The organism is Streptomyces sp. x-80, assembly GCF_046549095.1.
GTDB lineage: Bacteria > Actinomycetota > Actinomycetes > Streptomycetales > Streptomycetaceae > Streptomyces > Streptomyces celluloflavus.
Genome location: NZ_JAJPWM010000025.1, coordinates 1 through 93,833 on the forward strand (window position 1 = coordinate 1; position 93,833 = coordinate 93,833).

General features: G+C 72.0%; 81 protein-coding genes and 2 pseudogenes. 43 read left to right on the plus strand and 40 right to left on the minus strand.

The annotated features are described in order from the left end of the window. Positions 1–130: 130 nt before the first annotated feature. On the minus strand, positions 131–925 hold the full coding sequence (locus ACLJWH_RS35785; RefSeq protein ID WP_411145972.1) for an SDR family oxidoreductase: 795 nt from the start codon (positions 923–925) through the stop codon (positions 131–133). A gap of 184 nt (positions 926–1,109) precedes the next feature. Between ACLJWH_RS35785 and ACLJWH_RS35790 the strand changes: the two genes are divergently transcribed. Beyond that, the gene (locus tag ACLJWH_RS35790) at positions 1,110–1,994 is read left to right on the plus strand and encodes a helix-turn-helix transcriptional regulator (RefSeq protein WP_411145973.1); all 885 of its coding nucleotides are present in this window, start codon (positions 1,110–1,112) and stop codon (positions 1,992–1,994) included. 347 nt (positions 1,995–2,341) lie between these two features. On the opposite strand, the pseudogene ACLJWH_RS35795 reads toward ACLJWH_RS35790, so the two are convergent. The 4 genes and pseudogenes from ACLJWH_RS35795 to ACLJWH_RS35810 form a co-directional block, all read right to left on the minus strand. Then, a pseudogene (locus ACLJWH_RS35795) lies at positions 2,342–2,807 on the minus strand (helix-turn-helix domain-containing protein); the annotation flags it as partial. A gap of 85 nt (positions 2,808–2,892) precedes the next feature. Further along, positions 2,893–3,174 (minus strand): hypothetical protein, encoded by a 282-nt coding sequence (locus tag ACLJWH_RS35800; protein ID WP_411145974.1) that lies wholly within the window; start codon positions 3,172–3,174, stop codon positions 2,893–2,895. A 91-nt stretch (positions 3,175–3,265) separates the two neighbouring features. Beyond that, the gene (locus ACLJWH_RS35805) at positions 3,266–4,069 is read right to left on the minus strand and encodes a TetR family transcriptional regulator (RefSeq protein ID WP_411145975.1); all 804 of its coding nucleotides are present in this window, start codon (positions 4,067–4,069) and stop codon (positions 3,266–3,268) included. A 115-nt stretch (positions 4,070–4,184) separates the two neighbouring features. Continuing rightward, complete coding sequence (locus tag ACLJWH_RS35810) at positions 4,185–4,991, minus strand: alpha/beta fold hydrolase (protein ID WP_411145976.1); 807 nt, start codon at positions 4,989–4,991, stop codon at positions 4,185–4,187. Between the two features lie 103 nt (positions 4,992–5,094). Between ACLJWH_RS35810 and ACLJWH_RS35815 the strand changes: the two genes are divergently transcribed. Continuing rightward, a complete protein-coding gene (locus ACLJWH_RS35815; RefSeq protein ID WP_411145977.1) occupies positions 5,095–5,514 on the plus strand; it encodes a MerR family transcriptional regulator in 420 nt (139 codons plus the stop codon). A gap of 137 nt (positions 5,515–5,651) precedes the next feature. Here the strand turns inward: ACLJWH_RS35815 and ACLJWH_RS35820 are convergent, their stop codons facing one another. The 5 genes from ACLJWH_RS35820 to ACLJWH_RS35840 all read right to left on the minus strand — a co-directional run bounded on the left by ACLJWH_RS35820 (position 5,652) and on the right by ACLJWH_RS35840 (position 9,782). Continuing rightward, complete coding sequence (locus tag ACLJWH_RS35820) at positions 5,652–6,425, minus strand: succinate dehydrogenase iron-sulfur subunit (protein ID WP_411145978.1); 774 nt, start codon at positions 6,423–6,425, stop codon at positions 5,652–5,654. Then, positions 6,425–8,179: a succinate dehydrogenase flavoprotein subunit gene (gene sdhA, locus ACLJWH_RS35825; protein ID WP_411145979.1), complete on the minus strand. Its 1,755-nt coding sequence runs from the start codon at positions 8,177–8,179 to the stop codon at positions 6,425–6,427. The genes ACLJWH_RS35820 and sdhA overlap by 1 nt, the downstream gene beginning before the upstream one ends. A 25-nt stretch (positions 8,180–8,204) precedes the next feature. Beyond that, positions 8,205–8,687 (minus strand): succinate dehydrogenase hydrophobic membrane anchor subunit, encoded by a 483-nt coding sequence (locus ACLJWH_RS35830; RefSeq protein WP_052859338.1) that lies wholly within the window; start codon positions 8,685–8,687, stop codon positions 8,205–8,207. A gap of 9 nt (positions 8,688–8,696) precedes the next feature. Next, entirely contained in the window at positions 8,697–9,077 is a 381-nt protein-coding gene (gene sdhC, locus ACLJWH_RS35835) for a succinate dehydrogenase, cytochrome b556 subunit (protein WP_094793099.1), read from the minus strand. 180 nt (positions 9,078–9,257) lie between these two features. Beyond that, on the minus strand, positions 9,258–9,782 hold the full coding sequence (locus ACLJWH_RS35840; protein WP_411146037.1) for a 2-oxo-4-hydroxy-4-carboxy-5-ureidoimidazoline decarboxylase: 525 nt from the start codon (positions 9,780–9,782) through the stop codon (positions 9,258–9,260). Between the two features lie 604 nt (positions 9,783–10,386). On the opposite strand from ACLJWH_RS35840, the gene ACLJWH_RS35845 reads away from it, so the two are divergent. Both ACLJWH_RS35845 and ACLJWH_RS35850 read left to right on the plus strand, forming a co-directional pair. Continuing rightward, positions 10,387–12,096 (plus strand): beta-N-acetylhexosaminidase, encoded by a 1,710-nt coding sequence (locus ACLJWH_RS35845; RefSeq protein ID WP_411145980.1) that lies wholly within the window; start codon positions 10,387–10,389, stop codon positions 12,094–12,096. Between the two features lie 245 nt (positions 12,097–12,341). Then, a complete protein-coding gene (locus ACLJWH_RS35850; RefSeq protein WP_411145981.1) occupies positions 12,342–12,710 on the plus strand; it encodes a hypothetical protein in 369 nt (122 codons plus the stop codon). 242 nt (positions 12,711–12,952) lie between these two features. Here ACLJWH_RS35850 and ACLJWH_RS35855 read toward each other — a convergent pair whose 3' ends face one another. Continuing rightward, entirely contained in the window at positions 12,953–14,014 is a 1,062-nt protein-coding gene (locus ACLJWH_RS35855; RefSeq protein WP_411145982.1) for a sensor histidine kinase, read from the minus strand. Beyond that, positions 14,007–14,630: a response regulator gene (locus ACLJWH_RS35860; protein ID WP_411145983.1), complete on the minus strand. Its 624-nt coding sequence runs from the start codon at positions 14,628–14,630 to the stop codon at positions 14,007–14,009. The genes ACLJWH_RS35855 and ACLJWH_RS35860 overlap by 8 nt, the downstream gene beginning before the upstream one ends. Before the next feature lie 702 nt (positions 14,631–15,332). On the opposite strand from ACLJWH_RS35860, the gene ACLJWH_RS35865 reads away from it, so the two are divergent. The 3 genes from ACLJWH_RS35865 (at position 15,333) to ACLJWH_RS35875 (ending at position 19,919) form a co-directional block, all read left to right on the plus strand. After that, a complete protein-coding gene (locus ACLJWH_RS35865; RefSeq protein ID WP_411145984.1) occupies positions 15,333–16,766 on the plus strand; it encodes a hypothetical protein in 1,434 nt (477 codons plus the stop codon). Between the two features lie 1,282 nt (positions 16,767–18,048). Beyond that, positions 18,049–18,864 carry an RNA polymerase sigma factor gene (locus ACLJWH_RS35870; RefSeq protein WP_411146038.1) on the plus strand — a complete coding sequence of 272 codons (816 nt, stop codon included), beginning with the start codon at positions 18,049–18,051 and terminating at the stop codon, positions 18,862–18,864. Then, the gene (locus tag ACLJWH_RS35875; RefSeq protein ID WP_411145985.1) at positions 18,864–19,919 is read left to right on the plus strand and encodes a hypothetical protein; all 1,056 of its coding nucleotides are present in this window, start codon (positions 18,864–18,866) and stop codon (positions 19,917–19,919) included. Before ACLJWH_RS35870 ends, ACLJWH_RS35875 begins: the two co-directional genes overlap by 1 nt. Positions 19,920–20,221: 302 nt before the next feature. Here ACLJWH_RS35875 and ACLJWH_RS35880 read toward each other — a convergent pair whose 3' ends face one another. Beyond that, positions 20,222–20,902, minus strand: coding sequence for a L,D-transpeptidase (locus ACLJWH_RS35880; RefSeq protein ID WP_411145986.1), 681 nt, complete (start codon positions 20,900–20,902; stop codon positions 20,222–20,224). 129 nt (positions 20,903–21,031) lie between these two features. Here ACLJWH_RS35880 and ACLJWH_RS35885 point away from each other — a divergent pair, with 129 nt between their 5' ends. The 3 genes from ACLJWH_RS35885 to ACLJWH_RS35895 are packed head-to-tail and all read left to right on the plus strand — an operon-like array spanning position 21,032 to position 23,961. Next, on the plus strand, positions 21,032–22,630 hold the full coding sequence (locus ACLJWH_RS35885) for a methylmalonyl-CoA mutase (RefSeq protein ID WP_411145987.1): 1,599 nt from the start codon (positions 21,032–21,034) through the stop codon (positions 22,628–22,630). Further along, positions 22,597–23,733, plus strand: a complete 1,137-nt coding sequence (locus ACLJWH_RS35890) for a hypothetical protein (RefSeq protein WP_411145988.1) — start codon at positions 22,597–22,599, stop codon at positions 23,731–23,733. Before ACLJWH_RS35885 ends, ACLJWH_RS35890 begins: the two co-directional genes overlap by 34 nt. Positions 23,734–23,748: 15 nt before the next feature. Then, positions 23,749–23,961, plus strand: a complete 213-nt coding sequence (locus tag ACLJWH_RS35895; RefSeq protein WP_411145989.1) for a hypothetical protein — start codon at positions 23,749–23,751, stop codon at positions 23,959–23,961. Between the two features lie 87 nt (positions 23,962–24,048). Here the strand turns inward: ACLJWH_RS35895 and ACLJWH_RS35900 are convergent, their stop codons facing one another. Further along, positions 24,049–24,756 (minus strand): FadR/GntR family transcriptional regulator, encoded by a 708-nt coding sequence (locus ACLJWH_RS35900; protein WP_411145990.1) that lies wholly within the window; start codon positions 24,754–24,756, stop codon positions 24,049–24,051. Between the two features lie 177 nt (positions 24,757–24,933). On the opposite strand from ACLJWH_RS35900, the gene ACLJWH_RS35905 reads away from it, so the two are divergent. Both ACLJWH_RS35905 and ACLJWH_RS35910 read left to right on the plus strand, forming a co-directional pair. After that, positions 24,934–25,449, plus strand: coding sequence for a gluconokinase (locus ACLJWH_RS35905; RefSeq protein WP_411145991.1), 516 nt, complete (start codon positions 24,934–24,936; stop codon positions 25,447–25,449). A 93-nt stretch (positions 25,450–25,542) separates the two neighbouring features. Beyond that, positions 25,543–26,967, plus strand: a complete 1,425-nt coding sequence (locus ACLJWH_RS35910) for a gluconate:H+ symporter (RefSeq protein ID WP_411145992.1) — start codon at positions 25,543–25,545, stop codon at positions 26,965–26,967. A gap of 95 nt (positions 26,968–27,062) precedes the next feature. Here the strand turns inward: ACLJWH_RS35910 and ACLJWH_RS35915 are convergent, their stop codons facing one another. After that, entirely contained in the window at positions 27,063–28,655 is a 1,593-nt protein-coding gene (locus ACLJWH_RS35915) for an FAD-dependent monooxygenase (RefSeq protein ID WP_411145993.1), read from the minus strand. A 37-nt stretch (positions 28,656–28,692) separates the two neighbouring features. Between ACLJWH_RS35915 and ACLJWH_RS35920 the strand changes: the two genes are divergently transcribed. Further along, positions 28,693–29,490 carry a TetR/AcrR family transcriptional regulator C-terminal domain-containing protein gene (locus ACLJWH_RS35920; protein WP_411145994.1) on the plus strand — a complete coding sequence of 266 codons (798 nt, stop codon included), beginning with the start codon at positions 28,693–28,695 and terminating at the stop codon, positions 29,488–29,490. Here ACLJWH_RS35920 and ACLJWH_RS35925 read toward each other — a convergent pair. The 3 genes from ACLJWH_RS35925 to ACLJWH_RS35935 are packed head-to-tail and all read right to left on the minus strand — an operon-like array spanning position 29,387 to position 32,918. Next, positions 29,387–30,586, minus strand: a complete 1,200-nt coding sequence (locus ACLJWH_RS35925) for an acyltransferase family protein (RefSeq protein ID WP_411145995.1) — start codon at positions 30,584–30,586, stop codon at positions 29,387–29,389. The genes ACLJWH_RS35920 and ACLJWH_RS35925 overlap by 104 nt on opposite strands. Beyond that, complete coding sequence (locus ACLJWH_RS35930) at positions 30,583–31,938, minus strand: alpha-2,8-polysialyltransferase family protein (protein ID WP_411145996.1); 1,356 nt, start codon at positions 31,936–31,938, stop codon at positions 30,583–30,585. Before ACLJWH_RS35930 ends, ACLJWH_RS35925 begins: the two co-directional genes overlap by 4 nt. Next, positions 31,938–32,918: a glycosyltransferase family 2 protein gene (locus tag ACLJWH_RS35935; RefSeq protein ID WP_411145997.1), complete on the minus strand. Its 981-nt coding sequence runs from the start codon at positions 32,916–32,918 to the stop codon at positions 31,938–31,940. Before ACLJWH_RS35935 ends, ACLJWH_RS35930 begins: the two co-directional genes overlap by 1 nt. Before the next feature lie 186 nt (positions 32,919–33,104). Here ACLJWH_RS35935 and ACLJWH_RS35940 point away from each other — a divergent pair, with 186 nt between their 5' ends. The 12 genes from ACLJWH_RS35940 (at position 33,105) to ACLJWH_RS35995 (ending at position 47,635) form a co-directional block, all read left to right on the plus strand. Further along, positions 33,105–34,469 carry a DUF6716 putative glycosyltransferase gene (locus ACLJWH_RS35940; RefSeq protein WP_411145998.1) on the plus strand — a complete coding sequence of 455 codons (1,365 nt, stop codon included), beginning with the start codon at positions 33,105–33,107 and terminating at the stop codon, positions 34,467–34,469. A 32-nt stretch (positions 34,470–34,501) separates the two neighbouring features. After that, positions 34,502–35,905, plus strand: a complete 1,404-nt coding sequence (locus ACLJWH_RS35945; protein ID WP_411145999.1) for a cytidylyltransferase domain-containing protein — start codon at positions 34,502–34,504, stop codon at positions 35,903–35,905. Between the two features lie 133 nt (positions 35,906–36,038). Beyond that, positions 36,039–36,995 (plus strand): N-acetylneuraminate synthase family protein, encoded by a 957-nt coding sequence (locus ACLJWH_RS35950; RefSeq protein WP_411146000.1) that lies wholly within the window; start codon positions 36,039–36,041, stop codon positions 36,993–36,995. A gap of 73 nt (positions 36,996–37,068) precedes the next feature. Continuing rightward, positions 37,069–38,283, plus strand: a complete 1,215-nt coding sequence (locus ACLJWH_RS35955) for a hypothetical protein (protein ID WP_411146001.1) — start codon at positions 37,069–37,071, stop codon at positions 38,281–38,283. A 135-nt stretch (positions 38,284–38,418) separates the two neighbouring features. Further along, a complete protein-coding gene (locus tag ACLJWH_RS35960) occupies positions 38,419–39,696 on the plus strand; it encodes an amidohydrolase (RefSeq protein WP_411146039.1) in 1,278 nt (425 codons plus the stop codon). A 130-nt stretch (positions 39,697–39,826) separates the two neighbouring features. Next, positions 39,827–40,861, plus strand: coding sequence for a BMP family lipoprotein (locus tag ACLJWH_RS35965; protein WP_411146002.1), 1,035 nt, complete (start codon positions 39,827–39,829; stop codon positions 40,859–40,861). Positions 40,862–41,042: 181 nt separating this feature from the next. Next, positions 41,043–42,665, plus strand: coding sequence for an ABC transporter ATP-binding protein (locus ACLJWH_RS35970; RefSeq protein ID WP_411146040.1), 1,623 nt, complete (start codon positions 41,043–41,045; stop codon positions 42,663–42,665). Further along, positions 42,662–43,768, plus strand: a complete 1,107-nt coding sequence (locus ACLJWH_RS35975; RefSeq protein WP_411146003.1) for an ABC transporter permease — start codon at positions 42,662–42,664, stop codon at positions 43,766–43,768. The genes ACLJWH_RS35970 and ACLJWH_RS35975 overlap by 4 nt, the downstream gene beginning before the upstream one ends. After that, positions 43,765–45,084: an ABC transporter permease gene (locus tag ACLJWH_RS35980; RefSeq protein WP_411146004.1), complete on the plus strand. Its 1,320-nt coding sequence runs from the start codon at positions 43,765–43,767 to the stop codon at positions 45,082–45,084. Before ACLJWH_RS35975 ends, ACLJWH_RS35980 begins: the two co-directional genes overlap by 4 nt. After that, entirely contained in the window at positions 45,081–45,476 is a 396-nt protein-coding gene (locus ACLJWH_RS35985) for a cytidine deaminase (protein ID WP_411146005.1), read from the plus strand. The genes ACLJWH_RS35980 and ACLJWH_RS35985 overlap by 4 nt, the downstream gene beginning before the upstream one ends. A 190-nt stretch (positions 45,477–45,666) precedes the next feature. Next, positions 45,667–46,944: a thymidine phosphorylase gene (locus ACLJWH_RS35990; protein WP_411146006.1), complete on the plus strand. Its 1,278-nt coding sequence runs from the start codon at positions 45,667–45,669 to the stop codon at positions 46,942–46,944. Between the two features lie 97 nt (positions 46,945–47,041). Next, the gene (locus tag ACLJWH_RS35995; protein WP_411146007.1) at positions 47,042–47,635 is read left to right on the plus strand and encodes a Uma2 family endonuclease; all 594 of its coding nucleotides are present in this window, start codon (positions 47,042–47,044) and stop codon (positions 47,633–47,635) included. A 67-nt stretch (positions 47,636–47,702) separates the two neighbouring features. On the opposite strand, the gene ACLJWH_RS36000 is transcribed toward ACLJWH_RS35995, so the two are convergent. Then, positions 47,703–49,034: an MFS transporter gene (locus ACLJWH_RS36000; RefSeq protein ID WP_411146008.1), complete on the minus strand. Its 1,332-nt coding sequence runs from the start codon at positions 49,032–49,034 to the stop codon at positions 47,703–47,705. A 119-nt stretch (positions 49,035–49,153) separates the two neighbouring features. Between ACLJWH_RS36000 and ACLJWH_RS36005 the strand changes: the two genes are divergently transcribed. Continuing rightward, on the plus strand, positions 49,154–50,122 hold the full coding sequence (locus ACLJWH_RS36005; protein WP_411146009.1) for a LysR family transcriptional regulator: 969 nt from the start codon (positions 49,154–49,156) through the stop codon (positions 50,120–50,122). 25 nt (positions 50,123–50,147) lie between these two features. On the opposite strand, the gene ACLJWH_RS36010 is transcribed toward ACLJWH_RS36005, so the two are convergent. Next, entirely contained in the window at positions 50,148–50,915 is a 768-nt protein-coding gene (locus ACLJWH_RS36010) for an alpha/beta hydrolase (protein ID WP_411146010.1), read from the minus strand. 103 nt (positions 50,916–51,018) lie between these two features. Here ACLJWH_RS36010 and ACLJWH_RS36015 point away from each other — a divergent pair, with 103 nt between their 5' ends. Then, on the plus strand, positions 51,019–52,134 hold the full coding sequence (locus ACLJWH_RS36015; RefSeq protein ID WP_052860312.1) for an adenosine deaminase: 1,116 nt from the start codon (positions 51,019–51,021) through the stop codon (positions 52,132–52,134). A 195-nt stretch (positions 52,135–52,329) separates the two neighbouring features. Further along, complete coding sequence (locus tag ACLJWH_RS36020; RefSeq protein ID WP_411146011.1) at positions 52,330–52,614, plus strand: hypothetical protein; 285 nt, start codon at positions 52,330–52,332, stop codon at positions 52,612–52,614. 195 nt (positions 52,615–52,809) lie between these two features. On the opposite strand, the gene ACLJWH_RS36025 is transcribed toward ACLJWH_RS36020, so the two are convergent. From ACLJWH_RS36025 to afsQ1, 5 genes are all read right to left on the minus strand, one after another. After that, positions 52,810–53,016, minus strand: coding sequence for a PspC domain-containing protein (locus ACLJWH_RS36025; protein WP_411146012.1), 207 nt, complete (start codon positions 53,014–53,016; stop codon positions 52,810–52,812). A 45-nt stretch (positions 53,017–53,061) separates the two neighbouring features. Further along, positions 53,062–53,574: a VanZ family protein gene (locus tag ACLJWH_RS36030; protein WP_411146041.1), complete on the minus strand. Its 513-nt coding sequence runs from the start codon at positions 53,572–53,574 to the stop codon at positions 53,062–53,064. Between the two features lie 112 nt (positions 53,575–53,686). Beyond that, positions 53,687–54,364 (minus strand): hypothetical protein, encoded by a 678-nt coding sequence (locus ACLJWH_RS36035; protein ID WP_411146013.1) that lies wholly within the window; start codon positions 54,362–54,364, stop codon positions 53,687–53,689. Then, positions 54,361–56,061 (minus strand): ATP-binding protein, encoded by a 1,701-nt coding sequence (locus ACLJWH_RS36040; protein WP_411146042.1) that lies wholly within the window; start codon positions 56,059–56,061, stop codon positions 54,361–54,363. The genes ACLJWH_RS36035 and ACLJWH_RS36040 overlap by 4 nt, the downstream gene beginning before the upstream one ends. 164 nt (positions 56,062–56,225) lie before the next feature. Then, positions 56,226–56,903 (minus strand): two-component system response regulator AfsQ1, encoded by a 678-nt coding sequence (gene afsQ1 / locus ACLJWH_RS36045; RefSeq protein ID WP_131124765.1) that lies wholly within the window; start codon positions 56,901–56,903, stop codon positions 56,226–56,228. 226 nt (positions 56,904–57,129) lie between these two features. Between afsQ1 and ACLJWH_RS36050 the strand changes: the two genes are divergently transcribed. Next, positions 57,130–57,987: a SigE family RNA polymerase sigma factor gene (locus tag ACLJWH_RS36050; protein ID WP_411146014.1), complete on the plus strand. Its 858-nt coding sequence runs from the start codon at positions 57,130–57,132 to the stop codon at positions 57,985–57,987. A 118-nt stretch (positions 57,988–58,105) separates the two neighbouring features. On the opposite strand, the gene ACLJWH_RS36055 is transcribed toward ACLJWH_RS36050, so the two are convergent. Continuing rightward, positions 58,106–58,750, minus strand: coding sequence for an ATP-binding protein (locus tag ACLJWH_RS36055; protein ID WP_411146015.1), 645 nt, complete (start codon positions 58,748–58,750; stop codon positions 58,106–58,108). A 197-nt stretch (positions 58,751–58,947) separates the two neighbouring features. Here ACLJWH_RS36055 and ACLJWH_RS36060 point away from each other — a divergent pair, with 197 nt between their 5' ends. Beyond that, entirely contained in the window at positions 58,948–59,340 is a 393-nt protein-coding gene (locus tag ACLJWH_RS36060) for a hypothetical protein (protein ID WP_411146016.1), read from the plus strand. 110 nt (positions 59,341–59,450) lie between these two features. On the opposite strand, the gene ACLJWH_RS36065 is transcribed toward ACLJWH_RS36060, so the two are convergent. From ACLJWH_RS36065 to deoC, 3 genes are read right to left on the minus strand one after another with little or no spacing between them, the layout of a single operon-like run. Further along, a complete protein-coding gene (locus ACLJWH_RS36065) occupies positions 59,451–60,317 on the minus strand; it encodes an aldehyde dehydrogenase family protein (protein WP_411146017.1) in 867 nt (288 codons plus the stop codon). Next, complete coding sequence (locus tag ACLJWH_RS36070; RefSeq protein ID WP_411146018.1) at positions 60,314–61,795, minus strand: aldehyde dehydrogenase family protein; 1,482 nt, start codon at positions 61,793–61,795, stop codon at positions 60,314–60,316. The genes ACLJWH_RS36065 and ACLJWH_RS36070 overlap by 4 nt, the downstream gene beginning before the upstream one ends. A gap of 3 nt (positions 61,796–61,798) precedes the next feature. After that, the gene (gene deoC, locus ACLJWH_RS36075) at positions 61,799–62,794 is read right to left on the minus strand and encodes a deoxyribose-phosphate aldolase (RefSeq protein WP_411146043.1); all 996 of its coding nucleotides are present in this window, start codon (positions 62,792–62,794) and stop codon (positions 61,799–61,801) included. 259 nt (positions 62,795–63,053) lie between these two features. On the opposite strand from deoC, the gene ACLJWH_RS36080 reads away from it, so the two are divergent. The 3 genes from ACLJWH_RS36080 (at position 63,054) to ACLJWH_RS36090 (ending at position 65,613) form a co-directional block, all read left to right on the plus strand. Beyond that, a complete protein-coding gene (locus tag ACLJWH_RS36080; RefSeq protein ID WP_411146019.1) occupies positions 63,054–64,160 on the plus strand; it encodes a hypothetical protein in 1,107 nt (368 codons plus the stop codon). Further along, positions 64,157–64,807 carry a class F sortase gene (locus ACLJWH_RS36085; RefSeq protein ID WP_411146020.1) on the plus strand — a complete coding sequence of 217 codons (651 nt, stop codon included), beginning with the start codon at positions 64,157–64,159 and terminating at the stop codon, positions 64,805–64,807. The genes ACLJWH_RS36080 and ACLJWH_RS36085 overlap by 4 nt, the downstream gene beginning before the upstream one ends. A 185-nt stretch (positions 64,808–64,992) precedes the next feature. Further along, complete coding sequence (locus ACLJWH_RS36090) at positions 64,993–65,613, plus strand: PH domain-containing protein (RefSeq protein WP_411146021.1); 621 nt, start codon at positions 64,993–64,995, stop codon at positions 65,611–65,613. Positions 65,614–65,708: 95 nt separating this feature from the next. Here ACLJWH_RS36090 and ACLJWH_RS36095 read toward each other — a convergent pair whose 3' ends face one another. The 3 genes from ACLJWH_RS36095 to ACLJWH_RS36105 form a co-directional block, all read right to left on the minus strand. Further along, a complete protein-coding gene (locus ACLJWH_RS36095) occupies positions 65,709–67,421 on the minus strand; it encodes a phospho-sugar mutase (RefSeq protein ID WP_411146022.1) in 1,713 nt (570 codons plus the stop codon). Between the two features lie 509 nt (positions 67,422–67,930). Further along, on the minus strand, positions 67,931–68,752 hold the full coding sequence (locus ACLJWH_RS36100; RefSeq protein WP_411146023.1) for a purine-nucleoside phosphorylase: 822 nt from the start codon (positions 68,750–68,752) through the stop codon (positions 67,931–67,933). A gap of 171 nt (positions 68,753–68,923) precedes the next feature. Continuing rightward, positions 68,924–69,361, minus strand: a complete 438-nt coding sequence (locus ACLJWH_RS36105; protein WP_052860327.1) for a gamma-glutamylcyclotransferase — start codon at positions 69,359–69,361, stop codon at positions 68,924–68,926. Positions 69,362–69,499: 138 nt separating this feature from the next. Here ACLJWH_RS36105 and ACLJWH_RS36110 point away from each other — a divergent pair, with 138 nt between their 5' ends. Further along, the gene (locus ACLJWH_RS36110) at positions 69,500–70,945 is read left to right on the plus strand and encodes an NAD(P)H-quinone dehydrogenase (protein WP_411146024.1); all 1,446 of its coding nucleotides are present in this window, start codon (positions 69,500–69,502) and stop codon (positions 70,943–70,945) included. A gap of 256 nt (positions 70,946–71,201) precedes the next feature. Further along, positions 71,202–72,161 (plus strand): DeoR/GlpR family DNA-binding transcription regulator, encoded by a 960-nt coding sequence (locus ACLJWH_RS36115; RefSeq protein WP_411146044.1) that lies wholly within the window; start codon positions 71,202–71,204, stop codon positions 72,159–72,161. 54 nt (positions 72,162–72,215) lie between these two features. Here the strand turns inward: ACLJWH_RS36115 and ACLJWH_RS36120 are convergent, their stop codons facing one another. After that, positions 72,216–72,764, minus strand: coding sequence for a TetR/AcrR family transcriptional regulator (locus ACLJWH_RS36120; RefSeq protein WP_411146045.1), 549 nt, complete (start codon positions 72,762–72,764; stop codon positions 72,216–72,218). A 468-nt stretch (positions 72,765–73,232) separates the two neighbouring features. Between ACLJWH_RS36120 and ACLJWH_RS36125 the strand changes: the two genes are divergently transcribed. Beyond that, a complete protein-coding gene (locus ACLJWH_RS36125) occupies positions 73,233–74,417 on the plus strand; it encodes an alpha/beta hydrolase (RefSeq protein WP_411146025.1) in 1,185 nt (394 codons plus the stop codon). Positions 74,418–74,498: 81 nt separating this feature from the next. Here ACLJWH_RS36125 and ACLJWH_RS36130 read toward each other — a convergent pair whose 3' ends face one another. Further along, positions 74,499–76,268: an acetyl/propionyl/methylcrotonyl-CoA carboxylase subunit alpha gene (locus ACLJWH_RS36130; RefSeq protein WP_411146026.1), complete on the minus strand. Its 1,770-nt coding sequence runs from the start codon at positions 76,266–76,268 to the stop codon at positions 74,499–74,501. Between the two features lie 447 nt (positions 76,269–76,715). Here ACLJWH_RS36130 and ACLJWH_RS36135 point away from each other — a divergent pair, with 447 nt between their 5' ends. After that, complete coding sequence (locus ACLJWH_RS36135; protein WP_411146027.1) at positions 76,716–77,264, plus strand: hypothetical protein; 549 nt, start codon at positions 76,716–76,718, stop codon at positions 77,262–77,264. 306 nt (positions 77,265–77,570) lie between these two features. On the opposite strand, the gene ACLJWH_RS36140 is transcribed toward ACLJWH_RS36135, so the two are convergent. The 4 genes from ACLJWH_RS36140 to ACLJWH_RS36155 form a co-directional block, all read right to left on the minus strand. Continuing rightward, entirely contained in the window at positions 77,571–84,689 is a 7,119-nt protein-coding gene (locus tag ACLJWH_RS36140) for a LamG-like jellyroll fold domain-containing protein (RefSeq protein WP_411146028.1), read from the minus strand. A 510-nt stretch (positions 84,690–85,199) separates the two neighbouring features. After that, positions 85,200–85,775 carry a DJ-1/PfpI family protein gene (locus ACLJWH_RS36145; protein ID WP_411146029.1) on the minus strand — a complete coding sequence of 192 codons (576 nt, stop codon included), beginning with the start codon at positions 85,773–85,775 and terminating at the stop codon, positions 85,200–85,202. 147 nt (positions 85,776–85,922) lie between these two features. Continuing rightward, positions 85,923–86,228 (minus strand): DUF397 domain-containing protein, encoded by a 306-nt coding sequence (locus tag ACLJWH_RS36150; protein WP_411146030.1) that lies wholly within the window; start codon positions 86,226–86,228, stop codon positions 85,923–85,925. Further along, positions 86,225–87,058: a helix-turn-helix domain-containing protein gene (locus tag ACLJWH_RS36155; RefSeq protein ID WP_411146046.1), complete on the minus strand. Its 834-nt coding sequence runs from the start codon at positions 87,056–87,058 to the stop codon at positions 86,225–86,227. The genes ACLJWH_RS36150 and ACLJWH_RS36155 overlap by 4 nt, the downstream gene beginning before the upstream one ends. Positions 87,059–87,184: 126 nt before the next feature. On the opposite strand from ACLJWH_RS36155, the gene ACLJWH_RS36160 reads away from it, so the two are divergent. The 6 genes from ACLJWH_RS36160 (at position 87,185) to ACLJWH_RS36185 (ending at position 92,494) form a co-directional block, all read left to right on the plus strand. Continuing rightward, positions 87,185–87,646, plus strand: a complete 462-nt coding sequence (locus ACLJWH_RS36160; RefSeq protein ID WP_411146031.1) for a hypothetical protein — start codon at positions 87,185–87,187, stop codon at positions 87,644–87,646. 164 nt (positions 87,647–87,810) lie between these two features. Next, positions 87,811–88,110, plus strand: coding sequence for a hypothetical protein (locus ACLJWH_RS36165; protein ID WP_411146032.1), 300 nt, complete (start codon positions 87,811–87,813; stop codon positions 88,108–88,110). A gap of 97 nt (positions 88,111–88,207) precedes the next feature. Continuing rightward, a complete protein-coding gene (locus ACLJWH_RS36170) occupies positions 88,208–88,456 on the plus strand; it encodes a hypothetical protein (protein WP_411146033.1) in 249 nt (82 codons plus the stop codon). After that, complete coding sequence (blsF, locus tag ACLJWH_RS36175) at positions 88,444–89,379, plus strand: CGA synthase-related protein (protein ID WP_411146034.1); 936 nt, start codon at positions 88,444–88,446, stop codon at positions 89,377–89,379. Before ACLJWH_RS36170 ends, blsF begins: the two co-directional genes overlap by 13 nt. A 462-nt stretch (positions 89,380–89,841) precedes the next feature. Beyond that, positions 89,842–91,092 carry an ATP-dependent carboxylate-amine ligase gene (locus tag ACLJWH_RS36180; RefSeq protein ID WP_411146035.1) on the plus strand — a complete coding sequence of 417 codons (1,251 nt, stop codon included), beginning with the start codon at positions 89,842–89,844 and terminating at the stop codon, positions 91,090–91,092. Positions 91,093–91,255: 163 nt separating this feature from the next. Further along, positions 91,256–92,494: an MFS transporter gene (locus ACLJWH_RS36185; RefSeq protein ID WP_411146036.1), complete on the plus strand. Its 1,239-nt coding sequence runs from the start codon at positions 91,256–91,258 to the stop codon at positions 92,492–92,494. Positions 92,495–92,951: 457 nt separating this feature from the next. On the opposite strand, the gene ACLJWH_RS36190 is transcribed toward ACLJWH_RS36185, so the two are convergent. Together ACLJWH_RS36190 and ACLJWH_RS36195 are read right to left on the minus strand one after the other, a co-directional pair. Further along, a complete protein-coding gene (locus ACLJWH_RS36190) occupies positions 92,952–93,563 on the minus strand; it encodes a Maf family protein (protein WP_387806368.1) in 612 nt (203 codons plus the stop codon). 64 nt (positions 93,564–93,627) lie between these two features. Further along, a pseudogene (locus ACLJWH_RS36195) lies at positions 93,628–93,833 on the minus strand (penicillin-binding protein 2); the annotation flags it as partial.

Consider the following 93,833-nt stretch of genomic DNA (forward strand, 5'->3'; position numbering starts at 1 on the left):
CGGCGAGGGCACTCGTTCGCGGGACAGGCCCGGCGAACCCGCCCCGCTTCCAGCACCACCCCACTACACTCCCCAAACCCAAGCCGTTGACCAGGCAAAACATCAAAGTCCGGCTGGAGTACTAGGCGGCCTACGCGGTTGTGGCGATGCCGCCGTCGACGGGGATCACGGCGCCCGTTAGGTATGCGCCTGCCCGGCTGGCGAGGAACACGGCGACACCCGCCATGTCGTCGTCGCGACCGATCCGGCGTAGTGGGGCCGACGCCGCGATCGCCTCGCCGAACTCATCGAGGGTTGCAGCCATCATCGCCGACGGGAACGGTCCCGGCGCCACGGCGTTCACGGTGACGTGCTGCGGTCCTAGTTCCTTGGCGAGCACTCTGGTGAGTTGATGCAGTGCGGCCTTACTGCTGGAGTACGAGTAGTTGGGCCGCTGGGGGATGTGGATGGCGGCGATACTGCCGATGTTGATGATCCGCGCGGGATCGTCGGCGGTACCCGCCCTGCGAAGTGCGGGCAGCAGCGCCTGGACCAGCCAGAACGGCGACTTCAGGTTGAGGTCGACGACCGTGTCCCAGGCCGCGTCCGGGAACGTCGCCAGCGGCTCGTCCCACATGGCGCCCGCGTTGTTGACGAGGATGTCGAGACGCTCCGAGTCGGCGGTGACGAGGTCGGACAGTCGCCGACACTCGTCGTGGCGGGACAGGTCGGCGGGGATGGCCCGCACCTCACCGAATGTGGACAGCTGTTCCTGCGCCTGAGCGCACGCTTCTGCGTTGCGTGAGCTGATGACCACGCGGACGCCCGCCTGGAGAAGGCCACGCGCGATCATCATCCCGATGCCTCTGGTGCCACCGGTGACGAGCGCGCGCTTTCCGCTCAGATCGAAAAGTTCTGCATGCGTTGTGAATTGGTTGTCCACCACTTGACGCCTTTCTAGTTGGTCGTGCGGGATGACGCGTCGGGGTGTTCAGCAGGTCGATGTGAGGGGGCTCTGCCTTGCTGTGTCCCTGCCATGGAACCCGTATTCGTGCGCGGGTGGGAGTTACTGCTCTTCCGGGTAACGGCAGTACCTCCCAGCGCACCGCCGCACGACCTACGGTGGTGATGTGACCGACAGCCAGAGGCATGAGCAGGCCGACGAGGTGCGGGAGTTCCTCAGCACCCGTCGCGCCCGTATTACGCCCCAGCGGGCAGGGCTGCCCGTCTTCGGTGGCAATCGACGTGTGACCGGGTTGCGCCGGGAGGAGGTGGCACTGCTGGCCGGGATGAGCATTGACTACTACATCCGCCTTGAGCGCGGGAACTTGAGGGGCGCCTCGGACTCGGTGCTGGACTCCTTGTCCCACGCACTTCAGCTCGACGATGCCGAGCGGGCCTACCTCTACGACCTGGCCCGCGCGGCCACTGCGTCCGAGCGTCGGCCACCTACTGCGACGGGGCGGATCCGACCGGTGGTTCTGCGGGTGCTCGACGCGATGACCGACCTGCCGGCCTACATCCGCAATGGGCGGTTCGACATCCTCGCCGCCAACTCTCTCGGCCAGGCTCTGTATGCCCCGGTCTACGATTCCCCGTTGTTCGCGCAGCGTGGTCCGGTCAACACCGCGCGGTTCCTGTTCCTCGATCCTGGTTCTGCCGATTTCTGGCCCGAGCGGGAGAAGGCCGCCAACGACTCGGTCGCCTTCCTGCGCACCGAGACCGGCCGCTCGCCGCAAGACAAGGGCCTGATGGACCTGATCGGCGAGCTCTCCACAAAGAGCGACGAGTTCGCCCAGCGTTGGGCTAGGCACGACGTGAAGTTCCACTGCTCCGGCGTGAAGCAACTGCACCACCCGCTCGTCGGGGACCTGGCCCTGCCCTACGAAGCCCTCGATCTGCCCGCTGACCCCGGGCTCCGTATCACCATCTACTCGCCCGAGCCCGACTCACCCGAACGCCAGGCACTCGATCTTCTGGCCAGCTGGACCGGCTCGACCGCACTTGAGCGCTGACAATCGTCACCCCGCTAGTGCTCTGACTGCGGAGGTTCGCCGGGTTGAATGACGCGCTGCTTCGGTTATGCGGGTGGACGTGGGTCGGCGCTGGTGACGGTGCCGGTCCACCCGTCCGGTTGATCGGATTCGCACCGGAGGACCTCCAGCCGTCTGTGCGTGAGTTCTTCGGCCTTCTTGTGGCAGGCAGCCTGTGCGATACCGGGCTCGGACGAGGACGCGGGATCGTTGAGAGCGCCATCGGCGACGCCCGACGGTTGGGTGAAGCAGATCGCGTACCGCCACCAGTCGACGGATCGGTAGAGCACGAGTCGTCGGGGTCCCCATGGTGCGCCAGTACGGCTGCCGCTTGCCTGCCATGTCCGCACGGTACTGGCCCTGGGGCGAGCGAGCAGGCAACGTAACGCCTCGCGGCCGATGCAGAGGGCACGGCCGTGGACTTTCCGCAGGCAGGCGGCGAGTTTGCGGATGGGCCAGCGGGTGAAGGGCAGGCCGAGCTCGGCCGGTCGGGTGGCAGCCGTCTGGACGACGAAGTCCTCGTCGTCAGGACTGAGCAGGCGGGGACGGCCTCCCGCCCACTGAGGGCCGAGCAGGCCAGGCCGATCTCATTGAACCGGTGGATCACATCCCGGACGGTGTCTTCGTCGGCTGCACCAGCTGGGCGATCACTGGCACCCGGTTCCCACCGGCCGACGCCCGCAGAAGCATCGCGCGCCGATAGCGCACCGAACCGGTACTGCCACGGCGCACGATCTGCTGAAGCTTCAGCCCTTCCTGATCGGTCAGTCTGCGCACACGGACAGCCTCAGCCATCACACCCCCAGCGATCGGACGGACGTCGACACCGCACACCCAACCGCCCCAACCTCCAACCCGGCGAGCCCTTGCGATCAGAGCACTAGCCGCAATGGTCGTCTTCCCGGTGGCCGTAGCCGCCGTTGATGACGCCGCCCCAGTTCATGCAGGCGCCTTTTGCCCAGACCCATACCGGGCCGGCGCAGGTGGTGAAATCGCCCTCGTCCGAGATCCATGTCGATGAATCGGCGGAACGCCGTGAAAGTGCAGCCATGGGGATGGGGCCACTCGTGCCGTTGCGGATGCTGACCACGCAATTATTTCCCGAGGACTTCTGGTACGTGAGGAATACCGTCCCCTCGTTTCCGAGGGTGAGGGAATCCATGACCGTGAATCCACTGCCGCACAGGGGGGCGGGTCTGCCCGGTGTTCACGCGGGTCGCGGTCGCCCGCGCGGACCCGCTGAACTCTCGTGGCTACTTGCCCACGCCGTTCCGGACTTTCGGAATGATGAACTCTTCGACCAGTCCCACGGCGTCACGGACCAGCGGCCGGACGACCCTGAACCGGGAAAGCCGCACGGCACGCGCGACCATCGGCGCGGACTTGCGCACGAAGGCCCGGGTGCGCTCGGTGTGTGCGCTGCGGTCGAAAACCCAGTAGAGGACCACCCCCATGAGGTGGAGCCACAGCAGATCGGGGAGAAGGCCGGCCAATTCCGCATCCAGTTTCGGGCCGACCTGTGAACCTTCGAGCACGTCCTGGAAGATCTGGACCGCCGCCGCCCTGGCCGAATGGGATTCGCTGGAGAAGGGGCTCAGGGGGCTCTCCGGATCGGCCGCCGTGCTGAAGAACTGGGCCGCGAATTCGTGGTACGGCTCCGCGCAATCCACCCAGGCCAGGACAGCGACTTCAACGCGTTCCCCGAAGTCCGTAATCCCTTGCAGGCGCTCGTGGGTCACCGCGGCGTGCTCGCGCACCAACCGGTCGTAGAAGCCGGTGATCAAGGAGGCTTTCGAGTCGAAGTAGTAGTAGGCATTGCCCACCGAGACGCCGGCCTCTTTGGCGATGGCCCGCATGGTCGTCTTCTCGTAGCCGCGCTCCTGGAAGAGCCGCATGGCCGTTTCGAGAATCAGGGCACGGGTCTGCTCGCTCTTGGAACGCGTCCCGCCCGTACCGCCCGCACTGTCTGTGCCGCCCGCACTGCCCGTGCCATCCGCCGTACCGGCCGGACCCGCCGCTCCCGCCGTCTTTCCGCTGCTCCTCGTCGCGTCGTCCACAGCCGTGAGCCTAACCGGGGCCCGGCCGGGCGCACGGTCCGGGAAACCGGGGAAAGGGGCGGGCCGGCCCCCGGACCCGCCCGCCCCTGTCTCCCCTCTCCGCGCCCTACAGCTGCTACAGCCCGTGCCCGGCCAGGAACTTCTCGATCAGGGCGTGCCACTCCGCCGGCCGTTCGACCATCGGGACGTGACCGGTGGCGATCTCGGAGTACTCGGCGTTCGGGATGTGTTCGGCCAGGTAGCGGGAGTGGGACGGGTGGAGGAGGGCGTCCAGAGTGGTGGCGATGACGAGGGTCGGTACCGAGATGCCCGGCAGGTCGGCGGTGGTGTCCACGGTCCGTACGAGTGCGGTCTGCTCGGCCGAACCGGGCGGCGGGCTGTCCGGGTCCGGGTCCAGTACGGCCGCCAGCGCGGTGGGCGACAGGCCGTTCAGATGCCCGGCGGACAGCCCGCTGAGCGCCCGTGCCTGGGCGAAGCCCGCGTAGTCCGCGCGTGCCAGAAGGCGCAGCCACAGGTCGAGCCAGATCTCCGCACGCTGGTCGGGGCGGGCGAGCCCCGCGGTGAGTATGAGTCCGTGTACCCGCTCGGGATGGCGCGCGGCGATCCGTACGGACACCGCCGTGCCCAGCGAGAAGCCGATCAGGGTGAAGGTCTCCAGCCCGCCCCGGACCGCCTCGGCGACCAGTGCGTCGGCCAGGCCGTCCAGCGTCAGCGGGTCCGCGGCGCGCGGGGTCCGGCCCGAGCCCGGATAGTCGGGTGCCACCACGCGGTGACCGGAGGCCGCGAGGGCGGGGATGAGCTCGGCGTAGTTGCCCTCGATGCTGCCGGTCGCGCCGTGCGCCAGCAGGATGCCGGGACCGGTGGCCGGGCCGGTGACGGTGGTGGAAAGGGGCGGCAGGGAAGCCGCGGGAATCTGTGCCATGGGGGAGAGGTTGCACCTTCACATCGGCGTGAAGGTCAAGTCGGGCGGGATGGCGGCGAAGGGGAGTGCCGGTTAGGGGATCTGCCGCTGGAGGGGAGTGCCGGTGAGTGGTGGCATGGGTGAGCGGATGCGGATCGGTGAGCTGTCCCGGCGCACCGGCGTCAGCGCCCGCGCGTTGCGTTACTACGAGGAACGGGGGCTGCTCCGCGTCCGGCGCGACGCCAACGGCTACCGGCGCTACGACGCCGAGTCGGCCGAGACCGTCGCCCGTATCCGCGACCTGCTCGCCACCGGGCTCGGCACCGACGACATCCGTGCCCTGCTGCCCTGCGCCCAGGGCGGCCCCGGGCTGGTCCCGTGCGCGCTCTCCCGCGGGATCATGGAGCGGAAGCTGGCCCAACTGGACGGGGAGATGGCGGAGTTGGCGCGGCGGCGGGCCGCGCTGGAGGCGTACGCGCAGACCATGCGGGACCGCCGTACCCAGGACGAGGCCCTCGCGGCGAGCTCCCTGCGGTCCGCCTGATCTCCGTCCGCCTGATCCCCGTCCGCCCGGCCACCGTCCACCCACCCCGCCGGGCCAAGCCGAAGGGCCCCGCCTCCGTGACGCACAGCGTGCGCGAAACGGAAGCGGGGCCCTCGGGAGCAGGCCGGACCGGCGGGTCAGAAGCGGCGCGTGATCAGCGCCCGCTTGACCTCCTGGATCGCCTTCGTGACCTCGATACCGCGCGGGCAGGCGTCCGTGCAGTTGAAGGTCGTACGGCAGCGCCAGACGCCGTCCTTGTCGTTGAGGATTTCGAGCCGCTGCTCGCCGCCCTCGTCACGGCTGTCGAAGATGAAGCGGTGCGCGTTGACGATCGCGGCCGGGCCGAAGTACTGGCCGTCGTTCCAGAACACCGGGCAGGACGACGTGCACGCGGCGCACAGGATGCACTTGGTGGTGTCGTCGAACCGCTCGCGGTCCTCGGCGCTCTGCCGGCGCTCGCGCGTCGGCTCGTTGCCGTTGGTGATCAGGAACGGCATCACATCGCGGTACGCCTGGAAGAACGGCTCCATGTCCACGACCAGGTCCTTGAGGACCGTCAGGCCCTTGATGGCCTCGACCGTGATCGGCTTCTGCGGGTTGATGTCCTTGATCAGCGTCTTGCACGCCAGACGGTTCTTACCGTTGATGCGCATGGCGTCGGAGCCGCAGATGCCGTGGGCGCAGGACCGCCGGAACGTCAGCGTGCCGTCCTGGTCCCACTTGATCTTGTGGAGGGCGTCCAGGACGCGCTCCTTCGGGTCGATCTCCAGCTCGAAGTCCTGCCAGCTGGCGTCCTCCGAGACCTCCGGGTTGAACCGGCGGATCCGGAAGGTGACCTTGATCAGGTGCGCAGCGCCGTTCTCGGCGGCATCCAGCGCCGCGGAGTGCTTGTCAAGCGTCGGGGTGCTCATCAGTACTTACGCTCCATCGGCTGGTAGCGGGTCTGCACGACCGGCTTGTAGTCGAGGCGGATCGACTCCGAGCCGTCTGCGCCCACCTCGCGGTACGCCATGGTGTGCCGCATGAAGTTGACGTCGTCGCGGTTGGGGTAGTCCTCGCGGTAGTGACCGCCGCGGGACTCCTTGCGGGCGAGCGCGGACACGGCCATGACCTCGGCCAGGTCGAGCAGGTTGCCCAGCTCGATGGCCTCCAGCAGGTCGGTGTTGAACCGCTTGCCCTTGTCCTGGATGGACACGTTCCGGTAGCGCTCGCGCAGCTCGGCGATCTTCTCGACGGCCGTCTTGATGGTCTGCTCGGTGCGGAACACCATGACGTTGGCGTCCATGCACTCCTGGAGCTCGGTGCGCAGCGTCGCGACCCGCTCGGTGCCGGCGGACGTACGCAGCCGCTCGACCTGGTCGACGACCTGGCGCGCCGGGTCCTCGGGCAGCTCGACGTACTCGGCGTCCGCGGAGTACTCGGCGGCGGCGATACCGGCCCGGCGCCCGAAGACGTTGATGTCCAGCAGCGAGTTGGTGCCCAGCCGGTTGGCGCCGTGCACGGAGACACACGCGACCTCGCCGGCGGCGTACAGGCCCGGCACGACGGTGGTGTTGTCGGCCAGCACCTCACCCTCGACATTGGTCGGGATGCCGCCCATGGCGTAGTGCGCGGTCGGCTGGATCGGGATCGGGTCCGTGTAGGGCTCGATACCGAGGTAGGTGCGCGCGAACTCGGTGATGTCCGGGAGCTTGGCGTCCAGTTGCTCCGGCGGCAGGTGGGTCAGGTCCAGGTAGACGTGGTCGCCGTCCGGGCCGCAGCCGCGGCCTTCGCGGATCTCCGTGTAGATGGAGCGGGAGACGACGTCACGCGAGGCCAGGTCCTTCATGACGGGCGCGTACTTCTCCATGAAGCGCTCGCCGTCCTTGTTGCGAAGGATGCCGCCCTCGCCGCGCGCGCCCTCGGTCAGGAGGATGCCCATCCGCCAGATACCGGTCGGGTGGAACTGGAAGAACTCCATGTCCTCCAGCGGCAGACCGCGGCGGTACGCGGCCGCCTGGCCGTCACCGGTCAGGGTGTGCGCGTTGGAGGTCACCTTGAAGAACTTGCCGGTGCCGCCGGAGGCGAAGATGATCGCCTTCGCCTGGAAGACGTGGATCTCGCCGGTCGCCAGCTCGTACGCGACGACGCCGGCCGACTTCTTGACCCCGTCGACGTCCTGCATCAGCAGGTCCAGGACGTAGAACTCGTTGAAGAACTCCACGCCCTCCTTGACGCAGTTCTGGTACAGCGTCTGAAGGATCATGTGGCCGGTGCGGTCCGAGGCGTAGCAGGACCGGCGGACCGGGGCCTCACCGTGGTTGCGCGAGTGGCCGCCGAAGCGGCGCTGGTCGATGGTGCCGTCCGGGGTGCGGTTGAACGGCAGGCCCATCTTCTCCAGGTCCAGGACCGAGTCGATGGCCTCCTTCGCGAGGATCTCGGCGGCGTCCTGGTCGACCAGGTAGTCGCCACCCTTGATCGTGTCGAAGGTGTGCCACTCCCAGTTGTCCTCCTCGACGTTCGCGAGGGCGGCGGCCATGCCGCCCTGCGCTGCGCCGGTGTGGGAGCGGGTCGGGTAGAGCTTCGTCAGGACCGCGGTGCGGCTGCGCTTCGTCGACTCGATGGCCGCGCGCATGCCCGCGCCGCCGGCGCCGACGATGACGGTGTCGTACTTATGGATCTTCATGGGTGGATACCTCAGCCCCGGGGCCTTATTGGATGTTCGGGTCGAAGGTGAAGATCACCAGCGTGCCCAGAAGGACGGTGAACACCGTGGCGGTGTACAGCAGCATCTTCAGCCAGAAGCGGGTGTTGTCCCGCTGCGCGTAGTCGTTGATGACGGTGCGCAGACCGTTGGCGCCGTGCAGCATGGCGAGCCACAGCATGCACAGGTCCCAGACCTGCCAGAACGGCGAGGCCCAGCGGCCGGCCACGAACGCGAAGCCGATCTTGGAGACGCCGCCGTCCAGCACCAGCTGGATCAGCAGGTGGCCCAGGACCAGGACGACCAGCACGATGCCGGACAGCCGCATGAACAGCCAGCCGTACATCTCGAAGTTGGTACGCGTCGACTTCGGCGTCTTCGTGGTGCGCTTGCGCGGCGGCTCGATCACCGGGGCGGGGTGGTCGACATCGTAGAGGGGGACGTTGTCCATCTCGGTGGCACCTGCGGGGGAGTGGGTTTCAGCAGACATCTCGCGTCATCAGCTCCCGAACAGCGTGCGCAGGGTGTGCTGCAACACGGGGTAGAAAGCACCGGCCATCAGCACGACCCAGATACCGACCACGGTCCAGAGCAGCTGCTTTTGGTACTTGGGGCCCTTCGACCAGAAGTCCACGGCGATGACGCGGAGGCCATTGAGCGCGTGGAAGAGGATGGCGGCCACCAGGCCGTACTCCATCACGTTGACGAGGGGCGTCTTGTATGTCGCCACGACGTTGTCGTAAGCCTCGGGCGAGACTCGGACAAGAGCGGTGTCGAGGACGTGTACGAACAGGAAGAAGAAAATGAGGACGCCAGTGACTCGATGAGCCACCCAGGACCACATGCCTTCCCGGCCGCGGTACAGCGTTCCAGCCGGCACGGAAAAACCCTCCGGGAGCGGGGATTGGAGCCAGCCGGCTTCACTGTCGGTTTGGCCCGGCCGGGTACGGTCCACCGGCCCTGGACATCGTAGCGACGTGTTGTCGGTTCCTATCGCCGGGGTCCGCAGGTGTGATCAAACAGGCACCAACGGGCTATCACCCGCGTACGAAGTGGGCCTTTACCGGCGGGAGGCCGCGAGCCGGGCCAGCCGTCCGCGGGCGAGTCTGCGCAGCTCATCCGCGGTGCGGGCCCGCTCCTCGTCCGGTTCGTTGCCGAGCCGGGTGCGGATGGCGGTCAGCACCGCGTCCAGCAGCTCGTCCTCGGGGTAGCCGTCCAGGCAGATCACGAAGACATGACGGAAGCGTCGCTCGTACTCGGCGTGCGCGGCGCGTAGCGCGGTGTGCGCGGCGAGTGTGCCCCGGCCGCGCGCGCCGACCAGCGGGTGCGGTGAGACGGACTCCTCGGCGAACGCCTCGTCCAGATCGGCCGGTGTCATGTCGTAACAGGCTTCGTCGGAGGCGGCGAGCAGGGACTCCAGATCGGGGTACGGGCGGTACGCGGCCATCCGGGCGGCCCAGCGGCGGCTGCCGCAGCAGGTCAGCAGCGCGGCCTCGGCGTCATCCGGCGCGGCGGTGTTGAAACGGCCCAGCCCCGCGCCGGCCGACGGGCTCGGCGGCAGCGTGACGCGGGGCCGCGGCGGTATGCCGTAACGGGGCGCGAGCGAAGGATGCAGCGTCGTCGGCCGGGCGGCCGGGGTGTCACCGGACAGCGTGGGCTCCTCGGACGGGACGGATGCGGGGCGGGCGAGGGGAGGAGGGGGGAGAGGGCGGGGCGGACCTGGAGCGGACCTGGAGCGGACCTTGAGCGGATCTGGAGCGGACCTGGAGTGGATCTGGAATGACTTCGGGGTGGCTTGTAGTGGTCTGGTCTGTTCTGGAGTCGTTTGGCGTGGTGTAGGGGATGCGAGTGATCTGAACGGGTCTGTTCGGCGGGTGCGGGTCGGATGTCTGACGGAAGCTGGACGGGAGTGGACGGTGCCGGGCGCCCGCGGAAGCGGCGGGGCGTGGTGCGGCCGCCGCCGGAGCGGGAGCTGTGCGCGGCATCCGGCCGGAATTCCGGCCGAAATCCCGCGATGCGGGAGCCCTGGGAAGGGAGTGACGGATCGAGACGCCAAAGTAACGATGGTTGTCGGCCATTGTCTGAGGGATACGCGAATTTCACCCGGATGAGAGAGCTGCCGCGTACCCGGTGGACGGCCGGCCCGGGTATCCGGCAGTGTCCACGCCCCGAAAAGTGAGGATTGCACGATGTCGAATCCGATGCGGCGGACGGGTTCCGTACGGTCACCACGGCCGTCCGGGCCCGCGCGCCCGCCGCGGCGCGCCCCCGCGGCCTGGGCCGCGCTGGCGGTCCCCGCGCTCGCCTCGGCGCTGGCGCTGACCGGCTGCTCCGGCGCCGCGGACACCGAGCCGCCCGGCAGCACCGGCGCCGCGGCGAGCCCGTCCGCCGCCCCGACGCCCACCTGGGCGGCGGTGACCGGCGCGCCGCGCACCATCCCGGCCGTCCGTGACTTCCGGGCGGCCGACGGGCGCGGCTGGCGGCCCACCAAGGGGGCCCGGGTGGTGGTGCCGGCCGGTGAGCGGAGCAGCGTCGCCGACGACGCCCGGCTGCTCGCCGGCGATCTGGGCGGGCTCCCGGTGGTCTGGGGCGACCAGACCGTACGGCCCGGGGACGTCGAGGTGAAGCTCACCGGCAAGGAGGGCGCGGACAACGCGCCCGTCCGCGACACCGCCGACGAGGCGTACACCCTCACCGCCCGCGACAGCCGCCTCACCCTCGCGGCCCCCACCGACGCCGGCATCTTCAACGCCACCCGCACCGTCAAGCAGGCCGTCCGTACCGGGGGCGGGCTGCCCGAGGGCACCATCGAGGACCGGCCGGACCGTCCGCAGCGCGGTCTGCTGCTGGACAACGCCCGCAAGCCGTTCAGCGCGGCGTGGATCGAGGCCCGCATCCGGGAGATCGCCGATCTCAAGCTCAACCAGTTCCAGCTGCACTTCTCCGACGACCAGGGCTTCCGCATCGAGAGCTCCTCGCACCCCGAGATCGTCTCCGCGGACCACCTCACCAAGGACCAGGTCCGCCATCTGGTGCAGCTCGCCCGCAGCCTGCACGTCACCGTCATCCCGGAACTCGACTCGCCCGGCCACCTGGGCGCCGTACTCGCCAAGCACCCCGACCTTCAGCTGCGCAACGCCCAGGGGAAGGTGGTGCGCGGCGCGATCGACATCGCGAACCCGAAGTCCGCGGCGCTCGTCGACGACCTGCTGCGCGAGTACGCCGAGCTGTTCACCGTCCCCAAGGGTGCCGACGGGTACTGGCATCTGGGCGGTGACGAGTACCAGGCGCTGACCGTCAGCGACCCGGCGGCGTCGTTCCCGGGTCTCGCGAAGGCCGCACAGCAGAAGTACGGGACGGGCGCCACCATCAAGGACCTGGCGACCGGCTGGCTCAACGACCGGCAGCAGACCGTGCGGGCGGCGGGCCGGAACCGCGTCGAGGCGTGGAACGACGGGTTCTTCCGCGACGGGAAGGTGGCCGCCGACAAGGACCGTACGGTCGCCTACTGGACGGGTAAGGAGATCGGGGCGCGCGACCCGGCGGAGTTCCTGCGCGAGGGCCGCACCGTCATGAACCTCAACGACGAGTACCTCTACTACGTGCTCGGCGAGCCGAACAACTTCATCTATCCGACCGGCGAGCGCATCTACCGCGAGTGGACCCCGCAGGTACTGCGCGGCACCAAGCCGGTGGCCGTCGGCGCGGACCAGACCGGGCCCGACCGGATCCCCGGCGCCCGGTTCGCGGTCTGGAACGACCTGGCCGGAGCACAGACGCCGGACCAGATCGCCCACGGAATCCAGCTGCCGCTGCGGGCGCTCGTACAGAAGCTGTGGGACCCCCGGAAACCGGCACTGTCCTGGCCGGACTTCAAGACACTGGCCGGACAGATCTGAGCCGGGGGGCGGGGGGCGGCCGGGGGTGCCATCCCTGGCCCGACCGATTCATCAAGCAAGTGCCCTCTGAGCGATAGAAGCGAACTAAATGGGCGCACAGGCTGACGCCGCCGGAGGCGCAAATTCATGTCTATGGCGTATAGCACCCATAAGGGGTCGTCTGCATAGACGACTTACCGGTACTAGACATACCTGAACGCCCACTTACAGCGCGATTCCGGCGTCTGATGCCTATTACCGCTGCTGTGCCGTTCCTCGTGGGGTGCGGGGCCCTGGAGCCGACGCCGAAACCGGATCCCCTGGAGGTGACAGCGGAAGTACTCGGGGCCTTCACGGACGGGCCGACGGCCGAGAAGGACACGAGGTACATCAAGAAGGTTGAGAAGGTGGACAGGCACGAGGTTGATGTGACGCTGAGCGGCAGTCTGCCGGACGGACGGGTTCGCCACCCGGGGGATGACTGGGCGCACTGCATAGCGGGCCTGGTCATGAACGCGGCGGACGAGAAGTGGGGTCCCTGTCATCACTCGGCGGCGGTGGGCACGGAGCGGGGTACGGCTACGGGAACTGCGCACACCCCCCCCATGGGCTACAAAGACCCGCACCTGGGCTGAGGGGCGACGACACCCCGCAGGCCAGCGTCAGCCCCGGTCGGGAGTCGCCTGACCGGGGCCGAGTGCTATCGCCTCAGAGCTCTACTTGTTCGCCCTCGACAGACGTGAACAGGGCATCGGTGCGGTTCGGCAAGCCGGCGGCGCGGGAGACGGCAGACGGCAGACGGCCTCGTAGTGCGGCCGCCGTCACTCTCAGCCGGCCAAGGCAACCAGCCCGGACTCCAGCGTCACCTTTCCAGCCGCTACCCAGGCGTTCGGCCGTCGACGTGGGCCGGGCGGCCTCGCCGCACCGGCAGCAGGGCCCGCACCACGGTGCCTTCCCCCGCACCCGCCGAGGACACGGAGAACGTGCCGCCGTACGCCTCGCAGCGCCACCGCATGCCCTGGATCCCGTACCCCTGCTCGTCCGTACGCGAGTTCTGCGGCAAGCCGCACCCGTCGTCGATGACGGAGAGACTGACACGGTCATAGCGGTAGACCAGGAAGACGCGCACATGCAGGGCGTCGGCGTGCTTGACCACATTGGTGAGCGCCTCCTGGGCGACGCGGTATGCGGCGAAGCTCGTCCCGTCGTCCGCTTCCGGCTCGTGCAGCGGGTCGCCCTGCACGTCCACGTCCACCATCAGACCGTTCTCGGCGGCCACCCGCCCGGCGAGGGAACGTACCGTCTCGGTCAGGCCCAGCCTGCGCAGAGCCACCGGGTGCAGGGTGGCGATGATGCTGCGCAGCACCAACGCCTGTTCGTCCAACCGCCCGACGGCCTCCTCCGCCACCACGCGCAGCGCCTCGGGATCCCCTTCGGTACGTGCGGCGTCGAGCTGTCTCCGTGTCAGCGCCAGGAGTTGGAGGACCTCGTCGTGCAACTCCCCCGCGATCAGCGCCGCGTAGTGTTCCTGTCGGCCGATCAGCGCCCGCGCCCGGCCCTGGCCAAGCAGCACCTTGGCGTCGGGCCAGGCCGGCACCGCGTACACAGCAGCCGCCAGCAGAAAGCCCAGCGCCGCGTACTGCGCCCCCTCGGCCAGCAGCCAACTCGCGGCCAGGGCCGTGAACCCACAGGCCACCAGCGCCAGCAGACAGCGGACCTTCGGCGCCTGCCGGACCATGAGCGCCAGTGCCCCTGTGGCAGCGACCACGGTCAGCGCCGCCACAGGGCGTACGGGCAAGGGTTCCTGGGAGAAGAAGTCGGCCGCGTACGCCACGGCGCCGAGCAGGATCAAGGCCAGGCAGAGGTCTCGTGCGAAGCCGAACACCTGCGGCCCGCGGGCCGGCCACCGGCTGTTCTCGCCCCCGTGCCCCCTAGACACGGGCCGATCCGTGGTGCTGCGCGTACGCGACGAGGTCCGCCCTGGTGACCAGCCCCAGCCGGTTGCGAAGCGCCGCCCGGGTACTCTCCACCGTGCGTACGCTCACCGTCAGCCTTGCCGCCACCTCGCGGTTGGTGTGCCCGTTCGCCAGCAGGTCCAGCACCTGCCGCTCCCGGGGAGTCAGCTCCGTCCCCGGCTCGGGCCCGCCAGCCAGCCCGGCCCCGAGCCGGGGCTGTACGTACTTCCCGCCCGCCACCACATTGCGTGCCGCCAGGACGAGTTCGGGCACCGACGTGTTCTTCAGCAGATAGCCGGACGCGCCCGCCGCCAGGGCTCCCCTGACCAGCGCGGGGTCCTCATGCATGCTGTGCACCAGAATTCCCATGCCGGGCGCGGCTGACAGCAGTTCCGGGATGACCGACAGCACCGGCCCGGAATCCAGCACCATATCCAGCACCAGCAGATCGGGCCGCCGCTCAGTGACGACACCGACCGCCTCACGTGCGGTGGCCGCCTCGCCCACCACGGCGAAACCCGCTGGCTCCAGGAGCGCCCTGGTCCCGGCCCGCACCGTGAGATGGTCGTCGACCAGAACGACACGCACGGGTTCGGACATCGGTAGTTCCTAACTCACCCCGGCGGCAACGGACGTGCGATCACCCTCCGTCACGCGAATCCGCTTGTCAACTGCACGGCCCGTATTCGGGCCGCTGTCTTCCGAATTCCTCCCTTGCGGGAAACCCGCAGCCATCCTGCGGGTTTGTACGGGTGCTTTGCCCTGGATTTGCCAGAGACGATCAACTCACCGACTCCCAAGCGAATTGGCACGAGAACGAGGCAGCCATGCTCAAGCTCCCCATTTTCTGGCTCCCGGGCATTCTGACGGTCTTCATCGCGCTCTAGACCCTGGGCTCCCGATCTTACGAATGACCCGGATCACCCCACGAAGAAAGGTGTGGACCGACCATGACCTTCAGCCTCTTCAACACCACCCTGACCCTGTTCAGCACGGCGTTCAAATGGAGCATCTGGGGCTGACCCCGGAGCACCCGAGCGAAAACTGCCGATCGGAGAAAGGAGTCACGACGTGTCATTTTCGATCTTCAGCCTCACGATCCAACTCACCTCTTTCAGCCTCGGATTCGGGTGACAACCCGCCGGAGGAAGCCGGGCCCGCCGTCCGGCACTGTCGTCAGCCGGCGGGCCTGGCCCGTCCCTGGGTCCCGCGGACCCGCCCACCCCGCCCTGAGAAACAGGAGAAGCCAAAACAATGCAGCCCACCTCCGTACCCCTTGCCGTCCGACGCTGCATCGCGACAGTGGCGGGAGCAGCCGCTTTCTCGCTGCTCGGCACCGGCATCAGCGAAGCCGCCCCCACCCCGCCCAAGCAGGGCGGCTCACAGACCGGAAAACCCTGGCGTGCCTCCTTCGATCAGAAGACGACAGGTGACATCGAAGAGCAGACCATCAACCGCAGCGGCAAGCGAGTGAAGTACGACGGCAGGGATGTCGCCCACAGAATGCGGACAGTCGATGCCGCGCTCGACAGGACCGAGCAGCCGCCGGGCCACTACAACGGGCACCCCTACGAGAAGCGGTCGGGCGACCTCCTCCCCGCCGTCACCCCCAAGGGCGCGAAGGAATGGAAGTACACCATCTACGACGCCTTCCCTAAACCGGACGGCGGGACAAGAGGAACCCACCGCCTCATCCGGGGATCCGCCGTCGACACGCAGGGCACGGAAGTCGCGCACGAGTGGTTCTACTCCCCCGACCACTACAAGGACTTCGCGATCCTCGACTACGAGACCCCCCAGGTGTGCGGGCTGAAGAAGCCCAGGACCAAGCGCTCCGCAACCGAAGGGGGAGCAGGCTGCGGAGTCCTGAACTCCGTTGACTGGAACAAGGTCCGTGACGAGGCCAAGCAGAAGGTCCGCGCGGTTCTCGGCGACAAGGACCACGTGAAGTCCCTGCCGAACCGCTCCGAAAAGGCCATGACCGGAGCGGAGGTGAAACGCGTCACCGAGGCCCACAGCGCCAAGCTCACCGAAATCGGCGGACTCAACGAGAGCCATCTCGCGACGAAGGCCAACATCGCGCTCTGGGCAACCAGCGTTGCCCAGACGTTCGAGGACGAGAACGCCACCTCCCTCGACAAGGCCGCGGCGCTCACCGCCGTCGTCCCCGGACTGGGGCAGGCTGTCGGCATCGCCGACGGCATCGAGCACAAGGACGCAGAGACCATCGCCATCAACACCCTTGCGCTGGCGGGCCTGGTCGCCGCGCAGGCCGTGCCGGTCGTGGGTGAACTCGTGGACGCCGTGCTCCTCGCCGACCAGGTCGTCGAAGGCATCATCACCGTCTACAAGTGGTGGACGGCACCGCCACCGCCCGCCCCCACCGACCCCGGCGCCGTGAAAACGCTGCCCGTCACCAAACCGAGCCTGGAATGCAGCGTCTGGTGGACCTACATGGACCTCAAGTGGGACACCTCCGTGAATGTTCCCCCGAACACAAAGGTCATCGTCAAGGAGCGAGGCGGCAAGGAGTACGAGTACCCCGCCTCGGCCGGGAATTCGCCGGGCTGGGCGATCGCCCACGGGATCGGTGGCAGCCGGACGTTCGATGTTTTCTACCGGCAGACGACGGCCAACGGCAAAACCCTTGAGTCGCAGAAACGCACCGTGGCGAAACAGCAGATGGAACAGTCCGGCTTCTACTGCAACACCTACGTCTGGGAAGAGGCTTGGTAACCCCATAACGCGCCCGTTGTCGCGACGCGCCCGCGCCACGCGTCGCGTCGCGACAACGGTCACCGGGGCAGCCGTGGTTTTCCCTGTCACCGGAACGGCGGCCGCCGAGGGCCACACCACCGCCGCAGCCGACGGCCGGGGTCTCCAGCCCACGGATTCGACCAGTGGCTCGCGTGCAAGGGCCGGCCCGATGGCAACGGCATCTGCTCCCTCCCGGTTCATCGGGCCACACCAAGCGCTCGGCTCCCGTATGCGAGACCGGCAGGACGAGCGGTGAGCAGTCGCTGGAGGAACTGAACGTGCGGGTCATGAGCGGGTTGTCGTCGGTCCCGGTAGTCGTCATCGCCCCTACGAGGGGTACCGACTCGAATGGGCCGCCGGAACCCTCGTCGTACCCACCGCCCCGGTCGGGGAGCGCTTGCACGCCGAGGACCGGGGACTCTTCGACGGCCCGGCCGATCTGTCCGCGCGCACCGACGAATACCTCGGCGAAGGCTTCGCCCGGTGACCGCCACCCTTCCGCCGGCCGTCGGAGCCTCGAACGGCCGGCGCTACGGTGCGATGCCGGTCAATGAGGGCACTTTGCTCATGTGATGGAGCTGCCTATTCATCCTGTCTGCTTGTTCAAGGGACCTGCCGGGCCCTGGGTTTTCTTCAGTAACGCATCTTGACCCCGTGCTGACGTGTCAGCACGGGAGCCCGATCGAGGCGGATCGAGCAGGGTCCGGAAGGATGGAAACGGGGTCTAATGTGGCCTAATATCCGATTCTCCGGCGTTTCCGCAGGCCAGGAAGGTAGCGATTTCGGGTCCAGGACCTCCGGGACAGCATCCTCGCGTAGTGCCTGGGCAGGGCGTGGAATGTGCGGGGACGGCCGGGGCCGCCACCCCCCACAGGAGAGGCCCCGGCCGCCGCTCGCGGAGGGCCGGTGACGGCCCTCTATCCGATACAGCGCCGGACGGCCCGAAAGCGTCACACGGGGGTGGCCGCGGGGGCCGCGATGGGGGGAGCCGGCGGACCGGGTGTGGCCGGGCCCGTCGCGTCGTGCGGTGGCCCGGGTGCGGGCCGGACGGGTGGTCGGGTTACGGTCGGCGGGAACAGCTGGGTCACCGGGGGTGCACAGGAGCGCCGTGGTTTCCGGCGGGCGGTGACCGGGGCCGGCTACCGGACGGGACGCCGGGCGGGGTGGTGGAGCGCGGCGGCCGGGCGCGGTAACCAAAGGGACAAGGACCGGGCGGCGGAGTTTCCGCGTGCGACAGGATGGACCCGTGCGAGGGGACGACATTCAGCCGGACGACAGCCGGCTGACGGTTGCCGTGCAGGCGGCCCAGAGTGGCGACGAGGCGGCGTTCCGTACCGTCTACCGCGCCGTACATTCCCGACTTCTCGGATATGTGCGGACGTTGGTGGGTGATGCGGACGCCGAGGATGTCACGTCCGAAACATGGCTCCAGATCACCCGTGACCTCGCACGGTTCAGCGGTGACGCGGACCGCTTCCGCGGCTGGGCCGCGCGTATCGCCCGCAACCGCGCCCTGGACCACATCCGGATGCGCGGCCGCCGGCCCGCGATCGGCGGCGACGAGAGCGAACTGGCCGACACCCCCGGCACGGCCGACACCGCGGGCGAGGCGCTGGAGGCGCTGGGCACCGGCCGCACCCTGCGGCTGATAGCCCGGCTGCCGCAGGACCAGGCCGAGGCCGTGGTGCTGCGCGTGGTGGTCGGGCTGGACGCCAAGGCCACGGCGCAGGTGCTGGGCAAGCGGCCCGGCGCGGTGCGCACCGCCGCGCACCGGGGGCTGCGGCGGCTCGCCGAGCTGATCGCCGACGAGCCCGCGGCGGGCGGGGCCGACGGGGAGCCGGACGCGGCGGCGGACGGCGGCGCGGGGTGCGCCGCGGACGGGCCCGCGGGCGGTGGCGCGGGCGGTGCCGCCCAGGGCGGGGGCGCCCGCGCCGGCCGGCCCGCACGGCCCCCGCGCGGGGGTGGCGGAACGGTGGGCGGGGTGCCCGCACAGGGCCGCGGACGCCAGGACGGCGTCGCCGAATCGTACGTACCCGGTGTGACGGAAACGGCCGCACGGACGCAGAAGGACATGTGATGGCCGACGAGCGGTACAGCTGGCTCGACAAGGACGCCGCGGAGCGGTTGCTGCGCGGTGAGCCGGTCGGCGCCCAGGACGGCGCCGGGGCCCGCGAACTGACGGAACTGCTGGCCGCCGCGGCGGCCGGGGCCGGACCGGCCGCGACCACCGCGCTGCCCGGTGAGGAAGCCGCACTGGCCGCGTTCCGCCGCGCCCAGGACGGCGCCGGCGACCGGCGGCAGGCCCGCGGCCCGGCCGGTCAGGACCCGGCCGGGCACACCGTCCACACCCTCGACACCGTGCGCAGCCTCGGCATCGTCGAGCGCATCCGGCTCGGACGGCCCTTCCGGCGCGGCTTCGTGGCCGCGCTGCTGGTCTGCGCGGTCGGCGGCGTCGCCGTCGCGGCCGGTACCGGCGTACTGCCGACGCCCTTCCGCAGCGACGACGCCGGCCCCGGGCCCGCCGCCAGCATCTCGGCCGCGGTGACCCCCGGACCGCTCGAAACCCAGCTGCCGGGCGGGGGACCGGACGGCGCGACGCCGCACCCCCCGCAGCTCGTACCCGGTCAGGGCGCCACCCGGCCCCCCGGCACCCCCACCCCGGGCAGCAGCCCCGGCGGCTCCCCGGCCCCGGGCCGCACCACCCCCGGCGGCGGCCCCGGCGGCACCGGTGACGCGGAACTCGGCGGCGACCGGGACACCACCGGCGCAACCGGCGGCGACAAGAAATCCGGGTCCGGCCACGGCGCCCGCAAGAAGTTCGTCCCCGCGCTCTGCCGCACCTACGAATCGGACCGGCGCAGCAGCATGGACCCCGGCACGCGGCGGCTGCTGGAGCGCACGGCGGGCGGCCAGGAGAAGGTGCACGCCTTCTGCCGCCAGTACCTCGTGCACCACGGCGACCGGCCGGGCGGCGGCAAGGGCGGTCAGGACCAGGACGGCGACGGCAAGGGCGGCAACGGCCAAGGCGGCGACGAGGGCGACGACGAGGACCACCCCGCGCCACCGAGCCCCGCCCCCGGCGCGTCCACCCCGGAGCCCGCCCCCGTCACCCCGTCGGCCCCCGCCCCGTGACCCCGAGCGCGGCCGCCGAGGGACGGGTGTGACGGGACGGGTGTGACACTTTTCGGCCCGTCGGCGCTGTAAGGAATGAAGCCGACTGGTCATCGGCTGTGCAGGAGCCGGGGTTCCCCCCGTACCCACGGCTCCTGCGCTCATGGCGCGGGCGGGGCACGTTCCCCCGGCCCTGCCCGCGCCTCTTCTCGTGCCCGAGCCGGCGCCGCTCCCGTGCAGGTGGCGGGGGTGCTCCAGCGGCGGTGGCGGTCACTGACGACGTGTGGACCCCAGGGGCGGGAGCCGGTGGGACAGCGGTGCGGTCAGTGGTAGACGACCACCTTGTCGCCCGGTCGTACGGTGGCGAAGAGGGCGGCGATCTTCTGTCTGTCCCGGACGTTGACGCAGCCGTGTGAGGCGCCGGTGTAGCCGCGGGCGGCGAAGTCCGACGAATAGTGCACCGCCTGGCCGCCGCTGAAGAACATCGCGTACGGCATCGCCGAGTGGTAGAGCGTCGAGACGTGGTGGCGGCTCTTGAACGTGACGCCGAAGGCGCCCTCGCGGGTCGGGGTGTACTCGGCGCCGAAGCGGACGTCCATCGTCGAGACGGCCTTCCCGTCGACCATCCAGGTGAGGGTGTCGCTGCGCTTGCTGATGCAGAGCACCCGGCCCGTCAGACAGCGCCGGTCCACGGTGCCGGCCGGTTTCGCCGCGGGCGGGCGGGGCCGGTGGTGCGACGGCTTCGCCGCGGGGACCGGCTTCGGGGCGGGCGGCCGGGGCCGCACGGTGCGATGCGGGGCCGGGGGCCGGGCCGGGGGCGTCGGCAGGTGGTACGCCGGGGGCGGAGGCGGCGGGGAGCCGAGGAACGGCTGCTGCTGGCCGCTCCGCCCGCCGGTCGCCCCCTGTCCGGTGACCGTCACCGGCCGGCAGCCCGCGGCCGCCGTGAGCAGCGCGGCCGCCGCCAGCGCCGTGGCCGCCGCCCGTCCGGTATGTCTGCGCCGCATGCGCCACCTCCAGGAATCGCCGGCCCGCCCGGCCACCGTTGATGCTTCCCAGCGCTGCGGGGCGGCGAACCTGCGGGCATGCTGAGAACGAGGCCGGCACACCGGTCACCCCGTGGGAGGCGGACAGTCATGGCGCGCGAGTCGGGCGGCGTTCGGTACAACGAGAGCGGGCTGCCCGTCGAGCCGGTGTACGGGCCGCGGGCGCTCGCCGGCTGGGACCCCCGGGAGCGGCTGGGGGAGCCGGGGGCGTATCCGTTCACCCGCGGGGTGTACCCGTCGATGTACACCGGCCGCCCCTGGACGATGCGCCAGTACGCGGGCTTCGGCACCGCCCGCGAGTCCAACGCGCGCTACCGGCGGCTGATCGACCACGGCACGACGGGCCTGTCGGTCGCCTTCGACCTGCCGACCCAGATGGGCCACGATTCGGACGCGCCGATCGCGAGCGGCGAGATCGGCAAGGTCGGGGTCGCCATCGACTCCGTCGAGGACATGCGGGAGCTGTTCGACGGCATCCCGCTGGACCGGGTCTCCACGTCCATGACCATCAACGCGCCCGCCGCCGTCCTGCTGCTGCTCTACCAACTCGTGGCGGAGGAAGGCGGAGTGAGGGGAGATCAGCTGTCGGGGACCGTCCAGAACGATGTGCTGAAGGAGTACATCGCGCGCGGGACGTACATCTTCCCGCCGGCGCCCTCGCTGCGGCTGGTCGCGGACACCTTCCGGTACTGCCGGGCCGAGATCCCCAAGTGGAACACCATCTCCATCTCCGGCTACCACATGGCCGAGGCCGGTGCCTCGCCCGCGCAGGAGATCGCCTTCACGCTCAGCAACGGCATCGAGTACGTCCGCACGGCCCTCGCCGCCGGGATGGCGGTGGACGACTTCGCGCCCCGGCTGTCCTTCTTCTTCGTCTCGCGGACCACCCTCCTCGAAGAGGTCGCCAAGTTCCGGGCCGCGCGCCGGATGTGGGCCCGGCTGATGCGGGAGGACTTCGGCGCGCGTGACCCCAGATCGCTGATGCTGCGCTTCCACACCCAGACCGCCGGTGTCCAGCTCACCGCCCAGCAGCCCGAGGTGAACCTCGTACGGGTCGCCGTGCAGGGGCTGGCCGCGGTGCTCGGCGGCACCCAGTCGCTGCACACCAACTCCTTCGACGAGGCGCTCGCACTGCCCACCGACGCCTCGGCCCGGCTGGCGCTGCGGACCCAGCAGGTACTCGCGTACGAGACCGATGTCACCGCCACCGTCGATCCGTTCGCCGGGTCCTACGCCGTCGAGTCGATGACGGACGACCTGGAGGCGGCGGCCACCGAACTCATGGTCTACATCGATGAGTTGGGGGGCGCGGTGGCCGCCATCGAGCAGGGCTTCCAGAAGGGGGAGATCGAGCGCAACGCGTACCGGATCGCCCAGGAGACGGACGCCGGTGACCGGATCGTGGTCGGCGTCAACCGCTTCCGGCTGGACGAGGAGGCCCCGTACGAGCCGCTGCGGGTCGATCCGGCGATCGAGGCGCGCCAGGCCGCGCGGCTGGCCACCCTGCGGGCCGGCCGCGACCAGGCCGCGGTGACCGCCGCGCTGACCGCCCTCCGGCGGACCGCCGAGGGCACCGGCAACGTCCTCTACCCGATGCGGGAGGCGCTGCGGGCGCGGGCGACGGTCGGTGAGGTGTGCCATACGCTGCGGGAGGTATGGGGGTCCTATCTGCCGACGGAGGCGTTCTGAGCGGCGGGGCGGCGGCGTACCGGGTGTTCCTTGCCGGTCCGGACGGGGTCGATGGCGGGGTGCTGGGGCGGGCACTTGCCGCCGCCTTCGGTGTGCCCGTCCGGGATGTCGAGATCGCGGGCGGGGACGGGGAACCCGGGCGTCCAGGCCGACCGGTCCGGTGCGGCTGCCGGCGGGTGCGCGGCGATGTCTCCTGGGTGCTGGACGTGTGCGCCGGGCCGGAGGCCGTGGATCTTCCGGGGCGCCGGGCGCTGGGCCGGGCCCTCGCCGCCGCGCTGGGGCGGCCGGTCCTCTACGAGGGCGCGGCCCGGCCCGGTGCGTACTGGGCCGTCACCCCGGCGGGCCGCACCGGTCGCGTCCGGCTGCACGGTCCCGGGGAGGCCGTGGGCCGGGAGGGTTTCGTGGTGGCGGCGGCCGAGCTGCCGATTCCCCAACTGCCGCACGTGCCGGTCGAGTTCGACTACGCGGCGATCGGTGGGATGGCCGGCGGCCGGCCCTTCGCGCGGATGGTGCGCACCGTGGTCACCGCGCTGCGCGACTGCTGCCCCGAGGCCGAGATCGCACTGCGCGGGTCGCTCGCCGGGGAGGGGGCCGACCGCTACAGCGATATCGACCTGCGGTGGACGGTACCGGCCGAGCGGTTCGCGTACTGCGTGGCGCGGGCCGGGGACTGCCTGGACGCGGCCCTGCCGGTGCTCTCGGCGCGCAGCGACCCCGACGCGTGGCGGGCGCCCGGCCGGCGGCTGCTGTTCTTCTTCTTCCGCGGCGGTTCGCTCTTCTGGCGCCTCGATCTGGAGGTACGGGCCGCACCGGGGCCGGTGGGAGCCGCGCCCGCCGGTGGCGGCTGGCCGGTTCCGGTCAGTGCGCTGGCCAACGCCCTGGGCGCCGTCAAGGCCGTCAAGCGGGAGCGGTCCGCCGAGGAGATCCGGGGGCTGCTGGACCGGGCGTTCGCCCGGCTCGGGTCGGCGGACCGGGCCACCGGCCGCTGGGCCGAGGACGTGGTGTGCCTGGTGGACACCGCCGAGCGGGCGGACCCCCGGGCGCTCGCCGTACGGGCACTGGCCGCCCGGATCAGGTACCTCGTGGCCGTCGAGCTCCGCTGAGTCACAATGTTCTCCATGTCCTCACCCCGCCGCGCGTGCCCCGTCTGCACCCGAGAGATCGCCGTCGTCGGCGGCCGCTTCGCCCGTCACGACCCGCCCGGCCGCCGGACGATCCTGGAGCTGATCTCCTGCCCGGGGTCGCGCCGGATCGCCCCGCTGATGGCCCCCGCGGAGAAGCTCTTCGACCCGGAGGAGCCGCCGATCCCGGGGCAGCAGCCGCTGTTCTGAGCGGGCGCGCGGCCGTCCCGACGGCACCCGGGCGGGCTTTGCGCACCGCCCGGGGGAGCGGGGGAGGGGCAGGGTCCCGTCCGCCGACTACGGTGCCAGGACGTCCAGTTCGGCCATCGCGCCGATGGTGATCTCGCGGGTGAGTTCCTCGGCGCGGCGGGCGTCCCGGGTGCGTACCGCCTCGGCGACCTGGACGTGCAGGGTGACCGCGGCCGGGTCGGGGTCGGTGAACATCACATGGTGCTGGGTGCGCCCGGTCAGCACCGCGGCGACCACATCGCCGAGCCGGGCGAACATCTCGTTGCCGGAGGCGCGCAGCACCACCCGGTGGAAGGCCGTGTCGTGCACGAGATAGCCGTCGAGCTGTTGGCCGCGTGAGGTGGCCACCATGCCCATGGCGTGCTCGGTGAGTTCGGCGCACTGCGCGGGGGTGGCGTGGCGGGCGGCCAGACCCGCCGCGACCGGTTCGACGGCCGAGCGCAGCACGGTCAGCGAACGCAGCTGCCGGGGGCGGTCCCGGCCGGCCAGCCGCCAGCCGATCACCCGCGGGTCGTAGACGTTCCACTCCTCCGTCGGGCGGACGGTCACCCCGACCCGGCGCCGGGAGGCGACCAGCTGCATCGACTCCAGAACCCGGATCGCCTCGCGGATGACCGTCCGCGAGACGTCGAAGCGCTGTGCCAGCTCGTCGGTGCGCAGGACCGTGCCCGGAGGGTAGTCGCCCGCGGTGATCGCGGGTCCCAGGGACTCCAGCACTCGGCCGTGCAGCCCCTTCCCCGCCCCCTCGATTTCCATGGCCTCAGCCTACGTTCCGCCTCCGGACGACGGACGGCCCACACCGGGGCGATGGGATGCCGTGCCGACCGCTACCCATTAAGTATGACGTTTACATCACAGACTCTTGAATACGTCGTACTCCATAGGTTTCAGTGGGGGACGCACGAGGTCAAAGAGGACAGCGAGGTAAGCGGCATGAGCACCCCCCATGTCATCGTCGTGATGGGCGTGGCCGGCACCGGCAAGACGACGATCGGCCCGCTCGTGGCCGCCGAACTGGGCGTGCCCTACGCCGAGGGCGACGACTTCCACCCGCCGGCCAATATCGCCAAGATGTCGGCGGGCACCCCGCTGGACGACGGTGACCGCGGCCCGTGGCTGGACGCCATCGGCGCCTGGGCGCACGGCCGGGCCGGGCAGGGCGGCGTGGTCAGCAGCTCCGCGCTCAAGCGCGCGTACCGCGACCGGCTGCGCGCCGCCGCCCCCGGCGTGGTCTTCCTGCACCTCACCGGCGACCGCGCGCTGATCGAGCGGCGGATGGCCGAGCGCAAGGGCCACTTCATGCCCACCGCGCTGCTGGACTCCCAGTTCGCCACGCTCGAAGTGCTCGGATCCGACGAGGCGGGCGTCGCCGTGGACGTGTCCGGCACCCCGCAGGAGATCGCCCGGCGGGCCGTCACCGCCCTGCGGCAGCTGGACCGGGTCGCCTGACCCGCCCGGCCCGTACCGCTTTCTCCTTCCGCTCCCCTTCTCCTCCCTTTTTCTCCCTTTCCCTCCCTCCTCCGTCGAACCAAGGGAATCGCCGTGACACATCTCAGCGTCGAGATGCTCGCAGCGGACGCGACCGCGCCCATCACCTCGGCCGGTCACGCGCAGCTGGGCATCGCCGTCCTGGTCGGTATCGCCGCCATCGTCCTGCTCATCACCAAGTTCAAGCTGCATGCCTTTCTGTCGCTGATCATCGGCTCGCTGGTGCTCGGGGCGGTCGCGGGCGCACCGCTCGACAAGGCCATCGCCAGCTTCTCGTCCGGTCTGGGCGCCACGGTCGCGGGCACCGGCGTCCTGATCGCGCTCGGCGCGATCCTCGGCAAGCTGCTCGCCGACTCCGGCGGCGCGGACCAGATCGTCGACACCATCCTCGCCAAGGCGAGCAAGAAGGCGATGCCGTGGGCGATGGTGCTGATCGCCGGCATCGTCGGCCTGCCGATCTTCTTCGAGGTCGGCATCGTGCTGCTGATCCCGGTCGTGCTGCTGGTCGCCAAGCGCGGCAACTTCTCGCTGATGCGGATCGGCATCCCGGCGCTGGCCGGACTGTCCGTCATGCACGGTCTGATCCCGCCGCACCCCGGCCCGCTGGTCGCCATCGACGCGGTCGGTGCGAACCTCGGCGTCACCCTCGCGCTCGGGGTGGTCGTCGCGATCCCGACCGCGATCATCGCGGGCCCGGTCTTCTCCCGCTACGCGGCCCGCTGGGTGGACATCCGCCCCCCGGAGAAGATGCTGCCGACAGCCGGTGACACCCCGGACGCCACGACGGGCGCCGCGGCGGACCCGGACCGGCGCCCCGGCTTCGGCGTCACCGTCGCCACCGTGCTGCTGCCGGTCGTGATGATGCTGGCCAAGGCGCTGGTGGACATCGTCATCGATGACCCCAAGGACGCCACCCAGCGGGTCTTCGACGTCATCGGCTCGCCGCTGATCGCGCTGCTGACCGCGGTCGTCGTCGCGATGTTCACGCTGGGCCGGCCGGCCGGTTTCACCAAGGGCCGGATCGCCACCACCGTCGAGAAGTCGCTCGGCCCGATCGCCGGTGTGCTGCTGATCGTCGGTGCGGGCGGCGGCTTCAAGCAGACGCTGGTGGACGCGGGCGTCGGCCAGATGATCCTGGAGATCTCCAAGGACTGGAACATCTCCACCCTGCTGCTGGCCTGGCTGATCGCGGTCACCATCCGCCTCGCGACCGGCTCCGCCACGGTGGCCACCATCTCCGCCGCCGGGCTCGTCGCCCCGCTCGCCGCGGACCTGAGCACCACCCACGGCGCCCTGCTGGTCCTCGCCATCGGTGCCGGCTCGCTCTTCTTCAGCCATGTCAACGACGCCGGCTTCTGGATGGTCAAGGAGTACTTCGGCATGAATGTCGGCCAGACGCTGAAAACCTGGTCGGTCATGGAGACGCTGATCTCGGTCGTCGGGATCGTGTGCGTACTGCTGCTGTCGTTGGTCGTCTGACGGGGGCGCGGGCGCCCGAACCTGATACGAGGCCGTACCGGCGGGGATCCGCCGGTACGGCCTCGTTGTGTGCGGGGGCGGTGGCGCCGGCGCGGTCAGGACACCGGCTGCGGTACCGCGGTGCCCAGGTACGGGGCCAGTGCCGCGGTCACCTGCCGGGCGGCGTCCTCGGCCGGGGCGGCCAGGGCCACATAGCCGTCGGGCCGGATGAGATAGACGGCGGGGGCGGTGCCGTAGGCGTCGGCGAGATGGCCGCCGGTGTCGAGCAGATCGGGGGCGGGGCCACCGGCGCGGACGGTGCGCAGCAGGGGCGGACCGGCGGGCAGGGAGGTGAGGGCCGACAGGCCCGCGAGGTCGACGGCGCCGAGGGCGAGGAGGGTGAAGTGCGGGCCGCGGAAGGCGTCGAAGAGGCGGGTGGGGGTGCCGTCGGGGGTGGTCAGGGGCGCGTCGGGGGCGCGGTCGCCCGCGTGCGGCGCGCCCTTGGGGATGTCCGGGCGCAGCTCCCGGGTGAGCGGGCTGTCGGGGTAGCCGATACCGAGCTGGTGCAGATCCCGGCCGCGGCGCAGCTCGCCGGAGCGGTGCAGCCGGGTGCTGGTGGCCAGGATGCTCTCGGCGATCGGGCGGCGCTCGCTCTCGTAGCTGTCGAGGAGGCTGTCCGGGGCGCCGTGCCGTAGTACCTGGCCGAGCTTCCAGCCGAGGTTGTAGGCGTCCTGGACGCTGGTGTTCAGACCCTGGCCGCCGGCCGGGGAGTGGATGTGCGCCGCGTCGCCGGCCAGGAAGATCCGGCCGGTCCGGAACCGGTCGGCCATACCGGCCTTGGGACGGAAGACGGAGGCCCAGCGGACCTCGCGGATCTGCTCCACGGTGAGGTCGGTGTGGGCCGCGATCCGGGCGCGGACGGCGTCGGGTGCGGTGTCCGGCTCCTGTGACGTCATGACCATGGTCTGGAAGAGATCGGTGTGGACGAGCGGGAGGGCGGCGGCGAGCGAGCCGTCCGGCCCCGTCCAGCGGTGCCAGTGGTTCCGGTCGAGGCCCTCGATCGCCACATCCGCGAGCAGTGAGGCCCCCTCGGCCAGGGCCGGGCCGCTCATGCCGATGCCGAGTGCCTTGCGTACGGTGCTGCGCCCGCCGTCGGTGGCGACCAGATAGCGGGCGCGGACGGTGCGTATCCCGCCGCCGGGGAGGCCGCACCGGGCCGTGACACCGTCCGCGTCCTGCTCGAACCCGGTCAGCTCGGTGCCGAAGAGCACGCTGCCGCCGAGCTCCGTCAGCCGCGCGTACAGCAGCTCCAGATTGCGCCACTGCGGGACCATCAGGGTGTTCGAGTAGGGGGTGGCGGGCGTCGGTTCGACGTGCTCGACCATCTCGATTTCCCTGGCGATCCGGCCGTTCTCCCACAGGCCCACGTGCGGGTACCGGCCGCCGGCCGCCTGGACGGCGGTGAGTACCCCGAGGTCGTCGAAGACCTCCTGGGTGCGCGGCTGGAGGCCGGTGCCGCGGGCGCCCTGCGAGAGGCGGTCCTGCCGCTCGACGACCAGGGCGTGGACGCCGCGCCGGGCGAGGTCGATGGCGAGCGCGAGGCCGGTCGGGCCCGCGCCGGCGATCAGTACCTCGATGGGGGCGCCGGGGGTGGTGCCGGCGGGGGCCGCGTCCGGGGTCTGGCCGCCCTTAACGTTGTTAAGTTCCATGTTTCGAGGATGACCTTAACGGTGTTAAGTTGTCAACATGGCTTCACGACTCGACCGGAAACTGGTGGTGGACACCGCCCTGCGGCTGCTGAACGAGGTGGGCCTGGACGGGCTCACGCTGCGCCGCATCGCCAAGGAACTGAACGTCCAGGCGCCCGCGCTCTACTGGCACTTCAAGAACAAGCAGGCGCTGCTGGACGAGATGGCGACGGAGATGCTCCGGCGGATGATCGGGGACGGGCCGGACGGGCCGGACGACGCCGCCATGGCGGAGGTGCTGGGCATGAGCTGGCAGGACATGGTCACCGGTACCTGCTCGGCGCTCCGCCGCGAACTGCTCGGCTACCGCGACGGCGCCAAGGTCTTCAGCGGCACCCGGATGACCGACGACAGCGCCGCCCCGCCGCTCGAACTCTTCCTGGGCCGCTTCGTCGAGGCGGGGTTCACGCCGGACGATGCCGCGCGGTGCTGGTGGACCGCGTACAACTTCACCATCGGGCAGGTGATCGAGGAGCAGTCCGTCTACCCCGTCCCCGGCGCGCCGGAGCAGCGCTCCGCCGCCGTCCGCGACCCGGCCTACGACCTCACCGGCCGCGAACGGCGGCTCGGCGCCGACTATCCGCTCGCGGCTCGGGCCGGGCGGGAGCTGTTCGGCGAGATGGACCGCGGCTTCGAGGTCGGGCTGCGCCTCATCGTCGCGGGGATCGAGGCGACGATGGCCCCGCGGGGGGCTACGGCCCCGCGGCCGGAGGGGGGAGCGGAGCCGCCCCGGCGGGTGGCCGCTTCGGATCGACCGACCGCTTCGGATCGACCGACCGCTTCAGGAACGGGGTGAGCGGGCGCTCCACCCAGCGGTGCAGGAGCCACGCCAGCAGCAGCATCAGCCCGACGGTCAGCGCGAACGTCGCGTACGAGGGCACGCCCAGCCCGCGGTGCAGCGCGTGGACGACGACCCAGCCCAGGTGCTCGTGCACCAGATAGAACGGGTAGGTCAGCGCCCCGGCGACGGTCAGCCAGCGCCAGTTCGCCCACCGCAGCGCGCCCAGCGCGACGGCCGCGACCAGCGCGAAGCCGAGCGTGACGACCGCGACGATGCCGGCCGCGGAGCGGTAGGAGAAGGCGGTGGCGGACGGCGGGTGCCAGAGCCCGGCGACCGCGTAGTGCTGGCCGATCAGCCAGCTGACCAGCACGATCGCCCAGGCGATCGGATCGCGGGCGCCGTAGCGGTGCAGCAGGTAGAGACCGACGCCGCCGATGAAGAACGGCGCGTACTGCGGCATCAGGACGACATCGAGGAACGGCTGGTGCGCGGCCTGCGCCAGCGCGGCGGCCAGCGTCCAGCCCGCGCAGAACAGCACGACCCGGCCGCGGGTGGCGCCCGGCAGCACGACGCAGAGCGCGAAGAGCGCGTAGAACCGCAGCTCGGCCCAGAGCGTCCAGCACACACCCAGCACCCGGGGGACGCCCAGCGGCAGTTGCAGCATGGTCAGATTCGTCAGCACCTCGCTGGGCCCCAGCGCCCGGTACGCGACCCAGGGCAGCGCGAAGACCGCGGTGACGAGGAGGACCGCGACCCAGTACGCGGGGTAGAGGCGGGAGACGCGGGAGGCGATGAAGGAGCGCAGCGTGCGCCCCCAGCCGCTCAGGCAGATGACGAAGCCGCTGATCACGAAGAAGATCTGGACACCGAGGCAGCCGTAGGCGAACAGGCCGGAGGCGCTGGGGAACTGGTGCGCGGGCGAGCTGCCCCACGCCCGGGATATCTCGCCGCCGCGGCCCCCGTAGTGGTACGCGGCGACCATCAGGGCGGCGAGCAGCCGCAGCCCGTCCAGCGCGCGCAGCCGCGGGCCCCGGGCGCGGGACGGGGCGGCCGGTTCCGCCCGCTCGGGGCGCGTGGCCGCCCGGCCGGGCGCCGTCAGCTCGCTCGTCATCCGGTCACGGCCCGCTTCCGCAGGCGCCGCCGCACCGCCCGCGCGCGGCGCGCCACCCGGCGGACGGCGGCGTTGCGCGGGATGAACGACAGCTGGGCGGGGAACGCGCCGGGCAGCGCGAGCGAGGTCAGCCGGCGGCGCTTGAAGTAGCGCCAGGTGTGCTCGTCGAGGTGGGCGGCGAGATAGCGCTCGGCGGCCGGCCGCAGCCGCGGATGGATGCGGTGCTGCATAGCGTAGCCGACGGCGGTCACCAGACCGCCGATGTCCGGGGCGCCGGCGGTGGGCGGACGGTGGGTGTCGTCGTCGGTCAGTCCGGGGACGAGCGCGTCGACGATGGTGACCGGGACGCGGTTGCTGTTCTGGTACGGCGTCAGCCGCTCCAGCAGCAGCCCGGTGCCGGTCCGCGCGGTCGGCAGCCCGTAGAACGCGGCCGCCGTCAGCAGCGCGGTGGAGAAGCAGCCGACGACCAGCGCCGGCCGCATCCGCCGGTAGAGGGCCTCGGCCGGCACCGGGCGTTCCAGCACGGTCAGTTCGACGCCCAGCGCCGCGGCCTCCCGCTCCAGCAGGTGGGACCAGCGGGCGGGCGCGGACGGGTGCGGTTTGAAGACCACCGTGCGGTGGCCGCGCCCGACGGCGCCGCGCACCATCCGCACGTGCAGCTCCTCTTCCTCCTGCGGGGTGAGGATGCCCAGCGCGGAGAGGTACTGGCCCAGCAGCAGCGCGCCGCCCTCCGGTACGTCCAACTCGCCGCTCGCCTCGGCGAGTTCGTCCAGCACCTCGGTGAACGCCCCGGTCGGTACGGTCTGCGGGGCGACGCCGAACTCGGTCAGCAGCAGCGGGGTCAGGCCCGGCACCAGGTCCAGGTGCAGCAGACGGCCGATGCGGGTGCCGATGAGCGGGTCGAGTTTGTTGCGGGTGGGGCCGTAGCTCATCAGACCGTCGGCGTAGACGTCGATGGGCGCCTCGGGGAAGAGCTGCGCCAGCGCCAGCGCCGGGGTGACCTGGATCGACTCCACGACCAGCGCGATCCGGTCCTCGCCCAGGTCCCACAGCAGCCGCAGGTAGCGCTCCCACAGCGGGACGTCGTCCGCCCGCGGGGACCAGCCGCCGGGATGGAACGGGCGGATCGCCTCGTTCCACGACACCACCCCGTCGAAGCGGCCGCGCACCCGGTCGAAGCCCGGCATCGCGTCCAGCGCCGGGGAGGTCTCGGGGACGGCGGCATTGTTGCTGATCACCAGCAGCCGGCGGCCGGCCGGCGGGAAGCAGCCGGCGTCCAGCGCGGCGGCGAGCGTCGCCGCGCCGTACAGCGTGGACGCCAGGAAGATCTGGGTGTGCGGTCGGCCGGACATCAGACGGCGACCTCCGTCGTGGCGGAGGGGCGCCGGCGCAGCCGCCGCAGCCGGGACGCGCGCGAGGCGTCCATCGAATCCAGCGCCTCTGTCAGCACATCCTGCGGCATACGTTTCATGGCCGCCGAACTCATCGCCCGCAATTTCCGCGCGACCGGTGGTTCGAACCGTTCCATCGAGCCGAGATGGTGGGAAATGATCGCGCAATACGTCCGCACCGCCTTCGGCAGCAGCCGGTCCGCATCGCGGTCCCGCGCCGTTTCCTCGATCACCTGGTCGAAAGCGTGAATGAAGTCCAATTGCCGCACATCTCCGATCTGGGTGAGCGAGGACGCCACACCGCGCCGGTAGAAGACACCGAGCAGTCCGACCACCGCCATCGACGCCGCCTCGCGGTGCAGCCGCCAGATCCACGGACGGTCCTCCGCGGTGCGCAGCCCGTCGGTGAAACGCAGTACACCGTCGTCCAGCAGCCGGCGGTGGTAGATACCGGCCCAGGCGTACGCGTAGTCGACCGAGGTGGAGCGGTCGGCGGGCAGGATCGCCGCGCGCGGGTCCAGCACCACACCGCGCCGCCCGTGCGGAACGCGGTGCACGGTACGGGTCCGCGCGGTGCACTGGACATGATCGGTGCGCACGAAATCGCAGCCCAACTCCTCGATCACGGAGAGGAGTTCCGCGAAATAGCCGGGCGCGAGCCAGTCGTCGCCGTCCAGGAAGGCCAGGTACTCGCCGCGCGCCGCGTCCAGGCCCGTGTTGCGCGCGGTGGCCAGGCCGCCGTTCTGCTCGTGCCGCAGCACCCGGGCGCCCGGCAGCTCGCGTTCGGCCCGCGCGAGGAGCCGCGGGGTCTCGTCGCGCGAACAGTCGTCGACGAGCAGGAATTCAAAATCCGCACGGGCATTCGCCGCCAGACTTCTCAGTGTGTCGGGCGCGAATGTCTGCACGTTGTAGAACGGCACGATGACGGAGAGCTTGACCACCCGCGAGACGTTATGCGGGCCGCCGGTATACGTCTTTACCGGGCGCGGACTTCGGTATGAACGACGAATGGCGGGACGGTTAACCCGGCCGGGGCCATCGTGGTTCTCCGTTCGGCGATGCGCTGTTAACCAATTGTTGCGGCTCAGTTGGCCCGCCCCGCGGAACGCCTTTCTAGCGTCATCGTCGTGCCATCACGTACCGCTTCTTCGCCGCGGATCGCCGTACTCGCCGATTCGGATACCCGGTGGAAATGGGGCGCTTTGACAGCGGACCGCATCCAACCGGACAGCCGGCTCGACGGATATCTGCTCCGCGGCCGCGCCACCCCCACGGTCCGCCAGCTCGACGAGGTCGGCGCCCGTGCGGACGCGCTGCGCGAAATCCGCGGCGTCGACTTCCTGGACCTGATGACACCGGATCCGGGGCACGACGGCGTCCGGTCCGCCGACGCCGCCCCCTACGACGTCGTCGTACTGGCCTGCGTCGGCGGCGCGGTGCAGGCCATGCTGCACGGCCTCGCCCGCACCTGGCAGGGCGCCGGCCGCCGCCCCGTCGTCGTCACCGGCTACGTCGGAGTGGTCTACGAGAAGCTCGCCGACGGCCTGCTGCTGCGGCACGGCGCCGATGTCGTCCTCGCCAACTCCCGGCACGACGCGGACCGGTTCCGCGACGTCTACCGGGGCGTCGGCGCCGACGACGGCAGCGTCGTCGAATGCGCCCTGCCCTTCCTCGGCGGCGCGCCCTACCGCGGCCGCCCCGGCCCCCGCACCGTGGTGTTCGCCGCCCAGCCCTCCGTACCGGAGAGCCGCGCGGACCGCGCCTATCTGCTGGGCCGGGCGGTCGCGCACGCCCGGCAGCACCCCGGCCGGGAGGTGCTGATCAAACTCCGCAGCAGACCGGGCGAGCACACCACCCACATCGAGGAACTGCCCTACCAGAAACTCGCCGCCAAGATGCCCGGCGGTCTGCCCGCCAACTGCCGCCTGGTGTACGGGAACATGGGCGAGGTCCTGGACCGCACCGACCTGATGGTGACCGTCAGCTCCACCGCCGCCCTGGAAGCCCTGCACCGCGGCATCCCCACCGCCGTCCTCACCGACCTCGGCATCCGCGAAGCCCTCGGCAACCACCACTTCCTCGGCTCCGGCTGCCTCGCCTCCTGGGACGAACTGGACGCCGGCGCACGCCCGGTGGCCGACCCGGAGTGGCGCGCCCGCCAGGGCCTGCCGAACGCCGCCGCCGACGGTACGTACGAGCACGCCTTCGACGCCGCCCGCGCCCGGGTCACCGCACTGCGCGGCGCCGACCGGCTGCCCCCGATCACCCCGTACTACACACCGCGCACCGCCCCCGGCTATCTCCCCGGCATCCTCGCCCGGTACGGCCTGGACCCGCACGGCGCGCCGCTCGCCGGACCCGCCGCCACCCCCGAGGAGACCGGCGCACTGCGCCGGGTCGCCCGCGACACCGTCCGCGAGGCCGCCCGCGGCGCCTACCGCCACGGCGTCCAGCGCATCGCCCCCGCCATCCGCCGCTGGGGGCAGCTGTGAGCACTCCGCACGGCCCCCGGAAGGAGCCCGCAATGCCGCACCACCCCCCGCACCGGCCCGGCCCGGACACCCCGCCGCACCGGCCGGCCGTCGTGGCCGTCATCCCCGCCCGCGGCGGCTCCAAGGGCGTGCCCGCCAAGAACCTCGCCGCCGTCGGCGGGGTGCCCCTGGTCGTCCGCGCGGTCCGCGCCTGCCGCGCCGCCCGCCTGGTCACCGATGTGGTCGTCTCCACCGACGACACCGCGATCGCGGCCGCCGCGCGCGGCGCCGGCGCGGTCGTCGTGCGGCGGCCCGCCGCGCTCGCGGGCGACACGGCCACCAGCGAGGCCGCGGTCCGGCACGCCATGGACACCTACGAGGCCGAGCACGGCACCCCGGTCGACACCGTCCTCCTCGTCCAGTGCACCAGCCCCTTCCTGGACCGCGCGGACATCGACGCGGTGGCCGCCGCGGTCGTCGAGGGCGGCGCCGACAGCGCGCTGACCGTCGCGCCGTTCCACGGCTTCGTCTGGCGGGACGGGGCGGACGCGGCGGACGACGCCGAGCACGGCGCCGGCGGGACGAGTCACGGTGCCGACGGGACGGGCCACGGAGCCGCCGGGTACGCCGACGGCGACGGCGGGGCGTACGCCGTACCGGCCGGGCAGGCGGCCGCCCGCCCCCGGACCGCCGGGGTCACCGGAGCCACCGCCACCGGCGGCCACGGCGTCAACCACGACAAGTCCTGCCGGCCGCGCCGCCAGGACCGCCCCCAGGACCTGCTGGAGACCGGCGCCGCCTACGCCATGGACGCGGCCGGGTTCCGCAGCAGCGGCCACCGCTTCTTCGGCCGTACCGAACTCGTCCGCACCGACCCCGCCCGGGTCCTGGAGATCGACGATCCGCACGACCTCGACCGCGCCCGCGCACTGGCCCCGCTGCTGGACGGACCGCGCCCCGGCGAACCGGCCCCCGCCCACCTCCCCACCCGCGACGACATCGACGCAGTGGTACTCGACTTCGACGGCACCCAGACCGACGACCGGGTACTGATCGACGCCGACGGACGGGAGCTGGTCGCCGTGCACCGCGGCGACGGTCTGGGCATCGCCGCGCTGCGCCGGGCGGAGCTGAAGCTGCTGATCCTCTCCTCGGAGCGGAACCCGGTCGTCGCCGCCCGCGCCCGCAAACTCCAGGTCCCGGTCCTGCACGGCATCGACCGCAAGGACCTGGCCCTCAAGCGGTGGTGCGAGGAGAGCGGCATCGACCCGGAGCGGGTGCTCTACGTCGGCAACGACGTCAACGACCTCCCGTGCTTCGACCTCGTCGGCTGGCCGGTGGCGGTCGCCGGGGCACACGACGTGGTGCGCGGCGCGGCCCGCGCGCTCACCGCGACACCGGGCGGCAGCGGCGCCGTCCGCGAGATCGCCGGCTGGCTCCTGGGCCCGTCCCTGTAGCCCCGGACCCGCTCCGTAACCCCTGTCCGTAACCCCCGTCCGAAGCCCCCACCCGCAGCCCCCGAACCCCACCCCCCACCCCTTCCCCTGACGCATCGCCACCCCTCCCCCTGATGACGAAGGAACCCTCCCCATGAGCAGCAACTCCCGCCTCCGCAGCCTCGGCGACCGGATCGCCGGCCCCGGCCGCCCCGTCTACGTCACCGGCGAGATCGGCATCAACCACAACGGCGACCTGGAGAACGCGTTCGCGCTGATCGACGCCGCCGCCGACGCCGGCTGCGACGCCGTGAAGTTCCAGAAGCGGACCCCGGAGATCTGCACCCCGCGCGACCAGTGGGACGTCGAACGCGACACCCCCTGGGGCCGGATGACCTACATCGACTACCGCCACCGCGTGGAGTTCGACGAGGACGGCTACCGCGCCATCGACGAGTACTGCAAGAAGCGCGGCATCGCGTGGTTCGCCTCCCCCTGGGACGTCGCGTCCGTCGCCTTCCTGGAGACGTTCGACGTGCCCTGCTACAAGGTCGCCTCCGCCTCGCTCACCGACGACGAGCTGCTGCGCGCCCTGCGCGCGACCGGCCGCACCGTCATCCTCTCCACCGGTATGTCCACCCCCCGGCAGATCCGGCACGCCGTCGAGGCCCTGGGCAGCGACAACATCCTGCTCTGCCACGCCACCAGCACCTATCCGGCGAAGGCCCAGGAGCTCAACCTGCGCATGATCAACACCCTTCAGGACGAGTACCCCAACGTCCCGATCGGCTACAGCGGCCACGAGACCGGCCTCCAGACCACCCTCGCCGCGGTCGCCCTCGGCGCCGCCTTCATCGAGCGCCACATCACCCTCGACCGCGCCATGTGGGGCTCCGACCAGGCCGCCTCCGTCGAGCCCGGCGGCCTGACCCGCCTGGTCCGCGACATCCGCATCATCGAGGAGTCCCTCGGCGACGGCGTCAAGAAGGTCTACGCGAGCGAGCTCGGCCCGATGAAGAAGCTCCGCCGGGTCGCGGGCGTGGTCGCCGAGGCGGACCTCTCGGGTGCAGACGCCGATGCCGACGCCGACCGCGCACCGGCCGGGGTCTGACGGACCCGGCCGGACCACCGGGCACCCACCCACCGAAAGCCCCCTCGACCGACGGATTGACGGGACGGCCGATATGAGCTCATCCGAGGGGACCGGCGCCGCGCCGTCCACGCCCGGCGCACCGGTCCCGCCCCAGGAGGCGGCGCCCCCCGCCCGCCGCCTCCTGGGCATACCCCGGCAGCGCCGGCGCACCGGACCGGCCGCTGCGGAGCCTGCCGCGGACACCGCGGACAGCGGCACGCTCGCCTTCGTGGAGAGCCCGGTCCAGCTGCTGAACGTCCTGGAATGGGCGCACGCGGAACAGGCCGCCGCGCTCACCGTCGTCGTGCTCTCCCCGCACGACCCGATGACCCGCGGCCAGCTGCGCCGGATGGCCGAACTCGCCCGCGACGAGGGCCACACGGTGCGCTGGGAGGAGGCCCGCGCCGGGGTGAGCGCACCGCTGCGCACCGTCGGCGGGCTCACCCCGCTGCTGCGGCGGGCCCGCCGCGTCGTCATCGGCGACCCGTTCTCGCGCTACGTCCAGCTGCTGCTGACCCTCACCCGGGCCCGCGAGCTGGTCGTGGTGGACGACGGCACCGCCACCATGGAGTTCGTCGGCCAACTGGCCCGCGGGGAGCGGCTGGTGCGCTGGCACCGGCACGGCCGCGGGCGCGGTGTGCGCGAGGTGGCCTTCGCGCCGTTCTCGGCGACCGCGCGCCGCCGGCTCACCCCGGAACCGGACGGCGGGCGGCGCACCGTGAGCGTCTTCAGCGTCTTCGGCTCACTGCCCGAGGCGCCGCCCGGCGTCCGGTTCACCGCCAACGAGTTCGCCTGGACCCGCGGCCGCTTCGGCCCGCCCCGGCTCACCCGCGGCACCGACATCGTCGGCACCTCCCTCGTGGAGACCGGAGTCGTGGACGCCGACCGCTATCTGGACGCGGTCCGCGCCCTCGCCCACGCGCACGGCGCGACCCGCTACTTCGCGCACCGCCGGGAGCGCACCGACAAGCTGCACCGGCTCGCCACCGAGACCGGCCTGGAGGTCGTACGCCCCGATCTGCCGCTCGAACTCATCGCCCGGCGCGGTCCCATCGGCCGCCTGGTCCTCAGCTTCCCCTCCACCGTCGTGCACACCCTGCCGCTCGCGCTGACCGGCACCGGCGTCACCGTGGCGGTCTGCGAGGTGGACCCGGCGTGGCTGACGAGCAAGGCGTCACCGCGGGCGCAGGGGTTCCTGGACGGGGTCACCGGCACCGCCCGTGAGGTGCGCCGACTGCCGTTCACCCAGCGGATCGTCGCCGGATGAAGCCCGGAATCCTACCCGTTGGCCCAGCGGTCCATGCGCCGTGCGGCCCAGTTTCTCTCCCCTGACGGGCTGAACTTTTGTTGATCGCGGGACAGTTGCCCCACCGGGCCACGTAATCTTCCCCAGGTGAACCAACTGAAGACCCGTGCCGCCGAAGCCGCCGCCGACACCGATGACGCCCGTGCCGGGGAACCGCTCCCCGGCACGCTGCCCGAGGCGCTGCGCGCCGAACTCATCGCCTTCCGCCGCGACTTGCACATGCATCCCGAGCTCGGCAACCAGGAGTTCCGGACCACCGCGGCGATCAGCGCCCGCCTGGAACGGGCCGGTCTGGCGCCCCGCGTCCTGGCGACCGGTACCGGCCTGGTGTGCGACATCGGCACGGACCCGGCCGCGAGCGCCGCGGTGGACCCCGGCGCGGCCCCCGCCGCCGCCCGCCCCGCGCTGGCGCTGCGCGCGGACATCGACGCGCTGCCCATCCCGGACACCAAGACCGTCGCCTACCGCTCCACGGTCCCCGGCCGCGCGCACGCCTGCGGCCACGACGTCCACACCACCGTCGTCCTCGGCGCGGGACTGGTGCTCGCCGGGCTCGCCCGCGAGGGCCTGCTGCCGCGCCCGGTGCGGCTGCTCTTCCAGCCCGCGGAGGAGGTGCTGCCGGGCGGCGCCGTCGACGCCATCGAGTCCGGTGCGCTGGACGGCGTCGGCCGGATCCTCGCCGTGCACTGCGACCCGCACGTCGACGCCGGCCGGATCGGGCTGCGCACCGGACCGATCACCTCGGCCTGCGACCGGCTGGAGGTCACCCTGGACGGCCCCGGCGGCCACACCGCCCGCCCGCATCTGACCACCGACCTGGTCACCGCCGCGGCCCGGGTCGCCGTCGACGTCCCCGCGCTGCTGGCCCGCCGGGCGGACACCCGCGCCGGCCTCGCCGTCACCTGGGGACGGCTCGAATCCGGCCACACCTGCAATGTGATCCCGCAGCACGCCGAGCTGTCCGGCACGGTGCGCTGTCTGGAGCTCGCCGCCTGGCGTCAGGCGCCCGATCTGGTGCATGCCGCGATCGACGAGATCGCCGCGCTACACGGTGCGAAATCGCAGATCAACTATGTCCGCGGGGTGCCGCCGGTGGTCAATGAGGCGACCTCCGCGCAACTGCTGCACGACGCGATGGCCGCCCGGCGCGGGGCGCACACCGTCGAGGGCACCGAGCAGTCCCTCGGCGGTGAGGACTTCTCCTGGTACCTGGAGCGCGTCCCGGGCGCGATGGCCCGGCTCGGGGTGCGCCCGCCCGGCCAGGCGGGGCGGTACGACCTGCACCGCGGGGATTTCGACGTGGACGAGCGGGCCATCGAGGTGGGGGTGGAGCTTTTCACCGCCGCCGCGTTGCTTGACGGCAACTGTCCGTAAGGCTACTTGCCACCTCGGGTTCGCGACGATCCGATAACGGCTTTCAAACACCCCTTTATCTCGCATCTACGCGCGTTACGATGCGGCGGAATCAGCGCCGACGGAGGCGCTGCGAGCCGAAGGGGCCCTCGTGCACCGGGTATCCAAGATCGTTGCCGCGGGCGTAGCCACCGCGGCCCTCGCTGCCTCGCTGACCGCCTGTGGCGAATCGTCCACCGAGGCCGGCGGCTCGGACAAGGGTGTGGGCCTCGCCTTCGACGTCGGCGGCCGCGACGACCACTCGTTCAACGAGGCCGCGTCCCGTGGCGTGGACAAGGCCGGCAAGGAACTCGGCGTCAAGTCCAAGCTGATGACCGCCAAGAACGGTGAGACCGAGGCGGACCGCGAGCAGCGCCTGTCCTCCCTGGCCGAGGCGGGCTACAACCCGGTCATAGGCGTCGGCTTCAACTACGGCAAGTCCGTCAACAAGGTCGCCAAGGACTACCCGAAGACCACCTTCGGCGTCGTCGACTCCGGCGCCACCGCCAAGAACGTCTACGGCATGGTCTTCGCCGAGCACGAGGGCTCCTACCTCGCCGGTGTCGCCGCCGCGCTGAAGTCCAAGACCCACAAGGTCGGCTTCATCGGCGGGGTGAACAACGCGCTGATCCAGAAGTTCCAGGCCGGTTTCGAGCAGGGCGTCCGGGAGACCGACCCCCACGCGAAGATCACCTCCGAGTACCTCTACGCCAACGACGACAAGGGCTTCAACGACCCGGCCGCCGCCAAGGGCAAGGCCAAGGGCATGCTCGACGCGGGTATCGACGTCATCTACACCGCGGCCGGCCAGTCCGGCAACGGCTCGATCGAGACGGTCGCCGGCAAGAAGGGCACCTGGGCGATCGGCGTCGACTCCGACCAGTACCTCCAGCCGGGTCTGGCCCAGTACAAGGGCTCCATCCTCACCTCGGTGATGAAGAACGTCGACGTGGCGGTCTTCGACCTGGTCAAGAGCGTCAAGGACAAGAAGCCGCTGACCGGCGACAAGCTCTACACCCTCAAGGACAACGGCGTGCGGCTGTCCACCTCGGGCGGTTTCATCGACGACATCCAGGCCAAGCTGGACGCGGCGAAGGAGAAGATCGCCTCGGGTCAGGTCAAGGTCGGCGAGAGCCCCAAGAAGTAGGGCCTCCACCGGGCCCGGTGCGGTGGCGGTCAGCCGTCACCCCGGGCCCGACGGCCGGTCGCCATCGGCGGCCGGCCGGCTTTTCCGGCGTCAACACTACGCGCGTAGCGCGGGGTTGACGCGTTATCGTCGCCTCCCCCGCTCCTCCGTACCACTCCCTGTCCCCCGAGGAGAGTGCGCCATCAAAGCGTCCAGCAGCACCCAGGCAGACAGCGCCCCCGCCGCGGCACCGGCGGTCGAACTCCGCGGGATCACCAAACGGTTCCCGGGCGTCGTCGCCAACCACGACATCGACATCACCGTCCGCCGCGGCACCGTCCACGCCCTGGTCGGCGAGAACGGCGCGGGCAAGTCCACGCTGATGAAGATCCTCTACGGCATGCAGAAGCCGGACGAGGGCACCATCGGCATCGACGGTGAACAGGTCGGCTTCCACAGCCCGGCCGACGCCATCGCCCGCAACATCGGCATGGTGCACCAGCACTTCATGCTCGCCGACAACCTCACCGTCCTGGAGAACATCGTTCTCGGCGGCGAGAAACTGCACGGCATCGGCGGCCGGGCCCGCGCCGAGATCCTCAAGATCTCCGACCGCTACGGCCTCGGGGTGCGCCCCGACGTCCTCGTCGAGGACCTCGGTGTCGCCGACCGCCAGCGCGTGGAGATCCTCAAGGTCCTCTACCGCGGCGCCCGGACGCTCATCCTCGACGAGCCGACCGCGGTGCTGGTCCCGCAGGAGGTCGACGCGCTCTTCGACAACCTGCGCGAGCTCAAGGCCGAGGGCCTGACCGTCATCTTCATCTCGCACAAGCTGGGCGAGGTGCTCTCGGTCGCCGACGACATCACCGTCATCCGGCGCGGCACCACCGTCGCCTCCGTCGTCCCCGGCGAGACGACGCCCAAGCAGCTCGCCGAGCTGATGGTGGGCAGCGAACTGCCCTCACCGCAGACCCGCGAGTCCACCGTCACGGACGTGCGGATGCTGAAGGTCGAGGGGCTGCGGCTGGTCACCGCCGACGCGGAGGGGGTGCGGCGCACCGTCCTGGACGAGGTGTCGCTCACCATCCACAAGGGCGAGGTGCTCGGCATCGCGGGGGTGGAGGGCAACGGCCAGGCCGAACTCGTCGAGGCCATCATGGGCATGCGCCACCCCGACAGCGGCACCGTCACGCTGGACGGCACCGACATCAGCCACGCGGCCACCCGCACCCGGCGCGAGGACGGTATCGGCTACATCCCCGAGGACCGCCACCGGCACGGCCTGCTGCTGGAGGCCCCGCTCTGGGAGAACCGCATCCTCGGCCATGTCACCGAACGGCCCAACGCCAAGGGCCGGCTGCTGGACCTGAAGGCGGCCCGCGCGGACACCGAACGGATCGTCACCGAGTACGACGTCCGTACGCCCGGTATCGAGGTCACCGCGGCCTCGCTCTCCGGCGGCAACCAGCAGAAGCTGATCGTCGGCCGCGAGATGAGCCACCACCCCAAACTGCTGATCGCCGCGCACCCCACCCGGGGCGTGGACGTCGGCGCCCAGGCCCAGATCTGGGACCAGATACGCACCGCCCGCCGCGAAGGTCTCGCCGTCCTCCTGATCTCGGCCGACCTGGACGAGCTGATCGGCCTGTCCGACTGCCTGCGGGTGATGTACCGCGGCCGGCTGGTCGCCGACGCGGACCCCGCCACCATCACACCGGAGGAGCTGGGCTCGGCCATGACCGGCGCCGCCAGCGGACACCTCACCGCGTCCGGCGAGGCCGCGCACCAGGAGCCGCGCCCGTCCCAGGAGGGGGAGTCCGAGTGAAGAAGCTCGACAAGAACAAGCTGATCCTGGGCGTCGCCGCGCCCGTCCTGGCGATCGTCGCGGCACTGGCCATCACCTCGGTGATCATCCTGGCCACCGGCAAGGACCCGATCCACGCCTACACCGTGATGGCCGACTTCGGCTCCAAGAGCGACAGCCAGGTCTGGATCGTCAACAAGGCGATCCCGTACTACCTGTCCGCGCTGGCCGTCGCCATCGGCTTCCGGATGAACCTCTTCAACATCGGCGTCGACGGCCAGTACCGCATCGCGGCCTTCTTCGCCGCGGTGGTCGGCGGCGCGCTGACCCTCCCCGGCTTCCTCCAGATCCCGCTGATCATCATCGTCGCGATGCTGGTCGGCTCCGTCTGGGCGGGCATCGCGGGCCTGCTGAAGACCACCCGCGGAGTCAGCGAGGTGATCACCACGATCATGCTGAACTCCATCGCGGCGGCGGTCATCGGCTACTTCCTCCAGGAAGGCCGGCTCGCGCAGAAGGACGGCAACCTCTTCCACACCCCCAACATCCCGGCCTCCAGCCACTTCTTCACCATCCCCACCACCCCCAAGCCCCTCGACGGCTTCCTCGTCGTCGCCGTCCTCGTCGGCGCCCTGTACTGGTTCGTCCTCAACCGCACCCGCTTCGGCTTCGACCTGCGGACGGTCGGCCAGTCCGAGTCCGCGGCCGAGGCGAGCGGCGTCAGCGTCAAGCGCATGGTCGTCACCTCCATGCTGCTCTCCGGCGCCGCGGCCGGCCTGATCGGTATGCCGACGCTGCTCGGCGTCTCGTACAACTACGGCACCGACTTCCCCATCGGCATCGGCTTCACCGGTATCGCCATCGCCCTGCTCGGCCGTAACCACCCGGTCGGGATGGCGGCCGGCGCGCTGCTGTGGGGCTTCCTCGAACGCACCGGCACCCAGCTCGAATTCGAGGACTACCAGCAGGAGATCGTCGGCGTGATGCAGGGCGTCATCGTGCTGTGCGTCGTCATCGCCTACGAACTCGTGCGCCGCTACGGCCTCAGACTCCAGCAGCGGCAGGTCGGCGAGGAGCTCGCCGCCCAGGCCCGCAAGACCGACAAGGCGGAGGTGTCCGCGTGAGTGAGAACCTCACGGCCCCGGTCGCGAAGGGCGCCGACGGCAAGTCCGCGCCCAGGAACCCGCAGACCACCAAGGCTCCCCAGGCCCGCCGGACCAAGCTCACCTACCCCAAGGTGCTGCTGCTCATCGCAGGCGGCCTGATCCTGCTGTCCCTGCTGCGGATCATCACCGGCGCCAACAACCTGACCGAATCCGGCCAGTACACCGCCGCGCTCAACGCCGCCGTACCGATCGGCCTGGCCGGTCTGGGCGGTCTGTGGGCCGAGCGCTCCGGCGTCGTCAACATCGGCCTCGAAGGCATGATGATGCTCGGCGCCTTCTCGGCCGGCGCGGTCGGCTGGCAGCACGGCCCGTGGGCCGCGGCGCTGGCCGGCATCCTCGGCGGCGCGCTCGGCGGCCTGCTGCACGCGCTCGCCACCGTCACCTTCGGCGTCGACCACATCATCTCCGGCGTCGCCATCAACATCATGGCGCTCGGCCTGACCCAGTTCCTGGCCAAGCTGTGGTTCGGCGCGGCCGGCGGCACCGCCTCGGCGGCCGGCGGCAACGACAAACAGTCGCCGCCGATGGCCGATATGCCGACCTTCACCGTCCCCGGCCTCTCCGACTGGCTGCTCTCCGTCGAGAAGCACCACTGGTTCCTCGTCTCCGACCTGGCCGGCATCCTCGGTTCGCTGGTCTCCAACGTCTCCTGGCTGACCCTGCTGACCGTCGCCGTCTTCGTGGTCAGCTTCTTCGTCCTGTGGCGCTCCTCGTTCGGCCTGCGGCTGCGCTCCAGCGGCGAGGGCCCGGTCGCGGCCGAATCGCTGGGCGTCAACGTCTACCGCTACAAGTACGCCGCGGTGATCGTCTCCGGCGCGCTGGCCGGCCTCGGCGGTGCCTTCCTCGCCATCTACGTGCACATCTACCAGGACGGCCAGACCGGCGGCCGCGGCTACATCGGCCTCGCCACCATGATCTTCGGCAACTGGCGGCCGGGCGGCGTCGCCATGGGCGCCGGCCTGTTCGGCTTCATGGACGCGCTCCAGCTGCGCGGCGGCGGGCCCACCGTGCACGCGCTGCTGCTCCTGCTCGCCGTGCTGCTGCTCGGCCTCGCGGTCTGGAAGCTGCGTGGCGGCCACCGCACCCAGGGCATCATCAGCCTGGTCGCGGCCGTGCTGCTCGCCGTGTGGTACGCCACGTCCGACACGGTCCCGCTGGAGATCGTCGGCGTCGCCCCGTACCTCGCTACGCTGCTGGTGCTCTCGCTGGCCGCCCAGCGGCTACGGCCACCGAAAGCCGTCGGCAAGACCTACCGAAGAGGCCAGGGCAAGTGACCACAGCTCCCGACTGGGAAGCGCTGCGCGGGCAGGCCCGGGACGCGATGTCCCGGGCCTACGCCCCGTACTCCGGCTTCCCCGTGGGCGCCGCCGCCCTCGTCGACGACGGCCGTACGGTCACCGGCTGCAACGTCGAGAACGCCTCCTACGGCCTCGCCCTGTGCGCCGAATGCGGCCTGGTCTCCGCCCTGTTCGCCAGCGGCGGCGGGCGGCTGACCGCCTTCACCTGCGTCGACGGTGCGGGGCAGCTCCTCGTGCCGTGCGGCCGCTGCCGCCAGCTGCTGTACGAGCACGGCGGACCGCAGCTCCAGGTCGACACCGCCGCCGGCATCCGCCCGCTCTCCGATCTGCTGCCCGACGCGTTCGGCCCCCAGCACCTCGCCCCCTGAACCCCGGAGCCGCCCGGCCCCCCGGCCGCTCCCCGCACGTCCCGGCGCCGCTCCGCGTTCCGCACCGTCGCCACCCGTCACCGCACGTCCCGGTATGCGCGCGCGTATGCGTCCGTACTCGGGCGTACGCACATGGACACGGGTGGCGGAACGGAGGCCGGGAAACCCGTTCGTTCGAAAGGAAGCCCCCATGGACGTCATCTCCGTCATCCGCACCAAGCGCGACCGCGGTGAGCTGACCGCCGATCAGATCGACTGGGTGATCGACGCCTACACCCGTGGCGAGGTCGCCCACGAGCAGATGTCCTCGCTGGCGATGGCCATCTACCTCAACGGTATGAACCGCGCCGAGATCGCCCGCTGGACCGCCGCCATGATCGCCTCCGGCGAGCGGATGGACTTCTCCTCGCTGTCCCGCCCCACCGCGGACAAGCACTCCACCGGCGGCGTCGGCGACAAGATCACCCTCCCGCTCGCCCCCCTGGTCGCCGCCTGCGGCGCCGCCGTCCCGCAGCTCTCCGGCCGGGGCCTGGGCCACACCGGCGGCACCCTGGACAAGCTGGAGGCGATCCCCGGCTGGCGCGCCCAGCTCTCCAACGCCGAGATGCTCGACGTGCTGCGCGACGTCGGCTCCGTCATCTGCGCCGCGGGCGACGGCCTGGCCCCCGCCGACAAGAAGCTCTACGCGCTGCGCGATGTCACCGGCACCGTCGAGGCGATCCCGCTGATCGCCTCCTCCATCATGTCCAAGAAGATCGCCGAGGGCACCGGCTCCCTGGTCCTGGACGTCAAGGTCGGCTCCGGCGCCTTCATGAAGAACATCGAGGACGCCCGCGAACTGGCCGCCACCATGGTCGAGCTGGGCGCCGACCACGGCGTGCGCACGGCCGCCCTGCTCACCGACATGGCCACCCCGCTCGGCCGGACCGCGGGCAACGCCCTCGAAGTCCGCGAATCCGTCGAGGTGCTGGCCGGCGGCGGCCCCCGGGACGTCGTCGAGCTGACCCTCGCGCTCGCCCGCGAAATGCTGGACGCGGCCGGCCTCCCGGACGCCGACCCGGCCAAGGCCCTCGCCGACGGCTCCGCCATGGACCACTGGCGCCGCATGATCCGCGCCCAGGGCGGCGACCCCGACGCGGCCCTCCCGGTGGCCCGCGAACAGCATGTCGTCACCGCCGCCGGCTCCGGCACCCTCACCACCCTCGACGCCTACGCCGTCGGTCTCGCCGCCTGGCGCCTGGGCGCCGGCCGCGCCCGCAAGGAGGACCCGGTCCAGGCCGGCGCCGGCGTGGAACTGCACGCCAAGCCCGGCGACACCGTGACGGCGGGCCAGCCCCTGCTGACACTGCACACCGACACCCCCGAGAAGTTCGGTTACGCCCTGGCGGCCCTGGACGGCGCCGTCCGCATCGGCCCCTCGGACGCGGCGTTCACGGCCACGCCGGTGGTGCTGGAACGTATCGGCTGACCTGGGGTTTTCCCATTCGGGTGAACGGGACCTGTGGACTGCCACGGGTCCCGTTCGGCATGCTGGGATCGGTGTCACACCGAATAAGGAGACCGCCATGAGCGCACTCCCCATCGATCCGTCTCCGGGTCGGCACTGGGATGAGCTGGTCCGTTTCTGGGAGGAGTCGGACTGGCCCGAGGGCAGCAAGGTGGAGATCATTGATGGGATCATCGTTGTGACACCACCCCCCGCTGCGCCGCACAACCGTATCGCCGAGAAGTGCCATCGCAGGTTGTACACCGTGCTTCCCGAGGATTGGGGGGTCTACCAGACCCTCGGGGTCGCCCACCCCTCGTACGGTCGCCTCTACATCCCGGACCTCGTGGTGATCCCGGATGCGGTGGTGGCCGGGCTGGACGGGGGCAATGCCGCACCGCTCACCGCCGCAGAACTGGTCGTCGAGATCACCTCGCCGTCGAACGCGAGCTATGACCGGCTCAACAAGGCAGCTGCCTACGCACAGGCGGGGGTTCCGCTGTATCTCCTCATCGACCGCTTCGCCCCCGGCGGGCCGACGGTCACCCTCTACGGGGAGCCCAAGGACGACGTCTACCAGGAGCTCCAGAAGGTGAAGTTCGGGGAGGAGGTCCACCTCCCCGAGCCCTTCGGCCTCACCATCGACACCGGCGTCTTCCCGTTCGGCGCCTGACGACGGAGGGGCCCGCGGCCACCAGGACAGGTGGTGACCGCGGGCCCCTCCGGGTTCGTGCGGAGCGCTACGCGGCCTTCCCCAGGTGGAGCAGACGCCGCTCCGCCACCGCCTTGCGGGTCGCGTAGAGGGTGATCGCGGCGGCGCCGACCATGGCGAACAGGCCGAGCAGGACGGTGCCCTCCCAGCCGGCGGCGCGGAAGGCGAGGGCGCCGAGGGCGCCGCCCAGGCTGCTGCCGATGTAGTACGCGCACTGGTAGAGGGCCGACGCCTGGGCACGGGCCGTCTTGGCGGTGCGGCTGACCGCGGCCGAGGCGACCGCGTGGCCCGCGAAGAAGCCCGCGGTGATCAGGATCAGGCCCGCCAGCACCGCGGCGACGGAGTCGGCCAGGGACAGCAGCAGACCGGCCGCCGTCGTACCGACCGCCAGATAGAGGGCACCGCGCCGGCCCAGGCGGGCGACCAGCTTGCCGGCCACCGCCGAGGAGACCGTACCGACGAGGTAGATCAGGAAGATCGAGCCGACGAGACCCTGGGGGAGGTTGAAGGGGGCGGCGACGAGACGGTAGCCGATGACGGTGTAGACCGCGCCGAAGACCGTCATGAAGAGCGCGCCGATGCCGTACAGCCGGCGCAGCAGCGGATCGGCCAGATGCCCGGCGAGCGTGCGGGCGAGCACCCGCGGGCCCACCGGACGAGCCGCGAAATGCCGGGCCTTGGGAACCAGCAGCCGGAAGACCACCGCGCACACCACCGCCAGCACACCCACCGCACCGAGCGCGGCCCGCCAGCCCCACGCCTGGGCGACCCAGCCGGTCACGATCCGGCCCGACATACCGCCGATACTGTTGCCCGCCACGAACAGGCCGATGGCCGCCACCAGCGCCTTGGCGCGTACCTCCTCGGCCAGGAACGCCATCGCCGAGGCCGGCAGCCCGGCCAGTGCCACACCCTGGACGGCGCGCAGTGCGATCAGCCAGCCCAGCGACGGTGCGAACGGCACCACCATGGCGATCAGCGCGGCCACCGAGAGGGAGGCGGTCATCATCGTGCGCCGGCCGAACCGCTCGGAGAGCGCGCTCAGCGGGATCACCGCGAGCGCCAGCCCGAAGGTGGCCGCCGATACGGTCCAGCTCGCCTGGTCGGGGGAGACCCCCAGGTCACCGGAGATGGCCGGCAGCAGCGCCTGCGTCGAGTAGAGGAGGGCGAAGGTGGCGACGCCGGCCGCGAAGAGGGCGAAGCTCATCCGGCGGTAACCGGGGCCGCCCGGGTGCAGTTTGCGCGACTCGGGGTCGGCGGCGGTGGTGGCCGGCGCGGAGTCGGGGGCCGGATCGGAAGGGGACTGGGGGGAGGCGGCCGTGCGGGTGAGGACGGACGCCCCCGTATCAGCGGGAGGCATGGTTCGAAGGTAGGCCCACCCGTTTTATGCGTCCAATGCATAAAAACGCCATAATCGATGCTGTGACACATGATCCCAGTTCACGGGCTGCTCTGTCGCAAGCTCGCAACAGAAATGACATGGCAGGGGCACGACGTAACGGCAAGGGGCCGACGGAGGCGGCCGAGCCGGCCGAACTGGGGGAGGACTCCTGGGCGCTGACGCTCGCCCCGCGGCTGGCCCAGTTCACCGCCGTCGCCCGGCACGAACACGTCACCCGCGCCGCCCACGAACTCGGCATGCCGCAACCCACCCTCAGCCGCGCCATCGTCCGGCTGGAGGACGATCTCGGCGTCGCCCTCTTCGCCCGGCACGGCCGCACCCTCTCGCTCACCCCGGCGGGCCGCGCCTTCCTCGCCGCCGCCGAGCGCACCCTCACCGACCTGGAGCGCGCCACCGAATCCGTCCGCGCCGACACCGACCCCGCCGCCGGCAAGGTCGCCTTCGGCTTTCTGCACACCCTCGGGTCGGAGACCGTGCCCGGCCTCATCCGCACCTTCCGGGCCGACCACCCGCGCGTCCGCTTCCAACTCGTCCAGAACTACGGCGAGGCGATGATCGAGCGGCTGCGCGCCGGTGACCTCGACCTCTGTCTGACCTCGCCGGTCCCCGACTACCCGGACCTGGTCGCCCGCCGCCTCGACGAACAGAAGCTCCGCCTGGTCGTACCGGACGACCACCGGCTGGCCGGCCGTAAACGCATCCGGCTCGCGGAGGCCGCCACCGAACTCTTCGTCACCCTCGAACCGGGCTACGGGCTGCGCCGGATCACCGACGCGCTCTGCGCGGAGGCCGGGTTCACCCCCCGGGTGGCGTTCGAGGGGGAGGAGGCCGAGACGCTGCGCGGGCTGGTCGCGGCCGGACTGGGCGTGGCGCTGCTGCCGCCGCCCGCGGTGCCGCGGCCCGGTGTCGCGGAACTGACCGTGACGGCACCGCGCGCGGTCCGCGAGATCGGCGTGGCCTGGCTGGACGGCCATCCGGACACGCCCCCGGTGGCCGCGTTCAAGAAATTCCTGCTGAGCCGGCGGGGGCTGCTGCTGCCGAGGTGACCGCCGATCCGCCGGTACGCCCCGGTCAGTGCCGCAGCGACGCGCCGAAACCGGCGGCCAGCGGCATCCGCAGGCCCAGCGGCGGCGGCGCGGCCAGCGCGTCCCGCACCGGCCGGGCGTAGTCCCGGGCGAAGAGCGAACCGAGCATGAAGTCGGCCGCCAGGGACAGGACTTCGGAGCGGTGCTGGTGCAGTGAGTGGCCGTCGGAGTGCACCTCGAAGCGGCAGGTGTCGCGGTTGACCTTCTTGGCGCGCTCGGCGTAGCGGTAGGAGAGATCGGGGTCGGTGCGCTCGTCGTTCGTGCCGTGGACCAGCAGCACCTGCCGGCCGATGAGCTGCTTCACCGGATCGGGGGCCGCGCCGTCCGCACCGGGGTCGGGCAGCCAAGGGGCGATCGCCAGCACGGAGTTGACGGCCGGATGACCCGCGGCGTGCAGCGCGGCGCGGCCGCCCATGCCCGTACCGACGAGGCAGACCGGTACCTCGCCGTAGCGGCGCACCACCTCTTCCAGGGCCCACTCCGCGTCCCGCGCGGGGTGCGCCGCCGCGCCGTTCCAGCCGCGGCAGCGGTAGTGCAGGACGTGGGCGGTCAGCCCCTCGGGGCGGCCCGCCTTCGCCAGCCGGGCCGCGAGCGGACGGACCGCCAGTTTCGTGATCGGCGACGGGCGCCGTACGCCGCTCGGTCCGCCCTCCGGCAGGAGGAGCGCGACGCCGCTCACCTCCCCGTCCACCCCGGCCGTTCCCAGCGGTTTTCCCAGCCGGGCATCGCGTACCGGCAGCGCTTGCTGAGCCATGACGAGAACGATGGCAGAAGGTGGCGTGCGGGCCACCCTGTGGACGGGTCACTGTTACATATCGTTCGGAGAGATCTACGCGCGTAGGCGTTAGAGTGCCGAGATGACGAGCGAGACCACCAACCTCCCGAGCAGTGAACACATCCGGCGCGCACCCAAGGTGCTGCTGCACGATCACCTCGACGGCGGCCTGCGCCCCGGCACCATCGTCGACCTGGCCCGCGAGACGGGTTACGACGGACTCCCCGAAACCGACCCGGCCAAGCTCGGGGTCTGGTTCCGGGAGGCCGCCGACTCCGGTTCGCTGGAGCGCTATCTGGAGACCTTCGCGCACACCTGTGCCGTCATGCAGACCCGTGCGGCTCTGGTCCGGGTGGCCGCCGAGTGCGCCGAGGACCTGGCCGCCGACGGCGTCGTCTACGCCGAGGTCCGCTACGCGCCCGAGCAGCACCTGGAGGGCGGGCTGAGCCTCGAAGAGGTCGTCGAAGCCGTCAACGAGGGCTTCCGGGAGGGCGAGCGGCGGGCCCGCGCCGACGGCAACCGCATCCGCGTCGGCGCCCTGCTGACCGCCATGCGGCACGCCGCCCGCGCCCTGGAGATCGCCGAACTCGCCAACCGCTACCGCGACTCGGGCGTCATCGGCTTCGACATCGCGGGCGCCGAGGCCGGCTTCCCGCCCACCCGCCACCTCGACGCCTTCGAGTACCTCAAGCGCGAGAACAACCACTTCACCATCCACGCCGGTGAAGCCTTCGGTCTGCCGTCCATCTGGCAGGCGCTCCAGTGGTGCGGCGCCGACCGGCTCGGCCACGGCGTCCGGATCATCGACGACATCGAGGTCGCCGACGACGGATCGGTCACCCTCGGCCGGCTCGCCTCCTACGTACGGGACAAGCGCATCCCGCTGGAGATGTGCCCGACCTCCAACCTCCAGACCGGCGCCGCCGCCTCCTACGCGGAACACCCGATCGGGCTGCTGCGCCGCTTGCAGTTCCGGCTCACCGTGAACACCGACAACCGCCTGATGAGCGGCACGGACATGTCCCGCGAATTCGAGCACCTGGTCAAGACATTTCGATACACGCTCGACGACCTGCAATGGTTCACAGTCAATGCGATGAAATCAGCTTTCATTCCTTTCGATGAACGTCTGGCGATGATCAATGATGTGATCAAGCCGGGGTACGCGGAGCTGCGCGCCGAATGGCTGTTCCGGTAGAGCGCCACAGCACCTGCCGTGAACAGTGGTTCTGACCCTGCGTAAGGGGAAACGGCGAACGGCGAGAGGGAATGCCGAACGGCCGGCGGGATCTTCTGCCGGCCGTTTTTCCCCGGCCGTGGCTGATTGCGGTGGCGGTGACCGCCTCACTAGGTTGCTGTGCCGGTCAAGCCCCCATCACGAGGACGTAATGCGATGAAGCAGGGAACGATCAGGATTCTCGGTGCCGCCGTGCTCGGCGCCGCCTTCGCCGCCACCGCGGCGGGCACCGCCGCCGCCGCTCCGTCGGTCGACGGAGCCGGCGTCACCAAGGTGCTGGGCGGTCTGCCGGTCGCGCAGGCCGCCAAGACCGTCACCGGGGTCACCCGGACCCAGCCGGGCGACGACGGCGTCCAGGGCAACCTCAACCAGAAGGGCAACAGCCTGCTGGGCGGGTTCCCGACCAACGTGGTCACCAAGGGCCTGCACCTCGGAGGCTGAACCTGCCGCCCCGTCCCGTAGGGGACACCCCGTTCTCCCCGCTCCCGGTTCCGTACGGGACGCCCCGGCCGTGCCCCGGCCGTGCGCCGCCTCTCGCGCACGGACCGGGGCACGGTCATGAGTACGCCGGCGGTCGTCCGTGAGCAGGCCGGCCGGGCGCGGGACGCCGCCGGGCCGCGGGCCCGTCGGGGTGGGCTACCAGGCGGTGGAGCCGGACGTCTGCTCGGCGGGGAGGAGTATCCACAGCGCCAGGTAGACGAGGAACTGCGGGCCGGGGAGCAGACACGAGAGCAGGAAGAGCACACGCATCGTGGCCGGGGTCGTACCGAAGCGGCGGGCCAGGCCCGCGCAGACCCCGGCGATCATTCGGTTGTGGTGCGGGCGGACCAGTGCGGCGGCCATGGCGGCGACTCCTTTTCGACTCCGTGGGGCGGGTGCCCCGATGTCTCAAAGGTAGGTTCGCGAGCCGGAGAGAACATCGGCCTGCGGGGCCGGACCGACCCTGGTGATCCTCGGGGTCGTCACCCCGCGGTGCTCCTCCCGGCGGCGTAGCCAGGACCGCAACCCAGGGACTACGGCCAGGTGGGCCAGTGCTACCCCCACGGTGTTCAGCAGCACCGTGTCGACGTCCGGAACCTGGCCCGGCACCGCGGTCTGGAGCAGCTCGACGGTCAGCGAGATCATCGCGCCGGCGAAGACGGTACGGGCCAGGGACGCCAGCGGGGAAACGTTCAGGCGCCCGGCCGCGAGCGGGAGCAGCACCCCCAGCGGCGCCAGCAGCAGCAACCCGCCGCCCAGCTCCTGTACGGCCTGCCACGGACCGTGCGCCAGCTCGGCGCTGATCGACGCCAGCGGTTCGAGGTTCGGCGCGGGCACCCAGGGCACCGTCCGGGGCCGCAGCATCAGCCAGCCGACGGTCAGCAGATGCGCCACCAGGAGGAGAAGGCAGGTGACGCGCAAACGGGGGGCGACGGTGCCGCCGGGGCCAGGACGCTGCACACAGGCCAGGACGCCGGTAGCGGGGGCCACGGTTCCGGTCCGCCGTGCCCGTCTTGTCCGGAGGGTCCGCGCGCTACCGGGGCAGCGGGTCGCCCCAGCCCGCGTTCTGGGCGATGTCGGGGTGCGTGCGCACCTCGGCGGAACAGGCGTAGCGCTCCGGCGCGTCGTCGCCCGGCCCGCCCAGCACCGCCGCGTGCGTCCGCCCCAGTGCCGCCCCCGCGCCGTACGTGCACGCCAGCTGCGCCAGCGCGAAGGACGGCAGATCGTCCGGCCGGATGCTCAGCCGCAGCGCGTCCGCGGGGTCGCCCGCGCGCGGCCCCGCGACCCGCAGGTTCTGGGGCACCGCGGTGCTGAACCCGGCCGCCTGCTCGGCGGCCGAGGGCTCCTTCTGGAGCTCGGTCAGCAGCGCACGGGCCTCCTGGAGGCGCGCCCCCTCGGCCGGGGTGCCCTGGGGGCGGACCACGGTCCGCTCCACCTGGGCCAGCGCCGAACTGCACACCAGATAGACGGTGACCTGGGCGCCGTCGGGGACGCCCGTGTCACCCGTGTCACCCGCCGGGACCTTGCAGCTCACCCGCGCGGGCGCGCCGCCCGCGTCGACCGGTACGGACGTGCCCCGGACGCCGCAGCCCGCGGCGGCGAGCGCGAGGGCCGCCAGGGCGGCGGCGCGCCGCCACGCCCGTATGGGCGGCCCGCCCGGACCGGTCCGCGGCGCGCGGATGGCGCGCCGGCTGTGTGGGGGCCGTGTCATCGGTCGTCCTCCGTGCCCTCGTCGGCCGCGCGGGACGCGCCCCGGTCGCCCTCGTGGCCCCGGGTGACGCCGCCGTCCCGCCGGCCGTCCTGGACCAGCAGGGAGGCGTCCATCGGCAGCCGCAGGGTGAAGACCGCGCCGCCCTCCGGCAGGTTGGCGGCGGTGATCTCGCCGCCGTGGATATGCGCGTTCTCCAGCGCGATCGACAGGCCCAGACCGCTGCCCTCCGACCGGGGCCGGGACGCGCTCGCCTTGTAGAAGCGGTCGAAGACGTGCGGCAGGACCTCCTGCGGGATGCCGGGGCCGTGGTCCCGTACCCGGATCACCAGATCGCCGCCGCCGGCCCGGCTCGGGCCCTCCGCCGGGCTCCCGCCGACCGGGAGGTCCGGCCCGCCGGGCCCGCCGTCCGCACCGGGACCGTCCGGAGCCGCCGGGCCGTCGAGGCCGTCCGGACCCGCCGGCCCGCCCGTGCGGACGCGCGCGCCGCCGTCCGGCACGTCCTCGGTGTGGACGGAGACCCGTACCGGCGAGCCGCCGTGCTTGAGGGCGTTGCCGATCAGGTTCGCCAGGATGACGTCGAGACGGCGCGGGTCGAGGCGGGCCACGATGCCGCGGTCCGCGTCCAGATGGACCGCGTCCAGCCAGGCCCGCGCGTCGATACAGGCGGTCACCTGGTCCGCGACATCGACATCGTCCAGCACCAGCCGGGCCGTCCCCGCGTCGAAGCGGGTGACCTCCATCAGGTTCTCCACCAGGTCGTTCAGCCGCCGGGTCTCGCTGACCACCAGCTGCACGGCGGGCGCGATCATCGGATCGAGGGAGTCGGCCTCCTCCTCCAGCACCTCCGAGACCGCGGTGATCGCCGTCAGCGGCGTCCGCAGCTCGTGCGACATGTCGGCGACGAACCGCCGCGAGGACGCCTCGCGCGCGCTCAGTTCCTCGACCCGCTGTTCGAGCCGCTCCGCCGTGCGGTTGAACGTCCGGGACAGATCGGCCAGCTCGTCCGTGCCGGTCACCCGCAGCCGGGTGTCGAGGCGGCCCTCGCCGAGCTGCCGCGCCGCGTGGCCGAGCCGCTGTACGGGCCGCAGCACGGTCGTCGCGGCGGCCTGTGCCAGCAGCGCCGAGCCGACCAGCGCCAGCGCGGTCGCGATCCCCAGCGACCAGGCCAGCGAGTTGAGGTCCTGCCGCTCGGTGGCCAGCGACTTCATCAGGTAACCGGTCGGGCCGCCGCCGATCACCTTCGCCCCGGCGAGGAGGTAGGGGGTGTCCCCGATCACCGTGCGCTGCCAGTAGAGATGGTGCGGATAGCTGTTCGATTCATCGATCGGGCGCACCGCGTTGACGGCGGTCCGCAGCGAGGCGGGCACGCTCGTGGGCGTCAGCAGGTCCTCGTTGGTGGTGACCACGCAGTCCTTGCCCGCGCTGTCCACCCCGATCAGCAGCACCGCGTAGTTCTGCGGCCCGCCCGCCATCTGCCGTGCCGCGTCCCGGAGTTCGGCGCACCGCGGCCGCAGCGGCAGCGACCGGGTGCTGTCCTCCAGCGACTTGCGGAAGTCCTTGAGCACGGCGTTCTGGGTACGGTCCAGGACGGTGTTGCGGTTGAGCCAGTACGCGATGCCGGACGCGGAGACCGCGGCGGTCAGCGCGACCAGCGCGAAGACGACGACCAGCCGCAGCCGCAGGCTCGTCCAGCGCAGCAGCCCGGACGCCCGCCGCAGCCACCGCACCAGCCGCCGGCCGGCCGCCGCCCCCGTACGGCCACCGCCGGAGCCGTCCCCGCGCCGCTCCGTCCCCGCCGGCCCCTCCGTACCCCGCGTCTCCGCTGTCCTGTCGTCGCTGCCACCGGGCGTGACGCGTCCCGTCACTGCGGGGTGTCCAGCCGGTAGCCGACGCCGCGGACCGTACGGATCAGGGTCGGCGAGGACGGTACGTCCTCCACCTTCGCGCGCAGCCGCTGCACACAGGCGTCCACCAGACGTGAATCGCCGAGATAGTCGTGCTCCCACACCAGCCGCAGCAGCTGCTGCCGGGACAGCGCCTGTCCGGGCCGGCGGCTGAGCTCCAGCAGCAACCGCAGCTCGGTGGGGGTCAGCTGGAGGTCCTCGCCGTTCTTGGTGACGGTCATCGCCGACCGGTCGATCACCAGCGAACCGAACGTCGCCGAATCGCTGGACTCGCGCTCCCCGCGGCGCAGCACCGCCCTGATCCGGGCGTCCAGCACCCGTCCCTGGACCGGCTTGACGACATAGTCGTCCGCCCCGGACTCCAGCCCCACCACGACGTCGATGTCGTCGTTGCGCGCGGTGAGCAGAATGATGGGCAGCTGGTCCGTACGCCGGATCCGCCGGCACACCTCGAAGCCGTCGATGCCCGGCAGCATCACGTCCAGCACGATCAGATCCGGACGCTGCTCGCGCAGCAGCTTCAGGCCGTCCTCGCCCGTCGCCGCGGTCACCACACGGTGACCCTGGCGTGACAGCGAGAGTTCGAGGGCCGTGCGGATGGCGTCGTCGTCCTCGATCAGCAACAGGAAAGGCACCCGGCCATTCTGGCCCATGGACACCGGGAGATCGACCGACGGCGCTCTCCCACACAAGGCCCCCACCCGTGGCGCCCCCGCGCCGGGCCCCCGGCACCCCTGTGACACGGCTGTGACAGTCGGCGGACAACGCGATGAAACTGCGTTGGCAGTCTTTTGGGCACCGGGAGAGATCACCGCCCGGTGACACACGGAACGAGACGGCTCAACCGACGGGGGGCGCGAGATGAACACACTGCACACCACCGCCACCAGCGCAGTTATCACGCGGCTCCACGACGGCGCACGGGCCGGCGAGAAGAAGTCCGGTGCCGGCGCGGGCACCTCCCTGCTGGAGCGGAGCCGGGAGCTCGGGGGCGCGCGGGGGTGCGCTCGCAACACCGGGCGTCAGCGGCTGCCCTTCCTGCGGGCGATCGACGCGCCGGCGGGGGGAGCGGACGGGGCCGACGGGGGAATCGCGGCCCAGCGGGAGACCCACGGGGGACACAACGGGGGGATCGACGGGGAAGCGCAGTACGGGGCGGGCGCGGGGGACGGCGGCTCCGCGGCGCGGGAGGCGGAGGCCGAAGCGGCTTTCACCGCCTACGTCCAGGAGCGCCGCGCCTCCCTGTACGCCACCGCCTACCACCTGACCGGCGACCGCCACGAGGCCGAGGACCTGCTCCAGAGCGCGCTGTTCTCGACCTTCCGGGCGTGGCACCGGATCAGCGACAAGGCGGCGCTCGGGGGATATCTGCGGCGCACGATGACCAATCTGCACATCAGCGCCTGGCGCCGGCGCAAGCTCAACGAGTACCCGACCGAGGAGCTGCCGGAGACGGCGGCCGATGTGGACGCGATGCGCGGCACCGAGCTGCGCGCCGTGCTGTGGCAGGCGCTGGCGCGGCTGCCCGAGACCCAGCGCACGATGCTGGTGCTGCGTTACTACGAGGGCCGCACCGACCCGGAGATCGCGGACATCCTCGACATCAGCGTCGGCACGGTGAAGTCCAGCATCTGGCGCTCCCTGCGCCGGCTGCGTGAGGACCAGGCGCTGAGCTTCGGCCGGGACGAAGAGGAGTCCTTCGGCGAGCTGGTGGCCTGAAGGCAGGGGAAAGCCCCGGGGGGACACGGGGGAACGTACGGGGGAAGCGGAGCGGGTTCGGACGGCCGGAAGGCGTCCGGACCCGCTCCTTCGTGTGTGCCGGGCCCGGCCGCCGGGCTCAGGAGCGGACGGTCGCACTGGTTACATCAGCCGTCCGCGCGGCCGCTATCCGGGCCAGCGCCTCCGGCTTGGCGCAGGGGTGCGCGCCGAGGGCGGTGTGCCGGGCCACGATCGTCCGCTCGCCGCGCAGCAGCCGCAGTCCGCGGCGCACCAGATAGGGGGCCGATTTGCGGCCCTCGCGCAGATCCCGGGCCAGCCGCCGGCGGAAGGTGGTGGTGGGGCGGCCGCGCAGGCACAGCGCGTCGGCCAGCAGCCCCGCGGTGCGGCAGCGGGCGATGACATCGGCCGCGAAGATGCCCTCCGCGATGAACAGCGCGGCCCCGCCGAGGTCCAGTCCGGCCTCGCCGACGCGGGCGCTCACGGAGATGTCGTACACGGGGACGGCGGTACGGCCCGTACGGCACAGCGCGTCGATCGCGGCGACGGCCGCACCGGCGTCCCAGGAGAGCGGGGAGTCCCAGTCGGCGCCGCCGCCGTCCGGCAGCTGTGGCAGCGTCGGATCCGTGCCCTCCTTGTAGAAGTCGTCGAGATTGAGGACGGGCAGACCGGTACGGGCGGCCAGGGACGTCTTGCCGGACCCCGAGGGGCCGGTCAGCAGGACGACGCGGGCGGCGGGCGGCGGGGCGGGGGACTGGGAGCTCACGGGCACCCATTGTCGGGCATTGAGCCGTGGGGGGTACCAGGGGCGTGCGAGGTGGATCGGCGGACCGACCTCAACTACGCTACGCAGTCAATCGATTACCAGCGGCCGGAACGGCCGGTCGACCGCCCGGCTCCCGGGCTCTCTCCGCAGAAGGTCTCCTTCCCGTGGATGCCTTCCGACCCACAGGCAGGTGGCACATGGCCTCACACGCACGTCCCAAGTCCCGCCGCGTCCCGCGCGGTCTGCTCCGCGCCGGGCTGGCGGTCTCCGCGGCCGGCGCCGCGCTCGCGGCCGGCGGCGCCGCGGCGCACGCGGCGCCCGTGCCCGCCCCGGCGAGCGCCCCGGGGCCGGTCTCGACGCTGACCGGCCCGCTGATGCAGGCCGTGGCGAGCGGCGTCGGGCCGGTCAAGAGCCTCCAGCTGGACCCGCTGGCCAACAGCGCCGCCGACCCGCTCAACAACGCGGTCGGCACCCGGGTCGCCGACTTCAAGCCGGTGAGCACGACGCTGCTGACCGGCGCCCTGTCGAACGGCGGCGGGCTCAAGGACCTGCCGCTGGTGGGGCAGGTGGTGGGCCTGCTGCCGGGGTGAGGCCGGGCCCCGGGCACAGGGCACAGGGCACAGGGCACAGGCAGTGAAGCGGGGCCCCACCTCAAGAGGTGGGGCCCCGCAGTGCTGCTGGTCCGGTCCGCCGGGAGGCGTCAGACGCCCATCGGGTGCCAGACCGTCTTGGTCTCCAGGAAGGCCAGCAGGCGGTCGGTGCCCGGGTCGGCGGCCCAGTCGGCCGGGCCGGGGCGCCGGACGCGCTTGAGGTTGTCCGCCGCGGCCCGCTCCAGGTCGGTGGCCAGCTCGGCGCCGGCGCCGGTCAGGTCGATCGCGTTGACGTCCTGGTGGGCGGCGAGCGGGGCGGCGAGCTCCGCGGTGCGGCCCGAGAGGATGTTGACGACGCCGCCCGGGAGATCGGAGGTGGCGAGCACCTCGGCCAGCGAGAGCGCGGGCAGCGGGGCGTCCGCCGCGGCCACCACGACCGCCGTGTTACCGGTGACGATGACGGGCGCGAGCACCGAGACCAGGCCGAGGAAGGACGAGTCCTGGGGGGCCAGGACCGCCACGACACCGGTCGGTTCGGGGGACGAGAGGTTGAAGTACGGACCCGCGACCGGGTTGGCGGACCCGGCGATCTGGGCGACCTTGTCGGACCAGCCCGCGTACCAGACCCAGCGGTCGACGGCGGCCTCGACGACCGCCGCGGCCTTGGCCTTCGAGAGCCCCTCCGCGGCGGCGACCTCCGCGGTGAACTGGTCGCGGCGGCCCTCCAGCATCTCGGCGACGCGGTAGAGGATCTGGCCGCGGTTGTAGGCCGTGGCGCCGGACCAGCCGCCGAACGCCTTGCGGGCCGCGACGACCGCGTCCCTGGCGTCCTTGCGGGAGGCGAGCGGGGCGTTGGCGAGCCAGCGGTTCTTGGAGTCGGTCACCTCGTACACCCGTCCGCTCTCGGAGCGGGGGAACGCGCCCCCGATGTGGAGCTTGTAGGTCTTGAGCACACTCAAGCGGTCGGACTGGTTCATCGGTCGCGCTCCCCATCTCGTTCGCCGCGCTCGCTCGTCGGCCCCTCGGCTCCGGCGAGGTACGCCGCCAGACCGTGCCGGCCGCCCTCGCGGCCGTAGCCCGACTCCTTGTAGCCGCCGAAGGGCGAGGCCGGGTCGAACTTGTTGAACGTGTTGGACCAGACGATCCCGGCGCGCAGCTTGCTCGCCGTCCACAGCATCCGCGAGCCCTTCTCGGTCCAGATGCCCGCCGAGAGGCCGTACGGCGTGTTGTTGGCCTTCTCGACGGCCTCCGCGGGGGTGCGGAAGGTGAGGACGGACAGCACCGGGCCGAAGATCTCCTCGCGCGCGATGCGGTGCGCCTGGGTGACGCCGGTGAAGAGGGTCGGCGCGAACCAGTAGCCGGTGGTGGGCAGTTCGCAGGCCGGGGCCCAGCGCTCGGCGCCCTCCGCCTCGCCCGCCTCGGCCAGTGCGGTGATCCGGGCCAGCTGCTCGGCGGAGTTGACGGCGCCGATGTCGGTGTTCTTGTCCAGCGGGTCGCCGACCCGCAGGGTCCGCATCCGGCGCTTGAGGGAGGTCAGCAGCTCCTCGGCGACCGACTCCTGGACCAGGAGGCGCGAGCCCGCGCAGCAGACGTGCCCCTGGTTGAAGAAGATGCCGTTGACGATGCCCTCGACGGCCTGGTCGACCGGGGCGTCGTCGTAGACGATGTTCGCCGCCTTGCCGCCCAGTTCGAGCGTCACCCTCTTGTCCGTGCCGGCGACCGTACGGGCGATGGCCTTGCCGACCTCGGTGGAGCCGGTGAAGGCGATCTTGTTGACGTCCGGGTGCGCGACCAGCGCGGCGCCCGTGGTGCCGTCGCCGGTGAGGATGTTGACGACGCCCTTGGGCAGGCCCGCCTGGCGGCAGATGTCCGCGAAGAAGAGCGCGGAGAGCGGGGTGGTCTCGGCGGGCTTGAGCACGACGGTGTTGCCCGTCGCCAGCGCCGGGGCGATCTTCCACGCGAGCATCAGCAGCGGGAAGTTCCAGGGGATGACCTGGCCCGCCACGCCCAGCGGGCGGGGGTTGGCGCCGTATCCCGCGTGGTCGAGCTTGTCGGCCCAGCCCGCGTAGTAGAAGAAGTGCGCGGCGACCAGCGGGAGGTCGGCGTCGCGCGACTCGCGGATCGGCTTGCCGTTGTCGAGCGTCTCCAGGACGGCCAGCTCGCGCGAGCGCTCCTGGATGATCCGGGCGATCCGGAAGAGGTACTTGGCGCGCTCGGCGCCCGGCAGCGCGGACCAGGTCCCGAACGCCTTGCGGGCCGCCCGGACGGCGCGGTCGACGTCGTCGGCGGTGGCCTGGGTGTACTCGGCCAGCACCTCTTCGGTGGCGGGGGAGACGGTCTTGCGGAGTTCCCCGCCCGCGCCCTCGGCGAACTCGCCGTCGATGAACAGCCCGTAGCTCGGCGCGAGGTCGACGACCGCGCGGGATTCGAGAGCCGGTGCGTACGCGAATGCCATGGGTCAGTCCACCGTGACGTAGTCGGGGCCGGAGTACCGGCCGGTGCTGAGCTTCTGGCGCTGCATCAGCAGGTCGTTCAGGAGGCTGGAGGCGCCGAAGCGGAACCAGTCGGCGGTCAGCCAGGGCTCGCCCAGCGTCTCGTTGACCATCACCAGGTACTTGACGGCGTCCTTGGTCGTCCGGATGCCGCCGGCCGGCTTCACCCCGACCTGGATCCCGGTGGTCTCGTGGAAGTCGCGGACGGCCTCCAGCATGAGGAGGGTGACCGGCGGGGTGGCGTTGACGGCCACCTTGCCGGTCGAGGTCTTGATGAAGTCGGCGCCCGCGAGCATCGCCAGCCAGGAGGCGCGGCGGACGTTGTCGTACGTCTGGAGCTCGCCGGTCTCGAAGATGACCTTGAGGTGCGCGGCGCTTCCGTCGGCCCGGACGCACGCCTCCTTGACGGCCTTGATCTCCTCGAAGACCGCCATATAGCGACCGGCGAGGAAGGCGCCCCGGTCGATCACCATGTCGATCTCGTCGGCGCCCGCCGCGACCGCGTCCCGCGTGTCGGCCAGCTTGACCGGCAGCGCGACGCGGCCGGCGGGGAAGGCGGTGGCGACGGAGGCGACGTGGACACCGGAGTCGCCGAGCGCCTCCTTGGCCGTCGCGACCATGTCGGGGTAGACGCAGACCGCGGCGACCCGGGGGGCGGTGCGGTCGGTGGGGTCCGGGAGGAGGGCCTTGGCGCACAGCGCCCGGACCTTGCCCGGGGTGTCCGCGCCTTCGAGGGTCGTCAGGTCGATCATCGAGATGGCGAGATCGATGGCGTACGCCTTCGCCGTCGTCTTGATCGAGCGGGTGCCGAGGGTGGCGGCGCGGGCCTGGAGGCCGACCGCGTCGACGCCCGGCAGGCCGTGCAGGAAGCGGCGCAGCGCACCGTCGTCGGCGGTCATGTCCGCCATCGACGCCAGACGCCCCGCGGCTTCCTTGCCGTATGCGGGAACAGTGATGGGCATGGTCACGAGGGGAGCATATCTACGCGCGTAGCGGCATGCCACCCCCCGGGTGCCGCCCCAAGGGCCGATATGCGGGTGAAGGGAGTGATGGAATTCTGTGAGGTGTCTGTTACACAGCGGCGGAGCTGTCATCACAGGAGCCCCGTAGTTTCTGCCTCACCGCACCGCGCCACACTGCACCGGTTCCCGGTTCCGCACGCAGCGGGAGGTGCCCTGCGGTTCCGTCTCAGCACGACCGGAAACGTCCCGGGGGTCACTCATGTCCGCTCAGCTCCACCGCCGTCCGCCACTGCGCCGTAAGGGCACCACCACCCTCGCGCTGCGCGCCGGCGCCGCTGCCGCCGCGGTGGCGGTGGCCGTTCTCGCCCCCGTCTCCAGCGCCTTCGCCACCGCCCCCGCCGCCTCGTCCGCGCCGCGGACCGTCACCGCCGTGGCGGCGGCCGCCGACGGCGCCCAGCGCTACCAGGGCACGCCGGTCCACATCGGCGACGGCATGGTGGCCGTGCTGCGCCACGACCCCGTCACCGGCGGTCCCGAGGCGTGGATCCGCTACGTCGGCCCGCAGTGGAAGCCGGGGGACGTGTACCTGGTCAAGGTGCTCGGGCTGCTGAACCGCACGCACCCCGCCGAGCGGTTCCACGGCGTGTCCGTCCGGCTGGTGGACGCGGTGGGCAAGGGCAAGGCTCCGCAGCTGCGGGTCAGCGGCGGCACCGGCGGCGACCGGAGCTACCCGATGCCGCCGGCCACCGCACCGGCCACCGGCGGCGAGCGGACCGGCACCGGGCACGACGGCGACAAGGCCGCGCACACGACGGGCGGCAGGACCGTGGCCGCGCACACGAGTTGCACCGCCACCCTGCGCCACGACATCGGCGCCGGCACCATGGCCATCCTGACCATGGGACCGCAGGGCCCCAAGGTGGCCTTCGCGGACACGGACGGCAAGCCGCTCCGCGGCGTCCTCCTCGACCGCGCGCACCCCACCCTGTCCCGGTTCGGCGCGAAGATCATCGACCCGTACGGTGCGCACCCCACGTTCCGGTACCAGATGCAGGGCGGCGGCCACCCGGCCGGGACCCTCGCCTTCCCCTCGGTCTCCAAGGACTGTGGCACCACCGGACAGCACGGCGCCGGCAGCGGCGGCACGGCCGGGAGCGGGACCACGGACGCCGCCGCGCCGGCCAGGCCCGTCGGCGGCCGGACCACGGTGGTGCCCAAGGGCGGCGTCGCGGCCGGGGCCGAGGGGGTCCGGACGCCCGACAGCACCCCGCTGATCGCGGCGGGCGGGGCCGTCGCCGCGGTCGGTGCCGCCGGTATCGCGTACGCGGTGCGGCGCAACCGCCGCCCGGAGGGATCGCGGAGTTGAGCCGCCGCCTCACGGGGTGTACGGCGGGCCGCGGCCCGGCCGCGGCCGGTCTGCTCCTCCTGGTCCTGGGCGGTGCGCTGATGGCCTGGGGGCTGATGGGCCGCGGCGCCTCGGACGGGGCGCCGCCGGTCCAGGTGCGGGCGGCCGCCGTCCCGCCGCCCGCCCTCGCCCCGCAGCACGCCACGGCGACCCCGCTGCCGGCCTCGCCGCCCGTGCGGGTCCGCATCCCCGCCGCGGAGGTGCGCACCGGGCCGGTGCCGCGCCTGGGGCTGGCCGCGGACGGGACGGTCGAGGTGCCCACCGTCGCGCAGGCCGACCGGATCGGCTGGTACGACAAGGGCGTCACACCCGGCGAACAGGGCCCCGCCGTCCTCATCGGTCACTACGACACCGTCAACGGCCCCGCCGTGCTCCGCAACGTCGGCCGGATCAAGCCCGGCGACCGGATCTCGGTGGACCGCGCGGACGGTACGACGGCGGTCTTCACGGTCCGCGAGCTCCAGCAGGTGGACAAGAAGAGCTTCCCCACCCAGCGGGTCTACGGCGACACCGACCGCCCCGAGCTGCGGCTGATCACCTGCGGCGGCGCCCTCGTCGACGGCCACCGGCCGGACAACATCATCGTGTACGCCGATCTGACGCCGTAGCGGTGCGCCGCGTACGGCGCGTGGCCCACGGCGGGGCGTATCCCCCGCACCGCATCTCCCACAACGGCGTCCGGCGCACGGCGTCCGGCGCCGCGGTGACCCGACCGCGGCGCCGGACGCCCACCGGCCCGAATGATGCCGTAACGCAATGTCCGGCATCCGGACGGTCAGGCAGAATCGGCAGCATGACGAGCGAACAGTCCACCCCGCCCCAGCAGCAGTACGCGGAGCGCAGCTACCGCTCGCCCGCGGCCCTGGTCGGTGGCGGGCTGCTGATCCTGCTCGGACTCTGGCTCGGCGGTGACGCGCTGCTGCGGGGCGTGGCCCAGACCAAGATCATGGCGGGGTTCGCCCTGCTCCTCGGCGTGCCGCTGGTGGCCGCGTACACCCTGCGGCCCCTGGTGCGGGCGGGCGAGGACCGGCTGCTGGTGCGCAATCCGTTCCGTACCATCACGCTGCCCTGGGGCGCCGTGGACGATCTGCGGGCGGGGTTCTCCGCCGAGGTCTTCACCAGCGGCGGGAAGTACCAGCTGTGGGCCGTGCCGGTGTCGCTGCGGCAGCGCAAGAAGGCCAACCGGCAGGCGGCGCGCGGCACGAACGCGCGCGGCCGCTTCGGCCCGCAGGCCGACGCGGGCCCGGCGCCGCGCGCGATGGCCGACCAGACCATGGACGAGCTGCGCGAGATCAAGGAACGGGCCGCGCACCGCGAGAGCGCCAAGGGTGAGCCGGTGGTGCGCTGGGCCTACGGGATCATCGCCCCCTGCGTGGCCGGCGCGGTCGGGCTGATCGTGATGATGGCGCTGTAGGCGGCGGGCGGCTGCCGTCCTTGTACGTGAAGCGGGCCCCGGAGGACCGGGGCCCGCTTCATGTGCGACGGGGCGGGGCGCCCCGGACGGCCGGGTCAGATGCCGGCCGCCGCCGACAGGTCCGCCTTGACCGCGGCCAGCGCCGCGGCGGCCTGCGCGCGGGCCGCGGGCAGCGACTGCGCCGAGGCCACCGGGACGACGACCTCCAGATAGCACTTCAGCTTGGGCTCGGTGCCGCTGGGCCGGACCACCACCCGGCCGGCCGTCACCCCCGACTCCGGCGAACCGGACAGGTGGTAGCGCAGCCCGTCGGTCGGCGGCAGCGCCGCGGTGCCCCGGGAGAGGTCCTCGGCACCGGTCACCGCCAGGCAGGCCAGCACCGTCGGCGGCTGCTCGCGCAGCCTGCGCATGGCGTCGGCGATCAGCGACAGGTCCTCGACCCGCACCGAGAGCTGGTCGGTGGCGTGCAGCCCGAATTTCAGCGCCAGGTCGTCGAGCAGGTCGGTGAGGGTGCGGCCGGACCGCTTGAGCCCGGCGGCCAGCTCCGCGATCAGCAGGGCGGCGGTGATGCCGTCCTTGTCGCGGACGCCCGCCGGATCGACGCAGTAGCCGAGCGCCTCCTCGTACGCGTACCGCAGACCGTCCACCCGGGCCAGCCACTTGAAGCCGGTCAGCGTCTCCTCGTACGGGAGGCCGTCGGCGGCCGCGATCCGCGACAGCAGGGAGGACGACACGATCGTGGTGGCGAAGGTGCCCCGCCGCCCGCCGTCCCCCGTCTCCTCGCCGGTCCGCAGCTTGCCCGCGAGATGGGCGGCGAGCAGCGCGCCGACCTCGTCGCCGCGCAGCATCCGCCAGCCGTCCGCGGTGGCGGGGTCCGGCACGGCGACGGCGCAGCGGTCCGCGTCCGGGTCGTTGGCGATCACGATGTCCACACTGCCCGGGTCCAGGGCCCTGGCGGTGGCGAACGCGAGGTCCATCGCACCGGGCTCTTCCGGGTTGGGGAAGGCGACGGTGGGGAAGTCCGGGTCCGGCTCGGCCTGTTCCGCGACGACCACCGGGGCCGGGAACCCGGCCCGCGCGAAGGCGGCGACGAGGGTGTCCCGGCCGACGCCGTGCATCGGCGTGTAGACGACCCGCGCGTCCCGGGGGGAGCCCTGGGTCAGCACGGCGTCCGTACGCGCCAGATAGGCGGCCAGGACCTCGTCACCGAGGGTCTGCCAGCCGGACTCCGGCCGCGGTACGTCGGCCAGCGAGCGGACCGCGGCGATCTCGGCGGCGATCTCGCCGTCCGCGGGCGGCACGATCTGCGAGCCGTCGCCCAGATAGACCTTGTAGCCGTTGTCCCGCGGCGGGTTGTGGCTGGCGGTGACCTCGACACCGGCGACCGCGCCCAGGTGCCGTATGGCGAAGGCCAGGACGGGGGTGGGCAGCGGGCGGGGCAGCACCGCGGCCCGGAGTCCGGCGCCGACCATCACGGCCGCGGTGTCACGGGCGAAGTCGGCGCTCTTGTGGCGCGCGTCGTAGCCGATGACGACCAGTCCCGTGCTGTCGCCCCGGGCCTTCAGATACGCGGCGAGACCGGCCGCCGCGCGGATGACCACCGAGCGGTTCATCCGCATCGGGCCCGCGCCCAGCTCCCCGCGCAGCCCGGCGGTGCCGAACTGGAGGGTGCCGGCGAACCGGGCGGCCAGTTCGGGGAGGTCCTCTGAGCCGATGAGCGCGGACAGTTCCTCCCGGGTCTCCGGGTCGGGGTCCTCGGCCAGCCATGCCTTGGCCCGGCTGATCAGCTCCGCGGGATCGGTAGCCACGTGATGCTCCTGACGGTGGATGCGGGTGCCTGACGGTCTGACGGTGGTCTGCGGGTGGGGGAGCGGACGCCGGACGACCGGGGCCGCGCGGACGGCACACGGGGCGGACGCGGGGCCGGTCCGGCGGGCGCGACGGCGGGGCGGGAGCATACCGCCGCCGCGCCCGGCCACGGGATGAAGTCCGGCCACCGGAAGCCGACCCGGTCACCGGGCACTGCCTTGGCTGCCGGAAGCCGACCCGGCCTCCGGACTCGGCCGATCCGGTCATCGGGCACTGCCTCGGCTGCCGGAAGCCGACCCGGCCTCCGGACTCGGCCGATCCGGTCACCGGACACGGCCCCGGCCTTCGGAAGCCGACCCGGTCACCGGACACGGCCCCGGCCTTCGGAAGCCGACCCGGTCACCGGACACGGCCCCGGCCTTCGGAAGCCGACCCGGCCTCCGGACACTGCCTCGGCCTCCGGAAGCCGATCCGGTCACCGGCCTCACTGTTCCGCCCCCGAACGGGCTCAGAGCTTGCCGAGCACCTGGGCGAGCAGGCTGCCCATCCGGGTCGCGGAGTCGCGGCCGGCCTGGAGCACCTCCTCGTGGTTGAGCGGCTCGCCCGTCATACCGGCGGCGAGGTTCGTCACCAGCGACAGGCCCAGCACCTCGGCGCCGGCCTCGCGCGCGGCGATGGCCTCCAGGACGGTGGACATACCGACCAGGTCCGCGCCCAGGGTCCGGACCATCTTGATCTCGGCCGGGGTCTCGTAGTGCGGGCCGGGGAACTGCGCGTAGACGCCCTCCTCCAGGCTCGCGTCCACCTCCTTGCACAGCGCGCGCAGCCGCGGCGAGTACAGGTCCGTCAGGTCGACGAAGTTCGCGCCGACGATCGGGGAGGTGGCGGTGAGGTTGAGGTGGTCGCTGATGAGGACCGGCTGGCCGGGACGCATGCCCTCGCGCAGCCCGCCGCACCCGTTGGTGAGCACGACGGTCTTGCAGCCGGCGGCGACGGCGGTACGGACGCCGTGCGCGACGGCGGCGACCCCGCGGCCCTCGTAGTAGTGCGTACGGCCCAGGAAGACCAGCGCACGCTTCGCGCCGACCCGGTACGAGCGGATCGTGCCGCCGTGTCCGGCGACGGCCGGGGCCGGGAAGCCGGGCAGCTCGGTGACCGGGAACTCGTGCTCGGGCGCGCCCAGCGCCTCGGCGGCCGGGGCCCAGCCGGAGCCCATCACCAGGGCGACGTCGTGGGTCTCGGCGCCGGTGAGCTCGCGCAGGCGTGCGGCGGCGGCGTCGGCGGCGCCCTGCGGGTCGCGCGCGATGTCCGAAGTAACTGATGCGTTCACGCGGACGAGGGTAGCCGGTAATTGCCTACGCGCGTAGATGTCGCCGCGCGCGGCGCCGGGACCGGTCTCCGGTGTTTTTCGGCGGACCGCCGCCCCGGGCGTGTCGCGGCACCCGCCCCGACACGCCCGGGACGGCGCCGTACGGACCGGGCCCCGCCGGGCCGCCCGCCGTCAGCAGGGCCGCTTGCGCAGCTCCATCACATAGTCGTGCGGCGCGCCCGCCGACTCGGCGGCGTCCGCGATCTCGCCCAGATAGCGGGCCGACGGCAGACCGCCCTCGTAGCCGTTGAGGACATAGGTCCAGGCCGCCTCGTCGCCGTCCAGCGTGTGCACCCGCACCCGCATCCGGCGGTAGACGTCCAGGCCCACGCCCTCCCACCGGTCCATGGAGTCCTCGTCCATGGGCGCGATGTCGTAGAGGGCGACGAAGAGCTGGGAGCGGGGGGCCTCGACGATCGTCGCCAGCGCGCCTTCCCAGCCCATCTGCTCACCGCCGAAGGTGAGCCGCCAGCCGTTGAGCCAGCCGGTGCCGCGCAGCGGCGAGTGCGGTGCGCGGCGGGACATCAGCCGCGCGTCGAGGTTGCCGGCGTACGCGGCGTAGAGCGACATGGCTCCGAGGGTACGGGAGGTTATCCGGTGGGCCCGTGGTACGGGAGATTCGTACAACGGAGCAGCGGAGCGGCCGGGGGCGTCCGGAAAGGCGGCACACCGGCCCCCGGGGAGAGCGGCGTACAGACGTGCGGGACAATGGAGTACGTGACTCGGATCGTGATCATCGGTGGCGGACCCGGCGGATACGAGGCGGCCCTGGTGGGCGCCTCTCTCGGCGCGGAGGTGACCGTCGTCGACTGCGACGGTCTGGGCGGGGCGTCGGTACTCACCGACTGCGTACCGTCGAAGACTCTTATCGCGACGGCCGAGGTGATGACGACCTTCGACTCCTCGTACGACGAGCTGGGCATCATCGTCGAGGACGGCGCGTCCGGCGCGGACCGGTCCGCGCGGGTCGTCGGCGTGGACCTCGGCAAGGTCAACCGGCGGGTCAAGCGCCTCGCGCTCGCCCAGTCGCACGACATCACCGCCTCGGTGACCCGGGCCGGCGGCCGTGTGCTGCGCGGCCGCGGCCGGCTGGAGCCCGGCCAGTCGCCGGACGGCTCGCGCCGGGTGACGGTGACCGCCGCCGACGGCGCCGAGGAGACGCTGATCGCGGACGCGGTGCTGATCGCCACCGGCGCGCACCCCCGCGAGATCCCGGACGCGCTGCCGGACGGCGAGCGCATCCTGAACTGGACGCAGGTCTACGACCTGGACGAGCTCCCCGAGGAGCTCATCGTGGTCGGCTCCGGTGTCACCGGCGCCGAGTTCGCCGGTGCCTACCAGGCGCTGGGCTCCCGCGTCACCCTCGTCTCCTCCCGCGACCGGGTGCTGCCCGGTGAGGACCCGGACGCCGCCGCCGTCCTGGAGGACGTCTTCCGGCGCCGCGGGATGAACGTCATGGCCCGCTCCCGCGCCGCCGCGGTCAAGCGGGTCGGCGACCGCGTCGAGGTGACGCTGGCCGACGGCCGGACGATCTCCGGCACCCACTGTCTGATGGCGGTCGGCTCCATCCCGAACACCACGGGCATCGGCCTGGCCGAGGCCGGCGTCAGCCTCAAGGAGTCCGGCCACATCTGGACCGACAAGGTCTCCCGCACCACCGCCCCCGGCGTGTACGCGGCCGGCGACTGCACCGGTGTCCTCGCGCTGGCGTCCGTCGCCGCGATGCAGGGCCGGATCGCGATGTACCACTTCCTGGGCGACGCGGTCACGCCGCTGAACCTCAAGGCCGTCTCCGCGAACGTCTTCACCGACCCGGAGATCGCCACCGTCGGCTACTCCCAGGCCGACGTCGACAACGGCCGGATCGACGCCCGGGTCGTCAAGCTCCCCCTGCTGCGCAACCCGCGCGCGAAGATGCAGGGCATCCGCGACGGCTTCGTGAAGCTCTTCTGCCGCCCCGGTACCGGCATCGTCGTCGGCGGTGTGGTCGTCTCGCCGCGCGCCAGCGAGCTGATCCACCCCATCTCCATCGCGGTCGACAACAACCTGACGGTCGAACAGATCGCCAGCGCCTTCACCGTCTACCCGTCCCTGTCCGGCTCGATCGCCGAGGTCGCGCGGCAGTTGCACACCCGGAAGGGCGCCGACGCGTAGCGGTGGACGGGGCGCGGGCTGGTGGGATCGGACGGACCGGGAGGGCCGGGAGGGCCGGGAGGGCCGGGAGAGCCGGGGAGGCGGCGTCGAACGGGCCTGATCGGCCGGGCGTTCGACATATGCGGCATGCATACCACTTTGCCGGGCGCGCTGTGAACAACTTCCGTTAATTGGTGCAACCTGCTGAAACCAGACGGACGTTGGCGTTACTGTCAGTTTCGTGTTCGCTGCAGAACGTCGCCAATTGATCCTTGAAATGGTGCGCGCGAACGGAGCCGTCTCGCTCCGGGAGCTCGCCCGTGTCGTCCAGACCTCCGAAGTCACCGTACGGCGAGACGTGCGTGCGTTGGAGGCAGAAGGGCTGCTCGACCGCCGGCACGGCGGTGCGGTCTTGCCGGGAGGGTTCACCCGGGAATCCGGGTTCCCGCAGAAATCCCATCTAGCGACCGCGGAGAAGACGGCCATCGCCGACCTCGCCGCCAGCTTCGTCGACGAGGGCGAGGCCATCGTCGTCGGCGCCGGGACCACCACCCAGGAGCTGGCCCGCCGGCTCGCGCGGGTGCCCGGTCTGACCGTGGTCACCAACTCCCTGCTGGTCGCCCAGGCGTTGGCCCATGCCAACCGCGTCGAAGTCGTGATGACCGGCGGCACCCTGCGCGGTTCCAACTACGCGCTGGTCGGCAGCGGTGCCGAGCAGTCCCTCCAGGGCCTGCGGGTGTCCCGCGCCTTCCTGTCGGGCAGTGGGCTGACCGCCGAGCGCGGCCTGTCCACCTCCAACATGCTCTCCGCCAGCGTCGACCGGGCGCTGGTGCAGGCGGCGGGGGAGGTGGTGGTGCTCGCCGACCACACCAAGCTCGGCTCCGACACGATGTTCCAGACGGTGCCGACGGACGTGATCACGCGGCTGGTCACCGACGAGCCGCCGTGTCACGACGACCGGGCCGCGACCGAGTTGCAGGCCCTGGCCGACCAGGGTGTGCAGATCGCCGTCACCGCCGGTGGCGGCGGTTCGGGAGCCGGGCAGGCGCCGGGCCGGCCGGGCCCGGAGAGCGCCGCGGGGGACCGCCGGGGCCCCCGGCGGGATGTGCCGCTGCCGGGCCAGCGGCGCAACCACCCGCCGGGCGGCGGCGGCCCGGCGCCCCAGCTGCGCTCGGCCACCCCGCTGTCGGAGGCGTCGGGCGGCCGGGTGGCCGATCTGGCCCCGCGGCGGCGCTGAGGGACCGGGCGGGTACGGGCAGCCCGCGCTGCGGGGCCGTGGTACGCGGCCCCGTCAGCGGCCCTTGAGGCCGCTGAGGGTGAGGGTCAGCAGCCGGTCGGCCAGTTCCGGGTCGTCCGGCGACTCCTCGGCGGCCAGCGCGATGCCGTTCGTCAGCTGCATCAGATCGCCGATGTTCACATCGGGGCGTACGGCACCGGCCCGCTGGGCGCGGGTCAGCAGTGCGCCGCCCGCCTCGCGCATCGGCACGCTGCACCGCGCCATCCCCGAACTGTCGTCCACCGACGCGGCCATCAGCGCGCGCGACAGGCCGCGGTAGGTGGTGGCGTGCGTGATGATCGCGCGCAGCCATTCGACCAGCGCGGCACACGGCTGCGGCGCGTCCGCCAGCTCCCGGGCCTGCGCCAGCAGCGCGTCCACCTCCCCCTGGAAGACCGCGCCCATCAGGGCCGTGCGGTGGGGGAAGTGCCGGTAGAGCGTGCCGATACCGACGCCCGCACGGCGCGCGATGTCCTCCAGCGACGTGTCCGTGCCGTGCTCGGTGAAGGCGGTACGGGCCACGGTCAGCAGCCGCTCGTAGTTGCGGCGGGCGTCGGCCCGCATGGGGCGTACGGCGGGTGCCGGGGTCCCGGTGGCGGCGGGCGTCCCCGCTTCCGCCCCCGGCGGCGGGTGCGCCACCGACGCCTCTGTCGCGGGGCGCTGCCCGGTCCGCCGCTGCCCTGCCGTGTCGGTCGCCATCGCCGTCCTCCCTCGACCCGGCCGGTCCCGGCCCGGTGGGTCCAGGATGCCACTGCGCGATCGGCGGCCGCCGCCGCTCGGGTGCGCCGCCCCGTGTCCGTGGCCGGACCGCGGCGCCCCGCGGGCACCCCCGTCCCCCGCGGGGCCGGTTGCGGGGCGGCGGCCGGTGGATGAAGCCCCGGCGTACCGTGGTGGGCGGGTGCCCGAACACCTCGGCGAGGTCGCAACGCCGCCGTCCCAAGAGCCATCAAACCTGGCGCAATGAGGTCTTCCGGACGCGTCCGGGACCGCTGGAGAACGCCGTACCCGGCGCCGGGACACTGGGGAAACATCATGGGACTGACCAGCCGAACGCTGTTGTACACCATGGTGGTGGTCGCCGTGGTCTGTGTGGGGCTCACGGTCTGGCAGTGGCCGCGGTTCGCCGGGCGCGGGCCGCGGGCGGTGTGCGGGCGGCTCGGCACGCTGGTCGCCACCCAGCTGGCCATCGTCGCCGCGCTCGGCCTCGCGGTGAACAGCAACTTCCAGTTCTACGCCTCCTGGCGGGAACTGCTCGGCCTGTACGACGACGCCCCGGCCGCCGTCGGCAAATGGGGTGACGCGGGGCTGGCCGGGCCCGCCGGGGACCCGTCGAAGGGCCTCGTCCAGGCGTCGGGGCCGGACGGTCTGGACAAGGTGCACGGGCTGCCGACGGGCCCGCCGCAGACGGCCGGCAAGGTGGAGACCGTACGGATCGTCGGCAAGCGGACCCGGGTCGTGAACCCCGCGTACGTCTATCTGCCGCCGCAGTACTTCCAGCCGCAGTACGCCCGGCAGCGGTTCCCCGTCGTCGTCGCGCTGAGCGGCTATCCGGGCGGCACGTTCCTGCTGGGGCAGCATCTGCGGCTGCCGCAGACCGCCGCCGGGCTGATCCGGGACGGGAAGATGCAGCCGACCGTCATCGTGATGCTGCGGCCCACCATCGCGCCGCCGCGCGACACCCAGTGCGTCGACGTGCCGGGCGGGCCGCAGGCCGAGACGTTCTTCGCGCACGATGTGCCGGACGCCCTGAAGTCGCACTACCGCGTCGGCCGCGACCCGGGCGGCTGGGGCGTGCTGGGCTACTCCTCGGGCGGCAGCTGCGCCCTCCAGCTGGCCATGCGCCACCCGCGGACGTACCCCTCGGCGGTGGCCCTCTCGCCCGACTACAAGGTCGCCAACGACGCCACCACCGGCAATCTCTTCGGCGACGGCAAGGACCGGATACGCCGCAGGCAGGAGCACGACCTGATGTGGCGGCTGAAGGAGCTGCCCGCCCCGCGGGTGAACGTCCTGGTGGGCACCAGCCGCTCGGGGGAGAAGAACTATCCGGCGGCCCAGGCGTTCCTGGGCGCGGTCAAGGCCCCGATGCGGGCGGACTCGATCGTCCTCGACCACGGCAGCCACAACTTCGCCACCTGGCGGCGCGAACTGCCCGCGGCGCTCCAGTGGATGAGCAAATCGCTGACCTTCCCGGAGGACGTCGTCGGAACCTCGTAGCGGCCCGCCGGACGGGGGCGAACGCGTGGGGCGCCCGGCGGAAATCCGCCGGGCGCCCCACGCGCGAAGACTCCCGCTACGTCAGTCCTTGATCTCGCAGATCACGGCGCCGGAGCTGAGGGACGCGCCGACCTCGGCGGTCAGGCCCTTGATGGTGCCGGCCCGGTGGGCGTTGAGCGGCTGCTCCATCTTCATCGCCTCCAGGACGACGACCAGTTCGCCCTCGGCGACCTGCTGGCCCTCCTCGACGGCGACCTTGACGATGGTGCCCTGCATCGGGGAGGCGAGCGCGTCCCCGGAGGCGGCGCTGCCGGACTTCCTGGCGGCCTTGCGCTTGGGCTTGGCGCCACCGGCCACCGCGGCGCGGGCCAGCGGCATACCGAGCGAGGAGGGCAGCGAGACCTCCAGGCGCTTGCCGCCGACCTCGACGACGACCGTCTCGCGGCTGTCCGCCTCGGCCTCGTCCGTACCCGCCGCGGTGAACGCCGGGATCTCGTTCTTGAACTCGGTCTCGATCCACCGGGTGTGGACCGTGAACGGGTCGGCGGAACCGGTCAGTTCGGGCGCGAACGCCGGGTCCCTGACGACGGTGCGGTGGAAGGGGATGGCGGTGGCCATGCCCTCGACGGTGAACTCGTCCAGCGCACGGGCCGCGCGCTGGAGCGCCTCCTCGCGGGTGGCGCCGGTGACGATCAGCTTGGCGAGCAGCGAGTCCCAGGCGGGGCCGATGACGCTGCCGGACTCCACGCCCGCGTCCAGGCGCACACCGGGACCGCTGGGGCCGTCGAAGCGGGTGACGGTGCCGGGGGCGGGCAGGAAGCCGCGGCCCGGGTCCTCGCCGTTGATGCGGAACTCGAAGGAGTGGCCGCGCCCCGCGGGGTCGTCGTAGCCGAGCTCCTCGCCGTCCGCGATACGGAACATCTCGCGGACCAGGTCGATGCCGGCGACCTCTTCGGTGACCGGGTGCTCCACCTGGAGGCGGGTGTTGACCTCCAGGAAGGAGATGGTGCCGTCCTGGCCGACGAGGAACTCGCAGGTCCCGGCGCCGACGTAGCCGGCCTCCTTGAGGATGGCCTTGGAGGCGCGGTACAGCTCGGCGTTCTGCTCGTCGCTCAGGAACGGCGCGGGGGCCTCCTCCACCAGCTTCTGGTGGCGGCGCTGGAGCGAGCAGTCCCGGGTCGAGACGATGACGACATTGCCGTGCTGGTCGGCCAGGCACTGGGTCTCGACGTGCCGGGGGCGGTCGAGGTAGCGCTCGACGAAGCACTCGCCGCGGCCGAAGGCGGCGACCGCCTCGCGGACCGCGGAGTCGTACAGCTCCGGGACCTCTTCGAGGGTGCGGGCGACCTTCAGGCCGCGGCCGCCGCCGCCGAAGGCCGCCTTGATGGCGATCGGCAGGCCGTGCTCGCGGGCGAAGGCGACGACCTCGTCCGCGCCGGAGACCGGGTCCGGGGTGCCGGCGACCAGCGGCGCACCGGCGCGCTGGGCGATGTGCCGGGCGGCGACCTTGTCGCCGAGGTCCCGGATGGCCTGCGGGGGCGGGCCGATCCAGGTCAGGCCCGCGTCCAGGACGGCCTGCGCGAACTCGGCGTTCTCGGAGAGGAAGCCGTAACCCGGGTGAATGGCGTCCGCGCCGGAATCGGCGGCGGCCGCAAGGACTTTGGCGATGTCCAGGTAGCTGGTGGCAGGTGTGTCACCGCCCAGGGCGTACGCCTCGTCTGCCGCGCGGACGTGCAGGGCGTCCCGGTCAGGCTCGGCATAGACGGCTACGCTCCCGATTCCGGCGTCCCGGCATGCACGGGCAACGCGGACAGCGATTTCGCCACGGTTGGCGATGAGCACCTTGCGCACGATGGCTCCTCCCTTGAAACAAGCCGAGTTTAGGGACTGGCGACACCGCGTGCCGACCCGCTCCCCGGGGTGACCTTGCCCACACGGAGCGTTCGGAGAGCGTTACTGGAGGGCCGTAGTTCCCTGATATCCCAGGGTAGGCCCGGATTTCGCGGTTCCGGACGGGGCCCTGGTGTGGCCTAGGTCTCGGGGTGTGGCCGTTCAGCGGTTCGTCAATTCTTTGTGGAGTCCCTACGAATGGGCGAAGGAATCTTTGCGGGCGGCCGTGGCGGGGACGGCGCGCCCGGCGGCGGCCGGACGCACCCCGCGCGGACCCTTGCTCCGGCCATTACCCGTTAGTAGCGTGCGGGATGTCTTCCGTACTCGCGGTAACAGGGGGCGGGTAGGGGGACGGACGGGGGCGGCGCGCGGCCACGGGGCGCGCGGGCCCGACAACGGCGGAAGTGGGTGGGCGGGGTGGCGGCGCGCAGGCCGGTGGCCTTGGTGACGGCGGCGGTGCTGGTCCTGGAGGCACTCGGGACCGTGCTCCTCAACTGGGTCCTGAGCATCTTCGTGGACCGGCAGCAGATGTCGCTGGCGGGGCTGGCACCGCACGCGATGTCCGCCGGAGCCTGGCTGGCCGGTCTGCTCTTCGGCCTCTATCTCCTCTGCTGCGCCGTCGTCCCGCTCCGCGCCGCGCTGCGCGACCGCGCCCCCGGCCGCTTCGCCCGCGCCCTGCTGATCAGCTGCGCGGTGGTCAACGGGCTGCTCGGCGCGGTCGCCGTGGCCCTGGTCGGCTGGTTCGCGTTCGTGGTGCTGATGGCCGTGCTGGGGCTGCTGGTGCTGACGCTGGTGGCGTACGGCGCGCCACGGGGCGCGGCGGACGGGGCGGGGACGGGCGGCGAGAGCACGGGCGGCCGGGGGACGGGCGGCCGGGACGTAGATGGCTGGGACGTGGACGGCAGCGGCGGGCCGGGGGCGGCCGGGGGGCCGCCTGCCGCGCCGACGTCGGCCTGACTCCCGGCCCGGCTCGGGCGCGGCGGGCCCGGGGCCGTACCGCCCTCAGCGCGGCGCCGCCGCCCGCCCGCCGGAGCGTCTCGGCGAGCGGGCCGCGCAGCCGGACGGAGCCGGTCACCGGAAGGGCGGCGGACACCGCTGTCAGCGCCGTCGCCGCTGTCTTCGGGTACGCGAAGCTCCCGGCAGCCCGGTTGATCCGACCCGGTTGATCCGAGTCGTTCGTGGGACCGTCCGCCGGGAGCCTCGTCGTGCCGCGGAGCCGTTCCCCCGGTGACCTGCCACGGCAGGTCACCGGGGGCTTGGTGGCTACTCTCCGAGTGCGTAGTAGACGGACAGATAGCCGATGATCTGCTCAGTGTGCGGGACCAGACCCGGGAACTGCCGGGCGAGCGTGTCGCGTACGGCCCTGGCCAGCTCGCGGTAGCTGGTGGCGCGGTCCTTGATGTACGGCTCCAGCTTCCTGATCAGTTCGTAGTTGCTGTCGATGTTCTCCGCCCGCATCGCCTTCTCCACCGCGGGCGCGCTGTCGGGGACGGTCTCCGACAGGGTGCGGCTGATGAAGGTCACCCGGTGCATGACGCGCCAGCACGGCGGCTTCTTCTCGGACTGGCGGGCCTGGCGCAGGGCCGCCGCGTTGGGGTCGTTACTGCCCTGGAGCCATTTCGGGTCGACGACCTTGGCGTAGAAGTCCTCGAAGTTGTCCTTGTCGGCGTCCAGGTAGAACGTCATGAACCGGTACGCGTCCACGCGTCCTGGGACCGTCACCGGGGTGCCGTCGTCCTCGAAGACCGGGTTGGCGTCCTTGTCGTAGCCCTGCATGTCGCCGGGCGGGTCGCAGACCACGTTGAGGCTGAAGCTGCGGGTGGCCTCCCGCGTACGGGCGCGGGTCCGGTGCAGCGCGCCGCCGGCGGAGACGTCCACCTGGAGCGTCGCGCCGACCCCGAAGATCTTGACGCCGCCGGAGGCAGAGAAGGACAGCGAACCGGAGATGTCGAAGGAACCCGAGGTCACCTCGGTGACGACGTCGGTGGCCTCGGTGGTCTCCGCGAAGAAGCCGCCGTCGGCCGACCAGGCGTAGGTGTTGGCGATATTGCGGCGGGAGAAACCGCGCGCGGTCTCGGTGGTACGCGGCGTCCCGCGCTCCGGCTTGCGCACCGGGCCGATGAAATCGCCGAGCAGCTTGCGCGCCCGGTCGGCCGTCGGGTCCGCGGCGTGGGTCTCGGTGGAGACCGTGTCGTAGTGGGCCTGGAGGCGCTGCTGCTCCTCCGTGATACGGCGTTTGAGCGCATACGCCTCGCGGGGCTTGAAGTAGCTGTGCTCGCCGTAGGCGGGCGCGCCCTGGTAGTCCGTGTCGAAGACGCGCTCGCCGTTCCCGTCGACGCCGACCGTGCCGTCCAGGGTGCCCTGCTTGGTGTAGAGGGGGTTGATCGGGAAGGGGAGGATGTTCCAGTCCCGGGGGATGTCCGGGTTGGGCAGCACGCGGTACGAGACGAGCGCGTGGTTGTGTGCCAGGCGCAGCGCGAAGACATCCGCGGTCTCGGACTGGACGAGCGCGTATCCGGTGTTGGAGGGCACGAACCGCCGTCCGTCATGGGAGTTGAGCTGGTTGTCGGGGTTGGAGTCCTCCCAGCCGCCGGACAGGCCCACCGAGGTCGAGCGGGCGGTGTTCTGCCCTTGGGACACCTCGGTCTCGTCGCCCCAGCCGTTGTGGATCTCCAGGTTCCCGCCGCCGTACAGGCTCACACCGCCCTGGGCCGCGGGCTTGGCCACTCCCATGCCGAGCGGCGCCATGATCATCAGCGTGTTGACGTCGACTTCCTTGGACAGCGAGATGCCGAACGCGGTGTCCACACCGCGGTCTTGCGTCGAGGACAGCGTATTGACCACCTCGTCGGCCTGGACGAACTCCACCGACGAGGCGTTGAGATAGCTGAAGTGCTTGGGGTTCTTGGTGGCCACCATGTTCTCGGACGGGACCGGGGGCGCCCCCTCGATGAAGCCGATGATCTGTGGGGCGAACTGGATCTGGCTGACCCACTCCGTGAGCAGATTGCCGATCTTGTAGCCGGTGACCAGCTGCCAGGCGCCGTCGCTCACGAATCCGTAGCAGCGCTTGAGTACGCCACGGGTGCCGCCGCGTGCGTCGTACTGGAGGTCGGCGTACTCGGACGCCGCCGGCACCCCGGTGATGGTCTGCGAGTAGCGGGTGCTGACCTTGGAGAAGGCCGGCCGCACCTCTGCCGTGTCCCCGGAGATCGGGGCGGTGGACAGGAGGGGGGTGGGCCGGGCCGCCTCATCGGTGGGCAGCAGCAGATCGCAGCCGCGCAGCCCGCTGTCGAGTACGGCCTGTGCCGACTCCTCGGTGGAGTCGTCGTCGAACGGGTAGTACGCCAGCAGCTCTTCCTTCTCGCCCCGCAGCCGGGTGAACAGGTTGTCCAGGATCTGCTCCTCGGTGCGCGCGGTGCGCCAGACCCGGACCTCCTCCAGCGTTCCGGTGTAGAGCTCCTGGGCCGTGCCGCCGTCGGTCCGGCCGGCCAGCGCGAACTGCTGGTCCCCGTACTCCCCGTCATCGGGCAGGGCATCGGCGGCGAGCGCGTCGCAGGGGACGGGGCTGCCGTCGAGGTAGAGGCGGAAGACGCTGCCGCGCGGGTCGGGGTTCTTCGCCCAGGTGGCGCCGTGCAGCCGGGCCGGGTGCGCGTCGGTCTCGTCCCGGGCCGTGTTGCCCTCGTTCTCCTCGAAGCGCCAGTGCGCCGCCAGGCCCTGTTCGCGGGCGGTCACCGGGCCCGCGATCTGCGTCTCGTCCCGGGCGGTGTTCCAGATCCGCACCTCGCTGATCAGGCCGGTGAAGTGCTGCGGGGCCGCGCCCTGCCAGCCGCAGCCGATGTCCAGGGGGCCGGTGCTGCCCAGCGGCGCGGCCCCGTTGTGCCGGAAGGACCCGGCGTCCTCGCCGTCGATGTAGAAGCGGTAGTCGAACCATTCGTGCATGAGGATCGACTCGATGACGGGAACCGTGTGGGTGGTCGGGTTCCCGGCGGCATCGGTGACCGTGAATTCCTTCTTGCCCGGCTTCTCCTCCATGGTCTGGCCCGGCTTGCGGACCACCGCCACCCGGTGGAAGCTGCCCGCCGTGATCGTTTTTTCCGAGGTGAAGCGGAAGACGTCCCCATTGGCGGCCTCGGTCGCCAGGACGAGATGTCCTTCGGCGTCGAGGGCCAGCTGGTAGGGCACATGCTGCCCGCGGCCGTCGGCGATGCGGCCCTTGGATACCAGGCCCTGCACCGACCCGAGGGCGTCGGCCTGGAGGAACACCTCGACGGTCAGATCGCGGGTGAGGTTGAGGGCGTCGGTGTGGGCGACCTCCAGGGACGCCTTGCCGCCCAGGCGCAGGGCCCAGGACTGTTCGAACGCGGCGGCCACATGCGTCCACCGGCCGTCGGGCACGGCCGTGCGGCTGGTCACCCAGCGGTTGCCCACCGCGGCGACCAGCGGACGGGCCCCGCCGTCGCCCGGTTTCCCGAGGGCGAGGCTGTACTGCGACTCGGGCACGTTGGCATGGACCAGCCGTACGCAGTCCTCCGCGTCCCCCGTGTCTCCGGCCTTCGGCTGAACCCACGCCTCCAGAGTGAGGTCGTCGGCGGCCCGTACCGCGTCGTGCCGCTCGGTCGGGAGGGCGGGCGGGCGGGAGTTCGCCGTGAAGGACAGGGCGCGGCCGGGGATGTCGCCCCACCAGCGGGTGGGCCGCGCGTCGGTCAGGTCCGTCGCGCTGCCGTCCGGCACGTCGGCCGGCGCGCCCACGAGGTTGGCGGTGACCAGGCGTGAGCCGTAGGTGGCGGTGGCGCCGGGCCGGCTGTGCCGCACCAGGTGGGGGGAGTACGAGATCAGGCGCACCGGGGAGCCGGGGGTCACCCACGCCACGTCGTCACCGGGAGCGAGCGTGATCCCGGTGGCGGTCGCCTCGGCCGCCTCCTGCACGACGAGCACCTCACCGTCCACGTCGAGCAGGCTGCCCGCCGGCACGGGCAGGCCGGCGGGGGCGGTGAGCGTGAGCACCCCGTCCTGGGCGTATGTGGCCTCGCCGATCACCACCGGCTCGTGGATCACCCCGTTGAGGATCTCGACGAGCTGGTCGGCGCGGCGGGGCAGCATGGGCCACACCTCTTCGTCCGCGGTGGTCCCGCCGTCGCTCTCGCGGAGCGTCACCACACACCGGTCCGGGTGGTCCCCGGCGCTCACCTCGGCGGTGACCTGCTTGAGGTCGGTACCGGGATCGCGGGCCGTCAGCAGGATGCTGCACTCCTCGCCGACGGCCAGCGCCTTGGCGGAGCGTGCGACGGACGTGTCGTAGTACGCGGCGGTGAAGTGGCCCTCGTCGTCCTGGAAGTACAGCCCGAGGTGCCCGGTTCCGCTGTCCAGAAGGAACGGCGCCGTCCTGGTACGGGCAAACGTCAGCAGCCCCCCGGACCAGCCCAGCCCCAGCCGGTCCCGGCCGAGCTGGGGCATGGCCAGGCTCAGGGCGCTGCGGCCCTTCAGGCCACCCGTGACGTGCCCCAACTCCTCCTGTTTGGCGGCGAGGTCGGTCTCGATACCGGTGATGCGCTGCCTGGTCTGGGCGCTGATGCTCTGCTGGTGCTTGAGATCCTTGATCCGGCGGTCGAGGGCGGTCAGTTCGGCCTTTGCCTCGGCCCGGAGCTTCACCACCTGGGCGCCTCCCTGCCAGGCCGGCCGGAACTGTGACAGGGGCGCCTCGGAACTGACCACCTTGAGGGTCGGCTTGCCGGACTCCACGAGCAGAAAGCTGCTGCCCTTGGAAAGGGTGCCGTAGCGGCGATAGGACTGGTGGGGATCGGAGACTACGGTCCAGGTGTAGTCGAAGATCTCGGCCTCGTCCCCCTTGCGCGGACGTACGACCAGCTGCTGGCCCTCCGTGACAGCCAGGAGCATCTTGGATTGCACGTGTACCAGCCGGCATCGCGCGTTCACGTGCCCCCCGTACATGGTTCGTGACGTGCTCCGGTCGAAGAACTCGAAGATCCAATCGGCTGTCTCGTCAACCGCCCCGGCCACGAAAGTGACCTCCGCCGAGTCCGCGCCGTGCGGAACCTTCGCCACCAGGCTGAGGCTCTGCTTTGCGTCGGACTCTTCCTGGTCCGACGCGGGGTAACGAACGAAATACCTCTTGCCCTGGATCGGTGCGCCTGGCGTCATCTGGTCGCCCAGGCTCTTGACCCTGGCGGCCTTCGTGCGGCGCTCCTTCTCCAGGGCGGGAAGCTGCTTGACGTCCACCAGCGACTTCTGGGCCTGGGCCAGTTCCGCCTTGAGGTCTTCGATCGACTGCCCCAGCGCGGCGATCGCCTCCGGGTCCACCGCCTGTACGGTCTCGCCGATCGTCGGAAGGCTCACCGCGTCGGGGAGCTGGGCGAGGCGTCCGTCACGCGCGACCGCCAGATCCAGGACGGCCAGGGAGCCGTCGGCCGTCGTCGCGCCCGCGTCCTCGCTCGTGGCCGCTTGGCCTGAGCTGTCGTCGGCACCCTCCTGCGGGCCCGCCACCCACGTCAGCAGCACACGGGCGTGCCGCTTGAGCGGCTTGGGCTCGGCCGAGTGGCCGCTGACCGCCTCCTCCTGCTGGTAGTAGAGCACCGAGGCGAGACCGGAGCCCACCGTGCGCGTCGGCACGGAGAAGCTCTCCCGGCGTACGCCCGGGTGGTCGCCGATCGGCGCCTCGGAGGTGATCCACCGCGGGTCGCCGAGCAGCGCGCCGTGCGCGGCGGAGTCCGTCTGGTCGTACAGCGTGGTGCCCGCGCCCGCGTCGAAACGGTAGTAGCCGCTCAGGCCCGACTCGTCCCCGATCAGCCGGTAGGAGCGGTCGCGCAGCAGTTCCTCGGCGCCGCGCGGGCGAGTCCAGAGGCGAATCTCGTCGATGGCACCGGTGAAGAAGGAGCCGGGCTGGGCGTCGGCGTCCGGCCCGGCCCCGATCAGCACCGGGCCCGCGCCCTCGACCACCGGCAGTTCGGTCTCCTCGCCCGGCACACCGTCGACGTACAGCACGGCCTTCGTACCGGAGTAGACGGCCGCGATGTGGGTGTAGCCGTCCAGCGGTACGGCGTCGGCGGAGACGGCCTCCGGCGGGGCGTCGGCGGTCTCCTCCCGGGCCTCGGCAGCGCCCTCGGCCTCCCCTTCCGCCCCGTCCGCCGCCTGGGTCCCGCCGCCGTGCCCGAGGCGCAGCAGCCCGTCCCCGTCGATGCGCAAGGTGATCCCGCTCGCCGCGGAACCGGTGGACAGTACGGTCCCGTTGACGGCCCGCGGCGCGACCCACGCCTCGATGGTGTACGGGCCGCTGCCCAGCGGGCTGTCCGCGCCGCCCTCGACCTTCACATACGCGCCGGTCCCGTCGAAGTCCAGCGCCGTCTCGGCGAAGCCCTCGTCCGTGGCCACCGGCACCAGGTCGGCCTTGGTGAACGGGCACTGCCCCGGGCTGCGCTCGAAGACGGAGCTCCGGTACTGCGGATCGGGGCTGGTGTAGAACCGGGTGCCCTGGGTGTTGAACAGCCCGTCCTTGCCCTGCTCGACGTTGAAGCCGTCGATGCGCCCGGTGCGGTCGTTGTGCACGAAGAACTGCCAGCGCCGCACCTCCTGCACGGCCGTCGGCAGCAGCAGCGTGGTGAAACGCCCTTGCGTGATCCGCCCGGCGAAACCCAGCTCCAGGGTGGGCTCGTAGAACTCGTTGCCGTCCATGTCCCGGGTGCCGAGACTGTCCTTGGCCGAGTCGGGCAGCGTGCGGTGCCGACTGCGCCGGTAGCGCACCTCCATGACCGGCTTCAGCTGCCCGCCGGCGAGCAGAAAACGGTCGCACAGCAGCGCGTCGGAGGCCACCTGTACCCGCTCGTCGCCGTCGGCCCCGTGCAGGTAGTCCGTACGGTCCGCCACGGCGGAGCAGCCGCCGCCCTTGAGCCGGTACAGCGCGTCCTCGTGTGCCGCCCCGACCGCCTGGCGGAAGATGTAGAGATGCCTGCCGTCGGAGACGGCCTGGAACGGCACCTGGGCGCTCAGCCTCGCCGTCGAGGACAGGAAACCGTCGATCTCGTCCGCGCCCAGCACCTCATCCGCGGTGGCCTCGGCACGGGCCCCCTGCTTCACCCGCGGTAACGGCGTGGCGCCCACCACGGCGAACCCCGCCCGCGCGATCTCGCCGGGGAAACGCAGTTCCACCGGGTCCTGCGCCCAGTGCTCGACATCCAGGTCGACCGCGTACGCCGTCTCCGGCCCGGAATCCGTGCGGTTCGTCCGGTCCAGGTCCAGCACGCTGTAGAAAATCCGCCGGGAGTCGTCCATGGCCAGGGCCACGGTCGTCCCCAGATGCCGCACCATCGTGGTGTGCAGATATCGCTTGTCGCTGTACGTCTTGACTCGGGAACTGTTCGAGGTCATCTACACCCCTTGGTTGTGCGGTGCACGCCCGACGGGTGGGAACGGACAAGACGGCCGGGCTGCCACGCGGCCAGCAAAGCTCCGCATCGTAGTCATCGCCGAACATCAACGATCAAGACAGGAGGGGAATTTACGGCCATCTCGGAACTTCCCTATCGGGGGCAAACCGCACCAGCGCCATGTCCTCGCCGCCCTGTCGCCGAGGTCCTCCGCGAACTCGTCGTCCGGGGCACCCACGAGGGTCTCGACGCCGCCCGTGCCGGTGGTGCACGCCTCGGTCGCCGGCCGTCCATGACCGAAAAGCAGATCCGCCACGTCCGTGAGCCGCTCACCCGCCCGGAGAACACCGGCGCCTCGATCGCCGAGCCCCTCGGCCGGAACGCGATCCACCCCTTGACGGCTCCCTCGGGGGTGTGCGAACGGGTGTACGCGGACGGGCGCCGGGGGACGAGCGGCCGGGGACGGTACGGCCCACCCGCCTCACACACCCCCGAGGCGCCCCGGGACCGCTCAGCCCTCGGCGGACTCCACCGGTGCCTCCTTGCGCAGGACGCGCAGGAAGGCGCGCATCCAGTCGGGGTGGTCGTTCCAGGCGCGGGCCGAGACGATATTGCCGTCCACCACCGCGGACGCGTCCACGAAGGTGCCGCCGCCCATCTCCACGTCCGGCGCGCAGGCGTTCCAGGCGGCGGTGCGGCGCCCCTTGAGCAGGCCGAGCGGGGCGAGCGCGATCGCCGCGTGGCAGATGTGCGCGACGGGCTTGCCGGCGTCGAAGAAGTGCGTGATCACGCGCCGGAAGTCGGGGTCGTTGCGCAGGTATTCGGGCCCCCGGCCGCCGGGGAGCACCACGGCGGCGTACGCGGCCGGATCGACCTCGGACAGCGCCAGATCGGACGGCCAGGAGTGCCCCTCGCGCTCCACGAACGTGTCGTAGCCCGCGACGAAGTCATGGACGACGAACCGTAGCTTCTTCCGGGACGGGGCCGCCACCCGCACCTCGTACCCCTCCTCCAGCAGCCGCTGGTAGGGGTAGAAGAACTCCAGGTCCTCGGTGGCGTCCCCGGCGATGATCAGAATCTTGGGCATGGTGCGCACTCCTCGCGGTCGCGTCGGGATCGAGCGGTGCCGCCATGATGCGCGCCACCCGGCGCCGGTCCGGAAAACGCGCGGACGTTTTCCGGACCGGTCGGAAAACGCCCGGTCACGGCCGGTGGCGTGGCATCGCGCGGCGTGTCAGCGCGTGGCGTGGGCGACGAAGGCCGCCCAGGCGCCGGGCGCGACGGTGAGTATCGCCCCGCCGGGGTTCTTGGAGTCCCGGATGTGGACGGCGGCGCCGGGGGAGGGGAGGGCGATCTCTACGCACTGACCGCCGCTGTCGTTGCTGTAACTGGACTTGCTCCAGTCGTAGGCGATCTCTACGCACTCGCCGCCGCTGTCGTTGCTGTAGCTGGACTTGTGCCAGTCGTATGCGACTTCGATGCAGTTACCGCCGCCGGAGTCGCTGTAGGTGGACTTGAACCATCGAAGGGCGTCGCTCATTTCTCTCCTGCCGACTGCTCGATAAGGGCCAGCGATGCATCTGGGCCCAGGGCCTGTGCGCGGATCTTTGCATACCTCTGGGCGCGTGTGGACACCTCGGCCGGATCGGTGATGAGTGTGCCGCTGTCCTGGATTTCCAGGTATACGACGCGATCGTGATCCAGAGTTTCCACGAGTTTCATCGGCCCTCGGTCGCCCGCGTGCTCACCGCGCAACCCGCAGTCCAGCGGCAGCACTTGAAGAGTGACGTTGCGCCGTTGAGCGCAATCGATGAGGTGCAACATCTGACCGCGCATGATCTCGTGGCTACCGATGGTGCGGCGGAGTACGGACTCGTCGAGAATCAATTCAAGCAGAGCGGTCGGCCAGCGGTCGAACAGCGCTTTGCGAGCCATTCGACCCTCGACCAGGTCCTGTACCCGTTGGTCGGACAGTGGAGGGTAGCCGCCGCTGATCAGCGCACGTGCGTACTCCTCCGTCTGGAAGAGCCCGTCGACCACGACGGTCTCGTATGAGGACAAGGTCAGCGCCTTCTGCTCCAACAACGCGAAGTCCGAGAACTGCCTCGGGTACTTGTCCAACGCGAGGTACTTCACCGCCTCCTTGAAGATCCCCAACCCCTGTCCCAGCACCTTCTCCAGGCCCAACAGCATCTCCTCGCTCGGCGGTTGCGCACCCGTCTCCATCGCGCTGATCGCGGACCCCGTGTAGCCGATCTTCTTGCCGAGGACCTCCTGTGTCAGCTTCGCGTGCTGCCGCAGGATGCGGGCGATATCCGCTGCCAGTCGAGTGGCCGTGGGGGCCGCCTTCTTGTTCTCTGCCCGCGCCATTGCGGTCACCGCCTTGATTCCAGTGGGCTCAACTCGGATCAACGGCAGCCCGCACCCAGCGCACCGTGTTCGCGGACACACGCTCCGTTATGGAAAACGCTAGCCCCGACCACTGACACTTGCGCCATGAATACGGAAAGTGACCGGCCGAATCTCGGCTGGGTGCCCGCCAGCGGGCACCAACTGCGCATGGCGGGCGTCCACTTCGACGCCGTACGGGTCGACGGGGAGACCGGGCGGGATCTGGCCGACCTGATGGAGCGGCTGACGGGCGGGCGGACCGGTCCGGTGATCACGGAGGCGAACGGCCGACGGTCGACGTACTTCCTCGTACCGCCCGGGAGTACGGGCCACCGACCCTGGCCGCGGGAGGCCGAGCGGCTCACCGGCGGGCCGGGGCGGGTGAGTTACGTCCTCGTGCCCGCCCTGTACGGCTGGACCTGGCCGCTGTCCTGGCGCTGTGTGCCGCCGCCGGACGGGCAGCTCGTCCACGCGCTGCTGCTGCGCAACGCGCTCGCCGCCCTGCTGGCGACGGCGGAGCGGGCGGCGCCGGAGGCCGTGCGGCCCGCGCGGCCGTTCGGCAGCTGAGCGATTTTTCGTATGTGTGTGCAGTTGCAGCGAATGGCTGGATAGTGTCGTTAGGTGGTCTTGCGTCCCACTTCGTCGGTCAATGACCATAGTGTCTCGCCCATTTGCATCCGGCTGGCGGACGGCCCTTTCGGCCGTACCTCACGGAGGGGTTCGAGTCATTCATGGAGACGGATTCCACCGAATTCGCCGGGACGGCCGTCCTCGCCGGTGCCGGCTTCGGCCGGGGCGGCACCGGAAAGCCGAGCGCCGTCATCGCTGCGCTGCGTGACCGTTCGCCGCGGCCGCTGGGGTTCGCCGGGCCGACGCCCCGGCCGGTCCGCACCCGGCCGGCGGAGCGCGGTATCGACTGGTGGTACGACAACGCCGCCGGTGACCGGGCGGCCGTCGCGGAGGCGGTGCGCGGGGAAGCGGTCACCGCGGGGCGGACCGGGCCGCTGACCACGTACCGGCCCGCGCACTAAGGACACCGACCGTTACGACAGACCGGAAACCCGCATGAAGGAACGTCAGAGGTATCTGTTCATCCGTATTCTGGAAGCCTGTAACGCGGATTGCTTCATGGGTGAATTCGCGCTCTCCCGCGACACGTTCCGCTATTTACCGGCGGATTTCGCCGAGCCGCTGCCCCGGGCTGTCGCGGGGCTCGCACAGGTCACCGTCGGTCCGGACGGCGGTCGGGCCGGTACGCACGGCGTCTGCCGGCGCCCGCCCGGCACGTCCGACAACGGTCCGCGCGGGCTCCGCACGGCCGCCGGATACCGCGACGACGTGGCCGGACTGGGGGCCGTACAGCCATGGCAGTACTGAGCGCACCCTCCCCCAACGGACCGGTCCGGCAACGCGTCCTGCTGGTGGACGACGCCCGGCAGCTCGACTCGCTGACCGCCCGGCGCCGGGTCGCCGCCCACCTGGCGGAGCTGGAACTCGTCCATGGGGAGGAGGGGGCGGCGCCGGAGGGCCCGTGCCCGGATGCCGCGCTGGTCTGCGATGTGCCCCGCGCCGCCCGGGAGCTGGCCGAACGGGACGTGCCGGTGGTGTACCTGCACTCCGGCCACACCACGGCGGAGCTGCCGGTCACCACGGCGGCGATCCGGCAGGTGCACGTACCGGCCTGGCTGCCGGGGCCGAAGCCGGTGAGCCGGGAGGGCGCCCAGCCCACCGGGGTACTGGCACCCGGCCGCCTCGGACGGGACCGGAAGCGTTCCGGCAGCCTGCTGCTCTTCTCGGCGTACGGCGTGAGCGGCGGCGCGGCCGAGGTGTACGCCGAGCTGACGCTCCGGCCGCTGGCCGAGGAGGCGGTACGGCGTACCGGACGGTGCGATGTGGTGTACGACACCGGGGCCGAGGGGGTGCGGGAGGCGCTCGCCCCGGTCGAGGGGGTGCGGGTGCACCTGGCCCGGGAGGTGGACGCCGACGCGCTGCACGCCTCGGCCGAGGTGTTCCTCGCGTCGCCGACGCTCACCGCCGTGTCGCTGGCGCAGGCGCGCCGCGCCCCGCTGACCTTCCTGCCGGCGCTGGGACCCGGCCAGGAGGATCTGGCCCGCCGTACGGGTCAGGTGGTGCCGGTCGGCACGGTCGGGGACCCCACGGAACCGGGCCTGTGGCCGCCGTACGGGCAGGGAACGCGGTCGCCGTGGAGCGCGGTGGATCCGGCCGTGGACGATCTGCGGGGCGCGCAACGGGTCGCCAGGCGCGTACGCCAGCTCGCCCTGGCGCCGACGGGGTTCTGAGCGGCCGCCGGGTCCGCCGGTCCGCCGGTCCCGCCGGATGTCCCGGACCAGCCGGAGCTGCCGGCTTTCCCGGACCTCTCGGTTCACCTGGAGCCCTCGGTTCACCTGGAGCCCTCGCGAAGGAATCCCGTTCTCCACGACTGTCCGTTGCCGAGTCTGCTGCCGAGTCTGCTGCCGAGCCCGCTACCGAGCCCGCTACCGAGTTCGTTGCCGTTGAGCCTGCCGTGCCGCTGAGTTCGGCGCCGATTCGCCGTCACGTCTGCCGTCGATTCCGTCATCGATTCCGCCGTCGATTCCGCTGTCGAGTTCGCTTGGACCGGAGAACTGATGCCCCATACGAATGCCGAGACCGGCCGGATCCCGGCCGCCCGCACCGCCCGGCCGGATGTCACCGACGAGCCCCCGACCGTATTTCCGGCAGCCACCGCAGACGCCGGAGACGCTGGAGGTGCCAGAGACCCTGTGAACGCGGCACTGGGCCCGGTCCTGCTGCTGGCGGACGACCGTCCCTGTTCCTTCGGCCGCTACGCGGCCCGGCGCGGCCCCGAAGAGCTGGTACTGCTGCGGTTCGAGGACGCGTCCGGCGAGCTGCCGCCCGACTACCTGCGCGACACCGCCCACCTGCCCGCGTTCTGGATCCGGCGGGACGCACCGCTCGAAACGGAGGCGGTGCGCTATCTGTCCTGGATCGAGGGGCGGCCCGCCCGGCCGACGCGGTTCTGCAACCCCTCCGAACCCCGCCAGGACATCGCCCAGCGCTTCGCGCGGCTCGTCGGACTCCCGCATTTGACGGAGCGTCAGGTTCTCTGGGTGCGCGACAAGGCCGCGATGAAGGACCGGTTCCGGGCCCTGGGCCTGCGCACGGCCGCGTACCAACGGGTCCGCACGGCCACCCAGGTGCGGCGCTTCGCGGCCGCCCACGGATGGCCCCTGGTGCTCAAGCCCGTCGACTCCTTCGCCTGTATCGACACCTTCCTGCTGCACGGCCCGGAGGACCTGCGGGAGGTGGACCTCGCCGCCCGCCGCTGGATGGTGGAGCAGTACCTGCCCGGTACGGAGTGGGAGGTGTGCGCGCTGGTCCACAACGGTGCGGTGCCGGACGTCTGGCCGAGCGCGCTGCCGTGCCGGCCGCTGGACACCGTCGACGGCGGGATGAACGCCCACATCAGCGTCGGCAGCGGGCCGGGGCCGGTGACGGATGTGGCGACGCTGGTCCGGCGCGTCGTCGGCGGGATGCGGATCGACCACGGCTATCTGCACATGGAGTTCTTCGAGATCGACGGCCAGGCGTACGCGGGCGAGGTCGGTCTCCGGCCGGCCGGGTGCGAGATCGCCGCCAACCACGGTCACGCCTACGGATTCGACATCTTCGGCGCCACCCTCGACGTCTACACCGGCCGGCGGCCCAGGCTGGACTACGGCGAGCGGCGGTGCGTGGGCGATCTGCTGCTGCCGCTGCCGGCCACCGGAACCGTCAAGGGGATCACCTCGCGGGAGGAGTTGCTGCGGCTGCCCGGGGTCCTCGACGCCGTACTGCGGATCGCCCCGGGCGACCGGGTCACCGCCCGCCGCGCCTCGCACAGCTCGTCCGGACACGTCCACATCGAGGGCGACACGGCGGCCGAGGTGGAGACGCGGATGCGCGGGGTGCTGGCGCGGTTCCGTATCGAGGTCGTGGCGGATGCGGAGGGTGCGGTGGCGCTGTCCCCCTGAACGCGGGAGGTGCATGCGGGAGGTGCATGCGGGAGGTGCATGCGTGACGTGCATGCGTGACGTGCATGCGCGACGGCCGGGCCCCGTCCGCAGCGGGCGACGCGTGACGGACAACGCGTGACGGACAACGAGTACCGAACCAGGAACGGAGCGCTGAACAGCGATGATCGGGATGTTCCGGCGGTTCCGGCGATTGCTGACCCGCCGGCATGTGGCGGGGCCCGCCTGGTGGAGCGTGGTCGCCCGGCTGCCCGTCTACCTCATGTCGCTGGCCATGGTGCTGGTGGTACGGGAGCAGGGCGGCAGCTATGCCCAGGCCGGGCTGGTGTCCGCGCTCTACACCGTGGGCATGGCCCTGGGCGGTCCGTTCCTCGCCCGCCGCGCCGACCGGGACGGGCGGCGCGGTGTCCTGCTCGCCACCGGTCTGGTCTACCCGCCGGCGCTCGCCGTCCTCGTCTGGGGGACCGGTCCCGGCACCCCCGGCCAGCTCGCGCTGGCGGTCGTCGCGGGTGCCGCGCTGCCGCCCGCCAACCCGTGCATGCGCTCCCTGTGGGCGCGCCTCCCGCTCCACGACGAGGAGCGGGAGACCGCCTACCTGTGGGAGGCGCTGATCACCGAACTGCTGGCCATCGGCGCCCCGTTGCTGCTCGCCGCGCTCATGGCCACCGGCTCGGCGGGCATGGCCCTCACCACCGTCGCCGCGCTGGGCGGCACCGGGGCGCTCGGTCTCGCGTTCACCCCGCTCCCCGGGGAGACGGGGGAGAAGGTTCACACAGTGCGCGCGGAGCCCGGTGCCCCGCTCAGCGTGCTGGGGCCGCTGCGCGAACCCCCCATACGCGCGCTGACCGGGGTGATGGTGGTCGCGGCCGTGCCGATCGGCCTGATGACGCTGGCCATCCCGGCCTTCGTCGACCGGCACGGCACTTCCGGCCATACCGGTGTCGTGTACGCCTGCTGGGGCATCGGCAGCGCACTGGGCGGCGTGTGGCTGGGGCGCTCCCAGGCGGAGTGGCCGGCGCACCGGCGGTTCCCCTGGCTGCTGCTGGCGTACGCGGCCGGTACCGCGCTGCCGCTGCTGGCCACCTCGGAATTCACCCTGGGCCTCGCGCTCGCGGTCGGCGGCGCGCCCGTCGCGCTGATCTCGGCGAGCGAAATGGCCCTGGTCAGCACCCTGAACGACAGCCGGCTGCTGACCGAGGCGTTCACCTGGACGTCGCTGGCGACCGTCGCGGGCCAGGCGGTGGGCCAGCAGCTGGGCGGCCTGCTGGTCGAGCCGCTGGGCCCGCACGGTGTGTTCGCGGCCGCCGTCGGCGCGTCACTGGTCACCGCCCTCGGGGCGTTCGCCTGCCGCGGCCTGTTCGCCAAGGGGATGCTCGCACCGATCCCGGCCACGGCCGGCTGACGCGCCCCGGTCCACCCGGCCGCCTTCCGTCCGGCCGTCCGCCACCTGGCCGTCCGTCACCTGGCCGTCTGCCGTCCGGTTCCGCCGGAGGAACGTCCGTCGGCCGTGCGGGAGTTCCTCGGCGGGCTCACGGCGCTGCCGGTCCCCGTATCGGTCGACGGGCGCCCCGACCTGGCGGCGCGCATCGAGCCGCCATCCTCCACCCGCCGCTACGACCGCACCGGGCGCCCCGCCCCGCTCGGCCACGGCGTGCCGCTCGGTCCGGGGGAGCCGCCGGCGGGCTCGCCGAGCCGGCCCGGCCGCTCGCCCGGAACCGGCCGCTCGCCCGGAACCGGCCGCTCGCCCGGACCCGGCTGCCGCCGAGCGGCAGCCACCTGTTCGGCCGCGAGGGGCGCGGCACGCCGCCGGCCGTCGGCGCGTACCCGCCGGATACCGCGCAGGCCGTCGGCCCCGCCGCTCAGCTCCACAGGTCGGTGATCGCGATGTCCAGATCGGCGAGCAGCCGGCGCAGCAGCGGCAGGGACAGGCCGATGACATTGCCCGGGTCGCCGTCGATACCGTCGATGAAGGGGGCGGAGCGGCCGTCGAGGGTGAAGGCGCCCGCCACGGAGAGGGGTTCACCGCTGGCGACATAGGCGGTGATCTCGGCGTCGGTGGGCTCACCGAAGCGGACGGTGGTCGAGGCGGTGGCGGAGACCCGGCGGCCGGTCGCGGTGTCGATGACGCAGTGGCCGGTCCGCAGCACACCGGAGCGGCCGCGCATCGACTTCCAGCGGGCGGTGGCGTCCTCGGCGTCCACGGGCTTGCCGAGCGCCTGGCCGTCCAGCTCCAGCACCGAGTCGCAGCCGACGACGAGGGCGCCGCCGGCCTCCGGGCGGGCGGCGACCGCGACCGCCTTCGCCTCGGCCAGGACGCGGGCCAGCTCGCCCGGCGTCGGAGCGGTGAGCGCGTCCTCGTCCACGCCGCTGACGACGACCTCCGGCGCCAGCCCGGCCTGCCGCAGCAGACCCAGCCGGGCGGGGGACTGGGAGGCGAGAACGAGACGGCGGGGGCGGGGCTCTTCGGTCATGCCGCCATCGTACGGAGCCGCCCGCCCCGCCCACCCGGCCGCACCCCCCACGCCTTTTCCCTGCCTACTTCTTCAGCACGGCTTCCATGACCGACTTGGCGATCGGGCCGCCGAGGGCGCCGCCCATGATCTCCGAGCGCGGGATGTCCATGTCCTTGGGGTCCACGAAGACGGCGACCGCGATCGGGGAGCTGCCGTCCTTGTCCTTGGCGTAGGAGACGAACCAGGCGTAGGGGCGCTCGTCCTTGACGTCGGCGCCGTGCTGGGCGG

What these genes read in the sequence shown, in the direction of transcription:
- ACLJWH_RS36120 (WP_411146045.1), bottom strand. Translation starts at nt 72,764, where the DNA reads ATGCGGGCCGACGCCCGCCGCAACTACGAGCGGCTGCTGACCGTGGCC.
- ACLJWH_RS35885 (WP_411145987.1), top strand. Translation starts at nt 21,032, where the DNA reads ATGGCGCGCGAGTCGGGCGGCGTTCGGTACAACGAGAGCGGGCTGCCC.
- ACLJWH_RS35800 (WP_411145974.1), bottom strand. Translation starts at nt 3,174, where the DNA reads ATGGATTCCCTCACCCTCGGAAACGAGGGGACGGTATTCCTCACGTAC.
- ACLJWH_RS36170 (WP_411146033.1), top strand. Translation starts at nt 88,208, where the DNA reads ATGGGTGAATTCGCGCTCTCCCGCGACACGTTCCGCTATTTACCGGCG.
- ACLJWH_RS36020 (WP_411146011.1), top strand. Translation starts at nt 52,330, where the DNA reads ATGAAGCAGGGAACGATCAGGATTCTCGGTGCCGCCGTGCTCGGCGCC.
- ACLJWH_RS35915 (WP_411145993.1), bottom strand. Translation starts at nt 28,655, where the DNA reads ATGGAACTTAACAACGTTAAGGGCGGCCAGACCCCGGACGCGGCCCCC.
- sdhA (WP_411145979.1), bottom strand. Translation starts at nt 8,179, where the DNA reads ATGAAGATCCATAAGTACGACACCGTCATCGTCGGCGCCGGCGGCGCG.
- ACLJWH_RS35880 (WP_411145986.1), bottom strand. Translation starts at nt 20,902, where the DNA reads ATGCGGCGCAGACATACCGGACGGGCGGCGGCCACGGCGCTGGCGGCG.
- ACLJWH_RS36065 (WP_411146017.1), bottom strand. Translation starts at nt 60,317, where the DNA reads ATGAACCAGTCCGACCGCTTGAGTGTGCTCAAGACCTACAAGCTCCAC.
- ACLJWH_RS36015 (WP_052860312.1), top strand. Translation starts at nt 51,019, where the DNA reads ATGACGAGCGAGACCACCAACCTCCCGAGCAGTGAACACATCCGGCGC.
- ACLJWH_RS35830 (WP_052859338.1), bottom strand. Translation starts at nt 8,687, where the DNA reads ATGTCTGCTGAAACCCACTCCCCCGCAGGTGCCACCGAGATGGACAAC.
- ACLJWH_RS35990 (WP_411146006.1), top strand. Translation starts at nt 45,667, where the DNA reads ATGGACGTCATCTCCGTCATCCGCACCAAGCGCGACCGCGGTGAGCTG.
- ACLJWH_RS35995 (WP_411146007.1), top strand. Translation starts at nt 47,042, where the DNA reads ATGAGCGCACTCCCCATCGATCCGTCTCCGGGTCGGCACTGGGATGAG.
- ACLJWH_RS36005 (WP_411146009.1), top strand. Translation starts at nt 49,154, where the DNA reads ATGGCAGGGGCACGACGTAACGGCAAGGGGCCGACGGAGGCGGCCGAG.
- ACLJWH_RS36115 (WP_411146044.1), top strand. Translation starts at nt 71,202, where the DNA reads ATGGTGCGCGCGAACGGAGCCGTCTCGCTCCGGGAGCTCGCCCGTGTC.
- ACLJWH_RS36140 (WP_411146028.1), bottom strand. Translation starts at nt 84,689, where the DNA reads ATGACCTCGAACAGTTCCCGAGTCAAGACGTACAGCGACAAGCGATAT.
- ACLJWH_RS35875 (WP_411145985.1), top strand. Translation starts at nt 18,864, where the DNA reads ATGGCCGACGAGCGGTACAGCTGGCTCGACAAGGACGCCGCGGAGCGG.
- ACLJWH_RS36070 (WP_411146018.1), bottom strand. Translation starts at nt 61,795, where the DNA reads ATGGCATTCGCGTACGCACCGGCTCTCGAATCCCGCGCGGTCGTCGAC.
- ACLJWH_RS36150 (WP_411146030.1), bottom strand. Translation starts at nt 86,228, where the DNA reads ATGAGCGACGCCCTTCGATGGTTCAAGTCCACCTACAGCGACTCCGGC.
- ACLJWH_RS35900 (WP_411145990.1), bottom strand. Translation starts at nt 24,756, where the DNA reads ATGGAAATCGAGGGGGCGGGGAAGGGGCTGCACGGCCGAGTGCTGGAG.
- ACLJWH_RS36190 (WP_387806368.1), bottom strand. Translation starts at nt 93,563, where the DNA reads ATGACCGAAGAGCCCCGCCCCCGCCGTCTCGTTCTCGCCTCCCAGTCC.
- ACLJWH_RS36080 (WP_411146019.1), top strand. Translation starts at nt 63,054, where the DNA reads ATGTCCGCTCAGCTCCACCGCCGTCCGCCACTGCGCCGTAAGGGCACC.
- ACLJWH_RS36060 (WP_411146016.1), top strand. Translation starts at nt 58,948, where the DNA reads ATGGCCTCACACGCACGTCCCAAGTCCCGCCGCGTCCCGCGCGGTCTG.
- ACLJWH_RS35895 (WP_411145989.1), top strand. Translation starts at nt 23,749, where the DNA reads ATGTCCTCACCCCGCCGCGCGTGCCCCGTCTGCACCCGAGAGATCGCC.
- ACLJWH_RS35930 (WP_411145996.1), bottom strand. Translation starts at nt 31,938, where the DNA reads ATGTCCGGCCGACCGCACACCCAGATCTTCCTGGCGTCCACGCTGTAC.
- ACLJWH_RS35860 (WP_411145983.1), bottom strand. Translation starts at nt 14,630, where the DNA reads ATGTCCGAACCCGTGCGTGTCGTTCTGGTCGACGACCATCTCACGGTG.
- ACLJWH_RS36110 (WP_411146024.1), top strand. Translation starts at nt 69,500, where the DNA reads ATGGAGTACGTGACTCGGATCGTGATCATCGGTGGCGGACCCGGCGGA.
- ACLJWH_RS35920 (WP_411145994.1), top strand. Translation starts at nt 28,693, where the DNA reads ATGGCTTCACGACTCGACCGGAAACTGGTGGTGGACACCGCCCTGCGG.
- ACLJWH_RS35925 (WP_411145995.1), bottom strand. Translation starts at nt 30,586, where the DNA reads ATGACGAGCGAGCTGACGGCGCCCGGCCGGGCGGCCACGCGCCCCGAG.
- ACLJWH_RS36025 (WP_411146012.1), bottom strand. Translation starts at nt 53,016, where the DNA reads ATGGCCGCCGCACTGGTCCGCCCGCACCACAACCGAATGATCGCCGGG.
- ACLJWH_RS36185 (WP_411146036.1), top strand. Translation starts at nt 91,256, where the DNA reads ATGATCGGGATGTTCCGGCGGTTCCGGCGATTGCTGACCCGCCGGCAT.
- ACLJWH_RS36160 (WP_411146031.1), top strand. Translation starts at nt 87,185, where the DNA reads ATGAATACGGAAAGTGACCGGCCGAATCTCGGCTGGGTGCCCGCCAGC.
- ACLJWH_RS35950 (WP_411146000.1), top strand. Translation starts at nt 36,039, where the DNA reads ATGAGCAGCAACTCCCGCCTCCGCAGCCTCGGCGACCGGATCGCCGGC.
- ACLJWH_RS36090 (WP_411146021.1), top strand. Translation starts at nt 64,993, where the DNA reads ATGACGAGCGAACAGTCCACCCCGCCCCAGCAGCAGTACGCGGAGCGC.
- deoC (WP_411146043.1), bottom strand. Translation starts at nt 62,794, where the DNA reads ATGCCCATCACTGTTCCCGCATACGGCAAGGAAGCCGCGGGGCGTCTG.
- ACLJWH_RS36125 (WP_411146025.1), top strand. Translation starts at nt 73,233, where the DNA reads ATGGGACTGACCAGCCGAACGCTGTTGTACACCATGGTGGTGGTCGCC.
- ACLJWH_RS36050 (WP_411146014.1), top strand. Translation starts at nt 57,130, where the DNA reads ATGAACACACTGCACACCACCGCCACCAGCGCAGTTATCACGCGGCTC.
- blsF (WP_411146034.1), top strand. Translation starts at nt 88,444, where the DNA reads ATGGCAGTACTGAGCGCACCCTCCCCCAACGGACCGGTCCGGCAACGC.
- ACLJWH_RS36105 (WP_052860327.1), bottom strand. Translation starts at nt 69,361, where the DNA reads ATGTCGCTCTACGCCGCGTACGCCGGCAACCTCGACGCGCGGCTGATG.
- ACLJWH_RS36035 (WP_411146013.1), bottom strand. Translation starts at nt 54,364, where the DNA reads ATGACACGGCCCCCACACAGCCGGCGCGCCATCCGCGCGCCGCGGACC.
- ACLJWH_RS35945 (WP_411145999.1), top strand. Translation starts at nt 34,502, where the DNA reads ATGCCGCACCACCCCCCGCACCGGCCCGGCCCGGACACCCCGCCGCAC.
- ACLJWH_RS36010 (WP_411146010.1), bottom strand. Translation starts at nt 50,915, where the DNA reads ATGGCTCAGCAAGCGCTGCCGGTACGCGATGCCCGGCTGGGAAAACCG.
- ACLJWH_RS35810 (WP_411145976.1), bottom strand. Translation starts at nt 4,991, where the DNA reads ATGGCACAGATTCCCGCGGCTTCCCTGCCGCCCCTTTCCACCACCGTC.
- ACLJWH_RS36000 (WP_411146008.1), bottom strand. Translation starts at nt 49,034, where the DNA reads ATGCCTCCCGCTGATACGGGGGCGTCCGTCCTCACCCGCACGGCCGCC.
- ACLJWH_RS36145 (WP_411146029.1), bottom strand. Translation starts at nt 85,775, where the DNA reads ATGCCCAAGATTCTGATCATCGCCGGGGACGCCACCGAGGACCTGGAG.
- ACLJWH_RS35845 (WP_411145980.1), top strand. Translation starts at nt 10,387, where the DNA reads ATGTCGAATCCGATGCGGCGGACGGGTTCCGTACGGTCACCACGGCCG.
- ACLJWH_RS36155 (WP_411146046.1), bottom strand. Translation starts at nt 87,058, where the DNA reads ATGGCGCGGGCAGAGAACAAGAAGGCGGCCCCCACGGCCACTCGACTG.
- ACLJWH_RS35955 (WP_411146001.1), top strand. Translation starts at nt 37,069, where the DNA reads ATGAGCTCATCCGAGGGGACCGGCGCCGCGCCGTCCACGCCCGGCGCA.
- ACLJWH_RS35890 (WP_411145988.1), top strand. Translation starts at nt 22,597, where the DNA reads ATGGGGGTCCTATCTGCCGACGGAGGCGTTCTGAGCGGCGGGGCGGCG.
- ACLJWH_RS36165 (WP_411146032.1), top strand. Translation starts at nt 87,811, where the DNA reads ATGGAGACGGATTCCACCGAATTCGCCGGGACGGCCGTCCTCGCCGGT.
- ACLJWH_RS35905 (WP_411145991.1), top strand. Translation starts at nt 24,934, where the DNA reads ATGAGCACCCCCCATGTCATCGTCGTGATGGGCGTGGCCGGCACCGGC.
- ACLJWH_RS35820 (WP_411145978.1), bottom strand. Translation starts at nt 6,425, where the DNA reads ATGAGCACCCCGACGCTTGACAAGCACTCCGCGGCGCTGGATGCCGCC.